Origin of the sequence: Bifidobacterium sp. MSK.17.10, assembly GCF_019129655.1 — a bacterium.
GTDB lineage: Bacteria > Actinomycetota > Actinomycetes > Actinomycetales > Bifidobacteriaceae > Bifidobacterium > Bifidobacterium adolescentis.
The window spans coordinates 1-114,110 of the sequence record NZ_JAHOJD010000005.1 but is presented as its reverse complement, the minus strand read 5'-3'; the positions used below and the strand labels follow the sequence as shown (position 1 = coordinate 114,110).

The following is a 114,110-nucleotide window of genomic DNA, read 5'->3' as shown; positions in this document are numbered from 1 at the left end:
TGCGACGGCTTGCGTGATTTCAGATAGTCCCTGCATTCGGGACTGAACATGTCCTCGTATCCCATTTAGCGGCCAAATTCCTCTCTGCGCATGGCCTCATACAGCATGTTCTCCTGAGTCGCGTCGGACAAGGCGCGATGCTCTTCCACGTCACCGATACCATAGTCGCGGATAAGCACGGCAACCTTATGGCTTGGCTTTTCGGGATGGATTTTCCGGCTCATTTCCAACGTGTCCACGAACCGGTGGGGGAAGAAGAACATTCCACCGTTCACGGTTTTCATGGCCGCGTCCAAGAAACTTAAATCGAATGACGCGTTATGCGCCATGATGATGGTTCGCGGGCCAAGCCACTTGTCGAATCGGATGATGGCTTGGCTTACGTCGGGTTGTCCGATGACCATGCTGTCGTTGATTCCGGTGAGCGAGGTGATGTATTCGGGGATTGGCTGGTGTGGGTCAATCAGTTGCTCGTATCGGTCTACGAGTTTCCCGTCATGGATTTTCACGGCTCCGATTTCGATGAGTTTGGCCCCGTTTTCGGGTTTGAAACCGGTGGTTTCGGTATCCAAGACCACGTAATCGTAGAGTGGTGTTTTCATTGGGTCGATTCTTCTGGGGTCTCGACTTTGGTATCTGTCCCAGCTCATAGTGTGGTCTCCTCGGGTAAGTGAATGTGTGGACGTTTCTAGTATAACGCCTATTTGGTGATGGCCTTGACGCGACCGTCCAGAACCGTTCTCACGACATCCTCGAAGTCCGTACTGTCAGGCAATAGGCGGGAGTCTTGGAGGTTTCCGATAATCTCCAACAGTTCCGTATGCCCGTGCGGAGTGCGCTTATAGTCGCGGGTCGCACCCGCCTTGTATGCGCGACGCAACTGCAACGCCAACTGCTCCCGTGTGAGCGTGATGCAATCGCCTTCCTCGATGGGATACCGTTCTTCCAGTTCTTCGTTGAGAATGCTCATTTTTTTGTTTTTCCTTTCTGTTTTTTCAGACGTACATTCCCTCATGCCAGCCGTGTAGCAAACCCCATTCGGATAGTTTCCGGAACCATTTCTCGCATTCGTCAGCCACCTTGTTGGGATAATCCAACGTCGGGTTCACGTTGAGTAAATACTGGTAGTCGTAGGGTTGGCAGAAGTTCTCGTCCAACACGTCTATCTGCCAGTCGCTACCGTCCTTGGCAATCTCGACATTCAATGTCATGTCATGGTCGGGGGAGACTGAACGGCAGAGGTACCAATACCCCTCACGGTGGTCGGTGAACCCCAGTCGGCGCATGGTCGAATCTTTGGCGGGACTCATGCTAAGCGCCGCATTGTTCTGATGCTTCGTGTAGGTGACGCCTATGGTCGAGAATCGAGGCGTGTTCTGAGTGTCGGACATGTTCTCTCCTATTCTTCGCTTTCACGCAAGTCAATTACCGGAATATGGGTATCGGTGGAATAGTGGACGGAATAAGGGTCGATTGTCCTATGCCGCCAACTGACACCACCTTCCACCGGCCAAGCCAGCCAGCTTATGCCGTCCAAATAGTTCAGAATACTGATGTGAGCAATCCAACGGCACCATCTTGCAGGGCATATCACGTCGAACATGGGAGTATCCTCGACTCCCGGTCGGCAGGAATGCCGTTGCCAAGAACGCAGATACACGCGATAAAGCGCATAGGAGTCATATGTAGGCAGTTCCTCAGTGTCGAACACCGCGCGAGTTGGGTGGTCATCGAAGAGGATTCGTTTGCCGAATTTAGTTGCTTGATTCAATGCGCTCTCCTTTTTTGGTTGTCTTTGTTTTTGTGAACAATCCCACTATAACACAAGGGGGTAGAGAACGCAACACGCAAACCTAAGCCAGCGTCCCATTAAAAAAGAACTCCCTCTTCCCAACCCGATACAAACCCACACGAGAGCCGGACAAACGAAAACCAAAACGACGGAAGAAATCCTCATACACCGGCAACAGTTCCTCCGGCACCGTCACCAGAGGAAACCGTTCACCCAGCAAACCCAACGCATATTCGACCAGAGCGGAACCGACTCCTCGATTCCGAAAGCCCTCGTAAACGCACAAAGTGCAAATCTTCCGTTCAGACGGATTTCTCTTGAGAACGCAAAACCCCGCCAACCCATCATCCGTGCGGGCTAAAAGAATCGCACGGTCTTTCCCCAAGGAGGGGAGAACCGTGCGGTCGAACCACGTATCAAAGCCGGGATAATACGTTCGGATTATCTCCGGAATAGGAATAGAAGCCGCAGTTTCAGCATCCCGAACTACGTCAATCCTCAACGAAACTGAACACATGAAAATCCGTCACACACTTGACGTTGACATGAGTCGTATCATCCGGCCAAACATATAAAACCGGCATGTAACCGGACAGTTCCCGGACGGCGAGATTGCTGAAACCATCCAAGTAGAGGGTTCCGGCCATGGGCTTGCCGTTCCAATTGAAAATTGCGGGCTTGCCGTCGAGTTCCTTCCAGTTAATTCCGTCTTGATAGGGAAGTTCTTTTAAAACCATTGGTTTTCCTTCTTTGGTGTGGACTATCTCACTCTAACACAACCGGAGTGGCGTGAAGAAGAAAAATCCCCTTCCCCACATTCAGAATTCTGGCTCCTCAACAGTGAACCTCCCCGACCTTACGGTCGGGGCTTCCGTGCTTTCCGCAGAGATGATTGCTTCCGGCACGGCTACATGACCTCATACGGGGTCACGCCCCGGTTCCGGGGATTACTCCATGCTCACGTCGTTCTTCCGGTTGGAAGATTGGCGTGGCTCGGAGATATTTGACGGTTTTTGGCGTGTAAGCCCGGTATTTCAATGCCGGGTCTGCACGCCTTCTCATATTGTTGATTACTCAATAATATGGTATCATTATAGGCATGAGTCAGAAAGTACGAATCCTGAAAGTCCGGCATGCGGGGTGCAGTGTGTTCCTCGGCTTGGACTCTTACGGGAATCGTATGTGGACTCGTAATCCGGAACGTATCATGGACTGGCTGTGCGACGGGTGGAGAAGCCGGTACAACCAGCATAGGGCGCATCGTCCCCAGCGTAGGTTTGTGGAGGATGTTGAAACCCGTGAGCGTATTTGGGTGGACGTGCCTTTGGGTGGCGCGGATGTGAAGCCCGCCGTCAAGGATAGTCAGGCGCGATTGGATTGTCTTTGGCTGGCGTGCATTCCCTCGCCTATCCTCTCCTCGTGCGAACGTGTCGAGAACACGGGTTGGTTCGCCGGATTGAAACGTAAGAAGACCAATGGTGGTCGGGTTCCGGGGTTCCGTTCCCGCCATAAGGCTCCTCAGTATTTCGTGTGTTGGCGTAACCAGTCGAAGACCGGTAACGCCTTGTATCGTCGGACGGGCAAGCGTACCGGTGTGGTCGTCATCACGGGCAGTGTGCCGAGACAGTATCGTCGTGAGGGTGAGAACGAGGCTCGTTGGCGTATCGCCATTCATGTGCGGGTGAGTCAACCCATTCGTGAATATACGAGTGTGGCGGTGAACTGGACTAACAAGACACTCGTGTTCACCAATAGTCCACTCCCCATCAGCCGAACCGATACGGGCATGATGGTCGGCTTGGACAGGGGTTGCGTGCATACCCTCGCCACCTCCGATAACATTTTCCTCGACATTCCCCAACCGTCCGTCAAAGAGATGGACGAGTATAAGCGTCTGCAACGCAAGCTTGCCCGACAGGACAGGACGAACGAGAAGTGTGGCGGCAGGAACGCCAAATTCACGTCCAAAAGCCGCAAGCGCACTCTCCAAGCCATGCGGCGCATCCAACGTCGGATAGACAATCGCAAGGACGATTGGATAGCCAAGACGACCACCATGCTCGTCCGGGAATACGATTTCATCGCCATGGAACGGTTGAACGTGAAGGCCATGAGCCGAAGTGTCCGACCGAAACCAGACCCCGACAATCCGGGACATTATCTGCATAACGGGCGTAAGGCGAAAAGTGGTTTGAACCGTAGCATCCTCGCCAACCGTTGGACTGACATCCTGCATTGTCTCGAATACAAAACCAAGCTTGCGGGAACCCGACTCGTTCAGGTACCCGCCTATGACACGTCACGCATTTGCAACGTCTGCGGATACTGCGACAAGAACAACCGTGAAAGCCAAGCGGTGTTCCACTGCCGCAATTGCGGGCATGAGACGAACGCCGACGTGAACGCGGCCAAGAACATTCTCGACCGCGCGTTAGGAACGAACGGCATGGACGATGCCGAAGAGTGGAGACAACAAGCTTCCACACTGGTGAAATCCAGCGGGAAGCAACGTCGATGAAACTCAAACCCCTGCAATACCGGTCGGAATCTCTTCCATTAAAAACATTAAGAAAGACACGTCCGACCGGCAACAGGAATCACGGGATTTCAACCCCGTGAGGAAGTCAACTTCGTGGATTTCAATTTCCAGCTTTTCCTTGCCGTCCGTGAATCGCATTTTCGTTTTCCTACAATTCCCTCATGGCCTTGTTTAAATCGGACACAATCGCGTCATACAGTCCGTTAACATCCAACGATTCCAGCTTATGCTCTTCCAGTTCGACGGGCGTGTATTCCCCGTCATCGAAAGTCCAATGTGCGGACGGAACCGTATACACGCCACCACTCCAACGGTAGGAGAGTCTGCCGTCGCGTTGCGAGCTGGCTACCAGATAGTATTCGACCTGTTTGCCCATGTAACGGTGTTGGAATGCGACTTCGATTCCGTCTCCGAAGATGGTTCGGGTGGCGTATGCGCCGGTCACGTAGGGGATTCTGACGAGTTTGTCGATGAGTTTCTGATAGGTGTCTTCGCTGATTTTCGAGTACATTCTGATTGTCCTTTTTCGTGTGGCTGGGGTTTTGTGTGGATTGTTTTTCAGCAACAGTATTCGTTGACTGCGTTGACGAGTTCGCTCATGCTCATGCTGTATACGTCGCTGTGGCGGGAGTAGATGTCTTTTGCGAAGAGTCTGTTTTGCATGATGGTGCGGGCTTCGGGGCTTTGAACGAGTTTGACGCTTTCGGGGAATGCGCCTGAGAGGGCGTTGTCGTTGATTTGTTTGGCGTATTCGATGGCTTGGGCTTTGGGCATTTTCCTGACGTTCATTGCGCCGCCGATGTAGTGGATTGCGTACATGTTGTGTGCTCCTTTTTGTTATCTGCTCTTTTATGTGAACAATTCCAGTATAGCATACTATGGGGGGAATGCAAACCAAAAAAAGCAAAAAAGCGGAACGCCGCCAAAACAGCATTCCGCCTTTCCGACAAAATTCAGGCAGACAAGCCAGCGCGAGCACGCATCTTACGCTTGATTTCACTATCCTCAGCAAATAGCCGTTCGAACTCAGCGACCGTATGCAACGCCTTGCGGTAATCATCCAAACGGTCTTTGATGGCCCAGCACTTATCCTCGGACAAAGCGTCCTCGATAAGAGAGTCCGGAACGTCCGACATGACTCGGCTCAGCCAACGATGAGCGTCCCCACGAGTCCTCGCCCACAAGCGTTCCACTCGCTTGCCGACCGCCCACTGTGGGTGTAGGAACAGGAATCGGACGGCATTCTCGTCGGACAGGGAGCCTAGAGCTTCGTCAATGGTGGACTTGTCGGCCAAACCAGCGGCCAGCATGCGGATATGCTCGTCCGAGCTTTTAATCCAATGCTCGTAGCAGTTCTTGTCGGCCAGATTCTTGTTAATCATGTGCGCGATGACTTGGGAGTTAGTCTCGTCGTAGTACAGGCTCTTGTCAGCAACCTTGGTGGCGATACTGCGTAGGATTGGCTCCTTGTCTTGTGCAAGCTTATTAGCGGTTTCAAGGTCTAAGAGATGGTTGTTGGAGAGGAATTCAGCCACCTGCGTGCGGACTGTGCGGCTCTTGTCTTTGAGGACGGTTTCGCGCAATCCGGCGAACAACTCCTCGTTGGGATTGAGGTTTCCCCGTCTCATGTCGTAGCTGATGTTGAAGAGGGTCGTGTTCGCGAAGTGTTGACGGATAGGCAGGGAGAGCGGATAGATTCTACCGGAGCCGAAAATCTTTTTCAGGCTTTCCAGCAGGTCGAGTCCCTTGGCCGTGAGCTTCCAACTGTCGCGTTCCTTGGTCTGTTCAATAAGCCCAGCCGTGGTGAATTTTTCGAGTGGCTTCTGGTTGACGTAGGCGTTCAAAAGTTGGGAGTGGGTTTCGTTGTCGAAGTCTTCGAAGCAGTAGACGAGGTTGGCAGTCCACTTTTTGGTGAGAGTGTTGATTTCGATGTTGTCCATGGTTTCTCCTTTTCCGGCATATCTTGTGTGAACAATTCCAGTATAGTATAAGTTGGGTAAAAACACAACACGCAAGCAAGCCAAAACGAAGGACAATCCCCGCACACACGAAAAAGGGATGTGCCCACCGGTTTCCCTGCGGGCGCATCCCCGTGTTTTTAGTTCAGAAATCCGGAGCGATACAGAATCCTGCGGATATTGATGCTGTGGACGAAAACGGTGTCAGGCTGTCCAACGAAGTCGGCAAGCTGCTCGTCGGAGCACGTCTCGTCAACGGCGTCAAGGTTCTGTTCTACTTGTTTCTTGTCGCACTGGTTGGCGTGCTGGTTTTTTGTGTGGTCGGGTAGGTTTTTGCGACACGCCGACTTACTTGATTGCCATATCTGAATTATACTGGGATTGTTCACACAAAAAACATGGCTTATACAAAGGAGCAGTCCCATGAACACCTACTACGCCGCCATAGTCAACCATCCCAACCAGAAGCTCGACCCCGACAACAACATTCCACTAATCCAGATTTTCCACAGCGCCACCGAACGCAATAACTGGGTGAAAGCCTACGCTGATAATCCCCACGTGAAGACCATCGACTCGAAACAGGCGATTCGTTGGCTCCGCTTCACCTACCGCCAGTATCGAAACCAGAAGATTCCCTCCCGCATGAGCAGAGACGGCGTGGTCACGAAGTTCCTCCGCACCTGCTCGTTCCAACCCCTGCTCCACACGAAGCAAATCAGTCTCACGCCGGAAGAGGTCATCAAGCGTCTCTCTAGCCCCGAAGACCATGTGCTGAGGAAAATCGGATACACTCGCTGAAAGGACAAAAAATGAGTGACACTATCGAAAACGCCAAGACCGAACCCCGTCCGACTTGGACGAAGCTAAAGGACGGTTGGAAAGTCCGAATCCCGAAAGAATGGTGGGACAATTGGAGCGAGGCCGGGGAAACCGACGAGTTCCCGGTATTCAAGGCCAACGGCGAGGTGTCCCATGTGAACATCGTCAAGGTCAGCAAGCCGTTCGTGTTGGACGGTGTGGAATACGTCATAGGTACGCCAAGGAAGGAAACCTACCGTCGTGGGTCTGCCCCCTCCCGCACTTCCATTACCGCTCGTAAGCGCAGTGGCGTTCGTTGTGAGGAGTGCGGCTCCACCAAGGGTGTGCATCTGACAAGGGATATTAACGGCATCGGTTGCCTGTTGTGCTCTCTTTGCGATGATGGTTCCGCGAGCGTTTGCTGATTGGGTTTTGCGGGAGCTGTGGCGTATTGCCATGGTTCCCTCTTTTTGTTTTTGTGCGTGTTTTGTCCACACAAGTTGTATACTGGAATTGTTCACACAAAAACATGGAAGCCAAGGAGCAAAAATGAGCAACATCAACTGGAATGAAACCGCAGTCTACGAATTCATGCGATTCGAGCGTGAAAGCGAACGCAGAGTATTCCCCGACCGTGATATCACCAAACTCGCCAAAGCCGGACTTATTCAGGAAAACGAGACGGGCGACTGGACTCTCACCCAAAAAGGCGAAGACGAACTTGCCAACATCAGACAGCATTTCGACTCAGGCAAACTTTCCGAACTGCCTCTGAAAGTCCGTAACTACTATTTCGACTGGCGCGTATACGACGAAAAGAAACTACCCGTCAAGGAACTATCCAAAGTGGCCCTGCATGACAGAAGCGCCGAGATTCGCAAGAAAGCGGCCACAATGCTCAACAAGTTCGGCAAGCTCGACAAGGAAACGTCGAACGGTTTGTCCCACGACGAGGATTATCAGATTCGACTCGTGGCGGCGAAGAACGCAGACCCTCACCTCTTCTTCGAGGAGTCGGACGAGCGTGTGGTCAAAACCCTTATCTACCACCATAACTTCGATGGGGAATGCGTCGAACATTGGCTGGACAATCCCAACAGTCAGATTCGCGTTCAGGCGGCTCTTCTGACCGATGAAGACAAGATGAGCGAAGTGTTGGCCCGCCTTAACTCGCAGGATGTGGCGCATGTACTGGCCCGCAAGCCGCAGTGGGCCACGCGTGAGCGTGTCATGGACGCTTGGGAGAACGCGGACGAGGTGGGACGTTACATGCTGGTCAAAGTCATGCGCGATATGCCGGACTCGTTCATCAATCAGGCTTTCAAAAGCGACGCGTATATAGCCTTGCATGACCGTTTGGAGGAATACCGCGAAGCCGTCCGTCAAGTGTTGGAGTTGGGTGCGATGTTCTCCGAGGACAGTGAGATTCGCCAGAAGATTTGGGAGCGTGCCGAGCGCGAGATTGGTTGAAAGGGACAGCAATGCGAAAAGCGACGTTCGTTAGAAAATACTACGGACACGGATACGACGCACATATGGTCTATCTTGTCTACAGCTATCGCGGGCACGAATACACGGTGTATGAGAACCTAGCCCAAGGCAACGAACCCCTCTCATGGCAACACCGCAATGAGCAAAGCCAAATAGACCAGTTGATAGAGCAGAAAGAGCAGGAAAAGAACGCACGGCCGAAGCCATGCCGTTATGAGGATACCGCGCAATATGCCTTCGACCAGTTTTTGAACTATGTCAATGGTGAACCGTCGGACTTTGACTAATAATGAACTACCGTGACGGCTTAAGCCTCACGGTAGTTCATCGTACTGGGTGTGATTGCTTCCAGATTAACTCAATCAGCCCAACGGTTTGCCACGTCCGACAATCTTCTTACCGTCCGCGTTCCGCAACCACGCCAAGCCGTGACCATAGGAAACAACACCAGCTTTGACGGTCGGATTCTGCTGGAACGTGTAATAAACTTCCACCAGTCCACCGCCACCGTTCGCTTGCAGAATACGAATCCTGTAATCCTTTTCCACGGCTTTGACGGCCATATCCCGTTCGAGTTCATCAAACCAACTGTAAAGTGGGAGCATGGCGAAAGCGGCTAATACTCCTACGGTGATGAACCGCCAATATGTTTTGGCTCCTACCAGTAGGGCGATTACCGCCACGAGAACGCCGATGATGGCGATTCCGGCCACGAGTTGACGCCATTTGCCGTTGCAGTCGTATTTGACGGGAGCGTAGGGGTTGGTGAGGGTTGGCGTGGATTTGACGGGTTTTGAATGTTTGCGTGGGATGGTCGGCTTGTAGGTCTTCGGTTCTTTTGCGGACACGGTTTCGGTCTTTGCTTTAGGTTCCGTATTGACTGTAGGGTCGTTCTTCGGTTCGACGGGCTTAGGAACGTTCTTCTTTTCAGCTTCCACGGGCGGTGCCGGTGGTTTCAACATTTTCCGTTCCGTCTCTTTGACTACTCTTTGAAGTTCGATGGTGGTGGACGAGTCGGGTTCGTCCATCGGTTCCTGACCTAACATCATGAGGTCGTTTTCCAGCGAGATATCCCGTTCTTTCATACAAGGCTTCCTTTCTTTTTTGTCGGATATGAGAGAGGGGAGAAGCGGTCTGGACAACGCTTCTCCCCGAGGCTTTTAGCGTGGGTCAGAGGATGCGGGTTCCCTTGCGGGTGACGAGCATGATTCTGTTTTCGTGGCGGTTCTCGAAAACGTCCCAGTTGCCGCTCAGGACAGCCAAGCACACGTTGCCTTTGATAAGGTTCCAACGTTCGTCGCAATTGGACACGACGTGCTTCCAGTTGATTGGATTGGGCTTGTGGTGGGAGGTTTCCACGATGGCTTCGGTCATGGGCCTGTCTGCGTAGGCGTGGTCGTAGGTGTTGTCGCTTGCGACGATGCTGATGGTGCCGTTGTCGAATGCGATTGGCTGGATGGTGTTCATGTTTTCTCCTTTTGTTGTTGTGGGGACGAACCCTTTTTGTGTGGACATGACCACTATAACACATGGTCTGAAATATCACAATACGAAAAACAAAAAATGCCGACCAGCGCCTAGAAGCGGAAGACCAAGCCGCAAAAAGCTAAACCCGTCGAATCCGACGGGTTTAGAACCTCAGGGAATCAGCTGCCAGATCAGCCAGCCGACCAACCCCAACAGTACGAGCACCCCAATCGCATACATCCACGTGCCCGCGTATCCGCCCGCGAGGAACGCGCTCATCCGACGTTTCCGTTGCTCCAGCAGTGCGTACCATTCGCTCTCGCAACGGTCGAACATGTCCGCGTCCATGCGGGTGCCGCCGTACATGTCGAGCCAATCGCGCACGGTCGGCATAGGCACCAACGGGTCACGCAGACGGGCGTGCGGTATGAGGGCTATTTTCAACCCCTGCCACACGCCCTTGAGAAAGAACGCGAGTAGCCTGTCCCCAGTCATGACAGCCCCCCGCACGGTTCGACGGTTTGCCTCAGCCCCCGTTCGACCAGTGCTCTCACCGCCGCGTTCCACGTGAGTTCGTTATCGTCGGCGTATTGCATGGTCTGCCGGTACAGGTCGGCGGGCATCTGTATTACTCGGCTTACGTTTGGCGTCTTCAGCATTGTAGGTTGTCTCCTATCGGAATATGCGGGCGAGCGAGTCCGCATCTATATATCGGCGGTGCATGACCTTGTAGGTGCGGATTCGTCCCGACTTGATGAGGTCGTACACGTGCTGGCGGGAGCAGTGCAGGTACACCATGGTGTCCGCGATGGTGAGGATGGTGGGCAGTTCCTTGTTATTGGCGCTCATGACCTGACCCCCAGTGCCGTGGCGACGGCCATGTGCAGGTGGTCGGCGTCCAGTTTATCCAAGGTCTGCGGGGCGAGTGTGGCGGGCATGGTGTTGGCCGCGTCCGGTGTGTTGTAGATGCCGCCGGTCCACAGGTGGCGTCCGTCGGGGAGGGGTTTTTCCTTGGCGGTGTAGAACCATACGCCTTCGCCCAGTGTGAAGGTGATGTTGACGCCGTTGCGGTCGGGGGTGGGTTCGGCGTCCTTTATGCAGGGGTCGTTGGTGAGCTGGTCGAAGAGTCGTTCGTAGATGGTTTTGCGAATCATGGTGCTTTTCTCCTTTGTTGCGTCAACTCTTTATGTGAACAATTCCAGTATAGCATGTTTGGATAAATGTACAAAATAAGACACGTCCACACAAAAAGCCCCGCCAAAACGACGGGGCCACAAACCAAAACTATCGATTCATACTCAAACGAACCTCAACCGCGACGGTCAACAACACCACCGTAATGGCGCACACGGATACAATACCGAACGTGCGGCCAAACGTGAACAGCCAAGTGCCGAACGAGTAGATGCCGAACGCGACTGCGGTTGCCACCCCGCCGAAAGCGATGGTGACAAGCGTCATAAGCAGAACATCCTTGATATGCATTTTTTCTCCTTTTGGTGATGGGTTTTACGAACCCTTGTTTGTGTGAACAATTCCAGTATATATCATGTTGGGTACGACACGCCAAATAAAAAGCGCCCCACCCACCTAAGAGAGAGACGCTAAAACCCGACGGTCAGAACTCATACTCGCAATCGGAATCGAGATACCATTTGTCCCCGTAACCCCAAAGAACACGACGAATGGTCGCAGGGTCGTTCAGCTCAACGAACTTGGACGCCAGTTCATCCACCGACATGGCGGAAAAAGCCTTGCCAACGGAAGTATAGAATTCATCCCATTCCGCCTGTTCGGCGTCGGAATCGACCAGCTCACGGAACCGTCCGGCAAGCTTCTCGTCCGGTAGTGTCGCTTCCGCAAAATTCGTGTCCTCTATATCCAACCAAGCGCCGAAACACTTGTCGGCCAACGATTCAACCGGAATGGTGAGGATGCTGGAATACGTGCCCTTCCAAGCGTTCTTCTTGAAGAAGCTAACGTCTCGTGCCTTCATTTTCCCGTTCCTCCTATTCTTCCTCGCCGTCCGCCTGACGGAGCGGAACGATACGGTTCCACTGTTCCTCATACTCGTCCTCCGCGTCCTTGGAACCATTGTCCAGCAGTTCGTTCAACGTGGCTCGCCCAACGTCGCTGAGACGGCTGATGCTGCGGAGAATGCTCGCCACGTCGTCGGCTTCGTATAGTTTATTGCGATTGTCCGACAGTTCTTGATACTTCGAGTCGGTGAGGTTCCAAACATAGTCTTCCAGCAGTTTCCAGTCTTCTTTTTCAGCAGAGGGTACTGGAATCGGCTTGGTGAGCCGCCAATCTTCGAGAATGTCCTCCCAAAGGTCGGTCTTGACATTGTATTCGCCAAGGTCTTCCTCGTGGGTGAGTCTTTCGATTCGCTGTTCTTCGCCATCCTCGTCCAAGTAGTCTATTGTGAGATATTCACTATCCACTGACAAGGTGGAGAGTTCGCGTAGCTTGGTGATTTTGAGGTTGACGATTGTGTTAATCATTTTTGTTCCTCCTTGTTGGAACCTATCTTTTGTGTGAACAATCCCAGTATACCATATTTGGTGAAAAAACAAAAACAGCCCACCTCCCAAAAACAAGGAAGCGGGCTGAAAAGTCAGGCATTCAGCAAAGCGTGGGACGAAACACCCATTTCAGACAAGCCCAAACCCACATTGTTCGCGTCGCTCACACCACAAACGAACCCAGCCTTGCTACCACGGGCGGTGGCGACGCGAGCTGCTTCCAGTTCGAGATTGTCGAAATAGTCGTTGACACGCTGGCTCTTGCGGGCCACAAGCTCACGACCGGAGGGAATGTCCAAGCTCTGCTTGCGAAGCTCCTCGAAACGTTCGCTCAAACGTTCGTTGAATCCACCGCGATAACCATAGTAGAACTTGGCGCGTGGATAATCACGACGCATGTACTGTTTGCATTCCGTCAGCGTCGGATAAGATTCATGTCTGTAATGCGTTTCGACGTATTCCTTGTTGTTCTCATAGTACGCTTTGGCGTGCTGGTCAATCATGTCCGCGTAGCTAGTGCGGGCGTGGACTGAGCAGTATAGGTCGATGCTTTGGAAGAGAATGACTGCGGCGTTCACATCGTCCTCCTCGCCTACGAACATGACGGCACGTTCCTCGACCCTTCCGCCACACCGGCTTTCGTGAATGTAGGCGCGGCATTCGTTAGCTTGGGCGATGATGGTCGCAAGGTAGCCTTGCTGATGGTAGATGGTGGTTTTGCTTACGTTCACGCCACGTTCGATGATTGGCTTGTTCGTGCGGGTGTGGTCGCGTTTCCAGTCTTCGATACGATATTCGTTAATGAGTTTCTGCGCCCGCTCGAACGCCATTTGCGCCTCATTGTCGCTGGACGCTTCGTTTTCGGCTATTGCCATGAGGTTGTTGATGCGTTCGATGATGCTGTCGATGTTGCTCATTTTTTGCTCCTTGGTTTTCTTTTATCTTTTTGTGTGAACAATCCCAGTATATAGTGTCTGTGAAAACGACACGCCCAAAAACACACAAACAACCCCCAGAAAACAAAAAACGTCCTCCCAGCCAAAAAGACAAGAAGAGCGTTATCTACCCAAAAAACTCAGGCACCAATTGCGGAATGACGCAGAAGCCTACGGATATGAATATTGTGGACAAACCTATCCTGACCGACAATCCTCGAAGCAAACTCCCTATCGGTATATCCACCGTCGGAAACACCGTCCAAAACAGTCTCGGGAATATTGTCCAACATGTAATAGCTGACGCCGGTCTGACCCTCGACATGCTCGAAAAGCATGTAGTAGACGCCCTCGGGGTCGTCGTTGAAACGGCTCATGACATACGACTTGTTGCCATTGGCGAAGATGTTGTAGTCATCTGCGCCGAACTGCTTGAAGTATGCGGGCTTATTCATTTTTTTCTCCTTGTTTTTTCAACTTTTTTTATGTGAACGATTCCAGTATACTCCAAGTGTGGGAACAACACAAAAAGGGACGGAAACCAAAACGGAAACCGTCCCCTCAATGCCTTTTAGAAAAGTCAACCTCTACTCTCGACAAAGCTCGCCCATTATCGAACTCAGCCCTTTAGTACATGCTTTTTTAAAGTATTATACTTATTATAATTATTATAAAATCAAGGAAACAGACATGACCAACCCATTCAAACCAACTGCCGGACGTATCCCACCGATACTCGTCGGACGAGAAGAAATCATCGAAGACTTCGACTATGCGCTGAAAGACGGTGTAGGAAGCCCCGGACGGCTGATGTTCCTCACCGGAGCCAGAGGCGTAGGAAAAACAGTCATGCTGGACACGTTAGGAACACACGCGCAGAAGCAAGGCTGGAAGGTCTACAACGAAAGCGCCGATAGAGGCTTCACCCAAAGACTGGTGGACGCACTTACCGGCAAAGACACGACTCGCATATCCGCCTATAACATGCCTAGCGTCGGATTGAAAGGGGATGTCGGGAATCTGGAACTGAGTTTGGGAAGAATCGAACTCGAACACAACGAGGAACGTTCCTTGACGTTACGTCAAGCGGTCTGCAAACGTTTGGACAAGATGAACGAGAACAAGCAAGGCATTCTCATCACATTGGACGAAGTGCAATCCGGTTCCATGGACGAAATCAGGGCTTTGTCCACTGCCGTGCAACATCTTATCCGCGAGGGACGGAACATCGCGTTCATTTTCGCCGGACTGCCGTCCGCCGTGAACGACGTGCTGTCGGATAATGCCATCACTTTCCTTCAGCGGGCTGAACGGTATCATTTGGGTTCCGTGCCAACGGAGAAGGTTCTGAAAGCATTCGAGGAGTCTTTCAGCGGGGAGAAGAAAGCCGGAATGGAAACGTTGATACGGTTGACCAACGCCACTCACGGTTATCCGTTCATGATTCAGCTGGTGGGTTATTGGGCTTGGAGGGTTTCCGAAACCAACGGTCATGTGAATCAAGTGACCGAGAGGGACGCAGTCAAGGGTATCGAAAAAGCCCAAGCCAAACTAGGGGATATGGTTCACGCCCCAGCATTGCATGGCTTGCCTTCTCATGCGGTGAACTATCTGCTTGCCATGTCGGTGGACGATACGGTGTCGAATACGGGTGAAATCGCCCGTCGGTTGAACCGTTCGCCGCAGTTCGCCAACGTGTATAGAACCAAGCTGATTGAGAACGATTTAATTGAGCCAGTCGGTTATGGTGAAGTCGCTTTCAAGATGCCGTATTTGCGGGATTATTTACGTGAGCATGGGGCGTATTTACAGATGAGGGAGAATATCAGCGAACGCTCGGGGGAGTAGTTTTGGCACCGGCTTGAACCTCTTTGCCATCGAAAAGCTTGCCCATCAGGACAATGAACTGTACAAGCGGAAGGCCAACCATTTGGTATGCGTCTAAGCGTCTGCTTTTCGTCCTCATTGGCGTCGAAGCCGAGCGAGTGCTCCCCAAGGAATACGATATCGACACCCTCCAAGCTTGGACTGACGTCAACATTGAGAAGCGCGGGTTGAACTTGCCTAGGGTGGACGAACTGGAAGAATTCAATCCCGACACCATGTGACATTTACTGAAAAAGTCCCTCGATTGAGGGGCTTTTCTTTTTTCTATCCCTTGTGCGTTTTCTCATACCATTCCACGAATCCCAGCATGGCTTGCTGGAATGATGGCTTGAATTCGCCGTTTACGGGAATGTTTCGGTTGAGTGGCGTGGTCTTATAGTTTTCCGGTAAGGGTGTGGCGCACCATTCGGGTGGCATCCGGTCGGTGAATGGTTCCTCACAATCGTCGCTGAACATGAGTCCTACAGGCTTGCCGTTGAGGAGGATTGTTGCGTGGGGGCTGATTTGTCCTTTCGCCAACCGGTATTCGCCCCTCGACGTTTGCACTGGATAGTGGAAGGTTTCAGGTAGTCCTCCCCGCCGGTATTCGTCGCGTAATAGTCGAATCGGATTGTAGTAGCGTTCCAATGCGGGGTATGCCCATTCGCATCCGCTCCAACAGTCGCGTACTCTGTCCATTCCGTCCCAGTTTTCTTTTGGATTGGGTTGGATGCTGAGTTTGCGGTATCGGTCGGTTTGGCACCAGCGAGTGGGATTGTTCAGGGCATAGTTTGGCGTGGTTTGTTCGGCTAACCGTATGAGAGTGCTGAGGGCGCATGTGTCGTAATGTTGCTTGTCGTATCGTGCGGCAAGTTGATACGGGTCGGCGTCGTCTTTGTTGAATACGGGTTTCAACATGCGTAAATGTTCCTCCGTTACGGGAATATTAAGGTCGGCGGGTAAGCCCAACACTTCCATCCAACCTCCAAGCCTGTTCGTATCCCACTTGTAATCCTTGCAGTATTGCGCTTGCAACAGCCAAACCATCCAACGGCGCACATTCCGCATCAGTACGGGATGGGACGCGAATTCGAGAGGACGCCCCAGCATGTCATGATTCACATTATCCGGCGTGGTAATACTGGTTCGATTACCGTATCCGTCCACTGCCGTCACGACGATATTGTGTCCGGCGTCCACGGCCTTGAACATGTCGCTGATGTTGTCTTCCACGAACGTGGGCGGAATGAGACGCGGCTGGACTTGACCATTAATCGGCACGGAGAGCATCATTCACCATCCTCACTATTAGAGGTGAGTCGGGTTCGGAGTTCCCTCAACCGGCCTAACCGTTCCTCCACGGCCCGAATACGAACGTCAACCGCAGTCAACGTGTCACCATCCGGCTCAGACAACTCATACTTGCCGGACGACAATCGTTCCAGAAAACTGGTGGGAACATCCCATACCAATAATCGGAGTTTGTCGGGACTGAGATTCAACCCCGTATACAAGCCGGTTTTAGGCCACATGCCATCCACGAGAGCCACATTCGGCATCATGCGCGGCGGACGGTCGGGCTGATATTTTTCGACTAGGATTCGACCAGCGAACCAGATAATGTCGCTATCCTGCTTGGAGTACGCGTACAAGTAGTCGTAGGGGTCAATGGTTAGAGTGACACGCTTTTCAGCGTCCACTCCCTCATGCCACCAGAAATATTTGTCTAAAGCTTCGAACACCAGCCTTTCCACACGCATATCGAACGTCCAAGTCTTCAACTTGTCATCAAACGTTCCACCCAACGCGCGGGAGCGACGGGCGAACAACGGATTATACGGAGCCTTAACCTTCAAACGGACATCACTGCGAGTGACCGTAATATCATCGAAACCTGCCATGACAGTTTCCTTTCACTCAAACGGCATACTCTAACCAATACGCCGATAACCTCTAAAGCCCCACATGGGCGAAGTCCCGAGGAAGGAAATGCAAGTAAACCCAGTGTAACACCAAGCCGGGAAGAAAAACTAGCCGACAAGCATGCCGATGTGGAATACGATGCAATCCAAGCCGCACGAAATCTCATCCAAACGACTCTCCCGAGGAAGCGGAAGATTCTGCGCCACCATTTCTGCTAATTGGACGGCCTATCTTTTTCTCGTCCCATCCAAAGCTTCCAGCAGATTACGCCCCTCCACCACACAATCTGGAAAGTCCGGGATATCACGGGTGAAAAGCCAGCTTCCGCATTTCACAATGCCTCCGATACCACGCTTTCTCCCGAGCGCACAGTCCACGACGGTGAGTTAGACCCGACAGTGTGCTCTCATGGCTCGTCCAAGAATCCTGAACTGTCCGTAATCCCACATGCACGCCATCATATGAGCGGATAAGGTTACGCGCATGCCGTCGGCTTGCACGCAACGCCTTATGGTGCATGCGGATAAGAATACTGCCGTCATCCTGTACGCTGTATACGCGTTTCAGGAATGTGAGTTGACCGGTATGACAGTCCACTATGCGGGTCTTATGCTTGTTCAACCGCAATCCCAATTGGTTGACACGCCGCTCGTAACCGGCCAGCACACGTTCGGCCTGTTCACAATTCTCGCAGAAACAGTAGGCATCATCCATATACCGTCCGTAGAATCCTTGCGACATGCACCAGTGGTCAACCTTGTTCAAATACCAGATAGCCATGGTTTGGCTCGTCTGATTACCTAACCCTAAGTGAGGTTCGTCCAATACGAAGATTCTCAATACGGTTAGAATCCGTTCCACATCCTGCTTCTCCCGTCCGGTGCGGGCGATGCTCCGGTACAGGGTGGAAATCATATCGAACGCGCGTTGGGAACTGATACTGCCGAAATAGTTGGAACAGTCGAATATGACAGCATACGGATGCTCCCATTTACCCAAAGCTCGCTTATAGTGTAGTTCAAACCGTTTTCGGGCGAACGATGTTCCACGTTTCGGAAGGCTCGCCGCATTATCATATATCAGTTGGCTTTCCACGATGGGTACAAGACTGTTATCGCACAGAGCGCGTTGCACCACCCGGTCTCGGAATGAGACCGCGCTGATATGGCGAAGCTTGCCACGTTCGGAAATGTCGAATCGGATTGGCGCTCTCTTCTTGTATGTGCCGTCCTCCAATTCTTGGGCGAGTTTCCAACAGTTGACGGCACGCCTATTGTCGAAGTTCAACACTGTGTTTTTCCACGTGACGCCGCGTTTGCATTTTCTTGCGGCTTGGTAGAGCGCGTCGAATCCGAATGTTTGTTGGAAGTCGATGTAACGGTGGAGCTTCCTGTACTTATCGTCCGAGCGTTGTTGCAGTCTGCGTTGGCGTCTTCTACGTCTTTGACTCGCATTCACGATTTTAATGCTTCCTTCACTAGGGAAAGAGAAAAGAATGGTTGGGGGCAGGTCGTCGGCAACAACCCAAGACATGCAATGATGTTGGACGCCCAGCTTAAGGGGCGAGTATCCGTCGTTTCCGACAGTCTTAATATCTCCCTCAACCTAGTTCACACGCAACCCATTTTCGAGGGGTCGCGCATTCGACCATATCCCCTTCCCCTTCGGGAGGCTTTCACCTATTGGGCTACTGGCCTATCTGATGTTAGGTTCAGTAAGAGGAATCGGGGACAACGGAGTAGCGGTAGTTGGCATTGTTGTTGTTGCTGGGGTCGCCGTTCGAGTTCACTTGGAGGAAATTGTTGTTGTTGTTCGGGTTGGGCGAACGCTCCCACCAATTGTTGTTGTTAGCACCAAGAGGAGTGGAACCGGAAACGGTGTCACCATAGTTTGGATATGGCCGATTTTATTCAATTATATTTTAGGCTTGCGCCTAAGAATTCATTATAGTGTTCGTTTTCGACTCGGCGTTTTTAGCTTTCTTCAACTGGTCTCGCTCATACTTGACGGCTCCGGTGAACACGCCCATCGCCTTGTAGAGGGTTCCCGCATAGTTCACGAATTTCTTCTCCTTGACCACTGGATTGTATCTAGGGTCTCCTTCCGGATATTTCCTGTAGGCTTCCAAGTCTTTTTCCCGTGGAGGAAACTCCATCCAATCGTCCACAAGACCGGAGAGTGAGTTCAGCATGCCTTGGGCCTTGCACAACAGTTGCAGTTTCATCTCATGCTCTTCTACGGTGCTCGCATAAATGATGTCGGCACTGTAGGCGGATGAATACATTTCGTAGGCGATATGCATGACGTGCATCGTTTCAATATAATTACGGCTTTTAGGCCACTTGCGGAAAAGATTTCTGGTAGCCAAGAGCACGATTCTTGCCTGATTCGCATATTCGCTTTTGGCTTTAGTGCGTTTGCTTGCGGGGACTGTCATAAGACTCCTTTTTGTGTGAGATTTGAGTTTGGAGGGGTGGTGGGGATGAACCCCACCACCCGAGGATTGGGGATTAGAAGGAGAAAGCGGGGACAACGGAGTAGCGGCAGTCGGCATAGTCGCCGTAGCCGGGGTCGCCGTTCGAGTGCACTAGGAGGAAACCATTGCCGTCGTCCGGGCTGGGCGAACGCTCCCACCAATAGCCGCCGTCAGCACCAAGAGGAGTGGAACCGGAAACGGTCTTGTTGATGTTGGCAATCTTGCTATTGCTTGAATAATTATTCGACACCAAACCGTTCGCGGTACGGAAGAACTCGTATTGGGTTCCCTCCTGACTCCACGCTTGGAAACCATCATAGGTCTTCCAACCATTGTATAAGGTTGGTACGAGTTCACGGTAGGATACGAGCCACACCTTGTCAGCCGTGGCCGACGCGCTCGAACCGGGTGAATATCCGTAGCTCATGTTGTTGGTTTGTTTCAGCACGGTTGTGACATTAGTTTGGAAGTCCGTGGGGAATTGGTTCCAGATTTCCCCGTTGTTCATCCATTTGCGGAGGTTGCTGTCACGCCACCCGCCTTTGTTGGTGTAGCCGTCAGAAGAACACGCAATGGTGCTGTCATTGGGCATAGTTCCGTTCATGCAGTACGCTTTCGGTAACGCGTTCCACGCCATGAACGTCAAACCAGCCTTTTTACCGCTACCGTCGGCCTTGTCGTCGTGGAGGATGCCGATGAGTTTGAACGGCAGATTCGACCCGTCCGTTAGAGTGAGGGAACCTTGCGCGCCCTTGGTCAGGTTGTCTTCCATTTCCGCATAGTAGGAGCTTCCCTTGCCTTTCTCGCTCAAATCGTCGGCAATCTGTTTCAAACCCGCCGCGTTATAGCCCGCGTAGCAAACCTTGTCCACGCCAGTATTGCATTTGGCCGGTTCGGCGGCCACCGCACTACCGGTGAGGAATCCGCCGCAGACCGCGCTCACGATGGCGAGGGTGGCGAGGAGCCGCCGAACCAAATGGCGGCTCCCATGTGATTGTGTGGCGTGTTCGCCCATTCTTGTTCCTTTCACTGTTCCTTCTTTCGTAGGAGGATGATTGCCGTGACGAGTCCGCTGACGCTGACGAGCATGAGGAGCGGCAACAGCAATCCCATGCCCGTGTGCGGCATGGTCGCCAACCATGTTTCAGGTAGGACACCCGCATTCACATGCTCCTTGGTTGGAGCATCTTGGGTGAGGGTAATGGTCAGCTTGTTGTCTTCGTCCGTGTAAGCGTCCGAATCGGTGGAGCTTTCATCCGTCGCAGTAGTCTTGTCTCCCACATCCGGCGTGGTGAAGTCCCGGTGGTTCACTTTGGTGAATTGGATACGGTATTTGTTGCCGTTCGCGTCCAGACGTTCGAAAATGTACTTGCCATCCTTGTCGGTCTTGGTGGTTGCCAACTGTTTGCCGTTCTCGTCAGTCAGAATGACCGTTTGACCGGCGAAATGCGTGTTCTCACCTTCATCTTGAATGCCGTTCTTGTTGGTGTCCTCCCAATACAGGCCGCTGATGGAACCGAGTTTCTTCGCGGTGGTGGTTGGTGTGATGATGGTGCCGACTTGGTCGCAGGAATCCTCGTCAGATGTGCTGAACCAGTGTTGGCGTCCTTCCTCCGTATAGTCCGTGTCGGTGCGGCAGGTCGGATTGCCGGTCACATCATTCGTGTTGGCGTCCAGTTTCGTAGCGTCCGGAGTGTTCGGCTTGTTTTTGCCGCTTGCGTGCGGCGTGCCCGAGTATGGCGTGTGTTCGGAGTCGAACCATGCTTGGTTGAGAATGGTCTTCGTATGCTCTTTCACCCACGAGTCGATGTATGACTGGTCTTTGCCCGTCATGTCAGCGGTCTCACGGTCAACTGTGCCGGTGAAATGGTAGATGACGTAACCGCCCGGCTCAATCGAATATGGCAGATTGTAGGTGCGGGTAGTCAACCCATTCTCAGTGGTTTCGCTTGCGGGTTCGACAGGTACAGCGGTCGGGTCGGACGATACTGCCATACCTTTCAAACCGGTGGAACGCGCGCCACCCGTCTTACCGTCACCATACGGGTCGAAGCCCGCAATCATGACCTGTTTGCCGAGAATGAGCACGTCACGGTCGCCACCCGCCACGTCGGATGCGATGATGCCCGTATCGACTGGCGTGCCGATGATGTCCGTGTTGTTATCGGTCTTGCCGTTCGTCCAATACATGCCGTTGCCGGTCTTGCCGTTCGCCAATTGTCCGTCACCATTCCAGCCTGCGGCCCACAAGTGTTGGTTCTTGTCGATGGCGTACAAGGTCTGATAGCCGCCGCTGATGCGTGCGATGTCCTTCAGACTGGACACGTCGGGCGAATAGCCGTCGTAGTTCAGGGTGGCTACCAGTTGGACGGTGCCCGAATCGGTCAACGCGTATACTCGACCGAATGCGGCGGCCACCTGCATATAGCCGCTTCCCTTTGGGGTTAATGCGGTCGAAGCGCTCGCATACAGGCTTCCGCCGTTCTCGGTCAATGCGATGAACGAGTCCATGCTTGCGCTGACTTGCGTGGATGTGACGGAGCTAATCTGGGTCAGACTCGTGTAAGACTTGTCGTCAATGTTTCCCGTGGCCCACAGGGTTCCGTCGCTGGCGATGGCGACGGTGAACTGGTTGCCGCATGCCACGTCGGTGAACGTCTTATCCGAAGCGACTTCCGTCCATTCGAAACGATTGTCCGTATCACCCGTACCCAATTGGCCGCTACCATTCCAACCAGTCGTATACAGGTGGCCGTCCGTGCTGATGGCGGCGGAATGCTTGCCACCGGCGGCGACTTTCAGCCAACCACCGTTGACCATGGTCGGCTTGTTCACGTTCACCGGAGTCGCAGAATTCGTCGTGTCAGGCTTGAAACCAAGCTGACCATACTGGTTATTACCCCACGCATACAACAAGCCCTCATTCGTCAACACAAACTTATGGTCGCCACTCGTCGCAACCTGCTTCGCACCACCAGACTCGATGGAAACCGTACCGGCGGTAGCGGAAACATCATGCACATCAGCGCTCATACGGTCAGAAACGACACTGGACGTGTCAAAACGACTAGTGCCAGAATTCTGTACTTTGACATCCCAGTTGATAACGCATTTCGTATCGGTGCAACTGGTGCCGGTGACGGTTTTGTCCACGGTGGCTTTCGGGTCTGGCTTCGCATACCCGTAGTCCACGTTTTTCTGGTCGATGCCGATACCCAAGCTGATATTGTCGGATGTGTCTGTCGCGTTGGATTTGATTTTGTTCGACCAGCTTCGCGTGTTCGTCACGTTTTCGAGCTTGCCATAGTAGGTTTTGACCTGCGTCTGCACGCCATCACCCGTACTGGTGCCAGTGTTGCGTTTCACCGAAGTACGGTAGGTGCCGGAGTGGAGCAGGTTGAACTCGTAGTAGCCGTCCTTGTCGGTCTTCACCGTTTTGACGGTCGGCCAGCCGCCGCTTGAATCCTGCTTGCCGAGGGTGACTTCCACGCCTTCGATACGTTCCTCACTGTCACCGATGAGCGTGTTCTCATCCTTATCCCACCAGACGGTGCCGCTGATGCTACCGGCCACTACCTTCGCCACGTCAGGCCACGGCTGGTTGCCCGCCGGTTTGTCGGAAGCGTCGGAATAATAGTTACGGCCAAGCCACAGCGTGTACTTGTCGTCTTTCACATTGTCGTTCGGACTGAGGGTGATGGTGCCGTTCACGGCGCTGGTGGACATTTGCTCGTCGGATGCTACGACCTCGCTGGTCAGGCGGATGGCTGTGATTTTGGTCTTATCCTCGTCCGTCAACTGTTCCCATGTCTTCCATTCATAGTCGGCGGGATTGTCCGACTTTTTGCCTGTGGTGGTCGAATAGTAGACGGTCGTCTTAGTGGAATTATCCTTATTGACGGTGACAGGCTGGGTCAGCTTGTAGGAGCCGTGGTAGTCACTGTATCCACGGTCGTATTCCTCCAGCTTGTCCTGAACATACTTGTCGTCACCATTCATAGGAAAAAGTAGCATGCTGTCCATGGTGCCGGTGTGACCGCCACCCTTGCCGTACACGTTGAACTCCCACGCCAACGGGTCGTTGATTTCCGCCTTCGGGGTTTTCACTCGCATGATGCCACTGTTGGTTTCCGCATTGGAAACGGTGAACGGGACGCTCGCAATATTGCTCTTGATGGTCCGAGCCCGCAGTGCGCCGTTTTCGTCAACGTCCACGCTCATGCTTGCCGTGGCGGTCACGGTGCCGGTTGCGAGATTGGATACGGTGCCGCTGAAATGCAGGTCGGGCAGAGTGGCGGAGCCAATACGGTCAACTTCCGGCGTGACCTTGCCGGAGCGTGGAGTGAACACGAGATTGTCCCCAACCACGTTCATCTGCCAGAACGAATCATCACAGGTCGGATTATACAAGCCTTTAGGCTTAGGAACGGTGATGGTCGGCGTCATGCTTGTATTGGATAGGAGCACCGTCCTCAACTGTTCATTGACCGTATAGTCCGCGCGCATACCGGGTGTCAACACGCCGCTGTTGTCGTCGGCGGTAGCGCGGGTACTGTCGTACACTTGGTTGCCTTCACCGTCGTAGGCTTTCAGATCGATTCCGATAGTGGTGGTGGGGTCCACTGGTTTGGCAATCCACACCCAGTCATTGACGCTTTCCTTATCGTTCCCGGTGAGCCATGCTGTCAGAGTGTCCGAAGCACGCACGTTGCCGTTCGACACGTCCGCGATGGCTAGGGTGTCGAATGTGACTTGGACGGGTGGCGCGTTCTGTCCCAACGTCAACGTGTCGGGGTTGAGAATCACCCGCACTTTGGTTACGTTCGGAGCGTCCGCATCCGATGGTTCGCCGTCATGCCAAGTGTTCTTGCTGTCGCACCATTGGAACTTGTAGTCGGCTAGCGGGGTGCCGCCTTGGGTGACGGTCAGACTACCGTCCCACTTCATTTGCGTGTTATCCCAAGAGTCCTGCATGGTCGGAGTCGTGTTCTTCAACTGGCTTTCGGTCACGTTCGCCGCATACATTTCCAATATGGTTTTGACCTGCGTGCCACGGGACACGGTGTCACCCGAACCGTCAGAGTAATAGTGGTAGACGTCGGCCTTGCCCTCAGCGTCCTTGAACAGCAGGTTCTCCTTGTCGAACATGGTCTTGGACGCAGTGTTAGGCCGTTGCAATCCCTTGCCGAACACTGGAATCTTGCCAGCCGGAGTCGGCTTCGTACGTTGGATGATGGCCCGTGACCAGTCATTGTTCGCGTACGGATAGCCGACGCGGGCACCCGTATCCTTGTTGTAGGTGCTCTTGTCCCGTCCAATGTTCCAGCCGGGTTCGCCGCCCTTGCCCATGTTCAACAGTGCGCCGCCGTTATCGTCTTTGACGCTGAACACGGTTTCGTCGGGAACAAGGTGGACATCGTAATATTTGACGTCTCCTTCTTTCATGTTTTTGAGCGCGTCGGTTCCGGCGGGAATCCTGTAGCTGATTGTCGCCGCCGCACCGTTTTTGCCACTGGATACGGTCAAATACTGTTCTTTATCACTGTTACGGGTAATCCGCTGACCGCCTACAGTCCACACGGTGCCCTGCGGGAAGTCGGAAATATCCACTTTGGTAGTCCAATCGATGCTGGTGGACGCGCCCTTCGTGGACGAATAACCCGGATAGGTCAACGCGTCGGCACGAATAGTGAAATCGCCGGTCGCGTCGGTGTTCTGACTCCAATAAGTACGATGCTCATACGAGTATTGTCCTTTCACCGGATTGCCACCATTGTCAATGACCAAGTCAGCCGCCGGAGCGGATACTACAGTCAGCTCATCCGTACGATACGTGGTTGACGTTCCACCTTCGCGGGCGACGACGATTTTCGGAATCTGACCCGGCTTGACCAAGCCTCCCGTATCCAATGCTTTCAGATAGAAGGTTTGGGTCATGGTTTCCACGCCACCGGCTGGAATCGTGTAGGAGCAGGAGCCGTCACTGTTTTTCTTCGCGGTGACGAGTTGTCCCGGCTGGCAGAAGCCACCACCGTCAGCAGTCTGCAAATACGGTGCGTCGTCCAAGTCGAACTTCACGTTGATGGTGCGTTTGCCCGCCGCGTTGAAGTTCAACGTCAATGAATATTCGACCGTATCACCGGATGCGACCACGCCATCGGTAGGGGAATCATCGCCCGTGGCGAACCCGTTCTTCGAATTCACGAACGTTTGAGAACTCGTGCCATGCCCCGTACCGTCGGCTTTCTTAACGATTTTCGCAGTAGCATACGCGGGTTTCAACTCGTCCGCATGCGCTGTCGGAGAAGCCACCGGATTGGTCATGCATGTCAGGCCGGATGCCAGTGTGGCGATTGCGGCCAATAATGCTACCGGATGTGCCACATGCTTTTTGAGAATACTCATTAGTGTTCCTTCTTTGCGTGGTTTTTTCTACGGATGATGAGAATGGTGATGATGATTACCGCAAGCCAGAAGCCGCCGACGTACAGTATGAGCCATTGGTTCGTGTGGTCTTTCGGCGCGTTTTCGGGTTTGGGTGCGGGGTGTGGCATGCTGGCGCGCGTGCCGGTCACTAGGAGTCGCTTGTTGTTGATGCCGTATGGCGTGCAGGTTAGGAGTGTGGCGAGGTCTTTTCCTGTGACGATTTTCAGTTTAGAAAAGTCGGACGGGTCTACCACATTGATGCTCGTGACCTTGTAGGCGAGCGTATGTCCGGCGGTTATCAGATAGAAGACGTCACCTTTTTTGGCTTCACTGCCGAAGCCGCGTAGCTTGTCGAACATGAGCTGGTCGGCCAAACCCGTATGCGCGGATATGACAGTATGCGTGTTCTTGCCGCCGACGGGGAGACTGGAACCGTATAAGTGTCCGGCTCCAGCGGCCAACACGTTTTGCGACGTGCCATGCCGGATGGGCAGGTTGATGCCCAAGCGTGGATATTTGATGGTAGCCATGACCCCATCCTTGGGGGTGGATAGTTGCTTCCGATACGTGTTGTCCGTTTCGGACTTGTTGACGCCCGTCCAAGGGTCTTCCGCCTCACCAAGAATGGGCTGACCCTCCTCGTATAGGCGTTGATTGTAGGCTTTCGCGTCCGCATACTCTTGGGCGATTCGTTTCACGTCAGTGTTTTCCACGGCTTGCGCGTGGGAGTCAGTCAACCGGTTGGATTGGCTGCTATTCGAAATCATGAGGATGAATGGGATGGTTCCGGACAGGGCGGATAGGATTAGGCAGAGGAGTCCCGCTATGGCTCGATTTCCCAAGCCTTTCGGTTTCGCCGTATGTTTTCCCAAAACCCCTCCCATGCGGTTATAAAGAATCTAAAAGGTGGCGTGTCGATATTTGGGTTCCCGACACGCCAAGCGGAACATTTCATGCTTTTCCAGCCGTCAAACGGTCAGAAAAGTTTTCTCATACGACTCTCACGCCTTGCGACGAAGCAGCAGGGCGGAAGCGCCAGCCAACAGGACGGTCATCACGCCGAAGATGGACAGCCAGACCGCACCGGTCTTCGGCATGTCGGCAATGTTACGGGCGTTGATGACGGTCACACCCAGATGGTCGGCGTTCTCGGAAGCCAGATTGTTGGCGTCCTTATCGAACTGACTGAGCGTGTAGGAGCCGTTCGATTGGTTCACCTTGATGGTCAGGGTGAACTGCGGCAGGATGGAGCCATTGAACGGACTCTTTGTCTCCTTGACCGTGTACTTGCCGTCGAGACCAGTCAGAGTGAGCACGCCATTGCTAGTAGCGACGCTGGTGACGGTGTCGGTGGTGCCGGTGCTCTCGGTCAGGTCGGCCTTACGGTACGTATTGTCGTTCACCTTGATGAACTTGACCGGAGTGGCGGTCTGGTTGCCCTCGTACACCTTGAACTCAGCTCCGGCGAGCGGCGCGTTGTTCGTGTCGTGCTTGGTGAGGGTGAACTTGCCGACGTACACCTTGTCGGTCTGGCCCGGAGTGGTCTTATGGTCGGTGACAGTGTTCGGGTTGTGGGAGTATTCGACGTTGTTGGTGTTGGTGTCGGCGGTGCCGGAGACGGCGTTCTTGTTCACATACATGTCGTAAGTGACTTTGACGGCGGCATCGACCGGGAACTTGGCTTTCATCGCCACGATGTCGGATGCGGTGGTGGAGTCACCGGTGGTCGGAGCGAAGATGATGTGGAACTTGCCATCCTCAGTAGTGACCTTGTAATCGGTGTCGCGGATGAGGGTCTTACCGTCCACGGTCACGACCATGTTGTCCTTGGCCGCGTCATAGGTCAGGCCCTTGGAATACGTATCGTTGATGGCGTAATAGTACTTGTCGTAGCCAGTCCAGTTCGGCACTTTGCTGGTCATTTCGAAGCTGACCTTCTTGCCGATAGCGGTTTCGGCGGTCGCGCCACTGTTTTCGACGGTGCCGTTTTCGGCGGCGGTAATCTTCTTCGTGACGGTGGTGCTGTGTACCTTATAGTTCACGGTGCCCAGTGTGTAGGTCTTGGCGCCGTTCTTCAACATAGTCTTGCCGTCGATGCCAGTGCCGTTGAACATGACGATGGATGCCTCGCCCTTGACGGTGGTGTCCACTACCGCATATACGCCCGGACGGACGGATGCGGTCATGTGCTGGGCGTCGGCGCCCTTGGCGAACGCGGTGCCCTTGTCGCCGGTGACGGCGGTCTCGTTCTTCAACTGGTCGAGGAAGTCACGAAGCTTGCCAGCCCACGGACTGTTCTCGGAATCAAGCAAGTTCTGTACGACCCACACCATCGGATTGGACGCATTATAGTCGTATCCGGCAGTCTGGTCTTTCTTGGACTTGGTGTCGATATTGGCTTTAGTCAATGCGTCAGCGATAGCAGAAGCCTTGCCCGCGTCAATCAAGTCAAAGCCAGTAATATTAGTACCATCAGTCTGCGCATACGAATAGTAGGCGAGCGGCACAGCCTTCAACGTGCGATTGCTGATATCACCATTAGCAGTGACGGTCAACGTCTGACGAGCAGCCGCACCAAGCTTGGATGCGTCAACACGAGCATCAGCCGCCATGGCGGAGCCGACTCCAGCCAAACCCATGGCACCGGCCACAAGCGTGGCGACCGTTGCCTTCAACAGGTTTTTGGTTTTCACCTTTGTTTTCCTTTCCTTACTAGACCCGGCGCGCGTTCATTCATCGAACGGGGTCAATATCGGATTACATTCCTAATATACCGCACACACCCCATTAAAAACCTTCGAAAAGGACTCTTTCAGCCTTTGAAAAATAAAGGAGGGCATGGCTTCCCATACCCTCCAACATGCCCCTGAGCAGGTTAGTTTCCGGACTGTTCGGAACCTTTCCCACCTAGTGCGGAACCGGCGGCATGACCGGCCACCATACTGTTCAGTATGGCTTTCAAATCGATGCCCAAGGATTGAGACAATCCCTCACTCAACTGGCTCACACTGTTCACCGTGTCGCCCACGAGCTTCGTGCTGTTTCCGTCGCCATACATGGTGATGTGGTCTACCTTGGTGAGCGGTTCGGCGGCGGCTCGAACCATGTCGGGGAGAATCTGAATGTACTGTTGGGCGAGGATGTACGTGTTGTTCATCGAGTTGTACGCCTCGCCCTGAGCGCGGATTGCCTCCGCCTCGCCCACGCCCTTGGCCTGTGCGGCGGAGCCTTCAGCCTTGCCTTTGACCTCGGTCGCGTGCGCGTCCGCGTCGGCGGTGGATTGGGTGGCCTGAGCCTCCTGCTGGCGTAGATACAGTTCCGCATCCGCATGCTTGCGGGTCGTGTACACTTGCGCGTCGGCCTGCTGTTCGGCGGCGTATCTGTCGGCGTCGGCCTTCTTGCGGATGGTCGCGTTCAGTTTTTGCTCTTCGATTTCGGCGTTCTTCTGTTCGAGGACTGCCTTCTTTTCGGCGGCGGCGATTTCCGCCTCCTGCTCCTTGACCTTGAGGGTCTTGGACTGTTCGGCGGCGGTGATGCCCTTCACCGCGTCAGCCTCGGCCTGCGCCTTGTCGGAGATGGATTGGAGTTCGGCTCGTTTCAGGTCGAGCTGGTTCTGACGGACGGCCACATCCTGTTCCGCGTTGATGGACGCGAGCTTCGCATTCCGGCTGATTTCGGCGGCCATTTCAGCGCCCATGTTGGCGATGACGTTCTGACGGTCGGTGAAGTCTTGAATGTTGAACGTGGTCAATTGAAGGCCAAGCCGTTCCATGTCCACGCGGGCGGATTCGGCCACGGTCGCAGCGAACGTGTCCCTGTTCTCCATGAGCTCCTTCAACTCGGTCTTGCCGATGACCTCGCGCAGCTTGCCCAAAAGCACCTGCGTCACGTCCTTCTCCATGCGCTCCTTGGACTGGTTCAGATAGTTCTTGGCGGCGTTCTCCAACGCCTTCACCTGTTTACCGTTCTCGTCCACGGTCATGGTCTCGGATGCTATCTGGAAGTTCGCGACGGCGTTCACGTCGATGAGGATTGCGTCCTTCGTCGGAATCGGCGTGTCGGTTCTCAGGAGCGACTGCACCGCTCCGAGGGAGAGCCAGTCCACGCGCATGATGAACGGTATGATGAACGCGCTTCCGCCGGAGACGAAGCGTCGTCCGCCCGGCCCGGTGATGACCATGACTCGGTCGGCGGGGCAGACCTTGTAGCTTGCGGTTGCGAGCAGGATGATGAGTATCGCCACTGCCGCGACGATTATCAATGTTGTTGGCATTGACTTTTTCCTTTCTTTTTTGTGGGAGTGCCCACTATGATAGAACTTGTTTCAGAACTCGTTTTCGAAGTCTGCGGCCATGTCCGCGAATTTGGAGCATTCGCCCATGAACGCGAGATTGAACGTTTCGGTAGGCCCGTTGCGATGTTTGGCGAGAATCACGTCGGCTTCGCCCGGACGTTCCTCACGGTCGTAGTATTCGGGACGATGCACGAGGAACACCATGTCGGCGTCCTGTTCGATGGAACCGGACTCTCTCAGGTCGGACAGTTCCGGCTTCTTGTCGGCACGCTGTTCCGCATTACGGTTCAACTGGGAGAGCACGACCACGGGGCATTGCAGTTCCTTGGCGAGCATTTTGCATTGGCGGGAGAAGTTCGACACTTCCTGCTGACGGTTCTCGACGGTTTTACCGGAGGACATGAGTTGCAGGTAGTCGATGACGATAAGCTTCAACCCGTTGACCTTGCGGCTGAGAGCACGGCATTTCGCACGGATGGTGCTCATGTTGATGATGGCGGAATCGTCAACCCACAATGGTGCCTTCTCGACCTGATGGCAGAGCGCGTTGAGTTTGTTCCAATCATTCGAGTTCAGATTCTCGGGATGTTGGAACGATGCGAGACGGATGCCTGTTTCGGCTGCGAACATGCGTTGCATGAGTTCGTGACCGCCCATTTCCAGACTGAAAATCACAGTCGGCAGACCCTTGTGCAGTGCGGCGTTACGCGCGAAATCCATGCCGAGAGTACTCTTGCCCATGCCCGGACGGCCCGCGACTATGACCATTTGTCCGGCTTGCAATCCGTGCGTCAACGCGTCGATGTCACGGAAGCCGGTGGGTGTTCCGAACTCGTTCGGATTCTGTGACATTTCATCCAACTGTTGGAGCATTTCGTCGGACAGGCGGTATGCGGTCTTCAACTCGTCGTCTTCGGAACGGCTTGAATCCTCCAACGAGAACGCGGCCTCCAACGATTTGCTGAGCACATCTTCGGCTGACGCGTCGGATACGTTGCTCATCTGTTGCAACTGCTGTCCGACCATGTTGATGTGGCGGAGGATGGCCGCGTCACGAATCTGCTTGATGAAATAGTCACTGTTGTTCGACGTGGGCGCGGAGCCGACAAGCTGGGCGATGTAGTCGATGCCGCCGACCTGTTCCAACTGTCCGTTGTCCATCATGTGCGAGGACAGCATTTGCGCGTCCACACGGTTATTGTCTGCGGCCAGTTCCTTTATATTATGGAAGATGGTCTGGTTGGTCGGCTGGTAGAAGTCCTCTTCGGAAAGTTGGCTGATGACCTTGTCCAACGTTTCCGCGTCTTGAAGCATGGCCCCCAACAATACTTGTTCGGCCATGTCCTTGTGGATTGGTGTGGGGACGCTCACTTGTCGTTGTTCTCCTTCTTGCCGGTGTTGGTCTGATTCTTGTTCAACGTCTCATACAGGCGGTGTTCCGTTTGCCAACGTTTGACACGGGATTTGCTGGGATGGTTGACCCACCGGTATACGCAACGTTCTATGCGCTTGTATCCGAGGACTTCCGGTCCGAGATTGTGACTGCGGAATATCTCCGAGGGACGTTCCCCTTGCAGATATCGGAGGGTCACTTCGTCTTGGAATTGGGTGGTGAAGATTACCCACCATCCGTGCTTGTTTTTCAAGACGTTGACGACTTCCGGCCGTCTTCCCAAGGCCAAAGCCTCGTCTGCGGTCAGAAGCTTCGCCGGGGATGTGTTCGGTTTTTTCGGTTTTTCGACCATGCTTTTGTTCGTCCTTTCCAAGGTCAGATTGCGTCCGGGAACTGTTCGTTCGGAGAGAATTTGAGGAGTTTCACAGTCGCTCCCTCACGCCATTTGTTCCACGCTTTGATGGTGATTCCGACGATGCGTCGGCGGGTTGGACGGTCGCTGTGCGCTCCACGCTTATTGATATCGAACAGCGTGTTGCGGAGTACGAGAATGGGGCTTCCCTCGTCAAGGTTAGCGCCGGAGGCGAGCATGTCGAAGAACCGTTCGCACGCCTCACCGTCGATTTCGTTGAACGTCCAGTAGAGGAGCGCGGCCATGCTGGTGGACATGAGATGATTGCTTTTCGTGTAGAACGTGCTGGCCTGTCGTAGCGTATCCTCCAATTGCGGAGTGCTTTCGATGAACGTCAGCAGTTCATTTCGGGTCGGTGACATGTTGTTGACGCATGCGGCTTCCACACCCAACTGTTCGCTCAGATAGATGGAACGGGCCACGGTGGAAAGCTGTTTGGCGTTGTTACGGCCTTTCAGTTCGAGCACGTTAGCCATGGTGCGGACCTTGCCCGCATCCATGGTCTCCTGCGTGTCTTCGGGCAGTCCGCGAATGACCAGAGTGCGGAACGGAACACCGGATTCGACGCATGCGAGGAGCCTGTGCTGTCCGTCCAACAAGCGTCCCGTGTTGCTGAATTTGATGGCTTCGCCGTTCATTTTCCAAGCCTTCTGCGCCATGGTTCGGGCGAACAGTTCGACCTGTGTGCGGCTCACGTTGCGGTTGTTGGTGTTCACGCCGAGCATTTCCTTGGCAACGTCCGGTGTGATGGTTTCGACCCGTCCGGTGATGCTGTCCCAATCGTATTCGTCGGTTTCACTGGCGTAGGATGGCGTGGCCTTGGGTGCTGGCTCTTCCGGTTTCAAATGGATGAGCAACGTGGTTTTCGGAGCGCCGGAATGCCGTCTGATTTCGGTTTTCGGTGGTTTCACTTCGACCGTCTCGTACTGTTCGGATTCCTCGACCTGATTCATGGCGAACGCGAACGCGGTCATGGTGAACGCGAGCATGAACCTGTCCACGCTTCGTTTCGGAGGGAACTGTTTCATTCCGTCGATGATGCGGGTGGCGTCCGAATGGGTGATGTATGGGCAGTGGTTCACAACCGTGTCCAGTCCGCCCTCGTATTCCTTATGGGTGAGGAAGACGAATGGTGCGAGGGGAGTACGCGCCTGTGCCATTCCCTTGAAGCATTGGCCGACCTCATTGTAGATTTCACCAACCTGACGGTAACGTGAAACAGTGTCGATGCCGTACTCGTCCACGGGGTTCGTGTACTCGTATTCGTTGTTTTTGAAGATGCGTTCGTTGTATCGGCTGGCCTCACGCATTCCGGAGCAACGTCCGAAACCGAGCGTGGTTCCGCTGCTTTTCGTACCGTCAGTCCGTTTCAGATTGTCTTTGCTCAGCCAGTAGGCTTCCATATCCGCGATGAATGTTTTCGCCGCGACTTTCTTGGTGAGGTTCCGTCCGGTCATACGGGCGAAGTATTCTCCTTCGACGCCGGTGAGGACTGGCAGTCCGGTTCCGACGAACAGATTATCAGGCAGTAGGCCGTACCATTCGGGGTTGATTTCATGGTCGCTCATGTAGGAGAGAATCCGTCCCACGCTGTCACGGTCGATGAACACTGTCCGCGCGTTGGCGAATGAGTCAACGTCGAGATTCAACGCCTTGCATGTCGGGAGGAGGTCTTTCTGAATCATGGTCATGAACCGTGGTTCGGTTTTGATGTCTTTGTTAGGCATGGTTTCCTTCCTTCAATCGTTTCAGCATCCGGTAGGTTTTGGGGGCGCAACCGGATGGATTGTGTTCCTCTTTCCGATACTGTTTTTCGAGTTCGCTCCAATGGTCGATGATGGTTTTCCAATCGTCCGACACGTCGCGCATGAGACTCAGATAGGCACGTGCGACTGGCACCATGTCGAACATTCCGAGTATCCGACGTAGGTCTCCGGGGTCTTTCGGAGTGTCCTCGCAACCATGTTCGCGCGTGCCGTTCACGGTCATTGTGATTCCGGTGAGCCGTTGGACGATGGCGAGCGAGCTGAGGCCCACGTCACCGTTGGCGAGCCATGCGGCGAACAGTTCCAACGGAAGTCTGGGACTGTCCGTCATGCCGTCGGAGGCTGGGTTGAGGTTGGCAACGAGCCTGTTCTTCGGAACGTCCGCGATGATGTCCGGCTGGGTTTCGGAGTCTGGTATTCGACCGTAGACGAGATGGTTGTTGACGAGTATGGACGGTTGTCGGCCACCATATACGCCGATGGTGCAAACGGTGTCTTCGACCATGGTTCACGCTTCCATCCAGTGGATGCTTTCGTTGAGGAAGTCTCTGATTTTGCGGAGGGTTTCTATATCGTTGACGACGACGCTGGTCGCGGTGTCGCTGTCGGTGATGGTGAACATGAGTTCCTTGCCGAAGCTGGGGGATTGGAGGATTGTGAGCTTGTTGGTTCCCTCGTTGCCGACGATTTGGAGTGCGGATGTGTTGCCGTTGTCGTATTTGGTTGCGCTCATTGTTTCTGTGGTCTTTTCCGTTCCTGTGGAATGTTTTGTGTGGGCGAGGTCAGCTTAACACACTAGGTGGGGGTATGCAAGCGTTCGGGGATTCGCGGTCGGATGATTTGCGTTCGACCATACCCTTTGTTATACTGGAATCGTCCACAAAAAAGGGAGTCGCACACCTCCCCAACACGCCAGAACAAAAAGAAGAAACCATGAGCAAACAGACGGAAAACAACATCAACCTGACACTGACACTCATCACAATCGTCAGCGCATTCCTCATGTGGAGACAGGATTACGGCCACGTGGTAATGGCAATCACCAGCATCACATTCCTACTCAGCTCCACCGCACTGTTCGCTCACTTCATCAAGAAACTCGACGCCTAAAAACAAAAAAGGAATGCCCCAGCCCGAACGGACTGGGGCATAGGCATGTTCGCAAGAACGAAGGAAACCAATGGACGATAAAAACAACACCGAACGAGAGCCGAGAACCGAAGTGGAACGACTCCTGTTCAAGAACGAACGCATGCAGGACGCGCTGCTCGACCTCAAGGACACCATGAGCAGAATGATTGGCGAAGGCCGACTGCCAAACGACGACGAGGTACACCAATGGTTTGAGGGAATCGACCGCAAACTCGAACACGAGGCCGCTGACCGTGAGGTGTTGCTGTTCAACCATGGGGCCATGACCACAGTGCTCCCGAAGTCCACTGAACGATACCAACCCGACCTTCAAGTCCGATATCAGGAAATTCTCACCACATGCAACAAAGCGTATGCGGACGCCGACTACAAATATTGGATTGGCCGTTTCCAACAGGCCGGACTCTGACCTGAAAAACGCAATCCGAGCACAGTGGACAACACTGAAAGGAGTATTCGGACAGGACAATGCCGGAAACCATACAGACATACCATCCAACGTTCGAGAAGGCCAAGAAGCTCTTCAATCTGCGTAAAAGATTGTGGGAGATAGCCGACGGTAAAAGCGACGGAACAATCTCATATGAGGAGGCGAACCATCTCGCCGTGGACGCGGTGGCGACCGCCAACGGAGGAATGCCACGCGCCACGAGCGGCCCCATGGTAAGACTCTGCAAGCTTTGCACCAACGGTTGGATTCGTGAAGCGGCAAACGAGATGGGCTTGGTTTACCCGGACTTGGACAGCCCGGAACGGTGGGGCAAACATCGAGACCATAGCCGTAAAAAGGAAAGGAAGGCAACGGTTTGAGCGGCAACGGATTCGGCAAGGAAGGCATAAGCAGAACAGCCATTCCGGCACGCCCATACGCCAAGGATATGGCTACCATCAACCGTCTGATAGCAAGGTTGCAAACCATTTCGGACGATAAGGCCAAAGGGAAAATCACATTCCAACAGGCGAACAAGAAGGCTGTGGAAGCAATCCACAAGGCACGGAACACCAAGTCGAAGTCCCTGCAACGCAAGCCATTAGATTATTTAGAACGTATCTGCGAGAACGGTTGGATTCGGGAAGCTGTGCGAAAGATTCCCGAACTGTACCCGTATCTCGACCATCCAGATTTGTGGCTTCGTAAAGGCGTCTGATGTATTCCAAAGAGCAGATATGTTGCATGGTTTCTCTCATAATATTGTCGGCGTTGAGCTTGACCGCGCTGGTGCATTACGCTCGACTGTCGATAGGAAGAATGAGTCGGATGCCTGACGAGAAATCCCGTTCAGACCTGTTCAACTATCGGCTGATGACCGTCGTGTCACTGCTGGTGTTGTCGGTTTCGGTGGGTTCCATCATCGTCTATGGTTCCTCTCTCAAATAGAGATTGGAAGACTGCCGTATTTATATTTCCTTCTACTTCCCAAACATTGACCATAACGTTTATTGACAAGAATCATTTTCAGAAAGCAGGAAGGTCAGTATGTTAAACAGCACGGAAATGCTTCGACTGGTCAGAGCTGCATGCAACGGAGACCATTTGAAACTGTCCCAGCAAATCGACTTGCTGGCCGACTCGGTGGAGAAAGCCAAGCCGACCGCTTACACCACGAATCTACGTCGGCTGGCGGAGTCGGAACGCGAGAAGGGTCTGGCCGTCAACACGAATCTGACACCGGCTGACTGGTTGACCGAACCGTTGCTCCCACCGGACGGTACTCATAAGCCTGTGTGGGATAAGACCGTGCGGAAACTGTTGGACGGACTGGTTGCCGAGTATAAGAAACTGGATGTTCTGACAGCGCATAATCTCGCTCCCCGTAATCGAATCATACTCACTGGAGCGCCCGGTACGGGTAAGACCACCTTTGCTTCCATCCTGTCGGAGAGGCTTGGACTGGACGGTGTTATTCTTCGTGCAGACCGTGTTATCAGCAGTCAGCTCGGTAAGACGTTAACCAATATCGCCTTGGTGTTCGACCGGCTCCACATGGAACGAAAGCTCCTGTTCATAGACGAATGTGACATGCTTCTTGCCCGACGCGACAACTCCCATGACGTTGCCGAAATGCGTCGAGCCACCAATCTCGTACTCCAGAAATTCGACACGCTACCAGATGATTGCATTCTCGTCTGCGCCACCAACATGAGCAGTCTTATAGACCGTGCCGCATGGCGTAGGTTCGACGTCCGGGTTCATATGACACTACCGGACAAGGCGACTTCAAGACTCATCATCATGCGCCGACTCAAGGAGTTGAACATCCAAGCCGACGTTCAACCGCTCGACATCGACATAGAAGATGTTAGTCCGGCCCTGCTTGTCCAAACCGTGGACAATCTGGCCCGCAAGACTTTGATTTCCGGTTCGGAAACCATTCCGACCGACCTGTTCGTCAATGCTTTCAACTCTCTGAAGATGGAGGTTTCCAACCAGTGAACCGTGACGGATACAAGTTCGATATCAATGTCCGCAGAAACGGTTTCATGTCATATCTGTGGAGCGCCGAAGTGGAAGATGAAGGATTCTTCACTCCCATTGCGAACGGTACTGCCCACACTCTCAACGGCGGCAAGAAAGCCGCTATGAAACAAGCGAGAAAGTGGGCGCAACACCAGCTCGCCCACCCCAGTGAAAAGGAAAGGTGGGCGGAATGTGCGACGATGAGCAACACCAAAACCAGACACCGGCGAAGTCACTGAAACGTTCCGGAAGGCAACCGAAACTATCCGACGTCGTCATGCTCGACCGGGGTTGTCAACTGTGGATTCGTGAAGCCCGTAAAGGGAACATCACTGACACGTCGAAGACCTTGGAGAAGATTCGGTATCAGCTTCGATTGGAACGTCGTGTGGCCGGACAATCCGGTTCTGGACTTCGTAGACCTGTGGGTAGGGATAAAAAACCCGATACGGATGGGAACGGTTCAAAGCCGGATAGGAAAGACTTATAACCTATAAGGGTGCCGGTTGACGATGCTGTCAACCGGCACCTTTTGGTATCCGACCTCACAATACTGGGGGTATCATTGTGTTATCGACGGAACCACACGCCCGTCATTTTTATAAGGAGACACAATGAACGAAGGAACCTATGGGCTGGAGACCCTGAAAGCCGACTATCATACGATACTCGGCTACGATATCGGCTATCTCACCGCGGAATCCTATCCGCTGTTCGCACCCTATCGTGCGAAAACCAAGAACAGTTTCTCCGGTAGAGTACCGAGACTGTTAAGCATAATCATCACCACTCTCATCAACACGCCAAGCCGCGAATGGGATGCGGAAACCCGCACGCTCACCATCGGTGACGACTTCTTCTTCCTCGCCAACAAATGCGGGTTGAACAGTGGAGGAGACGGACGCACTACCGTCCGGAACCAGCTTCTCATGCTCTCGTCAATCCAGTTCACCGGAGCGGACGGAGTCAAAGTCACGCCGGTCGAACACACCGAAATCACCGCCGACAGTCTCACTATCGAGCATCGGAAAATCACGTTCACGGAACCGTTCGTAAAAATGATGACAAGGAACGTCCGGCAGATGCCGTTGAAGTGTCTGTACCCCAACGCGGGTAGCGCCATAGCGATAGACCTGCTCGTATTGGCGGCATTGTATTGTCCGAACGACCATAGGCTCATCATCGAACGGGCAGACCTTCCATCACTGCTTCCAGCAAGCAGGCAAAGCCTCTCCAAGCAGAATCTTCTAAATAGATTCAAGGAGTTGAACGACAGTCAGAACGAGTGGACGTATCGTATAACGAAATACAGCGTGACCATCAGCCCGTTCGGAGTGTACTCGTCCGAAGACGCTTTGAGATTACGTCGCAGACAATAGTCCAAGCTTGAAAAGAGGGGAGCCGACCGTAAGGCCGACTCCCCTCAATGATGTCGGAATGGGAACTCAGATTTTCAGCTCATCGATAACGGAAAGGTCAACACCGTCACCCCAATTATCGACAATCTTGCTCAGGTTCTTACGCATTCCGGCAGGAGACTGGTCGTCAACTGGACGGCCGAAATTCTTCTCCGGCGCGACCGCGTTCAGCACGGAGAACAGCAGGTTGGTCATATCCTTGCCCTGCGCGAACACCAACGTCACCTCTGCGGCAATCATGCCCGGCTCGGCTGTAGCCAACCCTTCCAACGCGGACGCGAACTCGGAGATTCGACGTTGGTTCTTCGGCTCGGTCAATACGTCCAGCACTGCTTCCGGAGTGCTCTTCTTCGTATCGGTCAACGCCTTGGCAAGAGAAACCACACGCTCGTCATCCAACGATTTGACAAGAGGAATCAGCTTCTTGCCGAACTGTTCCTCGATGTGCGGCATGGTCTTTTCACGCGGTTTGCGATTGGAACGGCCCTTACCTTTCCCCTTCGGCTTGTCTTCGGTTTCAGTGGACTCAGCGTCCACGTTCATGTCCTCACCATCAGCCGGTGCGGACACGTCAGCGACAGGTTCCGAACTCTCCTGATTAAGAGAATCGGATTCCGTCTGCGACTCCTCGACAGAAGACTGCTCCGGTTCAGCATAATTGTCGGAACCGTAACCATTGTCCTGCTCCGACTGCTGGTTGTTGTTGAATCCCCAATTGGTGAAGTCTGGCATCATACCTTCTTTCGTCATATCCAGCGAACACTCCGGTCGTACAGGCTGTTAACAGTCGGAACGAGGTGTTCTGTATTTTCAATTTACGAGTGTAACGCCCGACGGCATCCCTAAACAGGGAAAACGGGAAAAACAATTCCCCGCGCCGCCCGCGCCGGTAGTTCCAACAGAAAAGCGGAACCAAAAAGAGTCCCCAACAAATATGAAAAAAGGAACAGCACCCGACCATTATCAGAAAAACCATGAAAACCATCCAGTCCACGCCGGTAGGTCAACATGAATAGCGGACTCAAAAAAGAAAAGAGAAAAACCAAAAAACAAAAAGACAAAAAGATAGAAAACACTCCCCACCAAAAATCAGAAAAAAGAAAACAAACACCATCACATCAAAAAGAAGAACCAAGAAAACCAGAAAGAAAAGAAAAAGAAGAACATAAGAGAAATAAGAGAAGACATCCTAAGCAAATAGAAGCAACAGAAGAACAGGACAACACCCAGCAACATAATCAGGAAAAGAACAACAGAGAAAAGGACAATAGAAGAAGAAACGCCTACCCCTAAATCGGGAATACAACGTATGAAAACAACAGAGGCAACGCAACCATCCACCAAAAGAACAACATATCAACCCATATGACATACAGGACAGAAGAACAACAGTACCCAAACGCCCCAAGAAACAAGAAAAGCAACAAGCCACACCATCACAAGACAAACCGAACACCAGTATCAACACGACGGCACACAACAACCACAGCACAAAACGACAACAGCGAAAAGGTCAATAGTCTCACTAACAAGGTCAACGACAATCAAAACAAGGTAACATCAATACAGGAACAGCCAATGCAATGAAAAAAAAGCAACAGCAAAACCAACAAAAAACTAAATATCAAAAACTATAAATGCCAGAACTCGGACAAAACCGTAAACGTTCCGATGAAAACAACGGAACATGACCCATCAGGAGGCGGTCTTATTGGAAAAACGAACGATTTCCCTGATAATCGGCTCCGGAGGGCTACTCACAACCATCAAAAAGGCCCTTACGAGAGCCGGAAACATGCGTTGGCAGGTGCCCGCCGCAGACAATATTCAAGCACAGGCCGACTATCTGATAAGACATCCGGTGCCCTCCGGGTTCAAAGGAATCATCTTCACCGACAGGGCTGGAAACTGGCTTCCGATAGCCAACGCCGGATACATGGTCTACTGGTGCAACACCGGTCAGATACCGGTCGGAGCCATGGGCATGAGCGAACAGATGTTACGCATGAGCGTGGCTGATTTCGCACGGACTTATTGGGGAATCCAGCTTGCGGACAAGCGTCTCGTAGTCGATATCCTCCAAAACAAAGTGAAGGAGACTGCGGTTCTCCTACCCATCACATCCAACACCGGAGGAGTGGGGAAGACCACGTCCAGCCGACAGTTGGCAGACCGTGCGTCGCAAGCCGGATTGCGTGTTCTACTCATCGACGGGAACATCCGGCAGTCCAGCCAACGTAGTTTTTTTGACCCGAGACAGGACAAGCCATTGCATACGATAGCCGACTGGCGACCGGGCATGCAGGTGCAGGTTGGAGCCAATCGAGGACGTGACCTTGGGGTTCCATACGATATCTGTTTCGCACCTCCAGCCGGTATCGGAGTGGACTGGCAGATATACCGTCAGTACATCCAAGCGGCACGCCGACTGTGGGATTTCGTCGTGCTCGACCTTGACCGAATCAGCGCGGACGATTTGGATGATAGGGAGAATATCGCCAACGGTTTACTGCTTCCATACATTCAATCGGGAGACCCTTGTCTGGTTATCGTCAAGGCTGGAAGGCAGACGCAGATAGACGCGTTGAATCTGCTGACGGCCTTGGCTGAGCATCATCTTCCGAAGGAACTCATCGGCATCAAGGACACTGTTCCGGTCGGACTGCAAGGTTACAGACGGCTCGACTATACGAGATATGGGACGTTTCTCGGAACCGAATATCAGACGGTCGAGGCAAGCAACCATATCGCCAACGGTGATGTCAGATGGGATGACCCCGGTCTTGCTTTTGCTAGGGAGAACATTCTTAACTGGGCTTTGCCCGACCGTGGTTTCAATCCGGAAAGATTCAATCCGAACGCTAAGAACAGTGAAGGAAAGAAAGGTCGTGGGCGTAAGTGACATTCGATGACCGTTTTCTTTTCGACCCGAACGACGAGAATCTTTGGAAGACCGGAAGCATTGCCGACTGGTATAAAGGCAACGACATGTTCGAGATGGAGCATCCCGGATTGTTCGCGCAGACCCACCCGTGGTTCGTTGCGAACAAACTGTTCGCGGAGACAATGGTGAAAGCGAACAGCGAACTCGTTTCGAGTATCCTCGGAGCATTGTTCACTTGGAAGACATGCACGGTTGACCAACTGCGTGCGGGACTTTCCATCAAAGGCGCTCCCGCTTTCGAGCGTGACGAACCGAACCTGTATGGTGCGATGAACCGTTTAGGAATCATCAACGTCGGTTTCAGTCAGGCGGAACGATTGTACGGTCAGACCGTGAATCATGTTTGGCTTTCACCGTCGAACAGTCCACGTCTTATCAACCGTGCGATGAAATTGTACGGGATGGAAAAGTGGATGCGTGAGACGATGGCGGTTTCCTATTACGCGGGGAATCGTTTCCATGTTCGGCATAACACTTATGCGGCGCACGCGGGATTGATGTTGGCACGCGATTCACGTGTGAAATTTTCATCCGGTGATGGTTGGGGGAAATTCCGTAGCGTTGACCCACAGGCTGTTGCCGAATCGAAAGTCGGCAAGGCTTGCGCTACCGATGTGGTGACGTTGTGCCGGAACAATGTGTTGGCGGGTATCGAAATCCAAACGTCGAACAGCGAATTGGATAAGAAGATGCAGAACTGGGCGAAGATGCTCGCCTACTCTCCGATGAAACGTCGCGGACTCATCTGCGTATGGTTGCAGATACCGAAGGCGAACGAAGGTTACGAATCGTTCAATGCGGTGATACAACGCACGCAAGGCATGACGGAAATGGTCGTGGGCAATCCGACCGTGTCGCAACGAATGGGAGTCGCGGTTTGGGATGAATGGTTCGAGCATGGAATTCCAACCGACAGGTTCGGTGAATATACGGACATGAGTGGAACACGGCGCAACATTTTCTCCGACGAGTGGGTGCAATACACTCCGCAAGTTCGTGACGTTCGCAAAGTCAGCGAATGGGGTTGGGACGTGACGCGGGACATCATCAAAAAGGATTGGGGTTGGGACGTTTCCGGTTGGACGATGCCGGAAGCGTACCGTGGCGGTTTCTACGGTTTCATTGGAAAGGATTGCGATGGTCTCCACTGAGGAATCATTCCAACAGACACAGGACGCGTTGGATGTAGCAAGATTGGAACGTGCGCGGGCTTTGCAACAGGTTCAGACATTATGTGAGACGGGACGTAGACATTTGGTCATTCCGTTTCTGATGGCGAACATGCAACGTGTTCCCGCATTACGGAAGATACGACTCTGGCAGTTGGATTCGATAATGTTCAACACTTCCCGGCGGATTGCGAACAAAACAATCCGCGTCATGCGTGAAACCATCAACGATGATTCGAGTGTGAACGATGGTTACGTGACATTGGGTTGGGCGTTGGAGTCGAAGGAGAAAACCGTCCGGATGACGACGTGGCTTCTCCAATTGTCGTTACGTGAGAGGCTTTCCACTTTCCAGAAGCCGGAAGGTTTCCCATACGCGCAGTTGTATCAGCAGAGCACGGATGATTAAACAAAAAAGGAAAGGAAGGTAAAACATGGGTAATCCGAACTGGTATCAGATAACCAGAACGTTGCAACAGTTAGACCCGGACGAGCAACGTTCGAAAGTGGAGAGCATTCCCGCCGAACTGGATGGTTGCACCCTTCTCCTCATCAAGAAGGGCGAGGAGCCGGTCAAGGAATATATTTACGGCGACGGCGAGGGAATCGTCAACGCCGGACAGTTGGCTGGTTTTGACGCGAGACTGGTCGAAGGTGATGAGGAACCGGTGTTGCCGGATGGCGTGAACAGTGCGGCGCATCCTCTCATCCCGTTCCGTGCCCGGTTGAACTCGAAAAGCAACATGGAGAAAATGCGGACGAACTATTCCGGCGTTCGTACAAGCATCGAGAAGGTCATGCCGCCGGACAGTTATGTGAGCGTCACGCTTCGCAATCAGGGATACTTCGAGCAGATTCGTATTCGTAATTGGATTAGCGACGAATACAATGCGGTCGAGGATTCAAGCGAACTTGCTTCGACCAACACGATGTGCGCCCGTGTGAGTTTCGGTTGCCGTCAGGTTTCGCGTAACCGACAGCTTGCGCAGAAGATTGGTCAAATCATCTGCCCGCTCATATCCAACATGTCCAGTCATGCGAGCCGTCCGAAATTCGGTTTGCTGTTCGTCAGCATGCTGTTGGAAGTGTTGTCCGTGATTTGGAGTGTGTGCGGTCTTGCAAGAGGATACGTGATGGATGGCGTGTTCCCATTGTTCCATTCCGCTTGGGGTTTCGGAATCGCGCTTCCACTGCTTGCGGTGACGTTGGTCGTGTTCCTGTTCCTCATGCTGTTGTCGTGCATTCCGTTCGTTTACATTCCGCGACCTCAGATTGCTGGTGGAGCGGTGGCGCTCATGCTTTACCTGCTGTTGGGGTTGCTTCCGCTTCCGACGTTCATTCCGATTCTTTTCGTTCCGCTTCTTGTCTTCGCGTTCATCCGTTGGAAGAATTGGACGTTGTGGGATGATATTTTCCAAACGCCACGCAGATATTATGCGATTGCGAACGACCGTGGCGCGAACGAGTCCGATAATCAGACCCGTCTTGGCGTGCGCACTCATAAGGAGCGCGTGTCGGCTTATGGTGCGCAACGTACCACGTTGATTCTTTCCCCGATTATCGTAAGTTCCGTGTTCACTCCGGTCACTCAGGGAGTGGCGATGAAACAGGAGTTGCATCCGGTTCCGGAAGTATTGTCGCATGATGGCATCTTCCTTGGGAAGGATGATACGGGACGTAACTGTTATCTCGACCCGTCGCAATTGTTCGGCGGTATCGCCATCAACGGCGAGGCCGGTTCCGGTAAAACCGTGCTCACCCATGGCATCAGCCAGTGGGCCATCAGCGCACGAGAAACCACCAGTCCGAAAATCTGGGGACGCGACTCCCGTATCATCCACTTCTGGATGAAGGATGATACCGGTGTTAACGTGTTGGAACGTTATCGCAAACGTCACGGTTTCACCAGTCCGCAACGCGTCGTTTATTTGGCCGACCCGAACAGCGTATGTTTGGACATGCTTGGCATGAAGGACGGGAATAATGCGATGGAGACTGCGGCGAGCGTGGCGAAGACCATGCGTTACTCGTTCGATGACGGTGATATTCTGAACGACTCGCAGAACATCATCACCCAAGCGTTGACCATCGGCGTGGCGGTTGACCGTTACGTGCAGGAGGAACGTAAGCATAATCCCGAATCCGCGAACAAGGATTGGGAAAGCGAGATTGTGAAACGTTGCCATCAGCTCGAACAATCGTATCCGGGTGCGGAACAGTTGCGGATGCAGCTGAGTCCAATCGGATGGGCAGTCGTCGCATTATGCGGTTCCGACGGTCAGGCCGGTTCCGCGAAAGCGTTGGGTCATGTGTGCCGCGCGTTGAGTATGGAATTGAAGAGTGGCTACATGTTCGAGGAGATGACGTATGCCGCCCGTGCCGCCGAGCAATTGTATGGCCGTCCGGACGCGGCTGGTCATACGGTTCGTTCCGACCGTGACATTCTCTCCAAGACGAACGCCTCGTTGAACAAGGTGAACCAGTTCCTTCCCATCGAACACATGTTCACGGCACGTCGTGGCAGAGTGACTTGGACGAACATTCTCGACCATGCTGGCGATTATCACATTGTGCTCGCACCGCATAATGGTTATTCGTTGCCGGAACGTATGGATAAGATTCTCGGCGGCTGGCTCATGTACCGTTTCTGGAATACGGTGTTCGCGCATTGCAAGGATTGGGACAAGGCTGGCAAGTGGACGATGCTCGTGTGTGACGAGTTGAGCTTGTTGGCTAACGGCAATGACGGTATCATGCCCGCGTTGCGTGAGCAGGGTCGTTCGTTCGGTCTTCTTCTCGTGTTCGCCACCCAGTATCCGACCCAGTTGTCCGACGCGATGTTGGATTCGTTCATCGGCTATTCGACGTTCATCACATACAATACGACGATTCCGCGTATTGCCGATATGACGGCGAAACGTTTGACGAACAATGATGGTGAGGATGGTTGGCGTTCGGGCGCGGTGATGAATCTTCCACGTTATGCGGCGGCTGTGCGTACCCGAACCCAAGAACAGTTGCAACCGACGTTCCTTGTTCATGTGAACGATTTCGATAACGGTTATCGCAATGGTGACATGGATGATGATGACTAGTTTTTAGCGTTCATCATATCGCTTTTCAGAATCCGTTCGGAACTTTCAACTTCCGGACGGATTTTTTTAACCTAAAAACCTCGCTATGACTGGAAACAACCGCGTAGGTTGATAGGATGAAAAATGCAGGAGAGTTCCGTTTGGAAAACGAAAGGGAACTCAAAAAATGGGTGGAACCATTACCTTGGCTGGAAGCAGCCTTGAGAGCACCTATCATAAGATGTTCGACACCATTTTGAGCAGTAGCGCGGGAACCGTGTTGACCAACATCGGTCTTGCCGCCGCAGTGCTTCTCGCACTCGGCCTTATCGTCGGTGGCATTTGCAAGGCGTTGGGACGTCAGAACAAAGTCGTGCAGATGTTCTGCCCGACCATCGGTCGTGTTCTCGTCGTCCTCGCAGTCGGATTCATTCTCGCTGGCCCGACCATCACCATTCCGGCAATTCTTAAGTTGATTGACTGGTTCGTTGACGCGTTTGGCAGCAGTGGAAAGACCTATCTGGGAATCTGACATCCGCAGAAGGAAAACCGGAGTGGATATGCGAAGAGGACCTTTCCGGTTCTGTTCCCACTCCGGTTTTCTTTTAAAAACCTTACGTACGAAAAGAGTTGAATCATGAGCGATGAGGAAGACGAAGGATACAAAGGTCCCTTGCATCCGAGGTTGACGATGGACGACATCACGGAAGTGTCCGGCCCGGAGGAAATCGAACGGAAGAACACGTTCCAGATAACCAAGAACACTGAGGCCCGTTCCAAAACCGTGTTCTCCGTTATCGTCGGCGCATTGGCGGGCTTGGCTCTTTGCCTCATATTCGCCCCGTTGCTCGGATACATGTTCAGCTCGTTCTTCGTACTGTTGGGCGGAATACTGGCTCCGTTCTTCGCAGTCGGCACCATTAGAGACCGCACCCAACAGACACGGTGGAAGAGAACCTTGCAGGATATGAAGAGCCGCAAGATTGAAGGGCAGGTCTTCTACCCGAATTCCACTCAGCCGGAAAACATTATCGACCTTCAAGAAATGGAAATCCGTTGAATACAAAATATCGAGACCCAGTGAAACGGGCGGGTAGAAGGAACCTGCTCGTCATTCTGATGTTGTGCGTGGTCATGACATTGTTCGTCTTGCCGTCCAGCGTGTTCGCCACACAGGTCAACGATTCGACCACGACGATAACATGCGCCAACGGTGGAACTGACAGTGCTACATCAGACATCTCTAGTTGTCTTCCTTCCGGACGTTGGGGAAACTACGTTGGGGAAATCACTTCGCGTACGGAACCGTACAGTGGCAGCGATGTCGCCGGTTGGTTCTCGAACGTCAAGCAGACCATCAGCTCGCAGACCCATATCGTCCTTCCCAACATTCTGATGCAGTTGACTCAGGTCTGCTGGTCTTCCGCATTGTCCATCAGCCAGTTCGCCGCTTCGTTCGAGCCAATGAAACAGGCTGGTGCGAACATCGACTCCGCAGTGTCCACCATGGTGACAAGTCTGATGGACGGCGGCATCCCCGCCACCATCGCAGTGCTCGGCATCGTGGCTTGGGTTGGCGCGGCTGGATTCCAAATCGGCACCGTCAAAGAGGCGAGCAAACGAATCGTCATCATGGTTCTCTGCTTCGCTTCAATCACGATGCTTGGAGCTGGAGCGGCCAAGACCGGGAAGAACGCCACAGAACCGGCGACCGGAAGCCCATGGTGGGTCGTGCAGACAATCAACAACACCATCAACAAGCTTTCGGTCAACCTCGACCTTGACGGTATGGCCGACAGTGATAAAAACATGATGTCCTACCATCATGCGGCGAACGGTGCGAAAACCAATTGTCAGGATTACCTGTACTTCATGCATCAGGCATATGACGAACAGGCGAAGTCCAACGGCAATCAGGATACAAGCAACGTCACCAAGGCCATCAACCGTATTTGGGAGGAGACCTCCCTTCGCTCGTTCGTGACCATGCAGTACGGAAACCCGCAGACCACCGGAACATCCTCGTTCCGTATCGCGGAAAACGCCCGGCAAGGTTACTGCCACGTGTTGGAGATGAAAGCCAACACGAACACGACCATCCAGAAGGATTTGACCAACAAGGCCATGGCGTTGCACATCAGCGACCAGCGAGCCAAATGGCTGTTCTCCGTGGACGGTTGGGTAGACCCGCGTAATCCTTACTTCACCGACAAGCCGTTGGAAAGGGAGAACGCGACATATCTCAGCCGTGCGGGCGTGTTCTGGGAAACCTGTGGCACGAAACGCAATCAGGAAATCTACGCGCGAGCCGGATGGGCGACACTCATCAACAATCTCGGTGACACAGGAACCAAGAACATCAAGAACGGCAGTACGAAAGTACGCGTCAAAATTGACGACTTGGACAATGTGAAACCGACCAACGGTGGCAAAGGCGTGATGGACGCGAAACAGAACGGCAGCGAAGACGAAACCATCCAACAGACCACTTCGGTCTGCCAGACGATTCTCAAACAGGGTTCCGTAATCTTCTCCCGTTCCACCGATATCAACAAGGAGGATGACGGAACATATAAAGACCAGCAGAACGACACCAACTGGGGCGACTCCGCCACGGTCGGATGGCGTTTCGACGTGCCGAACGTTTCCGGAACTTGGAGTGAGGCGAATCTTCGTGACGCTCAGGATGATTCCACGGTCACGGGCGGTGCGAAGAAAACCATCGACTACATGTATGGCAACAACAACGTCGATACGTTGGGTGCTTGCGGAACACTTATCGGAGGCATCGTCAATCTCGTGGTCTGGGGATTGTTGAGCCTTGTTCTAATACTGACGAAGCTCATGCTGATAATGATGGCGTTGTTCCTCGTGGTCACGTTCCTTGTCCAAGCGTTCCCGATTGGCGAGAAGCCGAAGACGGCGTTGAAGAACTGGGCGACGTACACCTGCCAGTTGAGTATGGTAGGAGCGTTGTACGGTGCGCTCGGCGCTCTCGCAACATTCATTTGTGGCCTGACGTTGAAGTTCACCTCTGCCAGCAGTGGTTCGTTCACCTACCAGTTGATTGCGGGATTGAGTCCGGTGTTGGCTCTCGCCGCAATCGGCATGTTCTGTTCGAAAGTGTTGAAGTGTGGTAATCCGTTCAGCGTCAACGCTCTCATGGGAATGGCGGGTGGAACCGCAATGGCGTCCGGTCTTCGCAAGGGAATGCACATGATTGGACAGTACCGTATGATTCGCGCCATGCGTGGCGGATTCCGTCGTGGCGGCAATGGTGTCGGACGTTTGTCCACGAACGGTACCGGCGCTGGCATGGCCCATAACGGAGCACGTCAAAGCGCGACCGTCCTGAGCAAGATGAGCCGCGCGCAACAGGATTCGTTGAGTCAGGGCGATAGGAATCTGATGAATCGTAACGCCAAGGAGTTCGAGGCGATTCAGACGCGTGGACGCGGAAGCAAGAACTGGGCACGAATGGACAAGAGCACGGTGAGAGGAAGTCTTGCCGGTACGAAACTCCATTTTGAGGATTCCACGGGCAAGTTCAAGGGACGGTTGAACGAAGCCGTTTCCAAGTTCCATGGAGAGGACAATACGGAGGCGTTCGCCCATAGTATCGCTCAACGTCACCCGGGCATGTCCCTCAACGATGTGCAACGCAAAGCACAAAGGATGAACCATCTGAACAATGCCGGACGCAAACTTCAAGGCGCGGCAAGAGTCGCCGGAGCCGGAGCCGCAATGGCCGGTGCCGGTCTCGCTTTCGCCGCACGAGCCGCGAAGAGCGCTCCTTTGCGTAACGTAGCCGCACGCGGAGCGAAGGTCGCCGCGAAAGCCGCTGTCGCAGGAGCTTTGTTCTCCAATCCGATTACCGCACCGTTGGGATTGATTGCCGCAGGAAAGCTAGCTACCGACCGTAACCTCCATCATGGCCTAGCGGTGGGTGCGGGAGCCGCGATGGACAAAATCCGCGACATCAGGAACGCTGCTCCCGGCAGTATGAGGAAACGCGACCAGTGGCGTCGCGACGTGTTGGGCATGGCTAATGGTGACGCTCCGTTGTCGTCTCCGTTCTCCGGCACCGGTAACGGTGGTTCCGCCGATGGTGACAGTCCTATGCCTTCCCCGACGGCTCCGACTCCGAATGCCCCGACCCAAACCGGTGGTGCCGGTGGCGCGTCGCCTATTCCGACTGACGGTCAGACCGAGACGATTCCGACTGACGGTCAGACGGAAACGATTCCGGTGGACACTCCAACTGAATCGGTTCCAGCCGATGCTCAAGGACAGGCTCCGGTGTTGACTGAACAGTCCGCGTTCAATCAGGTTCGTGAGGGAATGATGGCAGACTTCACGAATAACCAGCACATGTCTCAAGAGGATGCGGAACAGGCTTTCCAAGAAGCCGTGGCCTCCGGTGAAGTCGATGATTCTGTCCAAGCGTATATGAGCCAGAACAATCAATCTCCTAATGAGAATGCGACAGCTCAACCCGAAACGAACGCCAACCAGCCGGTGTACAACACTGAGACAGGTAAGATTGTCGGCGAGACCCTGCCGTCCGGAACGATGGACGCCGCCGTGTCCTCCGCCTCCACTTGGCAGAAGGCAACCGACAATGCGACTCCGATGCCTGAATCGGTGAACAATTCACTGCAACAGGCGTACATGCGCGAGAATCCGGTGCAACAATCTCCGGAGGAACATTTGCGGATGGCGCAGAAGGAATGGACTGCGACGACCGGACTGCCGGGGTCTACGATGCCGTCGGGTGCCGAACGGGCTATGAACCCGAATGGAATTCAGCCGAGTAGAAAATTCACGGTGGATTCCGGGCAGACGCAACAGCAGGGTTCGGTACAGGCGCAAGCTCCGCGACAGCAGTCTCAACCGCAGCCACAAGCTCAGGTAAGACAACAGCCGTCGGTTCGAATGCAACCGCCAACCACACCTTCCCCGACCGTCAAACAGCCGGTGGACGCCAACCCGTCAAACCTGACAGGTTTCCCCTCCGTAGGCAATCTTCGTATGAAGAAACCGCCGACCGGAGGACAGCCGACACCCAAACCGCCGTTCATGAAGTGACGTCGGTTTGACCATCCGGCGTCGAATGTTTTGAGCATCTTCCACAGCATTCGACGCCGGTTTCCCTTTCGTAAACCTTCCAACGTCAAGGAGATTAGAAAAATGGAAGAGGTAGGAAACCAAGCCGCTGACACTGCGGGACGAACGTTGGGTGACGTGCTCACTGTGTTCTTCTCTTGGGTGTTCACGCCGACGGGCGCAATCCTCACTTTGTTGATGATTATTATTTGCGCCGGTAGTGTCGTGTTCGCCATCTTGCAGAAAAGCACCCGCGCGTTGATGACCGCGTTGACCATCTGCGCGTTCCTGTTGTTCGTGTGGATTATCACCGGTGTCTTGGAGGTCATGGGTTTGCCCGTGCGTGAATGGATGAAGGATATCGCGGCCCAGATGCCTGATATCGGTTCACTGTTCATGGAGTTCCTTCGCAAACTGGTGTTCACTGCTACCGAATGATTTTTGTTCGGCGGTAAAAACGAAAAGAAGGCCGTATCCGTTTCATCGCGGACGCGGCTTTCTGTTTTTCCGTTCCGCCTGTAAACCTGTACGCCGTTCCATTGTTTTACTGGAATGTTTCTCCGAACGGTTTTCCAGTTCGGCGTGCCGACTTTTCGCCGTTGTTATCATCGAAACAAAAAAACATACCCCCACCATGATTCCGTCCACACCGGAAGCAGAAAAAGGAAACCAGAACATGAGAGTCAAAAACCATACGGTCATCATCACCGTCGCCATCATCAAAGGCGGTTCAGGAAAAACAACCACATCAATGGCATTGGCCGAACTATTGCACAAACGCGGAGAACAAGTCACAGTCTTGGACTCCGACAACACGGGCGGCGCGACCATGTGGGAAATGTACGTCGAACAGGAAAACCGCAGACGCAGACAGGACAATCCGGACGCGGAACCATACACGCTCGGATTCCCCGTCGTGCAAACCAACGAAGCCGTATTGAACAATCCGGAACTCATCCGGGAAAAATATTCAGGCTGGGTCATCATCGACACCCCACCGTCCGACGCCGGAGTGGTGCAGGCGGCGATAAACGCGGGCGACGTGGTGATAATCCCATGCCAGCCATCCGTATCCGATTTGACCCACGCGGGACGCACATACGCGGCGGCACGCAACGGCATCGTCCTGTTGACACGCGTAAAGCCGAGAACGAAACTCGCCCGGAACAGCATCAGCGAACTGGATGAGGAAGGCATCGCACGGTTCGAAACCGTCATCACGGAACGTGAAGCCGTCAAGAACATGTACGGCACAACCGAAATCGACAACAAAGAATATTCCAGCGTCGTGCAGGAACTCATCGACTATCTGTCTGAAATCAATCTGGTGGAAGAATAAAAACAGGAGCAGGGGAGTAAGTAGACAATCATGGTCAAGAACATCAAACGCAACGCTTTCGCAACAGGAATGCAGGACAAGCGTGACATGCGCCCATTGGAATCACCGGAAAACATTAGCGAACCGAACACGGAGCAGGAACCGACACAGGCCGTTCCTGAAACGCAGGAACCGTCAGACCAGTCAGTCCAAACGTCCGCCGACATGCACGCCCAAACGCTCACGGAGGAAGAAGCCGACCGTCGGGCACGGCTCATCACCGACATAACCCATCCTGAAACACCGGCACCATCCGAAACGCATCAGCCGCCGAAAGAGAAAAGAATCGGTAGCAACGTCACCGTCGAGAACTGGCGGGCATGGAAATTGAAAAGCATCGAATACGGGACGAAACAGGCTGTATTGTTGAATGCCGCGATGGACTACTGCTTCCAGCAGGGGCACTTCGACCAGTCGCTCATCGACAAATACGAGCAGAAGGAATAGGTTCCGGTATATTAATATCCGGGTGAACAAAAAGACTTCACCGAAGTCTTCCAGATGGGGCGACGCTCATATTAGAGCGGACGCCCCATTGGTTTCTCTAAAACACAGTCAGGATACGAACGGGTTCGTTGGCTCGTCATCGTCTACCACGCCCGCGTCCGTGTCGGCATCATCGTTAGCTGACTGGATGGAAGGGAGACTGGGGCGGACTATGACACCGGTTTCCGTGATTTCGGCTTTCAATTCCGGCCATGCGAGCTGAATCTTCTCCAACGCTCTCTTGAACTTGCGTCTGAATTCACGCATCGGATACCCGTCATACTTGAACTGCATCAACAGGGCTTCCCATGTCACGCGCGTCTCATGGCGCATGGCATGGGCACGGAACGCGAGCCACTGGTATACGTCCAACGCGAGGGCATCGTTGCGAAGCTGGCGAACGATGGATGGGTTGAGAGGAACGCAGTTCTCGGTCAGCAGTGCCCACATCTCGGGGGAGAACTTTATGTAGGACTTCTTCGCCCCGTCATCGTCGTAGCTGAGTGACACTATGTTGGCAACGAAGAAAGAGTGGGCTGTGAATCCGCCAGTGGACCAGTTTTCAAGAACGATGGAGGTTGTTGCTAGATTCCTGACCATGTTCATCACCGTCTCTTTGCTGGACCCTGAATAGTGGATTCCAGTGCTCTTGCAGAATGAACGATAGGTGTCGTCCAAGTAGACGGTATGATTCTCTGCGTCCACGCAGTCGCTACTGTTCTTGATGAGAGAACGGATGTGGATGAGGAACATTCTGGGGGCTGCTCCGTATGCCCATTCTCCGGTGGAGGCCGATACTGTGATTGACGAGTTTCCGTTAATTTTTCTCATGGATTGAGATTCCGGTCTCGACTGCGGCAGGAAACTCAGCTTCGACATAACCGACGGCGTGTAGTTGTATGTATTCGACTTGTAGAGGTCTTTGCTATGCTTGGTCATGTGACCACGATTCCTTCAGTGTTAGGTGGTTGCCATTCCCCGGCTGGTTCCAACAGTGCGGGGATTTTCTCAGAACAGTATACGTTACTACCTACCCCTTATAGATTCTTTTCTACCCTCCGTCTTTTTGTAGCTCCGAACTGCTTGCGAAAAAGGTCGAACGGGGCATGAGGAAGTGCCACGGAACGTGAGAAAGCGGAACCAAAAGTTGGAACTTCTGACACGGAAAGTGGGCACTTTCGACACGCCACATATAAAAAAGTTGGAACTTTCGACACGGAAAGTGGGCACTTTCGACACGGAAAGTGGGCACTTTCGACACGGAAAGTGGGCACTTTCGACACGCTTTCGACCCGAAACACCTACTCCCATAAGGGATTCCGGCACCTGCAAAAGGTATACAAAAGATTACAAAAGATATTAATATCCCTTGTATTCCCTTCTTTTTCAAAAAACAAGTTTTTTCAAAAAGAAGCAAAAAATCAAAAAATCAAAATAAAACCATTTTTCGGATTCCACGTTTGGTCAGGTCTAAACCCGCTTAAGGGTATCCTCAATGCTTTTAGAAAAAATTAGGTCACTACGAACGTTTAGGCATGTCCGAATGTTTTCGAGGGAAGAGAGAAAAAGAAAAGTTCCGGAAAAAGAAAAACAGAGAAGCCAGCATGGCCGGTGAATGCATGCTGAAAACCCCGAAGCCGATATAGGAAACCTCGGACGGAAGGTAGACTTGGAGACAGTGCATGACAAGCGGAAATGAATTCGGAGCGGAACTGTGTTCGGAAGCAAGAAAGACAAGAACGGCAAACAGCCGATGGGACAGCAGAAGGCGAAGCAGAACCCGAACAATGAGACCGACCTGTTCGCTGACGAGAAGGAACGCAAGGACGAGATAGAACTCACCGCGTGGAAGAAGGCGTTGAAGAACACTCAGAAGTGGAAGGTTCTCATCATCCTGTTCATCTGCACCGGTCTGGTAGCTCCGATGATTTCCGTCCGCGCAATCAACACGTTGAACGAGATGGGTTCCTACCTGACGGAGAAGTACAAGGAAATCAGCGGCGACAAGCCCGGCAAGCAGGTCGCGTTGCAAGCCGTGTACAGTTGGCTGGATGATGACAAGGGCGCTTTCCAATACGGGTATGCGAACCTGTGGTGGAATGGTGCCACTGAAGTCAGCACGTCCACGTCGGACGATTCCAACGGTTCCACCACCCAGTATTGGAGCCATCAGATGTCCCTCACCGATAAGTCGGATGGAAGCACGAGGGATATCACTCAGCTTGTCGCCGTCACCGATGGTGTGGCTACTGCGGTTGGAACGCCGACCGTGCTTCCAAAGACCGTCACTTCGAACAGCAATACGGACACGTACCGTCCCGACGGTTACATTCAGCTTGACCAGAACACAAGCCTGACGAACGTGGTCAGCGCTTGGTCTAAAGCGTACATCGGCAAAGACTCCAACGCTTTGACGGTACTTGTCGGAGACCCGAACAGCGACCACATGTACCAGCCAGCAAGCTTGGGTTCGTATCTGAACTCGTCCCTCGACTGGCTTGTGCAATGCACCAAGGACGGCAAGACCGTTGACAAGCAGAACAAGTCCGACAATCCCGAATGGGCGGCGGCGAGCGTCAGCATCTCGTTCAAACCCTACGAGAAGAAGGTTGACGCAAGCGCCGCCAACGACCCGAACGCGGACACTGGTTCAACGAGCAACGTGGAGACGAGCGTCACCGTCCTCATCCACAATCCGACCCGTGGTAGCGCGAAAATCGTTGACTGGGGTGCCGAAGGCAGTCTGACCACGTTGAAGGCGTTCAGCAATGCCATCGACCGTTCTCTGATTGGCTCCTCCAGCAGTGATGACGATGATGATTCTTCCGATTCCAGTTCATCGGATTCCGATAGCGGTTCCGGTGATGACGGTTCCGACAATGACGATTCCGACTCCTCCGATTCGGATTCGTCCGACAACAACGGCAGTAATTCATCCCAGAATTCCGACGACGGTTCCGTAACCGGCGACCCCAATGAGGGGCCGAACGACTAATCCGAAAGGAAAACTAAAATGACAGGACACAACAAGCCCAGTGAGGGCGACAAGTTCGCTGAGTTCATCAACAGCAACGGCCCGTTGACCGGTGCGATTATCGCCATCGCGTTCATCGTGTGCCTCGTCATCAGCATCATCTTGAACCTGTGATGAGAATTTTTGGAGGTTTCCTATGGCTAAGAAGAAAGGCGGAATGTCCGCCGGTTCCCTGATTGGCGGCATTCTGGTCGTGTTGACGGCCATGGTGCTCATCGTGAATCTTGGATTGTGGACTCCCATGTCGAAGATTTTCGGATTGCCGGAAATCAACAGTCTGTCCCAGTTGATGCCGGGTGAGGATTCCAAGGTGAAGCCGGATGTGAAATTGGGGTTGAAGGAGCCTTCCTTGAAGTCGTCCGGCTCTAATTCGCAAACCAATACTCCAGAAGCCACAGAAACGCCCTCAGAAACGACGCAGACGCAAAACGGGGACAATTCCTCAAGTCAGACACAAAAGACCGCTACAGGCGTCCCTGAAGGCGCTTTAAGCCCCATTACCACGAAACAGGCGCTCGACAAACTCGCTGACATCGAAACCGCCACCCCACACACCAAAGGCTACAACCGTAAAACCGACTTCGGCACATGGCAGAACAGCAACCAGCTGTGCAGATACGGCACGACCCGCGACTACATCCTCAAACGCGACATGACCGACGTGACCATGGACAAGAACTGCAAGGTGCTCACCGGAACCCTCCAAGACCCATACACAGGCAAGACCATCAAATTCCAACGCGACACCTACGAGACCATCAACGGCAAACAGAAGAAAACAGGCGGAGACAGCATGGCCGTCCAAATCGACCATGTGGTGGCGGTCAACGACGCTTGGGCCAGTGGACTGTGGAAGGACTCGCGTAAGGGCGACCGCATCACCTACGCGAACGACCCGGAAGTGCTTGTCGCGTCCGAAGGTGAGGCAAACAACATCAAACAGCAGGGCGTGAACCTCGTGAAGGATGATGCCTTGAACGGTTCCTCGACCAAGTGGAAGGACGCAACGCCCAGCATTTGGCTCCCGTCCAACAAGACGTACCAATGCTCGTATATGGCTAAACGCGTGTACATCAAAGACAAGTACAAGCTGTCCATGAGCAGTTGGGAGAAGGCCGAAACGAAAACGTTCCTCACGCAATGCGTTGCAGATGAGAACTGATAGCCTGTTTCTCCATGCGACCCGTCGCCCGTAAAGTATGGTTATAGATTCCATATGAGGGCGGCGGGTTGTCTTTTTGTATGAGAGATAAGGGTTTGCAATGTCCGATGTCAAAAAAAATTCAGAGTACGAAATTGAAAACTATGACGAACATGTAAACGCGGTAGGAGATAGCTCTGCACCTGTTTCTCTCCTCTTGGGAATAGGTGTCGGTGGTTTTGACGAAAAAGATTACAGAGATTATCTGGAAGAGAAAAACACGCGTTGAACCCCTTGTCAGAAAAATTTTTCCTGTTTTTCCGGTTTCTCGCTCGATGAATGTTCGAGGTCGTTTACTGTGACAGTTGAGACCGGGTTTTCGTGGTATATCTTCCACCATCTGGTTTCTTCCCCGGTCTCTGTGGAAAGCTCCTCTCGGGGAGTGTGTTTCGGGTTCCGCCACCCGTGTGTGGATTCTTTTTTGGGTGGCGGAACCATTTTCTTTCCTAATTGGCATTGTGGCGATTCGAGAAGAGAATGATGTTATACTAGAAGCGTTCACACAATAACAGAAAAAGCCAGCCAAGGAGAAAAACATGAGCAACTACTTCAACAGCATCGAACATCAAATCAACCTCATGCTCGACAGGGAACAAGACCTCCAAGACGAACAGGAACAGCGTCTACGGGACATTCACGACGGCATTGGGGACTACGTGCTGTTGCCCGAAGGCGACCCGTGGAACATCGATGACTACGAGCAAGACCCACGGCCCACCAACGTCAACAACACTTGCAGTCACGGACTCTATGTTGACGAAGGTGTGAAATCTGGAACCATGTATCATCTCAACCCCGACCTTGGACTGTGGGCGGCTTGTGACGACTACGAGGACATAGAAAAAATGGTCAGGGAAGGCAAGACGCTCACCCAGCCCATTGACGATTACGATTCGAAGCTCGCCTGAGAAAGAATTTTTCCTACAACCTTCCTTGTTTGCGAAAAACTACGTTATAGTGGAACCAGTCACAAACAAGGAAGGTTTCTTTTTTGAACACCGAAACGGACATCACGGACAGTCAAAACCAACAACGTTCCCGTCCGCGCAAAGACCTTGACACCGTAGGCGGATTCCTTGACTCCTGCAAGGACGAGACGCCAATCCTGCTTTACTTCAACACAAACGACGGAATACAAAGAATCCCCCACATCCTAGGAGACCCGCCTACCGTCGGACAACTCCGACTCAACAAATATCTGCGGCCACTGAAAATCCAACGAAGAGTCCGCTACCAGATTGCCGGAACCAGCGACACCGGCTGGGTCATCCGGGTCGATGAACGATTCAAGAAAAAGAAATACGTCAAAGCGTCGAAAGCCTGAATCCTTGGAATATCAGAACAACACCGTGAACAAAAACTGCCTATACTCCAACGGAGACCGGGAAGCGGTCTTGCAGACCATCTTCCGTAGGGGAGTCCTCCCACAGGTCGTGGTGTACGCGCTCGGACTACTGGTGGCGGTATGGCTCCTCGCATATTCGAACTCCCTGACGGGAGGATGGAAAATCATCTTCCTGTTCCTGTCCATCCTGAACTTCGTGTCCGGAATCCGTGGACTCGTCAAGGTCGGCGTCAACTGGACGACGCTCCGTGACTGCGCGTATCCGAACATCGACGCGAACGCGGCTGAAACATGGGATTTGTCGGTATGGCTCGCCAACAGTCCGCAATTCGGAGGAACCCCAATCCGGGATATGCGACAGCAGGAACTACGTGAGGCATTGGATGAGTACGGGACACTGTTCCAAGCGAACAATCCCGAAGACGTGACCGTCCAACTGAACCGGTTGGAACGGCTCATGCACGAAGTGGATTGGACGGGCCAATACGTTCATGCGCTCCTTCTATTCCGACAGTTGAAAGACTCGCATCTCAAATATTGGAGCCAACTGGACGAAGCCTACCGTCAAACGTTAATAAAACTGACGTCAGGCATGCGTTTGGAAAACCTAAGCGAAGACGTGCAACTCTCCCCACACCGCATGGTCATCTTGGACGGATTGCAGATTAACTGCGGACTGCATGGTACCGCAGGAAAATACACCGTCGGCTACGAGGACGGCGGAGTCCTGTGAACTATCAGATGCTACGGGACGCTCGCACCGGACGAATCCACCTGTTCTCCAACAATTGTTGGATGCTTAGGGATTGGGTGGCGAAAAACATCGGATTGGACGAGAACGGCGTAGCTCTCATACGCAGACTCGACCTGTTGGAAATGGAAAAATACTCCACCAAAATGATGGACAATCCCGAATCGTCCAGTGAGGAATACTGGCAAGCCAAAACCATGCATGACGGCATCGTCAAAACGTTCGAGGAACTATCACCTGTCGCACGAATCGAATACTGGGACTGTTTTAACGACACTCCCGTCAACATCCTCTGATTTTAGAAAAAAACACAAAACCTCTGAAAGGAGCAGCATTGGACGAACAATCCTCCACCCAACGTTTCCGTGTTCTCATGGCCGGTATCAGCGAAGGTGAGACCAGAATCCTCTACAACATCGAAAAAGGAAGGTTGACCGCCGACATTCTCAAAAGCAACATCGGCAGACGACTGCTGGATGCCGGACTCATCCGACGTAACGGGCAATCGGCCCCGTCCCTCACCAAGGATGGCATACGTCTCGTATCCACGCTCGCCCAAGGCGAGGCAGACCGTCCAATCCGACTATACGAGCGCAACGGCGAAACGCTGCTCCGCCAAGCCGGACAGGGAACGGCCAACGCATACAAGACCGGTTTCGAAAACGCCGCCATCGAACTGCTGAACGACAAGCTGGTTCGCCTCGACATCGCAACAGGTGCTCTGACGCTGCTTCCTGCGGGACGGGAACTATTGGAACGACTGGAGCAGACGTCTTGAAGCCTTGGTTCCAAGACGACACGCTGACGCTCTATCTGGGCGACGCATCGTCCGTGCTTCCCGATTTGCCCGACGGAAGCGTCGATTGCATCGTCACCAGTCCGCCGTACTACGGGTTGCGCCAATACACGGATTCCGAACTGGAAATCGGACGCGAACCCACACCCGGCGGCTATGTGGAAGACCTCAGCAAAGTATTCCGCGAATGCAGACGAATCCTAGCCGATGACGGCACGCTCTGGCTGAACTTGGGTGACACGTACTCCACGCCGAACCTGTGGGACGGCGGCGACGAGTCGGAGACCAGCATCGGATTGCACGGACATGCGCAGAAACCGAACGGCAGAAAACGTCCAGACCGTCCGGCGAAGAACCTGCTCGGCATCCCGTGGAGAGTGGCGTTCGCATTGCAGGATGACGGTTGGATATTGCGCTCGGATATCATTTGGGGAAAAACCAATCCCATGCCGGAAAGCGTGAAAGACCGTCCAAGCAAAAGCTACGAGCATATTTTTCTATTCTCCAAAACCGAAAAATACTATTACGACTACCAGTCCGTAAGACAACGGCAGTCGGAGAAAACCATTGAGGATTTAGCTCACCGGCATACGCTCGGCAACAAAAGCGCATATGGTGGCGTCCGCGAGGATTTGGGAAGAGACCGTAGGGAATACGTGGCATCGGACGGCAGACGAAACCTACGCGACGTGTGGATGTTGCCGACCCGCCCGTATGCGGGAGCGCATTTTGCGGCTTTTCCGTTGGATATTCCCCTCACATGCATTCAGGCCGGTTGCAAGCCGGGCGGCGTGACGCTCGACCCGTTCAACGGTTCCGGTACCACCGGGTTGGCGGCTGCGATGCTGGGGTGTAGGTATGTCGGTGTTGATTTAAACGAACAATATTTGGAATTGAGTCTGCGAGACCGTCTGAATCAGCCTGCGTTCGTATAGGAGATTGGAAAAAAATGCTGTCGTTATTATCACAACAGAATGTGCTTATCGCATTGGCTGTGGGAGCTATCATATTGGCGCTCATGTTCCTTGTGTCCGCATTGGAAGACTTGTTGGGTAGTGATACGAGACTAGGGGAGTTGTGCGGTCGCAGGAACCTGAGATGGGCTGTGGTCATTCTGACCATCGTGGCGGTTCTCACGGTAGTGGTCATCTGACTTTTCTGACTGGGGCGGCGTCGAGTCGCCCCTTTTTTATTTTCGGAATCGTGGATTTGAGTTTTCAGGCAATCACTTAACCTATGCTATATTGGAATCGTTCACATAAGCAGACGTAAAGGAAAACCATGAACCAAAAAGTCCTCATCGCTCTCAACAACGGAGCGAAACGTATCGTATACCGTGACGACCTCTGCCACGAGCTGGCCGACCTGCTCCGGCTCTACCTGCACGCCGACGCGTTGCCGGGAACAGGGGAACGTTGGGAACTGTTGAGGACGCTTGCATCCACTCTCATTGGTCGCGCTGTCGAAAAAGGGCTTTTTGAGGACTGCGCCCGCGTGAACGTGTATCCGGTTTCTTTTCAAATGGTTCAGCCTGATTGACGTATTCAACAAACTGAGTTACAGTGGAACTGTTTACACATATAGACCCAAAGGAGAAAACCAAATGACCGTCAACGAACTCATAGAACAATTGAAGAACCTACCCAAGGAAGTATGCGAACAACCCATCATGAACGGCAAGCCGAACGTAGGCTACCGGCTAGCCGGTCTTCACGCAATTTCAGCCGCCAAGGTCATTGTATCCGACGACGGCGTTTGCAACGTGTACGACCCGGAGCTTTCCGACGAGGAAAACGTAACAGAGTTGGAAAACCGATATGGCATGCCAATGCATGTCGAGCATCGAGTGCTGGCGTTCTTCGATTGAGAAAGGTTCTATGAAAATGGACGCGCACACTCCTATCAATATTCCCATCCGTCTCGAACAGTGGCTCAAAGGCGACAACGTTTTAGATGTCGAAACAATCATCATCGACGCCCGGCCAATCCTAGACGCAACCGATTTCGACAATCTTCCCGAATGGGAGGATTGGGATGCGGACTTCATCGCGGAGGACGCTCAAAGAATCGGACTGCTGAAAATGTGGTCTGGGCCATTCACGGTCGAACTGTTTAATTGCGACGAGTATCCCGACTATCTCGAATGGCGTAAAACCCATAAGACCATTGAGGGTGCCGCAGAACATATCCTCGACTTGAGCAAGAAGGAATTGCAACGGCGAATCGAAGAAACCAAGAAGCAACTCGACAAGTATGTTAGCCAATATGAGGCATTATGCGAGGAACAGTATCCGCGTCAAACTTCTGGAACGGAACTGGTTGGCAGACTACTCGTCTAACATCCGAAGGGAAAAAGGAAAGCCAAAGATTGGAAGACTGCCGTATTCATACTTGCTTCTACTCTGTTGGACATGGCCCGCGCCATGGGTGGTCACAGCTACGACGAGATGTGGCGGGCCAACGCTTTGCCGGGCATAATCGGGTCGGCCTGTACGACGAACTTTAATGTCGGTTGATTCGATTCTCTCATTGGTGGGCCTGCTGTTCGCTGTTCTGGGTGTGCTGGCCGCTCTCATCTCCTACGCCTTCGGTTTGGAGTGGGCGGACGTTCTAGTTCCGTTCTGTTTCTTCGTTCTGCTGGTCTGTCAGATGGTGCGACTTGTCTGCTATCGGGAAACCGACGCGCTGGCTCCCATGGCGACAGCAGGATTTGCCGTCATCATCTGGCTGGTGGCTCTCACGCGGCGGAACGGAGGTTCTTGAAATGATTGACATGCAGGACACTGAGGAAAATCGTTGGCTACTGCTGGATATGGCCCGTGCTATGGGTGGCTACGGCTACGACGAGATGTGGTGGGCTGACGTTTTTGAGCCGGACGAATTGGAGTATTCCGCTCCCGACTTGTATGAGAAGTTCGTCAACTCGTCCGACTATGACCCTGCCGCTCACTGGTTCCGTCGTAAGGAATACGGTGTCGGTTTCAAGTCGGTCACGGAAGAGAGCCTGTTGGCGGATGCTTGGCATATGCGGGATGATATTGTCGAATTGGCTTCTCGTAGGGATGTGTGGCTGAATATTCCGGATATCGATTTTGTTTCGCGTATTCGGAAGCTTGGGGTTGTGGTTTCTTAGGATTATTTCCCTGAATATTTCATGCTATACTGGAAACGTTCACAAAAAAGTTTTCAGAAGGAGCAAAATGGGCAACATCGAAACACTCGTCACACCCATCCCAAAGGGCCAGACGAAAAATGCAACCACGGAAAAGGCCATCGTCATCTCCTACAGTTCGAACGGCCACTACCGTGAGCGAATCTTCTCCAAGGAATCCTATACAAGTGGCAGTTCATGCTATCGGAACGGAGCATATTATCTGGATGCACTTCTCGGCGGACAACTCGACTGGGAGTCCGTGGAAGCCGCAGGTTTCGACTCGACAGCCGGATTGAAAGCCTACGCCATCAAGGACGGAGTTCCCTTGTGGCATTGGGTTCTGACTGACGGCACCGTCATAACCTCAATACAACAGTTCGAATACTGCAAGTTCTCAATGGCTAAAATCAAAACATTGGATGGCCGGAATGTAATCCTGAACATGTCGAACGTCCTGTACGCGACCACTGACGAGAAGTGAGGTATGGGAATGACGGTGAACGAGCTTATAGAAAAACTCCAAAAACTCACGCCGGAAGAACGAGAACTTCCCGTATGCAACTATTCGTTGCTTGACCCATATGCCATCAACGAATTCGAATACTATGACGAAATAGTCGATGAAGTGCATGTGGACGAGATTACTAATCCCGCTAATTCAGAACTGACGGTGGGTGAAAAAGCCGTGTTTTTAAGGTAGGAACAAAATTGACCGTGCAAGAACCCATCAAAGCGCTTCAAAACCTTCCAGCAGAATCCCAGAACCGTCCGGTCTGTGTGGCCGTAGCCTCGAACGACCCTAACGGTATCCCCTATTCGGAATACCGTCTGGGAGATTCCTCGAAAGTGGAGGAACGATATTCCGAATGCGGGGGAGGGAGAACCGCAGTGGTTCTTCCCGCAGTGATGGACGAGGTTGTTAAATAGAGGATTTGTTGACGACGACAGGAGGGAAGACAAACATGGTCGAGGAATACTGGAAACGTCTTTGCCGCTCGTTTAACAAGAAATACGTTCGTGAAATAGAGACGAGATTGCAGGAGAAAAACCATGATGGTGAACGTCGTCATACTTGAAGACCAGTATGCGCCGGAGGAATACGAGATTGTCGGCGTATGTGATGACACGCATCTCAGGAACACATATGCGGAAGCTGTTAGAAGACATGTCGGGAACCCTGTTCTCGAATTCGAGCGACATGACCGTGAGCGGGAAGCGCACTCGTACATTCATGTCACACGAATCGAAATGAACAAAACGAAGGAGTAACCGTGGAAAACCACTATTATGCGACGTTAGGTCACGCTAATGCCGACATATTGCCACTCGTGCAACAGTTCGATAGTCGGCGGCGGAGAGACCAGTGGGTTCAGCATTCCCGACTAGCTGGTTCCGATATTGAGGTGCGACCGGTCACGGCTAGACAGGCTGATTCGTTGACCCGTAGACTGGTTCACCGGCTCGACCGGTATCTTCTGCAAGCTCCGGAATACGAGCCGTTATCGGACATGAAAGACGAATACTATCTGCGACGTAACCCGTTCTGCCATCATGACGGCAATTACGACGCGCCACTGTCCACAGTCAACGGCTCCTACCGTCCCTACCTGCAATGGCGGGAAAGCAACACGTGGGAGCATGAAGTCTGGTACTGGTGGGTACCATTGGCTTCTGCTGCGGATAGGATGCTTGCGGAGAAGTTTAGAAACCATTTGAGCGAACTGCACAGTCGGGGGGGGCTGTCGGGTTATTCAACGCATGACCACGGAAATCAAATGGTTCACCATCCCCGAAGTCAATCTCATGGCAGAGACCGGGGACTCACAAAACTGGTACCCTCGCTACTCGCATTCAGACATGAACGACAATATTCGCCTCCGCTTGAACAAGGCGACTGAAACCGCCGACTCTAAGGAATTCGTGGACATTGCCTACAAGCTGGGACTATTCCTCCCGGAAGGGGAAGACGATTGAGCGTCGAAGAAACAGGAGTTTGGACGGAAACTTATCCAAAAGAACCTTGCCCATTCTGCGGAAAAACGGTCGCTATTCGAATCAGCGAGATTCTTATTGTGGACAAAAAATACTGGAAAGTCCGTATTTTCGACGATAGTGATTGCCCGTTGTCCGCAATGTTCGAGCGGGGCTTGCGAATGGGGTCAGCGGGGGAAGTGTGTGCCGTTCTTAAAAAGGATTGGCATGAGATTGTGGAAACCGTTTCCACTATGCCGGTTTGTCCCGAATGTGGACACTCTCCGGTTTGTCGTTATTCCACGAACCTCGACCGTTGGATTATCCTTTGCGAAAAAGGACATTTGAGAACGGATGAGGCTTTCGTTCTCTCTGCCATGAGGAATTGGAACAAGAAAGTCGGTCAATATGTTTGCGACAATCAGAACCAACGACTCGGTCAATGTCTGACGGAGTTCTGGTATCAAGGGGATACGTCGGACGAGAATCTTCCGGAATTCATGCGGCAAAGTTGGCGGATAAAACACGTCGATTGGGAGAGAAAGTGAACGGAAACGTGAATTATCATCCGCTACGCCGTTGCGTCATCTGCAACGAACTAGTAGAGGCCGACGACCCGACATGCGCGGTCTGCGGCCAACCGGCTTGCAGTAACCACGCTTATGATGTGGGTGGCGGCGAATGGTATTGCGCCGACTGCCACCATGGGGAAACCCGCCCGTGCGCGGAATGTGGTGCGCCCTCCCATTGGCGGTGCAAGGATTGCGGCAAATGGGTTTGCGAAAAACATTCGACATTCGTCGCGGTTCAAGGTGGGGAATTCTATACCCTCTTCGGCTACTACTGCGATACTGATTTACGGTGGGAACTAGCAGAAGAACGAGTGGAAGACTGCCGTATTATTATTCCTCCTACTCGAAGACGATGAGGTCATCCGAGTTCTCGCCGGATACCAGCCGTCTGTAATCCACATGCTCAGATTGGAAGACTGCCGTATTTATACTTCCTTCTACTCGCTTGAGTTTTGGCCGCTCCTTTTTTTGGGGAGCGGTTTTTCTTTTTTCCCTCCAGATGTTATAGTGGAATTGTTCACAAAAACTGGTTAAGGAGAAAAATATGAGCGACAAAAACACCACACCAAAACTTCCCAAGTACAAGAAGACCATCGACACCACCGGGTTCGGACTATCTTGCACCACCGAATACGGGTTTGATGACAAGGGATGGTTCCACCACGCGTACACGTACACCTATAAAAACAGAAAAGCCATCGTCAGCGCAGTAGGAGACGGGGAACCACTGCCAGCCGAATGGCGTACGCGTCAAAGCGCATACGCCTCCTACCATGAGGGTGGAAAACAGGTGGGCCGAATCCGCGCCTACAACATTCTTGAAAACGCTCAAATCAAAGCAGTCCGCTGGGTCATGGGCTATGGTTCCGACAGTAAAGCGGACGAAGCCTATCGTGCCATACGATTGGAGAAAAGCCACCGTAATCAGCAAACCTGCAATCGTATTCCAGAAGCATTGCGTGTGGAAGTCGATGGGCTTGCCGACAAGCTCGGTTTGAAAATCCACGGCGACGAAGACAACAGCACTGTGGAAACGTTCGTGAACACGTATCTCGCCACTGCGGAACAGAATGGTCTCATTGAACTGAGAGAACGTCAATACGGTTACGAAAAGTCGATGACCGTATGGTTGGACGAGGATAGTAGCCGCAAAACCGAAGACGCCCCCGACTGGGAGAAGTTCAAGGAAACCGTCATGGAAATCGGCCCACTCTATTTGGAATGCAGGCGGAAAACGGCGGAAAGCGTTGGGCTGGGGGAGAAGCTGGCTGAAAACTAATCCTGATGGGTGGGGCAGAAAACTGCTCCAACCATTTTTGTTGCGTTCTCCAGTATCTGCCTATAATCCTCAAGGACACCTACTGTCACGTTCAAGTCCACAGCCATTGGGAAAAGCTCACCCTCATAGATTCGTTCGGATTGGATATAGTCGAACGGATTGACAAGCAGTATCGCCGTCTCCTTACGCACGTATGATTCAGCCTTGCTGTCGTATTGTTTCCAGCAACAAGTATCACCGTGAGTCCAATGGAATAGTTCATGCGTTAACGTGCATCGTTTCTGCCGCTCGTTCAACCGTGGGTCTATGACGATTATTCGGGTCTCCTCGTCATATACGCCGTTGATGTTTTCCGGAAGTTCCTCCTCGAAAACGTATGGCGCTTGACGTGCGAGTCCTACCATCCGTTTTATCTCTTCATAGCACATTCGCCTGTCGATGGCGACGCTTCTGTTGTCTACTGGGGGATGTTTCAGCAAGCGTCCTCGCTTTCCGATTCCGCTTGCTTGTTGGGGTCGTGGTTTGCGGCCAATGTGAGGTCGCCGGAATTGATTTTGCGCAGTACGGCTTGGAGTTGCTGTTCCACAACGGATTGCGTGGAATGGTATCCGTTTTGTCCGGCAATGAGTTCTTCCGGGGTCATGTTCCATGCGTGGGCGAGTGTTTCCACGTCGGCGGGGAGCCATTCGACCGTTTCGTTGTATCGTGTGGTGACGTAGCTGGGGCTTTTGCCTAGTTGACGCGCGATGTCCCGTGCGGAGAGCCGTCGGATTCCAGCTTCCGCTAGGATGCGTTGGTTGATTCTTCGGTTGAATTCGCTGGTTTGGTTTTTTCTTTTTCCCATGTTTTCCATGATAACTGATTTTTAATATGAAACGCGTGGTTTTAGATTTGACAGCATACTTTTATATGCTATTGTCTGTAATTACGAACACTTGTTCACCCGAAGAAACAGGAAGTCAATGCATAACATGAGTTACGCCAAGGCACGGACGCCCTTGCGGACAGTCAGGTAGACACCTCCAAGAAACCCGTCCCACACGCCCCGCCTCAAAATCGGAGGAACACACCCCCAATTTTGTGAATACGCCCAGTATGACTAGAATAAAAACCGTCCACACAATATAAGCCAGACTCCACACAAGCCAGACCAAAAGGAATGTTTTGAGAAAGACAATAGACCAGAAAATCCTCTTGGATAAACACTTCACAAAATTGGACATCCTAGGCCAGCACCTATGGATGATGCTCCAACTGCATCCGAAGACCAATGCTCTCGGCGTATGTGATTGGACGTTTGGGAAAATCAACGCCTATACTCGCGGAAACACCCCAGCCCTATTCCAACAGGCGGGCCGGGAACTCGTGAACGAAGGGCTACTGGTCATAGACGAGGACACTGAAGAAGCTCTCCTTCTCGACCATATCGACCTCACGGCGGACTCGGGAACCATCGAATCCGCATACCTTGGAACCGCCAGCCCCAGATTGCGCAGAATCCTAGTCAGTGAACTGAACCGAACCCTCCGACAGGGAAAGCATTTCCCGTTCGAGTGGGAGGAGATTCATGACATCCGCAGAGAGCCGAACGCGGACTCCGACGAATATGAGGAGCCGCATTCAAGCACGGAAACCGTCGAGGATGATTCCCTAAACACCTCCCAGACGGATAATTCCACCTCCAAAAAGGAAAAAGAACCCGTTCAGCAAGACGATATCGAAACTTCAAGCGTGGAACCCGTAAAAGCGGAAGACAAGCCCGTCGGGAAGCGTCGTGGACGGCCACGTAAGAATCCACTCCCTCCGGAAGGAGAAGAGAAACCGAAGCGTCGTCGTGGCCGTCCCCGCAAGTACAAACCCGAACCGGTCGAGCTGATGGACGGAACCATGGAGCCTCCGTTCGAGGAACCGATGACCATGGAACAGGTTGAGGTTCTGCCACAATATGATTCCGACGCTCCAATCGACGTGGATGATGACGGGGAACCCAAGTATTTGCCGTGGGGTGAAATCCCGCAACAGCTTTGGTTTTGGCATCCACTGCCCGAAGACTGGTTTCCGACCGAGAAAGCATCGAAACTGTACAAGGACTTGGGTGGTGGAAGCAAGATGACCATTTTGCAAGCGGCTGACTCGTTCCGTAAGGTCTACGATTCACGCCTGTATGTGGAACGTGACAATGGTTTCAAGGCTGCTCCGCTTTCGCCTGACCGACTTTTCATCCAACAGTTGCTTCACTGGCGTAAGGAGAAGGACGAGGAAAACGAACGCAAAGCCAAGGAAAAAGCCGAGAAGGAAGCTCTCCTCAATGAGGAACCGACAATCGACATAGACCCCATCTGGGGAAACCCCGAAGACTTGGTTTCCGCCAAAGTGGAACAGGAAAATCCCCAACAGGAGGAAGTGACCCCACTGATTCCAGACGAGGAAGTACCGAAAGTCCGCCACTACAAGCGGATGGTGCCGAAGGATTGGAAACCGAACCAGAAGCACATCGACCGAGCCAATGAACTGAACATCGACGTGAACACGGAAGCCGAGAAATTCTACAACTACAGCCATTCCAATGGCAAGAAATACTTGGACTTCGACCGCGCCTTCGACAATTGGCTCCTCAACGCCGACAAGTTCAACAAGAACAGCCGAAACACACGACGCAAAACCCGTAGCGAGGAAGGATACGAGCACAACATGAACATGCTGAAAGAATCCCTCGCCCAAGCCGGATGGGATGAATGATGACAGCACAGGCTCCAACACAAGGAACGTTGACCACGGCACAGGCCGGTAATGGCAAACAGCATTATCCCCGCGCCTTCGAACGCCCGTGCGCCATCGTACTGTTGACTCAAATCAACAGCCATTACGGCAACAAGCCGTTGGATGACACGCAGGTGGATAACTTCGTCAACGAAATCGACCATACGATTAAAGCCGACGAAGCCCGTCAAGCCATCATCGAATTCTTCCAGACACATTCGTCACGGGAAGCTTGGATTGCTCCCTACGACATCAATCAGATGGTCAGGAGGAAGCGTTTGAGCAGAGTGCCATCCAATGCTGAAATCAGCCGCATGCTCGACGGATATGGCATCACCGACGCGAACACCGCTTGGGGTTTCAGACGTGGACTGACCTACGCCATCTCCAAGGGCGCTTCGCCGGAACGCGCTATCGAGTATGCGAAAAGACACTGTGATGATGTGAAGACCATCTCCAACACCCCAGACCAGTATCCACAGCTCACAGCCGGTGACAACGTGGGGAAGGAAGACGGTGTCACATCATTCTCAGCACTATTGAAAGACTTCCGGTCAGGATTAGAACGAACCTCCACACAGGCCAATCCAGTCCCAACCGAAAACAAACCGACAATCCAGAAAACCGATAAGAAAGAAGAAACCAAACAATGACCGACGTCACCACCAAGCTCATTCATGACACTTTCATCCAGAATCGTCCCGACGAGGTAGGCGAGCAGGAAGCCGAGGAACTGTTCAACCGTTGGCTCGAATTCCACGGATTCCAGCCGGAGGAACAGCCCATCGCACCAGCCGGATTCGAGTATGAGACCGTCAAAACCAAGGAGGATTCCACACCATCCTCCGACGATTTGGACGTCATCGCCCTCGCTTCCGACAATGCCACCAATTCCGCCGCAATGATTTCCGACGTGATGGATTCTCTTCCTGAAAGCACTCGGGAAGCGCTTGCGTGCGCGTTGAACGACTTTGACTGCGCCGCCGAGCATCTACACAGGTTGCTCGACAAGTACAATTACAAGCCTTTGGAAGAAAGGGAGGAAGAGTGAAGTAGCACAAGAACACAAAACCAATCCACACACAGTAAGAAACCAGAAGGAAAGATTTGGAAAACAAACTCCGAGGGAAAATCCCCTTCATCGCGGCAGTGGCCGCACTATCCATGCTCGCCTCCGCAAACGTGGCATTGGCCGCAGAGGTCGGCAACCCAATCATCGTGGACAAGACCAACATGTTCACGGCTGATGAAACCGTTGACCTGTTGGGCGGCGACTTGGGCGAAGCGGCGAACTTCGGTCTCGTCGGCTTCGACTCCGTCCACTTGAACGCTCATACGAACAGCAATATCGCTACCGAGCACGCCTATATTGGCGCGGCCTTCGGTAATCATGCCAACGGTGTGGACGAGCCGGAAGTCAGCTACATGGACGAGGTTGACGGCAATATCAACGTCAATCTGCCCGCCGACTCCAAGATTGTCTTCGGACAGTCAAACACCATCGGCCAGACCGACAATGGCAACAGTTGGACGATGAACGGGAACAAGCTGGAAATGCAGACCAGTGGAAGCCTCCCGAAGTCCGAACGAGTGCTCAAGGATTCCAAGACCGTCAAATATCTTGATTTGAAGTCCATGGAAAAGAGCATGACCAGCCTGTCCGCCAAGTGGGCGAAAGCTCCGGAATCCAACGCGACCCATGATTTCTCCGACATGAACAAGCGTCACATCGACGCCAACGGTGATGTCGCTCATATCAACATCGACGCGAAAGAACTACAAGGTAATCGTGTGACCGCCACGTTGGGAGACAATACCCGTCTCATCGTGAACGTTGACGCCGAAGGTGCGAACAATATCACGCTGCCCCAATTGGACGTGGACGGTATCAATCACGCCGAATACGCCAAGTGGACGGACAAGGGTGTTATTTACAATCTGACCGACTCCAAAGCCAAGGACGGACAATATCACGGCAACGTCGGCACGGCTGGCGCATCCTCTTCCGTAATTCTTGCGCCGGAGGCCAACGTGGATGCATCCCAGAACGTCGAAGGACAGATTATCGCCCAGAACGTGACCATCGGCGGTGAATTCCATCGCAACAGCGTGAATGTTCCCGTCGCCCGCCACGTGGAAGTGAAATTGGACGGTCAGGACAAGACCGAAACCACTCCGTTCGTCGTACCCCGACCAGCCAAGAAACACTACCGTTTTACCGTCTGGACTACCAATCCGGACGGTACCGGCGACTCCTACAAGCCGGGCGACACCGTGACCACCATTCCGAAGAACACCACCCTGTACCCGCAGTGGGAGGCGAAGCATTTGCTTCGCTATGATACGAACGGTGGCAACGGCAAGTATGAGGATTCCGACCTGCCGTCAGATGTGTCTGACACGGTTCCAACCCGCGACGGTTACGAGTTCGACGGTTGGACTATCAACGGTTCTGATGTCAAGTCCGGTGATTCCGTTGAGGATAATGGTTCCGATGTGACCGTGGTCGCACAGTGGACTCCGGTCAAGCAGGATGTGACCCCGACGAAGCCGGAAACCCCGAAGGGCGATAATAAGGCCGACAACGGTGGCAACGGGTCTGAGACTCCGAAGGATGATAAGACGGATACTCCATCCAAGGGCGACAACAAGACCGACGATTCCAAGCCGAACACTCCGAAGGACGATAGCAATACCGATGTTCCTTCCAAGGGTGATGATTCTAAGCCGGAAACCCCGAAAGGTGACGATAAGACGGAGACCCCATCCAAGGATGACTCCGGCAAGAACGATACTCCGAAGGGTGATGGCACCAACACTCCAACCAATCCGGAAACTCCGAAGGACGATACGGACAATAACGATACTCCGTCAAAGGATGACTCCGACAAGTCCGACAATGATACGAAGGTTCCATCCGACGATAAAAACGATGTGAACACTCCGACCAGCGATAAGACCACCAACACCGGCAAGACCAACACCGGCAAGAAGACAGTGGATACCAAAAACAATACTCAGACCGCTCAACAGGACGGTCAGGGCTTGGCTACCACCGGCGTGGCAGTCGGCGTCATCGCGGTCGCGGTCATTGTGCTTGCCGCCGCCGGTGTAATCCTCTCCGTCGCAAAACGACATGAGGGCAACCGCTGACATTACCTCTCTTCCAATAGAGGGATAATGTGACTCCAATCCCGCCGTCTTTTTTGATGGCGGGATTTTTTCTACCTATGTTATACTGGCAGTGTTCACAAAATCGGTGAAGAGGTAAAACTTTTGAAAGACTATGACTGTTGGGTAAAAGCGTGGAACGCCTATAACAATCCACCCACCAAAACGATTCCATTGGACGCGTCCGATGCTCTCCAAGGGAAAATCACGTCCGTGGTGGTTCTTGTCATAGCCATATTCGCAATCCCGTTAATCATCCGACGGGCCATAGCTGACGCTAAAGAAGACATGATGGGGAAAATCGAACTCGTCGCCGCAGTAATCGCTTCGGTCTGTCTGTCCGTTATGTGTGTCTGGATGGTTTACGACGCTTTTGCCACGGAACAAACCCAAGAAGTCAAAACCAGTGTCACCCACCCGCTCGGTTTCGAAGACCAATTGGAAAAAGACTACAAAGTGTCAAATCTATCTTGTAAGACCGACGCTTACTCAATCCTCCCCGACCATGGTTCCTACGATTGCACGTTCACCAGCAAGGACGGGAAAACAGTAACGAAGGGCACTCTCGTTGTAACCGAGGACGAAAAAGTTGGACTATACGACGCCAAGGGAAAGCTGGTTCAAAAAAATTGAAAGATTTCAGCAATTGGCTGGAAGCGTGGAAGAATTATCCTCCTGTTCCTGACTGGTTAAACATTTTAGGCACTATTGTTATTGGTGTTCTCCTAGTATTGATGGCCGTCGGAATAATCGTCGGCTTTATCGGGGCTTTTCTCCGCGATAGTCTCTTATTCGTAAGAATTATCTTCATAAGTCTTGTTAGCGGACTTATAGGCGTATTACTCGTAATGTGTGTCAGCGACCTTATCGACAACTATTACAAACAGCGTTCGACGGCACCTCCCACTATTCGCGAGCAGATTTCCAAAGTTTGGAACTTGGACGACATCGACTGCGATTTTCCTAACAAAGACAAACTTCCTACCGAAGATTTGAAATGCGTCGTCTACCGTGGCGACAAGAAGACCAAAGTCACACTGCACGCAAGCGAAAACAAACTCGGCCTGTACACACAGGATGGAAAACGTTTCCCAATCAAATAGGAAGGATTTAAAAAGTGTTAGAGCATGGCGAAGAACTTAACCTGAGAATGTTGCAACCATTGGACACGGACACTACGGCTGGCATACTCCGCAAATCCGGCTATCTGGTTCCATTATCCAAGTGGAGCAAGGCCCGGCAAGACTACAAAGGCAATACAGACCGTTGGGCGTTCAATATCATGGCATGTGCTTTCATTGGCCTCATGGTCGCCTGTTTGGAAATGTGGTCTACCCGAAATATTCCAATCAAACTTCCGGAATATACTCCCGTAGCCGTTTTTCTACTGGGTTTCGCTTTTGGTTGGGTGCAACTGTTAGGCACGTCCGATAGGCGGAAAAAGGTTTTTCGACCGAAGCCGGATAATCCAGTCCAAGTATTGGAGTCTACTTTCGACGTTCATGTGGCTGGAGACAGTGACACATCGCTTTTCGACAAGACTGGATATAAGAAACTTCTTCTTCATGTTGACGGCACTCACTACGCTCAGGCTACATTGTTTGTTTGGGAAGAATCATACGATTTGAAGGAAGAGCGTACTTGGCCTTTGGTTAGTATCGCATTGTTCGATGAGGACGGCAAACCGGTCAAACTGCAATCGTTTGAGTCGAAGAAGGAAGCTGAAAACGTTGAACGGTAGACCAACTTTGGAAGAGCGGGAGAAAGCCCGCCAATGGTTGGAGCAGGATATTCGACTGTCTAGGAAAGCGTTCGAATCCCGTTTGACTAGAGAAAGAGAATCTTGTCCCCAAATGGACAAAGGAAATCAGAATGGCGTATCAAGACCCGTGGCGTGAGGCTGTTGAAAACGCTAAAGAACTTCTCCGACTGGGGATGCCACCGCAAAAAGTGCAGGAGCGAACCCGACTTCCCAAGAGCACCATCGACAAGATAGCCCCACCTATACTGCAAGAGAACGCGGAACGTGAAGCCATTCAGGAAGCCGAACGTGCTTTGAAGCGGGAGCATGAAAAAATCCTCAAGGAAAAATATCCATGCCCGCTCTGCCATAAAGGTTATGGGATTGTTGACGGTGGAGCGCTCACCGCGTTTTTGAACGGTTCCGTCTGCCGTATCGGCGCGGAAGATGAGACCGTTGGCAAGGGAAGCCCATTCTTCCGTCCCTACTATGCCCACTGTTCGTATAGGCGTTGTCCAGCCCGACTGATTTTTCCCCGTGACTCGCGGGAGGAAGCGTTGAGGGCTTTCCTGTTGGGAGAGTGGATTAGACCACACCCGTTCGTCAGTGTGAGCGACGGTTCCGAATGGACGTACACCAAACAGGGATTGGCGTCTGCCGTTTCATCATTGATGAACGATTATTCACCGGAGCAGATAAAACAATTAGGTTTCAATCCGATTGCCGTGGACGAGTTGGCGAACCGTAGGGCGTTACGAATCGCCAAATTCAATCCGGACGCTTTCGATTTGACGCTTATGTGTCCCAAGTGCGGTAGTCGGGGAGAGTTCCGCAAGGCCGTTAATCCGAAGAATCATAGCAAGGAGTCATGGTGTTGCTGGTGGAGGGTCGGCTGTCCAAGATGTGGAGCCAGAACCGTTAACTCGTTTCCTACCCGTGAACAGGCGCAGTCCGCTTTCGAGGAGGGGGACTTGTTAAGGGAGCCGAAAATAGATAAGTCCGGAAGTGGAAAGGATTGACGAAGTTGTTCCATCTGCATGCAAGACATGAAAACAAGTCGGAGTCAACTCATACCGGTACATTGGTCGAAGTTGAAAAACTGAAATCCGTCATGTACGGTCTCGCCATCGGTGACGCGTTGGGAGTCCCATACGAGTTTCAACAGAGAGACACATTCAACTGCACTGGAATGATTGGTCATGGCGAGCATAACCAGCCAGCAGGAACATGGAGCGATGACACCGCGTTGAGTCTAGCAACCTTGGACTCGCTTACCGAATGCCATGGTGAAGTCAACACTGCCGACATGCTCATGCGTTACCGAATGTGGTTGGAACACGGAATGTACACGCCGGACGGGAACACGTATGATTCCGGTATCACAGTAGCCACAGCCATCAGGTCAAGGCATGGTTGCGATGGTTTGAACGATAACGGCAATGGTTCGCTAATGCGGGTCGCACCATGCGCCTTCTACAATTTGCCAGACGTGGAAATCAAACAGGTCAGCGCCATCACCCACGCTCATGAAATCAGTATGACGGCGTGCGTACAATACGTGCGAATCCTCGAAGGACTGTTAAACTGCGTTCCTTCACATAAGGCGATAACGGATTCAGGATTCCCGTTCGACCCGACCATTCCCAGAACGAAAGTAGAATCGGACGGATTCGTACTCCACACATTGAACGCGGCACTCTGGTGCCTAACCAACACCGACAATTATCAGGATTGCGTACTCACCGCAGTAAACCTCGGAGAGGACACGGACACCACAGCCAGTGTCGCGGGAGCGTTAGCCGGAGCCGTCTACGGGTTCGACTCCATTCCTACAAAGTGGATTGAAAAAATGCGAGGACGGGAACTCATAAACATGTACATATGTGAGTCGATTCAAGGAAGAAACTAAAAGCGGATGTTGTCATCGTTTTTCTATTTGATTTTTGGGATAATCGTCATAGGCGTAATAATCACACTGTTGTCGGCTTGGGCCGTCAAGCTGTCTAATCCATATCGTTTCCCCTATTTTCGATACTCATTTGATGTTTCCGGTAAAAGGAACGTTGACCTTATCAACTTAATTGATACGTTCCTTTTAGATGAACGCAACCGTTCCCTTTTGGATGATTACGCCCGACAATTAGACACTTGGGAAAAACAGACGAAAGCAGAAATTGAGAGTATACATTTTAAATGGCTTCGGCAAAAAAGACGGGAACAATACGAGTCTATTTTAGATGAAGACCATGCGTATACATTTTCTACGTGCAGAAATAGAACTCGTTATAATCAAGCGAATTATATTCGCACACCTTATACAGTGACATTCGTTGACCAGCAGATTCAGGTGAGCTTGGAATGGTTGCTCGACCGTTGCCGTCAGTTAGAGAAAACCAATTTCGAGGCCACTTTGAAAGATTGGAATTGCAAACAGCAACGACGGCTAATGACGCCGAAACTGCGAAAAAAGATAGCTGAACGAGACAACTACACTTGCCAAAACTGCGGCAAATACATGCCAGACGGTGTCGGACTGCACATCGACCACATCATCCCCGTCATCAAAGGTGGCAAGACAGTCGAATCTAATCTGCAAGTTCTCTGCTCGAAATGCAACGGACGTAAAGGTGGCCGATAAGAGGAAGGAACCCGGAGAATGTTGACTCTCCCCATCACAAGAAAATGGTACGATATGATTCTTTCCGGTGAGAAGACGGAAGAATACCGAGAAGTCAAACCCTACTACGATTCCCGTTTCCGCCGACTGTTCGACATGGACGAGTCGAATAATCCAACAGGATTGGACGAGCGGCCAATACTATTCCGCAACGGATACTCCCATACAAGTCCGAGCTTCACCGCCATCTGCACGCTCTCTAAAGGAGAGGGACGTACCGAATGGGGAGCCGAACCGCACAAACAGTATTGGATATTAAACATCCAACGAATCCACAAATAGGTTTTTGCACCCTTTCGGAGTATGTTTTAGCTAAAAAGAAACACACTCCGAAAGGAAACCTAATTTTGAAATACCTACTATTAATACTCGTCCCATCATCCATCCTGCAATGGTTGCTACTACTCGTATGCGGCGTGGGAGGATGGTTCCTGTTCTCCACTCAGTTTAAAACCTCAAAAAAGTCCACCGCCATGGTCAACGTATTAGGTGCTGTGTGTGGTATCGCATTCTTTTACGGATTGAAGAATGGTCTCGGTGGTTTGAGTGACATGTTCATGTCACTCACCGGAAAATACGTGTACGGGTATCCGCATTCGCAAGTTCCCCTAATCAACGCGTTTATCGCCATTCCTCGTATACTCATTGGTGTTTTTTGCATGTGTGCCGCATATGGTCTTTATCAGCCGGTATCCGAAAAAGAAGGCGAGGAGTACAGGAGCCAGAGTCAGCAGAATGAGGCGAAGGAAGTTGAACAGGCTCTCAATCAGACCATCGACCAGATAGGCGTAGTCTTCAATCTGCTCAAAGCCGAACCCGGCCAACCAAATTATCACGGTTACAAGCTAGTGAACGAGGACTGCGGTGGTCAACCAGACCCCTTATGGAACACCATGAACCCAGCCAACATCCAACAGGCCAGAAGCCAATATCGCCTCTACGGCAATCCGGGCGGCGGCTTATCACAGTCGAACTTCACCACCAATGAGATTCAATCCGGCCAGAAAGGTGAACAAATCCTCGCCAACATGATTACCGGCAACTGTCCCAACGTGGTGTCCTTCTGGTCGTTGCACGGTCTGAACGAGCAACACCAGTTCACTGACGCGGATATCGACTGCGTGATTGCCGGACAGGACAAGCAAGGCAAAACGTGCTTGTGGTTCGTGGATGCGAAGAACTATAAAGGCAATGCGGACACTGCCTACCGTAACCTCACCTCAGACCAACTGTTGAGAATTAGCGTCAGTCAGCGTGCGTTCGAAACCGGTGTGGATGGTCGTCCGGATTTGAAACTTTCCGCGAACATGAACTGGCAGAAGGACATGTGGGATTTCATGTTCCACGGCAAGCCGGTTGAAGTGGAATGGCTTGTCTGCATGGTGCCAACCTCCGATAAGGGTGTGCCGGATGTGAATGGTGTCACGTGGCCGGGGAATATTCCTTGCGTGACGCCGGAGGAGCTGGTTCGACGCGTGAACGCTGTCGGCTTGGACTCGGTACAGAACATTCCATTGGATTGGCTTAACACGTTCAAACGCCAATTGAAGCACTGACTTTTTCGATTAAAACATTCGAGAGGGAGAGCGCACGACACGCTCTCCCTCTCTTCGTCTCCAACACATATATACTGGAATCGTTCACACAAAAAAGGAGAAGACCAATGTCGTCACAAAACCTCACTCATACGCTTGCAGAACATGGACTGGTCAAGGCTGACACGGCCATTGAAAGCGACTGGAACACCGTCAACAACCTCCGTAGCAGATTCAGTATGCCCCTCACGTGGGAGAACATTCAACAGATTCTCAATGACCATCCTCAAGTTCGACCCTACCTATACTTGTCCACGGGAATGGACGGACTCGTATTGCTTAACGTTGATACCGGCGAAACGGTCAGCGCGCAACCACTGGTTTTCGCTTCGCTTTCGGAGGATGATAGTGACGGTATGTTCGTCAATCTGATAGGGCAACAGGTCGAACGTTTGGAGAATACGCCTTCCATCGCTTCACTGATTCAACAAGGGGAAATCAACGAAGCGAAACAGCAGATAGAACACGCTACGGCTCTCGCACCTACTGCGTTGGCTGAGTTGGTTTACAGTCTCATGCCTTGGGAAGAACTGGGAGATAGGCAGTTCCAACGCCGAATCGTGTTGACTGTTCGCAAGAATGAAGAATACCCCAGCCAACAGTTTGACGAAAACCTTGTCGAACTGTTGAAGCAGACAACCCCTTGCACTGATGGTGAGGAACCCTTGGAAATGGTCATTAAGAAACCAATTACCGTATATCGTGGTGAAATCGATAAAAGCGTACACATGGGGTTAAGCTGGACGAGCAGTCTTGAAGTCGCGGAAAAGTTCGCGGGCAGATTCGGTAGGCAGGGCACTATCTGGAAGACAGTGCTAGAACCTGAGAAAATACTTGCGGCTTACGCGGACGATGGTGAGCATGAAGTGCTCGCCATCGTCTCAGAAAATACCGTAAATAATGTTCGTGAATTCAGTTAGACCTGTATCCTTAACTTCTAGTTGCAGGGGGTGTAATATGTGCTGTTGCCCTGAGAATCGCCTGTCGCGCAGAACTTGGTGTATCCAGAATTAGAGGAACTATTATTCTGGTTCTGGCTTTGCTGTGGCGCAGACTGTTGGGTCTGGGCATGTTGCGTCGGAGCACTGTAGGTGCTGGTGCCACTGTTCGCACGACTGTAGTTCGTGTTCGAGTAGGTTTGAGTCTGGACTTGCGACTGCTGTTGTGCGGCTTGGCGTGCGGCTTCCTCGGCTTCGGCTTCCGCGTCGGCTTGTTCCTTCGCCGTCTTGGAGTCGTTTACGCTTTTGACAGCCTTAGACACGGCGTCTTTCTGCGCGTTCAGGGTTTTCACGTCAGACTTCTTGTCGTCAACGGTTTTCTTTGCCGTGTCGATGGCGGTTTTCAAGCTTTCACGGGTCTTGTTGTCCTGCACCTTGCCTTCGGAATCCTTGTACAGGGTTTCCGCATCACTGATGGCCTTGTTGAGCGTGTCCTTCGCATCCTTGACCTGCTTGGCGGTCTTGGACGCCTCCACCTTGCCCATGGCCTTGCCGATGGCGTTGATGGAATCGTTGGCTTCGGTCATATCATTGGAGACGCTGGCGTTGGCCTTGGATACGCTCCACAGATTCCACCTGCCGACGTTTCCGATATCCGGAATGCCCTTCCGGGTTTCACTGGTCTTGACGCTCTTGCTCAACGAGTCCAACACGGCCTTGTCGAGCACGTCCGACTCCTTCGTGGCCTTGACAAGGGATTGCGCTTCCGCAATCTTCTTCACAAGCTTCGAATCAGACTCCTTGGCCAACTCAACCCGAGACTCGTAGGAACCATACGCACTGTTCGACGCATACGCGTAGCCACCAACACCAGCGAGGACTACGATTGCTGCGATGGTGCTGGCAATGATGACTGTCTTTTTGCTTGGCTTTTTCTTCTTGTTCTCGTTTTCCTCATTCAAGTCAAGTGGGGAGATGGTCTGGGTCTCCTCAAGGTCTTCGCTCTTTTCCATTGTGTCGGTTGCTCCTTTATTTTTTTCTGTGCTCGGTTTAGTAGAAGGAAGTAGTAAACGGCAGTCTTCCAATCTCATTTTCCCATGTGGGGTAGGCGAACCCTACTCTTTGATGTGGACAAACCCACTATAGCACAAGGTTGGGTGTGTTGCAATATTTAAGCAAGGCAGCGAATGCAGGAAAAATATGAAAATTCAGCAATACCAACGCCTACGACGCTGATAGACGACAGGCTCGTCCCAATCCTCATCCATTCCGCCACCGTTGTATGTGACTACGGCGGCACGCAGCGCGTCTCGAATCTCCGTCTCACTCCCGTAATCCGTGTGCCAGTCGTCCTCAATCCAACGCCAATCGCACCATCGGCGTGCGGGAACATGCGGATTCCTTTTTCTCGAATACGCGTAGCCTTTCAAGTCGATTTCCTCGAAGGAATATCCCCAGCCGAAAGTGCGGGTGTGGGAGAAACCGCATGAGCGTGCGTTCTCCTCGATGACGGAATACGGCTTGTCCTTGAATGTCCTCGACAACGGCGTCTCCTTCCGATAGGTTACAGTCCAATGATAGTGGGACTGTCCACAAATTCAAGAACAGCTTCAAAAGCGTCTTTTCATTGTAAGAAAATTCCTTTTTTCAAAAGGTTGACTGTGACAAGTCTGATATATATAAAAGATGATGATGACAAACCTCTAGAGGAGTATCTATGGTTAATCCATTGAGTAAGACTCTCCGGAAAGTCAAGGACTCCATTCTTAAACGGGTGGGGAAGGCCGCTGTCGCACTGGTTGCGGCGACGGCTACCTTGGCTTCTGGAGCGATAACGACCGGTAGTGCGCTTGCCGCCACGCCTAACGGCCCCGGCTACTGGTTCAATGCGACGCGTTCCGGGAGTTGGTGGGTTGGTACTCACGGTAGTTCTCTTGGTCCGCAACGTTATGAGAACGGTAATCCGGTGTATTGCGTTGAGGCCGGTGAACCTGTTACCAATGCCGGTACTTGGAATAAGGCTACGGATGTGAACCATAAGGTTGGTGCGTGGCTGGTTGAGAAGCATAAGGGTGATAGCAGTGATTTCACTCAGGCTTCGGTTGCTTATGCGATTCATGAGCATCTTGACCAAGGCAGTAGCCATTTCCGTCAGCTGGTAGCGGCTGGTTTGGAAGGTGCGGATATCAATGCCGTCGCTTCCAATGCGGCGAATCTTTGGAATGATGCATATAACACTCTTCCCGCTAACCTTAATGCCGCCTATGCCTATACCTCTGGCAAGCGTACCGGAACTGTTGACCCCGGCGTTAAGAACTCTAGCGGACAGTACATTGCTGGTATTCAGTACACTGCGACGTTGAACGGTCCGGCGAAATTCGACCAGACCGGAACCAATACAATCAGTGGTATGACCACCGGTCAGGCAATGCATATTCCGTGGACGGCAACCGGCAACGGAAAAGTAACATACCGTGTTTCGATTAGTGTTCCTACTGCCGCCGTTCTAAATTCCCCCGGTCAGGATATGATGCGGCCTTCCGACCCTGAGAATCAGACTGCTGATGTTCAGTTCTCTGTGTCGCGTGATTTTCAGCCGACCGTCAGTACCAGAGTCAGTAAGAAACAGTTGACCCGTGGCTCCCCGGTCGAAGACCGTGTGACCTCCGGTGTCGCTTCCTCCGACGACGAGTGGGCGGACAACGTGCCCGTCAAATTCAAGGGCTACTATTTCGTCGGTGACTCCAAGTATATTCTTCAAGTCATCAAGAAGAACAATGGTGAGAGTCCGACCAACTATTTGAAGCGTCTGCGTGAAACCGATGGCATCCGTCAGGTTGCCGCCGCGACCACCAGCTTCACCAAGAGCGGTCAGACTAACACCGTCAAGGCGAAGGCCGCTACCGGTGGCATCGACTATGACAGTGTGAACGGTTTGGACGATTATCAGGTGTCCGATGAGGATGCCGGACTGTTCGGAACATGGGTTTGGGTTGAAGTCAAGGCAGACCAGTCCCAGCAGGATTACATCAAAGGCGATTACATCGATGAGTTCGGCAAGGCTCAGGAAACGTCCGTGAGTGTTCTGCCGCCGAACCACGACTCCACCGTGTTGGAGCAGGAGTCCGGTATGAACAAGGACATCCTTGATGAAATCAACATCAGCCGTCTGCCGTCCGATTACGGTAAGTTCACCGGTAATACGAACTATGGTTTCGGTGCTGATGCGAAGGCCAAGATTCGTGTCTGGTGGGCTGGCTCCGGAACCGGCAACAAGGATGAGGATGAGAAGTACGTTCCGACCACCGAAGAGGAGCCTACTCAGGATGCCAACCACAAGCTGGTTGGCGAATGGGAGGTTCCGGCCATGAACGGCAAGTACAAGGTCGGCGGCGGTAAAATCGTTCTCTATCCGAGCGATGGTAGCGACGCCAAGACCGTTGCCACCGATGTGAACATCAAGGTCACGGATAAGGCCCATTGCGGCTACTACGTGTTCATCTACGACTTCCCCGGCTCCGACCGTGCGGAAGGATTCAAGAGCGCGTACAACAATCCGTGGGAACGTTCCTTTGTCACTCAGGACGCGCAACCCGTCACATTGACCACCAACGTGAACAAGACCACCGTCACCCAAGGTGAGAAGTTCTACGATACCGCGACCATCTCCGGTCTGGTTCCGCGTGGCTCCTATGTCACCTTCACCGCGTATGACGCCGTGTCCGGCGAGCCGGACGTGTCCACCAACAAGCTGTTGGACAACACTCGCGTGAACGTCACCAACGACCAAGCAGACCATTCCGACACCACCCAGTTCGAGGTTAAGTCCCCGGAAATCAGCACCAACAAGATTGGTAAGGTCTACTGGGTTGCGAAACTCTACAATGTTAAAGGAAAGGCTCTCGCGGGTCACGCCATCGGCTTGGAGAACGAGACCATCGAAGTGGTAGGCCCGTCCCTCACCACCAAGACCAGCGCACAGCAGACCTATGTCGGTCGTCCGTTCCACGACACCGCCGTCATCAACAACAAGATTGATGCTGGCGCGTATCTGACATTCACCGCCTATGACGCGGTTTCCGGCAAGCCGGATACGAATGCCGCGAAACTGCTTGACAACAAGCGTGTGGACATTCCAGCCGACAAGATTGCATCTTCCGGCGCCGGTAAGAGCTTCACTGTTGATTCCCCGGACGTGACCGCCACCAAGGCCGGTATCGTCTACTGGAAGGCGACGCTCTACAACAAGGGCGGAATGGAACTCGCCACCCACGAGCTGGGTGCCACCGGCGAAAGCGTTCTTATCAAGAACCCGTCCATCACCACCAAGGTCAGCAAGGAACAGGTTTCCATCAACGAGGAGTTCACCGATACCGCCACCATCAACGGCGAGGTCGAGTCCGGCGATTATGTCACCTTCGACGCCTACGCTCCGGTTGACGGCGCTCCGAACGCCCAAGGTGCGAAACTGCTCGACTCCGAGCGTGTGAACATTCCGGTCAAGGATGTCACCGCAAGCCAGAACGGACAGGCCATCAACGTCACCAGCCCGAAGACCCACGCCACCGAAGGCGGAAACGTGTATTGGAAGGCCACCCTGCACCGTGCCAACGGCACTGTGCTCGCCACCCATGATTTGGGTGTTGGCGGTGAAACCGTTCAGGTCAAGTATCCGACCATCACCACGCACGTGTCCTCCACGAGCGTCGGTGTCGGAGAGGACTTCTACGATTCCGCTGAAATCAAGGGTGTTGTCCACGCGGGTGACTTCGTGGTGTTCCGCGCCTACGATGCGGTCGGTGAGAAGCCCGATACCAACGCCAGCCTTCTGCTGAAAGACCAGAAGGTCAACATCACCGTCGCTCAGGCGAAGGACTCCGCTCAGGACAAGACCGTGACCGTCAAGTCCAAGACCGTCAACACCATGAACGGTGGAAACGTGTATTGGAAGGCAACCCTGTACGACAAGCAGGGACGCCAGCTTGCCACCCACGACCTTGGACTTCCGGAAGAAACCGTCACGGTTCGTCCTCCGACCATCACCACCCAAGTGACCAAGGGCAAGGTCAAGCCGAGCGAGGAGTTCGCTGATAAGGCGACCATCTCCGGTAAGGTGCTCAAAGGTTCCTACGTCACGTTCACCGCTTACGACGCGGTATCCGGCGACCCGGATGCCAATGCTCCTAAGCTGTTGGACAACGTGCGCGTGAACATCAAGGACTCCGATGCGGAAGCCTCCGCGTCCAAGAAGTTCACCGTCACCAGCCCTACCACCCACACCGATAACTCCGGTTCCGTGTACTGGGTTGCGACTCTGTGGTCTCCGCAAGGCAAGCAGTTGGCTTCCCACGATTTGGGTCTGCCGTCCGAAACCGTTCAGGTGAATCCGGGTGGTATCGTCACGTCCAACGCGCAGAAGATGGGTGCGACCGGCGAGCAACTGTACGATGAAATCACCGTTTACGATGAGACCAGTGAGGCCGAGTCCGCTGATGGTCAGGTTCACGAAGGTGAAGGCAACAGCAATCCGACCGGCGTCATCGGTCGTATTCCGCAAGGCTCCACCGTCACCGTGGAAATGTATCGTCAGGCCGAAGAGGATGACGGCGACCAAGGCTTGTTCAAGATTGCCGAGAAGACCGTCACCATCGACACCAACAAGTTCACCGCAATCAAGGCCGGTCAGGAAGGCAACCGTCCGGGCAAGCTGACTTTCAAGGTCACTGACCCGAGCTTCAAGACCACCAAGGCTGGCATGATTTACTGGAAGGCCACGTTGAAGACCCCGCAGGGCGGCGTGCTCGACCAGCATATCTACGGTGAAAAGGGTTCCGACCACAAGACCGGTTACAAGAGCTACGAACGCACCCCGGTGCAGAAGTTCTCCACCACCGTGTCCAAGAAGTGGCTGAGCGACGCGAACGGCAATTACGAGGACAAGACCACGCAAATCTACGACGTGCTCCACCAGACCTCGTATGAGCAGTTCGACGGCGAATCCATCGACGGAGACACCTACACCACCGGCAAGACCGCTCAAACACCGAACGGTGCCAAAGTCCAGTTTGAAATCTGGGCCAAGGACGGCGCGAACGCTGGCAAGATGGTCAAGCAGTACAATGCCGAAGACCTCCCGAAGGTTCGTGAACTCGCCAAGAGCGAAGACCCGGACAAGAACCATCCGTATGTGGGTACCGATGGTCTGGACAACTACCAGAACGTCAAATCCTCCACGTTCCCGATTCCGTCCGACTGGTCTGCGAACAAGTACTACTACCGTGTGAAGATTACCGTCCCGTCCACCACTCCGGGCGCTGGAACCGACCCTGCCGACAACAATCGTGATGTTGTCTGGTATGGCGGCGACGACGAATCCGAAGAGTTCGACGTGATTCACATGGACACCAAGAGCACCGAACCGTTGTGGCTCGACAGCATGAACGTGTCCGACGAAATCACGTTGAAGGGCAACATTCCGGCTGGCTCCCAGTACGAGGCCGAATTGTGGCGCACGAGCAAGGATGGCAACGTTCGTAAGGACGCGGCCACCAAGCAGGATGATTCCGACCATAATGGCATTGCCTCCGAAAAGGTCGCCACTACCGGTCGCGTGGATATTCCGTCCAAGGCCATCGGCGCCCACCTCAATGGTGTCACCTTCCGCTCCAAGAGCGTGAAGAATCCGGGTGTCGGCTCCTACATCTGGCGTGTGAAGATTTACACTCCGGAAATGCCTCACAAGGATGGCAACGGCGTGGGCACTGGTGGAGACACCAGCATGAACTCCGCATTCGGTGTCATCACCAAGGAGTGGATGACCGCCGCCAAGGCGACCACTCAGGCCGATGACTCCCAAGCCGGTGACTACTGGCAGAATGCCACCGCCAAGCAGAAGGGCAATGGAGACGGCTACGCCGACCGTTGGCTCCTGTTCGACGGCAAGAACATCGCATCCGAGAAGTTCGAGGTCGTGAAGCTGACCACGAACGTGACCGGAACCCCGAACATCCACACCAGCGAAGGCGAGCATTACGTCGATGTCACCAACGGCAACGATGTGAACGATAAGCTCACCATCACCGGTTATATGCTCAAGGACTACAAGGTCGCGTTCAAGCTGTACAAGCAAGCCGAGAATCAGACTGCGGACAAGGATACCGTCGTCAAGACCCTTGACCCGGTTGCCCTGACCGAAGCCCAGAAGACCCTCGACTCCGCTTCCGTACATCTGACCGACCCCGCCGACTACTACTGGCAGTGGGTGTTCACCAAGCCGGACGGTACCGCCTTCCAGCCTGACAACATCAACCCGGCAGTCTCCGACAAGCGCATCAAAGACGAATCCTTCCACGCAGTCCGTGTAACCACCAGCACCTACAAGTGGGCTTCCAAGAACGGTACCGTTCAGGATGTCGCACGACTCGAAGGCCACCTGCCTGAGAACGCGACGCTCACCTTCGAGATGCATGATTACGCAACCGGCAAGAAGGTCGCCTCCACCAAGTCCGCCACCCTCAAGGAACTGGGCTTCAACAAGTCCAGCATCGACCAGCAGTTGACCAGCCCGAGCCTCAAGGTTCCGGACGCAATCGACTACTACTGGGTTGAGGTTCTGAACCTGCCGAAGGATGACCAGAACACTCCGTTGCACACCGGCAAGGACAAGGTCAAGAACGAGTCCTTCCGCTCCATCGAAGCGCAGACCGATATCGCCACCGAACGTTACGTGGGAACCGTGGTCAAAGACCATGCCGACCTGACCAACGTGAAGTGGAAGCAGTCCGGTGACATCCGCGACGATTTGACCGAAGGATTGGACGCACGCTGGTTCCTGTACAAGCAGGGAGACGGCGACGTGAAGACCGATAAGAAGATTTTCACCGGCGACTACGTGCATCTGACCAGCGGACAGACCGAAGCCTACGGCCCCGAACACAAGATGAACGAGGTGGGCGACTACTACTGGGTCATCGAAATCAGCGACCCGAGCACGAACCACAAGGTCGTCAAGCTGGGAACCCAGCGTGACCCGCGTGAATCGTTCCGCATCGTAAAGGCTTCCTCCGAAGCTCAGGTGGCGCAGCAGGTCAACAAGCCCACCAAGGACACCGTGACCATCACAGGACATCCGGCTGAAGGCACTCTGGTCTCTTGGAACCTGTACAAGACCAACACCGCCGACGACGACGATTATCTGATTGACAAGACCGAGCAACAGCAGGGCGAGAGCGAAGGCTCCAACGATACTGACGCCGATGCCGAACCTCAATCCGATAACGGCGAAGCCTCCGACAGCATGCTCGTCGCAAGCTATCAGACCCCGTCCGACGGCGCTCACCTCATCACCGCCGAGGAAGCCGCCGAAGCGTTGAAGAACGGCAAGGTGACAGTGGAAAGCCCCGAGTACACTCCGACCAAGGTTGGCGAATACTACTGGGTGTTCAGTCTGACCAGTCCGACGAAGAACCTCGCCGGTGACGGACAGCCGAACAAGCCGCAGAACGATAAGGACACCAGCCATCTGGAGTCCGAGGACTTCTTCACCGACCGCGCCCATGTGGCCGATGAGACCGTCCAGATTATCGACGCGACCACCAAGACCAAACCGCTGGGACACGTCGGAGAGAAGTTCCACGACACCGTGCTCCTTCAAGGACGCGTGCCGGAAGGCTCTCAGGCGGACGCCACCCTCTACCGTCAGGTGGACGGCGACGATTCCAGCAAGGATGAGGAGGTTCTGACCACGAAGCGCACCACGCTCTCCGAAGGTCAGGCGTTCGCGGACTTGGAGGATGTGACCGTTGACAAGGTTGGCGTGTACTACTGGCGTGAGCACGTATACGTGCCGACCAAGCACACCACTTCGGCCGACCACGACAAGAAGGTGGAAGTCGAGAAGACCCCGACCATCACCGGAAAGCCTCGCGTAAGCAACGAGACCGTCAACGTGGTCAACGTGACCACCACCACCCACCGTCTGGAAGAATCCGGCACCAAGCTTCAAGACAAGGCGAAGATTGAAGGCAACGTCGTTGACGGCTCCTACATCATCTTCACCCTGTGGAAGCAGTCCGATGGCGACGACTCCAGCAAGGACGAGAAGGTGTTCACCAGCGACAAGGTGATGCTCAAGGCCGGTCAGAAGGAAGCCGACTCCCCGACCTACGAGGTCAAGGAGACCGGAACCTACTACTGGCGTGAAAGCATCTACAATCCGGTCGAGGACACCGACATTCCGCCGTGCGTCCCGCCGACCGGCAACACCGACGAAGACCATCCGTGCGACACTCCGGTTCACACCGAGAAGCCGCGCACGCCGGGTGAAACCACCGACGTGGTGAAGGTCACGACCAAGGCCCAGACCAACGGCACCGCCACCAAGCCGGTCAAGGATACCGCCCTCATCGAAGGCAAGATTCCTAACGACGACTACGAGCTGGTGTTCGAGCTGTGGAAGCAGAACGGCAACGATGTGAAGGACGACAAGAAGGTCGCCACCACCGACGCCGTGAACGTCCCGCAGAACGCGACCACGGTCGATTCGCCGGAAGTCACCCCGTCCGACGCCGGAACCTACTACTGGCGTGAGAAGCTGGTGGAGAAGTCCACCAAGCGGCTCGTCCACTACGGTGAGGCCCGCGTTCCGGGCGAAACCGTAATCGTGGGCGAACTCGCCAAGACCGGTATCGCAAGCGGCTTCATCATTCCGCTCATCGGAATGCTTGCAGTGCTTGGACTGGGATTGGCGGTCGTTTCCGAAGGCAAGCGTCGTATCGCTTCCCTCTCGAACGGCGCTCATCTGTCCGGCTCCACGAAGTGACGGACTGAACCGGTAGGGGAGGGGCCGATAGGGTTCCTCCCTTACACCGCCTAGTTTGGGGAGGTGGGAGAGCATGACTCCCCGCCTCCCCAAACTTTTCTTTGAAGGTCTTTAACATAGAAAGAAAAAACGGAAAGAGGAGACATGCGTAAACCTATCGCCCTGCTTGTGGCGGGTTCGATGACGCTCATGCCGCTATTGGGGGCCGCGAGTGTCGTGCTGACACCCGTATCGGAGGCTTATGCCGCGTCCGCCAATAGTACCGTAAGCGACTATCCGGAAGGTGTCACAGCCTATCTGGACGGTACACGGCTAGCGAGCTTCGACCCCTCCGGAAACGGAGATGTATATGACGCGACGGGACAGACTGTGGAACTGTCCGGTGTGCCCGACGATTGGACGGTGCAATGGAGCAGCAGGGTCAATGGAATCACCAACAGGGATTCCATCATGTATATCCTGTCCAACGGTTCCACCACCTATCATTACTGGTTCGACGGGGCCGATGACGCGGTTCATACCGTCGAGGAGCTTCATGGCATGACAATCACTCTGAACGGTCAGGCTGTGGACGGTGACATTACCCAAGGATTCACTATCCACGATGTGACCGCCGGGGATATGAAAGGCTATGAGAACGTGCCATACGGCTGGGTGCTCGACGGTGATTCCGAAGACGACCATTACACGTACACCGCCCATCCAGAGGATTCGGACACGCCAAGCGTCCAATACACGTTCATGTATGACGACACCCGACCCCACGACAGCATCAACTCGTTGAGGAATCTGAAAGCGTATCTGACTGTTGATGGCAGTGCGGTGAAAGGATTCGACTACACGCTCGCCAACACCGACACCATCGCTATTCCAATGAACACCGACGTGCGTTTGGAAGGCGTGCCCGACGGTTGGAAAGTTGACTACAACAATCCTTCCACCGGGAAACTGAACCGGGTATACACGCTGACCGGCCCCTGTGGGGATACGTTCACCTACATCTTCCATCCGACTTCGGATTACGAAGGCTACTATTACATCGACCAGCTCCAATACGTCCGAGCATTCGCTGACGGGGAACTGGTGGACGGATTTGACTACAGGGGAGGCGCTTGGAGTTTCCCTGAAACCACCAAGAACGTCGAAATCGCCAACGTACCCGACGATTGGAACACTCAACGCAGTGTTGACGGCAACACCATCACCTACGTGGTATCCAGTCCGAACAATTCCGTCTCTGTCACCTACGTGTTCAACATCGCCAAACGTCAGGCAAGTCTGGACGAATTATCGAATGTGAAAGCCATCGTCGGCGGCAACTATGTTTCCGGATTCAACCCGAAACAGTCCGGTATCTACGAATACGAAGACGGTCAAGGAATCGCCATCGTCAACGTGCCGTCCGGGTGGACTCAGACCACAACCGACGGTGACGGATACAAGGTGTATACGTTGACCAGTGGAGACCTTTCGGTATCCTACCGTTTCAACAAGCATGTGAAAACCTATTCGGTGGACGAGCTTGCCAAAGTGTCAGCCTCTACCGACGACGGCGTGGTTCAGGACTTCAAGCCGATGGAGTCCGGCACCTACACCATTGGCGAGCATGCTACCGTGTGGATTACCGGCGTGCCCGACGGTTGGGATACCGAATCGTCCGACAATGACATGACCTACACAGTGACCAGTCCCGACGGGAAAATCAAAGTCGTCTACACGTTCAAACATGCGAAGCACAAGTATTCCTCCTCCGAATTGAAGAACGTCACCGCAAAACTCCCCAACGGAGACTACCTCAACGGCTTCGACCCGGTCTCCGGTGGTGAATTCACCGTACCGATGGGAACCAAGAACGTGACCATCGGCCATATTCCGAACGGGTGGAACCTCACCAAGAACAATGGACTGTCCTACACGCTGACCAGCAGTGACGGGGAAGTGTCCGTCTCCTACAAGTTCCATGCGAAGAACGGCCATACGGTAGTCTTCGACACTGATGGAGGAACCACTGTCGAATCCCAAACCGTCGAGGATGGGGAAACTATCACACCACCCGACGACTATCCGTCCAAGACCGGCTACCGTTTCAAAGGCTGGTACAAGGATGGAGTCCCATACGATTTCACACAACCCGTCTATGATGATGCGGTAATCACCGCCAAATGGACGGTAAACACTTACGAAGTGTATTTCGACGCCGGAGCCAGTGACGACTGGTATCCTATGCAGACCATCGCATATGGCGATAAGGTCGTCAAGCCGGTTGACCCGACTTTGGACGGTTACGATTTCGACGGATGGCTGTTGGATGGCAAGACGTACTCGTTCGACACTCCTGTCACCGCCGACATGACATTGACCGCGTCTTGGAAGACCGCGCAGGTGCAGACGCATACGGTGACTTTCACTGGTGCGGGCGACGATTTCACCCAAACCGTGGCGGATGGTTCCTCGGCCACCGTTCCAACGGTTCCCTCCAAGAAAGGCTACACGTTCGCCGGATGGTATTCCGGAGACTCCCTGTACGATTTCACCACGCCCGTTACGGATGATTTGACTGTGGAAGCCCATTGGACGAAGAACGCGTACACCGTCAGCTTCGACTCCAATGGCGGAAGCGACGTGGACTCCCAGCAGGTGGAATACAAGGATACGGCGTCCCAGCCGGACAATCCGACATTGGACGGCTACACGTTCCAAGGTTGGACTCTTGACGGCGACCCGTATGAATTCAACACTCCAGTCACCTCCAGCATCACATTGAAGGCACTATGGTCTAAGAACACTCCGGTAGCCAAGAAACATACGGTCACATTCGACAGCGGCAGGGGAAGCAAGGTCGATAGCCAAACCGTCAAGGAAGGCGACCCCGTGTCCAAACCGGACAATCCAACCCGTGAAGGCTACGAGTTCAACGGTTGGCTGTTGGGCGGAGACCCTTATGATTTCACCACTCCCGTCATGCAGGACTTGACGTTGACGGCCTCTTGGACGAAGAACAAGAGCACGTACACCGTGAAGTTCGATTTGAACGGGGGAGATGGCAATATCGCAGACCAGAAGGTCAAGGAAGGCTCCACCATCGACCGGCCAGACAATCCGACCCGTGAAGGCTACACGTTCATGGGATGGCAGTATGAGGACTCCGACTGGAACTTCCTGAACCCCGTCACCTCCAACATGACATTGACGGCGCAATGGAAGCGCAACGAGGTCAAGAAGTATACGGTCACTTTCGACACTGCGGACGGCACCAGCATCGACCCGCAGACCATCAAGGATGGCGGCAAGGTTTCCAAGCCGGACAACCCGACCCGTGAAGGCTACGAGTTCAAGGGATGGACTCTGAACGGCGTTGACTACGATTTCACCGCTCCGGTGAAAGCCGACCTCGTTCTGACAGCCGTATGGACTCCCGTCAAGCCGAAGACCTACACCATCACGTTCGACACCGATGGAGGAACCGTAGCCCCCTCCCAGACGGTGAAGGACAAGGGAACGGCGACCGAACCTACTGCCCCAACCAAGACCGGTTACGAGTTCAAAGGTTGGCTGTTGGATGGGAAACCGTATGATTTCACCACGCCCGTCACCAAGGATGTGACATTGAAAGCCAAGTGGGAGAAGACAAAAGTCGAATCCTACACGGTGGCATTCGATTCAGCGGACGGAAGTGAGGTGGCGTCCCAGACGGTCGAACAAGGCAAGACCGCCGTCAAACCTGACGACCCGACCCGTGAAGGCTACACATTCTTCGGCTGGTATGCGGGAGACACCGCATACGATTGGGATACTCCGGTCACGGGCAACCTCATTCTGACCGCACACTGGCAGAAGAATGAGCAACCCCAGCCGAAGACCTACACGGTCACGTTCGACTATCAGAACGGCCGTCCGTCCGATGCTCGCACAGTGTCCGAGGGGGATACCATCACCCCGCCGGAAAATCCGGTGCGAGACGGCTACGACTTCCAAGGATGGGTTGGTATCGACGGTTCCGAATTCGATTTCGAACAGCCGATTACCTCTGACACTCTGGTGAGCGCCAAGTGGAAGAAGCATGAAGACCCGAAGCCGGTCATGCACACCGTCACGTTCAACTCGAACGGAGGCACGAGCATCGACCCGCAGACGGTTCAGGACGGGTTGACCGTCCGCCGCCCGGCAGACCCAGTGAAGAACGATTATGTGTTCGACGGATGGTATCTTGACAACGACCAGTATGATTTCAACAAGCCAGTCACCGGTGACATCACGCTGACCGCAATCTACCATCGCAAACCGATACCACAGCCGAACACGTACACCGTGCGTTTCGACACCGGTGAGGGAAGCAAGGTTGACCCGCAGACCATCATTGAAGGCAAGACCGTCATCCGTCCGGCAGACCCGAGCAGAAACGGATACGACTTCCAAGGATGGCTGTTGGACGGCAAGGACTATGATTGGCAGACTCCCGTCACAGCCGACATGACTCTGACCGCATCGTGGAAGAAGCATGAGGAGCCGAAGCCCGTCACCCATACGGTCAGCTTCTACACCAATGGCGGGAACACGGTCGCACAGCAGACCGTGAACGACGGTGAGACCGTCACGGTACCGGATACGCCCGCCAAGAACGGATACACGTTCTCAGGGTGGACGCTGAACGGCGAACCATACGATTTCAACCTTCCCGTCACAGCCGACATCACCTTGAAGGCCACATGGGTTGAAAACCAGAAGCCCCAGCCGAAACGCCACACGGTCACATTCGACACGACCGGAGGGTCTGAAATCGGACAGCAGACCGTCGATGAGGGGGAGAAAGCCATCCAACCCGCAAACCCAACCCGTGAAGGATACGACTTCCAAGGCTGGTTGCTGAACGGACAAGCCTATGATTGGAACACTCCAATCACCGGCGACATCACCCTCACCGCATCGTGGACAGAGAAATCCCCGACCCTATTCACGGTCGCGTTCAATACGGGCGGCGCTTCCAACATCCCATCTCAAAAAGTCAAGGAAGGTGATAAGGCCGCACGTCCGACCGACCCGAAGCGTACCGGATACACTTTCACCGGATGGCAGTTGAACGGCAAGGACTACGACTGGAACACCCCAATCACCACGGATATCATTCTGACCGCCACATGGCAGAAGAACGAAACTCCGAAACCGGTCTTCTACACCGTCAAATTCGATACCGGCAACGGTTCGAAGATTGACCTGCAAACCATCCAACAGGGAGGAAAGGTCAAGAAGCCCGCAGACCCGATCTTGAACGGTTACAAGTTCGTCGGATGGCAGTTGGATGGCAAGGACTACAATTTCAACACTGCGGTATCCAAGGATATGACTTTGACCGCAATGTGGGAAGCCAATACCCTACCCCCGACCGTCAAGAAGCATACCGTGACAGTGACCTTGTATGACGGCAAGACCGAACGTTATGAGGTCAAGGATGGTGAGAAGCTGACACTTCCATCCAATCCAACCCGCGACGGATATGTTTTCGACGGTTTCATTGACAAGGACGGCAACGTCTACGACATGAGCAAGCCCGTGGTCAAAGACCTGACATTGACCTGCGTGTGGAAGAAAGCCAACGGCGTCTCCGCCGACAAGGACAAGGAGATTGCCGACGCATCCACCAATGGAACGGCTGGTAATGGCGAACAGAATTCTGACTCCCAGAATCCTCTAGCCAGCACCGGCGCTCCAATCTACGGAATGGTCATCGCGGCCATCATCGCCGGACTCGGCGGCATTGGAATACTGCTCGCCCGGCTACGTAGTCGAGACGACTAACGTCTAGTTTAAAGAAGGAAGCTCCTCGGTCTTTTAGATTGAGGAGCTTCCTTTTTATCTGGAAAGGGGAATTCTTGTTCCATCCCAACCAATATCTGCTATACTGGGATAGTTCACAAATTCAATGGAAGGTTTAACACATGCCAATCCCAAGCACAACCCTCGAAGGCCGACTCACCGACGACCCGCAACGCAACCAGCGCAACCCCAATCTGGTTGAATTCTCCATTGCGGAAGGCACTCGCTATCAGGATAAGAAGACCGGCGAGTGGAAAGACGGGCAGACGCTTTTCGCACGATGCAAAGTATGGGACACCACGCTCGGCAACAACATCATGAACACACTCCGTAAAGGCATGGACGTGGTGGCGTTGGCCGACGTGAAGCAGAACAGTTGGACTGACCAGCAGACCGGACAGAAGCGTTCGATGGTGGAATTCACAGTCACCAACATCGGTGTCGGACTCCGTCACGCGACCGCGCAGGTCATGCCGAATCCGAAACGCAACGGCGGATACGACGGCGGCAACCGTGCCAACACCCAGCAGAACAATGGTCAGATGTTCCAAAATCCGAACAATCCGCCAGTGTTCCAAAATCCGAACAATTATGGTGCCGACAATTTCCAGTCAGCCGCATCCGACGACCCGTGGGGCGCTCCGATGGGCAATCCGGCACCGGCACCGCAGAACGACGAGCCGGAATTCTAGTATTTAAAAGCGCGGGGTCATGCGTTCCAGTATTAGACCCCGCGTTCTTTTTGTCTTAATCATAGGAGATAAAATAATGGGCAAACCCGGTCGCAAACCAATGGATATTGCCGGTCAACGTTTCGGAAAACTCACGGCGGAAAAGTATGTTCCCAATACTAAAAAAGGTTCCTATTGGTTATGTTCTTGCGATTGCGGCAATAGCGTCATTGTATCTTTAGGCAATCTGAAAAAAGGCAATACAAAAAGCTGTGGATGTCTTTCTAAAAAAGGAAAACCTTACGGGGAACGGCCACGAGAAAAATGTAACAAGCTTTCGCCCACTTCTAAGGGGAGACGCCGGAGAGCGGATGAGTTGTGCGGAAAACAATTCGGACGTTTGACCGTATTAAGTTTTCAAGGTGTCAACAAGAACCATCACTCCGTCTACTTATGCCGGTGCTCTTGCGGGAAGACAGTCTCAGTAGTTAGAAATGCTCTAACTACGGGGAACACTAGAAGTTGCGGATGTTTTGAAGTTCAAAGGACTCGGGAAACCCGACTTAAACATGGTGACGCTTCTGAAAATTCTCCGTATGTTAAGCTTTTTCACTCGTGGAAACTGATGCTTGACCGTTGTAGCAATCCCCGTAACGTTTCTTATTCTCATTACGGGAAAAGAGGTGTTCAGGTCTGCGATGAATGGAAGGAATGGGAAATCTTCAAAAAATGGGCTATTGACAATGGGTGGAAAGCGAACGCTGGATTATCCCTCGACAGAATAGATGTTGACGGAAACTATGAACCGGATAATTGCAGGTGGACGGATGCCAAGACGCAGTCTAATAATAAAAGGAAAAGCATACGAGTCGTATATGGTGACAAACGTATTTCATTGTATGATTGGGCGAGAATAAAGGGAATTTCTTTAGAAGAAGCAAAAGGAATGTTCTCCCCAAATATATTAGAGAACCCACCTCAACTATTAGAAGAAAAGGACGACAACGTGGAAAAGAAAAAAATCACAAAGATTTCCGACGGAATGAAAATCGGGTATTTAACCGTACTTCGACCCAATGGGAAAGACAGGTACGGTCATGTCGTCTATCTTTGTCGTTGCGTGTGTGGCAGGGAGAAAAATGTTCTGGTTTCCAATCTAAGGAATGGTAGTGTCAAAAGCTGTGGGTGCATGAGAAAACAGCTCATATCCAAGGCTAGGACAAAACACGGGGATAGTATTAAAAGCTCTCCATATTATCGGTTGTATAGGATTTGGGACGATATGATTCACCAGCGTCGGATTGAATCATATGAGGAACGGGAACTTATTCCCGTTTGCAAAGACTGGTCTGTATGGGCGTCTTTTAAGGAATGGTCTTTAGCCAATGGGTATTCGAAGGATAAAAAGTTAACGAGAATTTCATATCGTAAAGGCTACGAACCGGATAATTGCGTTTGGCGTTCTGAGGGTGAGTATGTTTTGCATAAGTTTTAATCAAAGATTGGAAACATTCTATGTATGGTTCTTTAGTTGACGCCGATAGCAACGATTATGTCAGAAAAGAAATATGGGCAGTCCCCGTCCATAAAAAATCCAAGCAGATAAGAGGATACTAAATGCGCGTGCAACATTACAGTCCAAATCCCGTCCCCCAACCGAAAAATGCCTACGAATGGCGCGCTTTCCTGTTCAGCCACTTGGATAAGCCAGTACCATTGAATTGGAACAGCAACCCCCAACATCAAAGGAAAAACAAGTGGCGTCGATAAAAGTATTCATGGGAAACACGATATATCCTGTAGAAATATATAAGGGCCAGCATATAAGCTTCTACTATCTTCCAGCCGGTGAGCATACCGCGCCCGGTCGTGAGGAACAGGTTCAGAAAGCTACTTTGGAGAATGAGTCCGGCAGAACCATCAATGTGACTTGGGAGGCTGTCGGCGGCTTGTTTAAGAACAAGATTGTGACCAAGCATGCTCCTCTACTTCGCCGTATGATGGGTGCTCCGGACACTTACCAGTTCGACAAGTGTATTGGTGGCCCGCAGTTCTTCTCCGCGCAGGAAGAAGCGGAGTGTTAAATTGGGTTCACCTGCACATAAAGCGGCTCCAACTAGAGTCATGCAACGTCGCCGTAGGCTGTTCCAGCGTCGCATCGCAATATGCCTGTTGGCGGGAATGTTCGCCGCCGCCGGTACGTCTATGCTTGTGTTGAAGCCAACTCCCAGCGCTTACGCTGAGGCTAAGCCGTTTGATACGAGTACCGCCATTACTCGAAGCACGTTGACTGAAACCAGTGCGGCATCCCGTAGCGCGTCCCGTGAAGAGTTGAAGGATTATAAGGCTACGAGCAATGATGGAAGTTGGAGCATGTCCGACTCCGATGGTGTGACCGGCAAACTGACTGCTATCAGTGCGGATAATCCGGTGGTTAAATCGTTGATTAACGGTCGTGACGAGGGTCAGACTCCTGACGGTTTCAATCCGAATCATGCGACCGGAGACACAGGCAACGCCTACGAGTTTTCGCAATGCACTTGGTGGGCTTACGTGCGCCGCCACCAGTTGGGATTGCCCGCTGGCTCCCACATGGGTAATGGTGCCGACTGGGCGAACACGGCACGCAAACTCGGATATTGGGTTGACAACACTCCCCGTGTCGGTGATGTGATTTGCTTCCAACGTGGACAATACGATTCAGACCCCACGTATGGTCATGTGGGGATTGTCGAAAACGTTGTCGCAGATGGTTCAATCACCACGTCCGAATGCGGTAGCGCATACAATGGCAAACCGTTCAGCCGCACTTTCACTGCGGAACAGGTGTCCCAACTGCAATTCATCCACTACTGACCGGAAGGAACACAAGAATGGTGAAACCGACTTTCAAACCGCTAATCCCGAAGCATTATAGACGTTCCTGCTTCGGCGGATACATCAGGAAAGACAACATGCTATCCAAGATGAAAATGGACATAGGCAAACCGCAGTCAGACGGTTCCGTTGTCGTCACAATGACTCCCCAAGGCGCGATAACAGGCCATGAGTTTGACGAGTTCGTGAAAGCCAGAGGTGATACACCCTACCGGCTCGACACCGGCGGGGATGAAATCTTCGACCCATTCCAAGAAGACGGAAAGAACAGCAAAAGCACATCGAAGAAATGATTTGCGGCACAGAAAGCCGCCAGAAGGGAAAGATGCAAACCATGTTGGATAAGAAAGCAGCGCAGGAGATAAGCGAACTGTGCGTTGAGAAAATCGATTGGACGATAGTCGGCCTTGAAGGTGGCACCGTAACCATCTTCACCGGCAAGGACAGGTATTACGCGTCCTACGGTACCGAAGGTAGTGACCCCATCACGGAGACGAGCAAGTCCAAGGAACCCGGCAACCTACGCTGGTTCGAACGGGACGGAACCGTATCCTCCGACCATCCGGTAATCTGCACGGTAAGCGTGCATGACGGGAAGGCTGAGACGGACGTTCGCCACATGCCGCCCATGTTCGATGAGGAAGCCTACGAAGCTGTTGCCAATATGGAACTTGATAGGAAATTCGTCCACGATGAAAGTGGAGAGGATTATTGGCCGGATTGGCCGAAGGACACCATCAAGGCATGGCAACAGTTCCGGGATGAGATTGAAGACATTCCGGAAGACTACAAATACGTTCTATTTGAGGTCGAGCCGAGCACGCAGAAACTTCTGTTCGCCTTGTCGGAAATCACCGGAATACACTATCTGTCTGAAATTCCACTCACCATCAAAGTACTGCCCGAGGATGCGAAACAAGTCCGATTCAGCATTCCCGAAAGCGAAGCGAAAATGTGGTGGGATGTTCGCGCCCGCAGTTGGGATAGCCGTTTCATCATATGTACCCACCAGTGGCCGTTCCACAAGAAAGGACAATTGATGTACACCATCATCGACCGGAAGCGTAACGTTCGCGGCGCATGCACCTATCTGGGTGGCGGGGCGAGCAAGGACGGCACGTATACGGACGCGGAATGCGCGGAACTCATCAGCCGACTATCCGACCCGAAGGACGAAACCCAAGTCAGCTACCGCAACTACGTGCCCTTGCGACTCGTGGAATACCGGTAGAAATTAAAAGAAAGGAGCCGAATATGGGAACCGACATCACCGTAACCCAATTGGGCAGTCCCGCCGACCCCACCTATCTCGTCCGCCGTGGCGACGAATTCTGGAGCGAATGGCATTTAAGCCGTTCCGAAGCCCAACGATTGGCCTCTGAGCTAAGGAGCATGGGACTTTGAAGTTGAGCAATAGGAACAGCATTCACTCCCTCATGCTCGTGCTTTCACTGTGCGCGGACTGTCTGATGGCATTGCCCGCCACTGCGATGGCATACCCTCCATCAAACAACACCGTCTACTCCGTTCGTTCGTTCCCCGCTACCACGACCACGCGCCGAGACCTGACCCGCGAAAGCGTCAGCACCGACGTGCAGTCGGACAGCGATTGGGGTGGTATCGAAAACCTAATTGTCCCGCAGACGAAATCCCAAGCCGAGAAAGACGCCGAAGCGAAAGCCCAACAGGAAGAGGAGACCCGCAAACAGGCACAGGAACAGGCGGTACGACAAGCCCAAACGCAAGCTATCCAACAGGAGGAGGCCAGTAGGAGCGCGGAACGAACCGCCATCACTCCACCAGCATCCAAAACCGGACAGGCCGTAGCCGAATATGCTATGCAGTTCAGCGGATACCCATACGTGTACGGCGGCAACCAGCCATCAGGCTGGGATTGTTCCGGATTCGTCCAATACGTGTTCGCGCAATTCGGTGTCAGTCTCCCCCACCAGTCAGGCAGTCAAATGAGCGTCGGTTCGCCCGTCGCATCATTGGCGGAAGCCCAACCGGGTGATATTCTCGCCAACGGTTCGCATGCCGCCATCTACATTGGCAACGGCATGGTCATGAACGCCATGAGTCCAAGCCAAGGCACTGGAGTCGCACCGGTCAGCATGGTCATGTACGGCGGGTATGCAATCAGACGAATCGTCTGAAAAATTCCTCCCTATCGTATTTTTTGGTTTCCTATTGTTCCGACGAAAGAATACCTTAAGCTGGAAAACAAAAACCCTCCAAAAATGAAAGGCTTTCCGACATGAGCGACCCTAATTTCCCTCCACAGCAGTACCCAAATCCCAGTCAGAGCCAGCGGGCACAATACGACCAGCCGCGACAGCAGGTCTACCAACAGCCGCAGTATGCGCAACCGCAAGCTAACCCATATGCGACCGGCCAGCAGTATGCGCAGAACCCTCAATACGGTCAACCCCAATATCAGCAACCGCAGTATGCACAATACCAGTATGGTCAGCAACCGTATGTGAATCCGCAACCTGCCGACACGGGGTCGTTCGGATGGGTGGTATTGGGGTTCTTCTTCCCTATCGTCGGACTCATCCTATTCCTCATCTGGAAGACGGAGAAGCCGGTGAGTGCGAAACAGGCCGGAATGGGAGCGCTCGTATCGGTCATCGTCAGCGTTGTCTTGTGGCTTATTGTCTTCATGCTCGCTCTCGCGGCTGGAAGCGCCGCAGTCTATTAACTTTTTATGAGCTTTTAGCCCACCTGTGTTTATCAGGTGGGCTTTTCTCGTAAAAACCTCTTTTCATAAGAAATCGACCTTATACTCCCCTAAGATGAGGTTGTAATACTAAAAAAGATTGTTCTCCATATATTGGAGAACCACTTAAACAGAGAAGACGCGACCCTCCTCTATCTCAACGCAAGGAGCGAAACAAAAATGACAATGCCGCAACAGCCTCAAGTCAACGTGAACATTAATCAACCGTCCATACCGCAACAGCCTATGGCTCAACCCCAAAACCCAATCCGGCAGAACAGTCTCCGAACCAAACGTGGACTGCTTAAATATCTTCTGCTTGGACTCGTCACCTTCGGCATTTACGACATTTGGCAGATGAGCGAAGTCGGCACCACGTTGAATCTCATCGCCACGCGACGTGACGGCAAACGCACCATGCATTATTGTCTCATGTTCTTCCTGCTCGGCTGGCTGACCCTTGGCATCGGCTGGCTTGTCTGGTTCCACAAGCTCAGCTCCCGTATCGGCACCGAACAGGCCGCTCGTGGACTACCGGTAACGGTCACTGCCGCAACCTACTGGCTGTGGAACATTCTCGGCTCTCTCATCATCGTCGGGCCATTCATCTACACATACAAGCTTCTGCACGCGATGAACGACCTGTGCGCCGACTACAACGTGCGCGGCTGATACATGCTAAACTGGATTTGTCCACATAAGCAGAAAGAAAAACGATGTCAGCATTTATCATTGGACTTTTCGTCGGAGTGTTCATCGGCATGACTGTCATGAGCATGTGCGTAATTTCGAAGCAATCCGACAACAAGCGTATCATCGACACCCACGCCGACAGTACGGAGGATTCCATTCCCATGGGGAAGGATTAAGCATGTCCTGCTTGCGGAAAAACATCGGACAAGGCATCCGACTGGCCATCTCCAGCATCCTCGTATTGTCGCTTCTGACCGTCGGCACGCCCGTATCCGCGAATCCGGCCACAGGAAGCATCCCCGTCGGACAGTCAGCCACACAAGTGTTGGGCACGCTCACCGTCGGAGTGAAATCCAATGCGTCTTCCGACCGCAAGTCCCACCAGTGGAACAAGGTCGTTGGCAAAACCGGCAATTACACGACCCGCGATTTGGTGTTGGAACGCGACATGGATAACGTGACCTACACGAGTCGAGGCAACGTGAACACTGGCATCCTACTGGAACCATACACGGGTCAGACCATCCACTTCCAACGTGGCACGTCGAACAAGACCGAGGGTGGAAGCGCTTCCAACCGTGACGGTGGCATTCAAATCGACCATGTGGTCGCCTATGCGGAAGCGTATCGTTCCGGCTTGGACAAGCTCGACTTCGCCCAGCGAGACGCCTACTACAACGACCCCGACGTCCTGCTCGCATCCCAAGCGGAAGCCAACAATGTGAAAAAGGACGGAACCATAGCCGAATGGGAGCCTTCCAATCAAGCATTCCAATGCGATTATGCGAGTCTGCAAATCGGCATCAAAGCCAAGTATGGGCTGATGGTAGACCAGAAGGAGCATGATAAGCTTGCACAAGTATTGGCTTCTTGCCCAACTGAAACCATTATTTCCACCAGTCAGGTGAAACAACGGTTGACCGGTGGAACATCCGGCTCGAACACTACCGGCAATTCCGATGACAATACGAACGGAAGTAATAATCAGAGCAACCAGCCCAACGGTTCCACCAGTGGTAAAAACAATTCGCACGCAACAAACAAACACTACATCACCAGTACCAAGAAGAACTGGGTCAAGAACCTATTCAACGGACTCCTAAAACGATTCTTCTAGAACAGCCGTCGCATAATATCCCATCACGCTCCCCAAATTGAATAGGGGTGTGGTGGGATATACTTATTTGTTGTAAGAAACCGCGCACACTGTTCTATCAACCTTGGTGAGAGTGTGTCAGAAGAAAGGAAGTTCGATGACCGAATCGAACCTGAAACCAATATCCCAAGTTCCTGAAAGTCCAACACCACCGTTGACTCCTCCGGCCACGCCAACCTCGACCGTTCCTTCGGTTCCAGCGACCAATCCAGTGGAATCGGCTTCCGAGACCGTTCCGGCACAGGCTGTTCCGTCAACCGCAACACCGGCGGCTACCACTCCCCTGACTTCTCCGACTGAAACGGTACCATCCGTTACTCCGGTTCCGCCGGTTGTGAATCTTACCCCATCGGTCACTCCTCCAGTCGAACAGTCCACTCCGGTACAGCCGATTGCAACACCGTCACCAACAGTCACTCCAACTCCGACAGTGCCGCCGACCGTCCAGCCGAATCTCTCGGAACCAGTTCAGTAGACTTTCCAACCCCAAACACCGGTACAGGCAGACCCGACCGTACAAACAGCCACTGTTCCAACCTCTGCTCCAATGCCGGAACAGGCTGGTTATGCTTCCCAACAAGCTCAGGCTCAGGTTCCTCCGCAACAACCGTTGCCGCCGCAAGGGCAGATTCCACCGCAGGGCCAAGGGCAACCGCAACATAGCGGCCCGCAGAAGCCCCTCTCCTCACTGGCTGTGACCGGACTTGTTTTCGCTATCATCGCCATCGTTCTCTCTTGGGTGCCACTCATTAACAATCTGGCATTCATGCTCGGCATTGTCGGCCTGATTCTCGCCGTATTTGCCTTGCACGCGACCGGTAAGAAAGGCAAGAAGCGTGGGCATGGCATGGCTTTGACCACACTCATCGTATCCATTCTTTCTCTAGTACTCGTATTAGGTACTCAAAGCATATACAGTTCCGCCATTGACAAAGCCGTATCCGACACCTCAACCTCATCATCCGCTTCTTCCCCTACTAAGAAGGACTCTTCCAAGGCTAACAAGCAAGAAACAAAAAAACACAAATGCGGTACAAGACATGGAGGGAGACGTTGGCGGCAAAAATTATCATGTCAAAATTGATTCCCTCGTCAAGTCTGTTAATGATGTTGAGGGGAAACCAACTGTATTGTTGACTTATGAGCTGACTAACAATAAGAATGAAAATTCTGTGCCAGCCGAAACTACCCCTCAAGTGTTCCAAAACGGGCACCAACTTGATACCGCCGTTTATTTTGACCCTGTTCCCGAAGGTTATGACGCTAATTCCTACTTGAGTGCTATTCAGCCGGGAGCCACTGGAACCGTAACTTTGGGTTATGTACTTGAAGACGAGTCAAACCCTGTTACTGTTGAAATCTCTGGAGATTATGGTCTTTCCCATCAGAAGGTTACTCACGAGTTTGCTATCCAGTAGGATTCGTTGACCGCAGAATAAAGTAGTCCCCGCTATCCGAAAATGGATGACGGGGACTACTTGTATGTCAGCTATGTTCTTCGTCCCATTTGTCCAAAGTTTCCAGCAGGTTAGGTAATCCGAAATAGTCGTATGATTGCCCGTATTGTTTCCCGCCTTTGGTTTCATACAGTATGGTCATCATTTCCGGGTCATCACCGCAGGTTTCGCAGACGGCTTGGCAGAAGGGCATGTAGTCATAGTCGGTTACTTTGACAGGTTCGTCTTCGCTTCCGTCGAATAGTTCGGGGGATTTGGTTTGAAGTACCCGCATGAGTAGTTGTTTTGTTGTTGCCATTCTTTTAATTGTAGAGCATGATTTTTCGCATTTTTTTACTCATGTTATACTGAATGTGCTCACATGCCCTATCAAAAGGAGCGAAAATGAAAAAGCCAAAAACCCCAATCTACAATCCCGAAGACCTGAAAGCACTCTTATTAGGAGAATGCCCCTACTGTGGCGGAAAAGCGACCGTCACGCTAAACCAGCAGAAGGAATATACCTCATTGAGTGACTATCCCGCAGGATTTTTCATCTACGGGTGCAATGTGAAATGTGAGAACGGATGCGACTTAGTCCACTTCTACATTCCATGTGATGGAGACGAATGCCTACTCCTGAACGAAGCCCTCGACGCCTACCGTAAGGATTGGAAGCATATGTGCGATATGGTGAAGAATCCAAGTCCTTGCGGAATGTGCGACGTCAAACCGAAGTGGACTGTCACATCTGATTCCGCTCGTATCGAATGCCCCAAATGCGGTAGAAGTTTCCAAGACGATTACAAGTACTACCATTTAGGCGATTTGATATTGGAGTGGGAGAAAGACCAGCGGGAACGTTCGAAAGCAAAAGAGGCGGAGGTCAGACTGAACAATTGGGCCTTATCAGAATGAGTGGAGCATATCATGCAAGAGCATTGGTTTAAAACGCAACGTAGAGCGTCGTCCGTCCTCAAATGGGCTATGGATATGAGCCTGAACGGTTTTCCTACAGAAGAGGATAATCCACTCTATCTTGAGGGTTGCCGGGGCGCATTATTCGACATTACGACGAAAGCCCATGAACTGGCCGACAGGGAGGATTGGTTCACGGACAGGGGCGATTACAGTCCCTACATGAAAATGACGTGGTGGCTTGAGCCTGAGAAACGGTATGAGGCTCAGGAGGGACATTCGGACGCATACAGAGAAGGCTATCTGGCCGTAATTGACAAATGTGTCGAATACTGCCATACCGTACTTGACGGCGACATGTACTCCCTGCGGCTCAAAACACTTCAAGACCATGTGAACTATCTGACCGCCTTAATCGACTGGGATACCCGTTGGATTGAGGTCGGATATTCAAAACAGGTGGAGAAACTTGTCGAAGCCGAAGACTTCATTCATGCGTCAAGCCTGAAAATGAAACGGGATAGGTTAAAAGCTTCCATCGGCAAGAAACAGCAACTACTGGAGTCAGCTCGAAAACAGTTGGAACGGTTCAAGCAGGAGTCGCAAACCGAGGGATTCCGCAAGGACAATGTGGATATTGACGGGCAATGCCGGTTTATCAATCCTAATACCAACCTTCGATGCGACAGGAAAACCGTCAAAGGAACCCGTTGGTGCGAAGACCACAAGGACGAATGGTGCGACGAATGCGGTAGACACGCCACACGCGTCCTCCATTGTATTGGCGTAAGGATTACTCCACGTCTGTGCGACCGGTGCAAGGAATACACAGGAGAGTAGGCAGGAGAACGATAATGTCTTACAGGAAATGCGACGAGAGACTTGGCAGAGTGCTCGACAGGTTTAACCCCGATACGCCCATATTCCTCTACTTCAAGGACGGCACCGCATACTTCGACCGTGGAGTATCCAAAGCGGGTGAACTATACGATAATCCTTATCTTCGCGGCTTGCACTGCGTTTGGAAGCGTAATTCCCAGATTGCCGGTTGGCGTGGATGGGAGTTGGGTGTGGATACGCCGTTCGATTCTAGTAAGTATCGGCGTCTAGAAGAGGACGAACAACTCCGGTTGCTCAGACAGTTCATCGATGGGGACGATTTGAGGCATATCAGACAGATTGCCGAAGCTGGGGACAGTGGTCTGGTCGCGGATTTGGTTTCCATTCTGGAAGCTGTTCATGCTCGCTTGAAGGAGTTGGAGTAGTTCGTATGCTATACTGGCAGTGTTCACACAAAAACAAGTAAGAAAAAAGACGCGCCATGCTTAAACTAACCCAAGCACAACTCGAATACCTCTCCACACTGAAAGAACTCCCGGAAACAGAACATCCCGAAGACAAGTGCGCCCTCATCTGGGTAGGCGGCTCTCACGCCTACGGTATCGCAGACGAGCATTCCGACGTGGACGTTCGGGCGGCGACCATGCCAACCATGCGACAAATCCTCTCCCTCCAAGATTACGGGGAGAAGCACATGCCGGACTCCGACATGGTCGTCCGCTCCTATCTCAAAGTGGCGCGAATGCTCCGTGACGCGAACCCCAACATGGTGGAACTCGCCAACCTGCCAATCGACTGCATTCTACACTGCGACGACTACGGTTTCCGCCTATTGCAACTCGCCCGAAAGCTCGCCGTCAACACGAAATGCAAGTCAACATTCTCCGGATACGCCTACCAGCAGACCATGCTGGCCGAACGGCGTGAACATGAAGGCAACATGTGCAAAGCATATAAGGCCATGGCCCACGCGTTGCGCGTCTACCGTATGGGAGCCGTCCTGTTGAAGTCCGGTGAGGTTCAGGTGAGCCGTGTCGGTATCGACCAAGAGGAACTATTGGCTATCCGGCATGGCGACTTCGACCCCGAACAGTACGATTTGAAGCTTCTGGACGCCAAGTCCCGGTTCGAGGAAGCCGCCGAACACACCCGGCTCCCCCAGCCCGTGAGCGATACGGAATTGCAGGATATGGTTTTGCCTATCATCCACGAATACGCAAAATGCCTGTTCAAAGAGTGAGAGCATCAGTCCACAACAAGCCTGAAAAACGAAGGTTGATAGCGTGAAACCCCAATGATTCCAACGGTTTCGACACGCATACAGGTTTGACCAAACAGCCGTATCCCGTATACTTGATGTTGCGTTCAGCCGGTGGGTTGAACGCCTCATAATTTGACGGCTAAGTTCAAAAAGACTTTTGGTCTTTTTCTCCTTTTGGTCTGGCTTTTTATGTGTGGACATTCGAAGGCCCCGCCACTGTGCGGGGTCTTCGTTTAACTAAGGTCGGTCAGAACGGGTTGCCGTCAGATTCCCCGACTGTCACCGCTGGGTGAACAGGCGACCCCAACATTGGCATCACACCGGTCTTACTATGTCCGGAGTTCAAAGACTTTCGGCACGGGTACACTTTCAACCCGACCGGAAGGGTTTCCACGTGCAGTTCAGGCCAATTATCCTGTACCAGCCGCAACGCCTTTTTGAAATGTTCCCGGAACTTTCTTGGCGGCGTATCGGCAGAATCGAACTGCATCTGCAAGTTAGTCCAAGGCACAACGACTGGTCTGCGAATGTAATAGGTTCTACGTGCAAGCCATTGGTAGATGTCTAATGCCCTCGCTGAATTTCCCAGATTGAATGCTATATTCCGGTTGAGTGGAACAGGATTCTCGTTGAGGATGTTCCACATTGGTTCGGAGAATCTGATGTACGACCCTTTCAGATACTCTTTCGAGTGCTTGTCGAAGCAGATATGCGTATAGTCGGCTATAAGAATGTTGATGGCGTCATGAACCGTTTTACCGTTCCCGTCCTCGAACCAGTTGGTCACTTGGATGACGGTGCCTCCCAGATTGTCCAACATTTGAGTCACCCGTTCTTTTCTTCCGTTGACTGGTATTCCGGAATGTTCGCAGAATGAGCTGAATGTCTCGTCCAAGTGGACGGTCTTGTTGGCGGCATCGACCATTGGAGAGTTCTCCCTGATGAGGGTTTGCATGTAGAGAAGGAACATTCTGGGAATCTTGCCGTAAGCCCACTGTCCGTTCCTTGGCGTGGTTGTTATTGACACTATGCCGTTTGTTCGGTGGATGCATGGCGTGTCCGGTTTTCTGACGGGGAGCAGGGATACGACGGATGAGAGTGTGGCGGCATAGGAGATTGCCTTATTGCCGGGGTTGGTGATATCCTTGTTCACGTAACCATGTCCTTTCACTAGTGGTTGCTTTCACCCCGTTCCATTGCCGTGGAGCGGGGTTTCTTTTTTAGATTTTAGCAGGTTGTCTGCATTTTTCTTGCCGTGGATTTTTTCCTTATTTTTTGATTTTGAAAAGAGGTTTTCCTATTTTTGGAGATTTTTCCGGTTGACATTTGAGGACGGTTTTTTGACATTTGAGACGCTTTTTTGACATTTGAGGACGCTTATGTGCTCTAAGCCCTTATGGGAGTAAGGCTTAGAACACCTGCAATAGATACATAAGTAACAATAGATACATAAGTATTGTGGTATCGAATTTTTCTAATCGCTTATAAAAACGAAAAATCAGCAAAACACAAAAATGGATGAAATGATTTTTTACTATTTTTGTCTACTTTGCCGTAGACGTTTGTTCTCTCAATAAGAGGATACCTCGTGTGCTATAGTAGAACGGTTCACATAAGAAGACCCACCCGTTAAAAACGAAACCAAACCGGTTTCGCATGTTAGACTCCCCAAAGAGCAAAACCAGCTAAACTGGATATGTCCACAATCAGAGTCCAAACGACAAAAGGAAACACACGTATGGAAACCGGCCCTCAAAACAGTCTGCCCGACTGGAACGAAATCATCGAAGGCGCCAAAACCAAAACCGACGATACTTCGGAGCATGTGGGAAAGCATCGCAAAGGAAGCCGCGCCCAACACGGAGGCAGACCAGCCAACACGGTTTCCACCGGTGAACATGTACTCCAATGCTCCATCGGAATCATCTTCACCATCGTCATCATCCTCATCGCCCAAATCGGTTGGATGTTCTTCGGGCACGACTTGGACTCCATTCACACGCAGGTCGCAAACTCGAAAAGGGTCAGCCTGAACCAGAACATCGACTTGGATACGACCCGCATCGCCAAACCACAGTCGGGCGAAGTGCCGGTAGATGGCACTCCGACTCACGCGCAGGTAATCGGATGGATGTACATTCCGAAAATCGAATCCGGTTGGAAGCGTGCAATCCAACAGGGAACTGACCAAATCGTGTTGGACAATCAGGGTATCGGCCATTACGAGCAGACCGTCATGCCCGGTGCCGTAGGCAACAGCGCCTATGCCGGTCATCGAACCGGCGGCGACTTGGGCTACATCGACCGTTTGCAGACGGGTGACGCCATCGTCATCCAAACTGCCGAACACTGGTACGTGTACAAGATGACCGAAGGTTGGGTCACTACTCCGACCGACGTGAGTGTGTTGAACAATGACGGCGCGAACCCGGACTCCCGCGAATTGACGTTGACGACCTGCCATCCTATGAGCGTATGGGCTGACCAGAGCATCAAACACAGGTATATCGTCCGGGCGCAATTCTCCTATTGGGCGAACGTTTCAGACGGTATTCCCGCCGAGTTAAGCGCCGCCAACGGGAACGTCGTCCAGAAGGCCGGATACAAGTGGCAGAAGACCGTCCGAACCGTCAGCGCCTACGCTCCCGCGAGCATGATGTTCGCCGTGATTCTGCTTGTCGCGTGGATGGTCATGAACGGACTGTGCTGGCTGTTGTGGCGTGGGGAGCGGGAACGCAAGCCGGTGTCTTGGAACGTGCTCGTATTGTCTTGGCGTCTGCAACAGGGCGTCCTGCCGTTGCGCCTGTTGAACATGCTGTTGTTCTGGGGTGGTTTGGTTCTGCTGTTCTGGTGGTCTGTCAGCCCGCATTTCGACAGTTGGTTCCCGTTCCTGCAATCGGTGGGATTGCCGAACGTCACGTTCTGACCCATTCCCTGAAACATATTTTCCGCAAAAAACTAGGAGGTAGCCGTCATGCGGCAAACATATCTGACCAGTGACAATCCGACCGTGGTGAACCGACTGTGCAAGGACTGCCGCGAATACGCACATCAACGCGAACTGGAGGAATGGTTCGAAAACACCCACCATGTCCATCTGATGTGGAAGGAGGACGCGGATGGCAAGCGAACCGTCGAAGGAGTTGAAGCCGTCATGTCCAAGGAGACCCTGACCGTCCAAGGCAAAGGCGATTTGAAAGGCTACTGGCTCATGCCCATGAACGGCGTATACAAGCCATGCAAGAACAATGTTGAAGTATGGAGGATGCTCCGCCAATTCGAATGGCATCCCGGCCCTCTGCCGGGCATCGTCAGCTCATACGCGTATACGCCATACGTGGACATGTTTATCGAAGACGACAAAGCATATCTTTCCATGCCGGTGGAAAGCTGGGATGAATCATTGTGGCATAAGAGCACAAAGGGAACATTCCATAAGGCCGGGGAACGTTTCAACGATGACATTTCTAGGACAGACCGTTGATGCTTCATATCCTGACGCTCATGGTGATGGCATTCTCGTCCATCACACTGCTGTTGTCGTTCCTGTTCTTCCTCTCCGTACAGCACCCCCACCTGTTGGGAGTCAAGGTCGCAAGGAGTGTTCGGTTCGGGTGCGCGGGTTTTTCCGCTGTGACAGCCGTAATGGAATTTCTCCGTTGCGTCCAGTTCGGTAGCATAATATCCGGCATGTGCGGACTTATTTGGATTGCCACCGCGTTAATCTGGCTGTTTCTTATCCGCTGGAACGGTAAGTCCGACGGTTCGGACGGCTCTAACTTGGGAGACTCTTCGGAATGAGCGAGCAGGGTGTCTTCGACGTGTTGACTGCGATGTATGTGGTCGCGTTCTTCCTGTTCATCGTCGGGACGATAGTCTGGACGGTGAACAGAAGACGCGCCCGCAAACATCCCGATAAAGGGTATACTCCCCGCTGGATTCGCTTGGGAACGATAGTATGCTCACTATTGGTCGCCTTGTTGGAAATCTGCCTGTTCATAGGCAAATGGGGTTTCCTTGACGGACTGTCCTGCATATTGTGGATTGTGGTGTCGGCATTGTGGATTGCCGAATACCGTTTGGAAAGAAACCGAGAAAGGAAAGACGGCTGAATGCTTCCGTTCCGTAGATTCAAACGTGACGCGTACATGCTCGACCAATGTGTGACCATGGTTGAGGATACCGTTCACGAGATTGGCGAATACGTGAACAAGGATGAGGAGATGACCGACTCCATGACGCAAACGCTCTCCCACCTGTTGGACGTGTACAACGACTTGTTGGACGTGTTGGACGATGACGAGCTGACGGTCAATCCAAGGTTGCACTACCGACAGTATCCCCGTGTGAGACGGTATATCCGTGACTCCTGCAACCGTTGCCAGTCGGCGGTGGAACAGTTGACGCAACTGGTGGACATGCAGGATGAGTTGAACGATATCGAATGCTATGCGAACGGTGAACTGGATTTCGGTGGTGATTTCTAAAACAAAACCACCGATGTTATACTGAGATTGTTCACATAAAAAGTTTTGGAAGAAGGAAAACGCTATGGGCACACCATGCGTTATCGCCATGCGAAACGGCGAAGACTTGTACCGTTGGATATTCAGCCCTTACGACGGGAATATCCAATCCGTGGGACGTATGCTTTTAGACCATTACGACACTAGGGAGAAAGTGGAACGATTGATGGATAACGGCGACATCGACCTGCTTGCCCCCGCCGTCGAGGAATGCGAGCCGTTAAGCGAACGAAGCCCCTACTATTCCGGCGGGAAAGGTTCCAAGGACGAACTTCCGATGTTCGGTGAACTGCACGCGTACATCTGGCGTGACGGATACGGGTGGGGTTATCATCTGCTATTGAAATGATTTGCTTTCATAAGTAATCTTATACTATAATAAGTCTCATGTTGGTGAAGGAATGGGCACTGCTGGAAGGATTGCACCCGCAGACCGTGTGGAAGTGGTGTCGTCAGGGAACCATGCCCGTCCCCGTGGAGCAGACGCCCACGGGCATGTGGCTTATCCACGACCCGAAATACGAGACCGCATCGCAGTCGAATCCAGCGGATTCTCGCACCGTCTGCTATGCGCGAGTGTCCAGTGGCGGACAGAAGGAAGATTTGCAACGTCAGGCCGACCGGTTGAAGGCGTTCGCCGTTGGCATGGGCGTCGAACATCCCGAAATCGTCACGGAGACGGGTTCCGGCATGAACGACAGGCGGCGCAAGCTCAACCGGCTATTGGCCGACCCGACCGTGGGCACGATAATCGTGGAGCACAGGGACAGGCTCGCCCGTATGAACGCGGGACTGGTGGAGAGCGCGTTGAAGGCGCAGGGACGCCGAATCATCGTGGTGGACGAAACGGAACTGGACGACGATTTGGTGCGCGACATGACCGAGGTGCTGACCTCGTTCTGCGCGAGACTGTACGGACGCCGCGCGGCCAAACACCGTGCGGAGAAGGCGTTGGAGGCGATGCGCGATGAGCGCGTATGAGGCCGTCAGAATCCGTCTCGACCCGACCCCACGGCAGACACGGCTGTTGGAGTCCCATGCGGGCGGCGCGCGTTTCGCGTACAATCTGATGCTCGCGCACGTCCAGCGACAAATCTCCTTGGGTGAGAAACCGGACTGGACGTTGTACGCGATGCGCCGCTGGT

Annotated in this window: 131 protein-coding genes and 1 pseudogene (1 of these 132 running past the window's edge); 87 read left to right on the top strand and 45 right to left on the bottom strand. The window is 52.9% G+C overall.

What is annotated here, in order from left to right; genetic code table 11:
- The 7 genes from KSX58_RS05885 to KSX58_RS05855 all read right to left on the bottom strand — a co-directional run.
- On the bottom strand, window positions 1–65 hold the 5' portion of the coding sequence (locus KSX58_RS05885; protein WP_217735947.1) for a hypothetical protein. Its footprint begins 193 nt before the window's first position; only the first 65 of its 258 coding nucleotides appear in the window; the start codon lies at window positions 63–65; its stop codon lies off the left edge, out of view.
- Window positions 66–602 (bottom strand): PolC-type DNA polymerase III, encoded by a 537-nt coding sequence (locus KSX58_RS05880; protein ID WP_237976445.1) that lies wholly within the window; start codon window positions 600–602, stop codon window positions 66–68.
- 98 nt (window positions 603–700) lie between these two features.
- Complete coding sequence (locus tag KSX58_RS05875) at window positions 701–970, bottom strand: hypothetical protein (protein WP_217735945.1); 270 nt, start codon at window positions 968–970, stop codon at window positions 701–703.
- A 25-nt stretch (window positions 971–995) separates the two neighbouring features.
- Window positions 996–1,391: a hypothetical protein gene (locus tag KSX58_RS05870; protein WP_217735944.1), complete on the bottom strand. Its 396-nt coding sequence runs from the start codon at window positions 1,389–1,391 to the stop codon at window positions 996–998.
- An 8-nt stretch (window positions 1,392–1,399) separates the two neighbouring features.
- Window positions 1,400–1,771, bottom strand: a complete 372-nt coding sequence (locus KSX58_RS05865; RefSeq protein ID WP_217735943.1) for a hypothetical protein — start codon at window positions 1,769–1,771, stop codon at window positions 1,400–1,402.
- A gap of 82 nt (window positions 1,772–1,853) precedes the next feature.
- Complete coding sequence (locus KSX58_RS10615; protein ID WP_368041226.1) at window positions 1,854–2,309, bottom strand: GNAT family N-acetyltransferase; 456 nt, start codon at window positions 2,307–2,309, stop codon at window positions 1,854–1,856.
- A complete protein-coding gene (locus tag KSX58_RS05855) occupies window positions 2,284–2,529 on the bottom strand; it encodes a hypothetical protein (RefSeq protein WP_217735941.1) in 246 nt (81 codons plus the stop codon). The genes KSX58_RS10615 and KSX58_RS05855 overlap by 26 nt, the downstream gene beginning before the upstream one ends.
- Before the next feature lie 362 nt (window positions 2,530–2,891).
- On the opposite strand from KSX58_RS05855, the gene KSX58_RS05850 reads away from it, so the two are divergent.
- Window positions 2,892–4,310 (top strand): RNA-guided endonuclease TnpB family protein, encoded by a 1,419-nt coding sequence (locus KSX58_RS05850; RefSeq protein ID WP_217735940.1) that lies wholly within the window; start codon window positions 2,892–2,894, stop codon window positions 4,308–4,310.
- Between the two features lie 3 nt (window positions 4,311–4,313).
- Here KSX58_RS05850 and KSX58_RS05845 read toward each other — a convergent pair whose 3' ends face one another.
- The 4 genes from KSX58_RS05845 to KSX58_RS05830 all read right to left on the bottom strand — a co-directional run bounded on the left by KSX58_RS05845 (window position 4,314) and on the right by KSX58_RS05830 (window position 6,271).
- Complete coding sequence (locus KSX58_RS05845; RefSeq protein WP_217735939.1) at window positions 4,314–4,469, bottom strand: hypothetical protein; 156 nt, start codon at window positions 4,467–4,469, stop codon at window positions 4,314–4,316.
- Window positions 4,470–4,479: 10 nt separating this feature from the next.
- A complete protein-coding gene (locus KSX58_RS05840; RefSeq protein WP_217735938.1) occupies window positions 4,480–4,842 on the bottom strand; it encodes a hypothetical protein in 363 nt (120 codons plus the stop codon).
- 47 nt (window positions 4,843–4,889) lie between these two features.
- The gene (locus KSX58_RS05835; RefSeq protein WP_217735937.1) at window positions 4,890–5,150 is read right to left on the bottom strand and encodes a hypothetical protein; all 261 of its coding nucleotides are present in this window, start codon (window positions 5,148–5,150) and stop codon (window positions 4,890–4,892) included.
- Window positions 5,151–5,284: 134 nt separating this feature from the next.
- Window positions 5,285–6,271, bottom strand: coding sequence for a hypothetical protein (locus KSX58_RS05830; RefSeq protein WP_217735936.1), 987 nt, complete (start codon window positions 6,269–6,271; stop codon window positions 5,285–5,287).
- A 206-nt stretch (window positions 6,272–6,477) separates the two neighbouring features.
- Between KSX58_RS05830 and KSX58_RS05825 the strand changes: the two genes are divergently transcribed.
- The 5 genes from KSX58_RS05825 (at window position 6,478) to KSX58_RS05805 (ending at window position 8,868) form a co-directional block, all read left to right on the top strand.
- Window positions 6,478–6,618, top strand: a complete 141-nt coding sequence (locus KSX58_RS05825; RefSeq protein WP_217735935.1) for a hypothetical protein — start codon at window positions 6,478–6,480, stop codon at window positions 6,616–6,618.
- 94 nt (window positions 6,619–6,712) lie between these two features.
- Entirely contained in the window at window positions 6,713–7,090 is a 378-nt protein-coding gene (locus KSX58_RS05820) for a hypothetical protein (RefSeq protein WP_217735934.1), read from the top strand.
- An 11-nt stretch (window positions 7,091–7,101) separates the two neighbouring features.
- Window positions 7,102–7,515, top strand: coding sequence for a hypothetical protein (locus tag KSX58_RS05815; protein WP_217735933.1), 414 nt, complete (start codon window positions 7,102–7,104; stop codon window positions 7,513–7,515).
- A 124-nt stretch (window positions 7,516–7,639) separates the two neighbouring features.
- On the top strand, window positions 7,640–8,560 hold the full coding sequence (locus KSX58_RS05810; RefSeq protein WP_217735932.1) for a hypothetical protein: 921 nt from the start codon (window positions 7,640–7,642) through the stop codon (window positions 8,558–8,560).
- A 65-nt stretch (window positions 8,561–8,625) separates the two neighbouring features.
- A complete protein-coding gene (locus KSX58_RS05805; protein ID WP_217735931.1) occupies window positions 8,626–8,868 on the top strand; it encodes a hypothetical protein in 243 nt (80 codons plus the stop codon).
- 75 nt (window positions 8,869–8,943) lie between these two features.
- Here KSX58_RS05805 and KSX58_RS05800 read toward each other — a convergent pair whose 3' ends face one another.
- From KSX58_RS05800 to KSX58_RS05750, 11 genes are all read right to left on the bottom strand, one after another.
- Window positions 8,944–9,666 (bottom strand): hypothetical protein, encoded by a 723-nt coding sequence (locus tag KSX58_RS05800; protein WP_217735930.1) that lies wholly within the window; start codon window positions 9,664–9,666, stop codon window positions 8,944–8,946.
- Window positions 9,667–9,751: 85 nt separating this feature from the next.
- Window positions 9,752–10,048, bottom strand: coding sequence for a hypothetical protein (locus tag KSX58_RS05795; RefSeq protein WP_217735929.1), 297 nt, complete (start codon window positions 10,046–10,048; stop codon window positions 9,752–9,754).
- Window positions 10,049–10,219: 171 nt separating this feature from the next.
- A complete protein-coding gene (locus tag KSX58_RS05790) occupies window positions 10,220–10,543 on the bottom strand; it encodes a hypothetical protein (RefSeq protein WP_217735928.1) in 324 nt (107 codons plus the stop codon).
- On the bottom strand, window positions 10,540–10,707 hold the full coding sequence (locus KSX58_RS05785) for a hypothetical protein (RefSeq protein WP_217735927.1): 168 nt from the start codon (window positions 10,705–10,707) through the stop codon (window positions 10,540–10,542). The genes KSX58_RS05790 and KSX58_RS05785 overlap by 4 nt, the downstream gene beginning before the upstream one ends.
- A gap of 13 nt (window positions 10,708–10,720) precedes the next feature.
- Entirely contained in the window at window positions 10,721–10,897 is a 177-nt protein-coding gene (locus KSX58_RS05780) for a helix-turn-helix domain-containing protein (RefSeq protein ID WP_217735926.1), read from the bottom strand.
- On the bottom strand, window positions 10,894–11,202 hold the full coding sequence (locus tag KSX58_RS05775) for a hypothetical protein (protein ID WP_217735925.1): 309 nt from the start codon (window positions 11,200–11,202) through the stop codon (window positions 10,894–10,896). The genes KSX58_RS05780 and KSX58_RS05775 overlap by 4 nt, the downstream gene beginning before the upstream one ends.
- 130 nt (window positions 11,203–11,332) lie before the next feature.
- Window positions 11,333–11,533: a hypothetical protein gene (locus KSX58_RS05770; RefSeq protein WP_217735924.1), complete on the bottom strand. Its 201-nt coding sequence runs from the start codon at window positions 11,531–11,533 to the stop codon at window positions 11,333–11,335.
- A gap of 133 nt (window positions 11,534–11,666) precedes the next feature.
- Entirely contained in the window at window positions 11,667–12,044 is a 378-nt protein-coding gene (locus KSX58_RS05765; protein ID WP_217735923.1) for a hypothetical protein, read from the bottom strand.
- Between the two features lie 13 nt (window positions 12,045–12,057).
- Window positions 12,058–12,552, bottom strand: a complete 495-nt coding sequence (locus tag KSX58_RS05760) for a hypothetical protein (RefSeq protein WP_217735922.1) — start codon at window positions 12,550–12,552, stop codon at window positions 12,058–12,060.
- A 113-nt stretch (window positions 12,553–12,665) separates the two neighbouring features.
- The gene (locus KSX58_RS05755; protein WP_217735921.1) at window positions 12,666–13,490 is read right to left on the bottom strand and encodes a DUF2786 domain-containing protein; all 825 of its coding nucleotides are present in this window, start codon (window positions 13,488–13,490) and stop codon (window positions 12,666–12,668) included.
- A gap of 158 nt (window positions 13,491–13,648) precedes the next feature.
- A complete protein-coding gene (locus tag KSX58_RS05750; RefSeq protein ID WP_217735920.1) occupies window positions 13,649–13,963 on the bottom strand; it encodes a hypothetical protein in 315 nt (104 codons plus the stop codon).
- A gap of 235 nt (window positions 13,964–14,198) precedes the next feature.
- Between KSX58_RS05750 and KSX58_RS05745 the strand changes: the two genes are divergently transcribed.
- On the top strand, window positions 14,199–15,356 hold the full coding sequence (locus tag KSX58_RS05745; RefSeq protein ID WP_217735919.1) for an ATP-binding protein: 1,158 nt from the start codon (window positions 14,199–14,201) through the stop codon (window positions 15,354–15,356).
- 303 nt (window positions 15,357–15,659) lie between these two features.
- Here the strand turns inward: KSX58_RS05745 and KSX58_RS05740 are convergent, their stop codons facing one another.
- From KSX58_RS05740 to KSX58_RS05675, 14 genes are all read right to left on the bottom strand, one after another.
- Window positions 15,660–16,667 carry a hypothetical protein gene (locus tag KSX58_RS05740; RefSeq protein WP_217735917.1) on the bottom strand — a complete coding sequence of 336 codons (1,008 nt, stop codon included), beginning with the start codon at window positions 16,665–16,667 and terminating at the stop codon, window positions 15,660–15,662.
- Complete coding sequence (locus KSX58_RS05735; RefSeq protein WP_217735916.1) at window positions 16,664–17,275, bottom strand: hypothetical protein; 612 nt, start codon at window positions 17,273–17,275, stop codon at window positions 16,664–16,666. The genes KSX58_RS05740 and KSX58_RS05735 overlap by 4 nt, the downstream gene beginning before the upstream one ends.
- Before the next feature lie 325 nt (window positions 17,276–17,600).
- Entirely contained in the window at window positions 17,601–18,755 is a 1,155-nt protein-coding gene (locus tag KSX58_RS05730; RefSeq protein ID WP_217735915.1) for a reverse transcriptase domain-containing protein, read from the bottom strand.
- 475 nt (window positions 18,756–19,230) lie between these two features.
- A complete protein-coding gene (locus KSX58_RS05725) occupies window positions 19,231–19,734 on the bottom strand; it encodes a hypothetical protein (RefSeq protein WP_217735914.1) in 504 nt (167 codons plus the stop codon).
- 73 nt (window positions 19,735–19,807) lie between these two features.
- Complete coding sequence (locus KSX58_RS05720; RefSeq protein WP_217735913.1) at window positions 19,808–20,788, bottom strand: DUF6273 domain-containing protein; 981 nt, start codon at window positions 20,786–20,788, stop codon at window positions 19,808–19,810.
- Window positions 20,789–20,799: 11 nt separating this feature from the next.
- Entirely contained in the window at window positions 20,800–26,178 is a 5,379-nt protein-coding gene (locus KSX58_RS05715; RefSeq protein WP_217735912.1) for an SdrD B-like domain-containing protein, read from the bottom strand.
- Window positions 26,178–27,083 (bottom strand): class C sortase, encoded by a 906-nt coding sequence (locus KSX58_RS05710; protein ID WP_273700925.1) that lies wholly within the window; start codon window positions 27,081–27,083, stop codon window positions 26,178–26,180. Before KSX58_RS05710 ends, KSX58_RS05715 begins: the two co-directional genes overlap by 1 nt.
- Before the next feature lie 117 nt (window positions 27,084–27,200).
- Window positions 27,201–28,892: an isopeptide-forming domain-containing fimbrial protein gene (locus KSX58_RS10610; protein WP_217735910.1), complete on the bottom strand. Its 1,692-nt coding sequence runs from the start codon at window positions 28,890–28,892 to the stop codon at window positions 27,201–27,203.
- A gap of 182 nt (window positions 28,893–29,074) precedes the next feature.
- Window positions 29,075–30,472: a flotillin family protein gene (locus tag KSX58_RS05700; RefSeq protein ID WP_217735909.1), complete on the bottom strand. Its 1,398-nt coding sequence runs from the start codon at window positions 30,470–30,472 to the stop codon at window positions 29,075–29,077.
- Between the two features lie 51 nt (window positions 30,473–30,523).
- Complete coding sequence (gene dnaB, locus KSX58_RS05695; RefSeq protein WP_237976443.1) at window positions 30,524–31,864, bottom strand: replicative DNA helicase; 1,341 nt, start codon at window positions 31,862–31,864, stop codon at window positions 30,524–30,526.
- Window positions 31,861–32,238 (bottom strand): hypothetical protein, encoded by a 378-nt coding sequence (locus tag KSX58_RS05690; RefSeq protein ID WP_217735908.1) that lies wholly within the window; start codon window positions 32,236–32,238, stop codon window positions 31,861–31,863. The genes dnaB and KSX58_RS05690 overlap by 4 nt, the downstream gene beginning before the upstream one ends.
- 23 nt (window positions 32,239–32,261) lie before the next feature.
- Window positions 32,262–34,025, bottom strand: coding sequence for a hypothetical protein (locus tag KSX58_RS10445; protein WP_237976442.1), 1,764 nt, complete (start codon window positions 34,023–34,025; stop codon window positions 32,262–32,264).
- Window positions 34,018–34,569 carry a hypothetical protein gene (locus KSX58_RS05680; RefSeq protein ID WP_217735907.1) on the bottom strand — a complete coding sequence of 184 codons (552 nt, stop codon included), beginning with the start codon at window positions 34,567–34,569 and terminating at the stop codon, window positions 34,018–34,020. Before KSX58_RS05680 ends, KSX58_RS10445 begins: the two co-directional genes overlap by 8 nt.
- A 3-nt stretch (window positions 34,570–34,572) precedes the next feature.
- Window positions 34,573–34,797 carry a hypothetical protein gene (locus KSX58_RS05675; RefSeq protein ID WP_217735906.1) on the bottom strand — a complete coding sequence of 75 codons (225 nt, stop codon included), beginning with the start codon at window positions 34,795–34,797 and terminating at the stop codon, window positions 34,573–34,575.
- 200 nt (window positions 34,798–34,997) lie between these two features.
- On the opposite strand from KSX58_RS05675, the gene KSX58_RS05670 reads away from it, so the two are divergent.
- From KSX58_RS05670 to KSX58_RS05640, 7 genes are all read left to right on the top strand, one after another.
- Window positions 34,998–35,174, top strand: coding sequence for a hypothetical protein (locus KSX58_RS05670; protein ID WP_217735905.1), 177 nt, complete (start codon window positions 34,998–35,000; stop codon window positions 35,172–35,174).
- A gap of 70 nt (window positions 35,175–35,244) precedes the next feature.
- Window positions 35,245–35,625 (top strand): hypothetical protein, encoded by a 381-nt coding sequence (locus KSX58_RS05665; RefSeq protein WP_085393548.1) that lies wholly within the window; start codon window positions 35,245–35,247, stop codon window positions 35,623–35,625.
- A gap of 59 nt (window positions 35,626–35,684) precedes the next feature.
- Window positions 35,685–36,026, top strand: a complete 342-nt coding sequence (locus KSX58_RS05660) for a hypothetical protein (protein ID WP_217735904.1) — start codon at window positions 35,685–35,687, stop codon at window positions 36,024–36,026.
- Window positions 36,023–36,364 carry a hypothetical protein gene (locus tag KSX58_RS05655; RefSeq protein WP_217735903.1) on the top strand — a complete coding sequence of 114 codons (342 nt, stop codon included), beginning with the start codon at window positions 36,023–36,025 and terminating at the stop codon, window positions 36,362–36,364. Before KSX58_RS05660 ends, KSX58_RS05655 begins: the two co-directional genes overlap by 4 nt.
- Window positions 36,365–36,693: 329 nt before the next feature.
- Window positions 36,694–37,650 (top strand): AAA family ATPase, encoded by a 957-nt coding sequence (locus tag KSX58_RS05650; protein ID WP_217735902.1) that lies wholly within the window; start codon window positions 36,694–36,696, stop codon window positions 37,648–37,650.
- Complete coding sequence (locus KSX58_RS05645) at window positions 37,647–37,913, top strand: hypothetical protein (protein ID WP_085393544.1); 267 nt, start codon at window positions 37,647–37,649, stop codon at window positions 37,911–37,913. The genes KSX58_RS05650 and KSX58_RS05645 overlap by 4 nt, the downstream gene beginning before the upstream one ends.
- A 375-nt stretch (window positions 37,914–38,288) precedes the next feature.
- The gene (locus KSX58_RS05640) at window positions 38,289–39,053 is read left to right on the top strand and encodes a hypothetical protein (RefSeq protein WP_085393543.1); all 765 of its coding nucleotides are present in this window, start codon (window positions 38,289–38,291) and stop codon (window positions 39,051–39,053) included.
- A gap of 66 nt (window positions 39,054–39,119) precedes the next feature.
- Here KSX58_RS05640 and KSX58_RS05635 read toward each other — a convergent pair whose 3' ends face one another.
- Window positions 39,120–39,842: a hypothetical protein gene (locus tag KSX58_RS05635; RefSeq protein WP_217735901.1), complete on the bottom strand. Its 723-nt coding sequence runs from the start codon at window positions 39,840–39,842 to the stop codon at window positions 39,120–39,122.
- Between the two features lie 258 nt (window positions 39,843–40,100).
- On the opposite strand from KSX58_RS05635, the gene KSX58_RS05630 reads away from it, so the two are divergent.
- The 11 genes from KSX58_RS05630 to KSX58_RS05580 all read left to right on the top strand — a co-directional run bounded on the left by KSX58_RS05630 (window position 40,101) and on the right by KSX58_RS05580 (window position 53,210).
- Window positions 40,101–40,385, top strand: coding sequence for a hypothetical protein (locus tag KSX58_RS05630; RefSeq protein ID WP_217735900.1), 285 nt, complete (start codon window positions 40,101–40,103; stop codon window positions 40,383–40,385).
- A gap of 502 nt (window positions 40,386–40,887) precedes the next feature.
- Complete coding sequence (locus tag KSX58_RS05625) at window positions 40,888–41,994, top strand: cobalamin biosynthesis protein CobQ (protein WP_237976441.1); 1,107 nt, start codon at window positions 40,888–40,890, stop codon at window positions 41,992–41,994.
- Complete coding sequence (locus KSX58_RS05620; protein WP_237976440.1) at window positions 41,991–43,187, top strand: hypothetical protein; 1,197 nt, start codon at window positions 41,991–41,993, stop codon at window positions 43,185–43,187. The genes KSX58_RS05625 and KSX58_RS05620 overlap by 4 nt, the downstream gene beginning before the upstream one ends.
- 229 nt (window positions 43,188–43,416) lie before the next feature.
- Window positions 43,417–43,614: a hypothetical protein gene (locus tag KSX58_RS10440; protein ID WP_237976439.1), complete on the top strand. Its 198-nt coding sequence runs from the start codon at window positions 43,417–43,419 to the stop codon at window positions 43,612–43,614.
- Window positions 43,615–43,639: 25 nt separating this feature from the next.
- Window positions 43,640–46,300 (top strand): AAA family ATPase, encoded by a 2,661-nt coding sequence (locus tag KSX58_RS05610; protein ID WP_217735897.1) that lies wholly within the window; start codon window positions 43,640–43,642, stop codon window positions 46,298–46,300.
- A 166-nt stretch (window positions 46,301–46,466) separates the two neighbouring features.
- A complete protein-coding gene (locus KSX58_RS05605; protein WP_217735896.1) occupies window positions 46,467–46,811 on the top strand; it encodes a hypothetical protein in 345 nt (114 codons plus the stop codon).
- Between the two features lie 105 nt (window positions 46,812–46,916).
- A complete protein-coding gene (locus tag KSX58_RS05600; protein WP_236838160.1) occupies window positions 46,917–47,339 on the top strand; it encodes a hypothetical protein in 423 nt (140 codons plus the stop codon).
- Between the two features lie 74 nt (window positions 47,340–47,413).
- Window positions 47,414–51,367 (top strand): hypothetical protein, encoded by a 3,954-nt coding sequence (locus KSX58_RS05595; protein ID WP_217735895.1) that lies wholly within the window; start codon window positions 47,414–47,416, stop codon window positions 51,365–51,367.
- A 102-nt stretch (window positions 51,368–51,469) separates the two neighbouring features.
- Window positions 51,470–51,823: a hypothetical protein gene (locus KSX58_RS05590; protein ID WP_085393537.1), complete on the top strand. Its 354-nt coding sequence runs from the start codon at window positions 51,470–51,472 to the stop codon at window positions 51,821–51,823.
- 238 nt (window positions 51,824–52,061) lie between these two features.
- Entirely contained in the window at window positions 52,062–52,724 is a 663-nt protein-coding gene (locus tag KSX58_RS05585; protein ID WP_217735894.1) for a ParA family protein, read from the top strand.
- A 30-nt stretch (window positions 52,725–52,754) separates the two neighbouring features.
- Window positions 52,755–53,210, top strand: a complete 456-nt coding sequence (locus tag KSX58_RS05580) for a hypothetical protein (RefSeq protein ID WP_217735893.1) — start codon at window positions 52,755–52,757, stop codon at window positions 53,208–53,210.
- A 108-nt stretch (window positions 53,211–53,318) separates the two neighbouring features.
- On the opposite strand, the gene KSX58_RS05575 is transcribed toward KSX58_RS05580, so the two are convergent.
- Window positions 53,319–54,188: a replication protein RepA gene (locus KSX58_RS05575; protein WP_217735892.1), complete on the bottom strand. Its 870-nt coding sequence runs from the start codon at window positions 54,186–54,188 to the stop codon at window positions 53,319–53,321.
- A gap of 775 nt (window positions 54,189–54,963) precedes the next feature.
- On the opposite strand from KSX58_RS05575, the gene KSX58_RS05570 reads away from it, so the two are divergent.
- The 22 genes from KSX58_RS05570 (at window position 54,964) to KSX58_RS05470 (ending at window position 67,352) form a co-directional block, all read left to right on the top strand.
- On the top strand, window positions 54,964–56,244 hold the full coding sequence (locus KSX58_RS05570) for a hypothetical protein (protein ID WP_217736103.1): 1,281 nt from the start codon (window positions 54,964–54,966) through the stop codon (window positions 56,242–56,244).
- Between the two features lie 18 nt (window positions 56,245–56,262).
- A complete protein-coding gene (locus tag KSX58_RS10550) occupies window positions 56,263–56,397 on the top strand; it encodes a hypothetical protein (RefSeq protein WP_271701330.1) in 135 nt (44 codons plus the stop codon).
- A 22-nt stretch (window positions 56,398–56,419) separates the two neighbouring features.
- On the top strand, window positions 56,420–57,445 hold the full coding sequence (locus tag KSX58_RS05565; protein ID WP_217736102.1) for a DUF1524 domain-containing protein: 1,026 nt from the start codon (window positions 56,420–56,422) through the stop codon (window positions 57,443–57,445).
- Window positions 57,446–57,545: 100 nt separating this feature from the next.
- A complete protein-coding gene (locus tag KSX58_RS05560; protein WP_217736101.1) occupies window positions 57,546–57,713 on the top strand; it encodes a hypothetical protein in 168 nt (55 codons plus the stop codon).
- A gap of 307 nt (window positions 57,714–58,020) precedes the next feature.
- Entirely contained in the window at window positions 58,021–58,392 is a 372-nt protein-coding gene (locus KSX58_RS05555) for a hypothetical protein (protein WP_217736100.1), read from the top strand.
- Window positions 58,393–58,475: 83 nt separating this feature from the next.
- The gene (locus tag KSX58_RS05550; RefSeq protein ID WP_217736099.1) at window positions 58,476–58,808 is read left to right on the top strand and encodes a hypothetical protein; all 333 of its coding nucleotides are present in this window, start codon (window positions 58,476–58,478) and stop codon (window positions 58,806–58,808) included.
- A 4-nt stretch (window positions 58,809–58,812) separates the two neighbouring features.
- Window positions 58,813–59,562: a hypothetical protein gene (locus KSX58_RS05545; RefSeq protein ID WP_217752052.1), complete on the top strand. Its 750-nt coding sequence runs from the start codon at window positions 58,813–58,815 to the stop codon at window positions 59,560–59,562.
- A 62-nt stretch (window positions 59,563–59,624) separates the two neighbouring features.
- Window positions 59,625–59,876, top strand: a complete 252-nt coding sequence (locus KSX58_RS05540; protein WP_217736097.1) for a hypothetical protein — start codon at window positions 59,625–59,627, stop codon at window positions 59,874–59,876.
- Between the two features lie 38 nt (window positions 59,877–59,914).
- Window positions 59,915–60,358, top strand: a complete 444-nt coding sequence (locus KSX58_RS05535; protein WP_217736096.1) for a hypothetical protein — start codon at window positions 59,915–59,917, stop codon at window positions 60,356–60,358.
- Entirely contained in the window at window positions 60,355–61,311 is a 957-nt protein-coding gene (locus KSX58_RS05530; protein WP_237976437.1) for a site-specific DNA-methyltransferase, read from the top strand. The genes KSX58_RS05535 and KSX58_RS05530 overlap by 4 nt, the downstream gene beginning before the upstream one ends.
- 14 nt (window positions 61,312–61,325) lie before the next feature.
- Entirely contained in the window at window positions 61,326–61,529 is a 204-nt protein-coding gene (locus KSX58_RS05525; protein ID WP_217736095.1) for a hypothetical protein, read from the top strand.
- 128 nt (window positions 61,530–61,657) lie between these two features.
- Window positions 61,658–61,915: a hypothetical protein gene (locus KSX58_RS05520; RefSeq protein ID WP_217736094.1), complete on the top strand. Its 258-nt coding sequence runs from the start codon at window positions 61,658–61,660 to the stop codon at window positions 61,913–61,915.
- A gap of 64 nt (window positions 61,916–61,979) precedes the next feature.
- The gene (locus KSX58_RS05515; protein ID WP_217736093.1) at window positions 61,980–62,243 is read left to right on the top strand and encodes a hypothetical protein; all 264 of its coding nucleotides are present in this window, start codon (window positions 61,980–61,982) and stop codon (window positions 62,241–62,243) included.
- A gap of 16 nt (window positions 62,244–62,259) precedes the next feature.
- On the top strand, window positions 62,260–62,715 hold the full coding sequence (locus tag KSX58_RS05510) for a hypothetical protein (protein ID WP_217736092.1): 456 nt from the start codon (window positions 62,260–62,262) through the stop codon (window positions 62,713–62,715).
- Window positions 62,716–62,881: 166 nt separating this feature from the next.
- Window positions 62,882–63,139, top strand: a complete 258-nt coding sequence (locus KSX58_RS05505; RefSeq protein ID WP_217736091.1) for a hypothetical protein — start codon at window positions 62,882–62,884, stop codon at window positions 63,137–63,139.
- Window position 63,140: 1 nt separating this feature from the next.
- Window positions 63,141–63,509, top strand: a complete 369-nt coding sequence (locus tag KSX58_RS05500; protein ID WP_217736090.1) for a hypothetical protein — start codon at window positions 63,141–63,143, stop codon at window positions 63,507–63,509.
- A 67-nt stretch (window positions 63,510–63,576) separates the two neighbouring features.
- A complete protein-coding gene (locus KSX58_RS05495) occupies window positions 63,577–64,011 on the top strand; it encodes a hypothetical protein (RefSeq protein WP_217736089.1) in 435 nt (144 codons plus the stop codon).
- Between the two features lie 9 nt (window positions 64,012–64,020).
- Window positions 64,021–64,230, top strand: a complete 210-nt coding sequence (locus KSX58_RS05490) for a hypothetical protein (RefSeq protein WP_217736088.1) — start codon at window positions 64,021–64,023, stop codon at window positions 64,228–64,230.
- A 350-nt stretch (window positions 64,231–64,580) separates the two neighbouring features.
- Window positions 64,581–64,799 (top strand): hypothetical protein, encoded by a 219-nt coding sequence (locus KSX58_RS05485; RefSeq protein WP_217752051.1) that lies wholly within the window; start codon window positions 64,581–64,583, stop codon window positions 64,797–64,799.
- 489 nt (window positions 64,800–65,288) lie between these two features.
- A complete protein-coding gene (locus KSX58_RS05480) occupies window positions 65,289–65,504 on the top strand; it encodes a hypothetical protein (protein WP_217752050.1) in 216 nt (71 codons plus the stop codon).
- Window positions 65,501–66,049 (top strand): hypothetical protein, encoded by a 549-nt coding sequence (locus tag KSX58_RS05475; protein WP_217736086.1) that lies wholly within the window; start codon window positions 65,501–65,503, stop codon window positions 66,047–66,049. The genes KSX58_RS05480 and KSX58_RS05475 overlap by 4 nt, the downstream gene beginning before the upstream one ends.
- A gap of 568 nt (window positions 66,050–66,617) precedes the next feature.
- Window positions 66,618–67,352 (top strand): hypothetical protein, encoded by a 735-nt coding sequence (locus tag KSX58_RS05470; RefSeq protein ID WP_217736085.1) that lies wholly within the window; start codon window positions 66,618–66,620, stop codon window positions 67,350–67,352.
- Here KSX58_RS05470 and KSX58_RS10605 read toward each other — a convergent pair.
- Both KSX58_RS10605 and KSX58_RS05465 read right to left on the bottom strand, forming a co-directional pair.
- A complete protein-coding gene (locus tag KSX58_RS10605; RefSeq protein WP_368041227.1) occupies window positions 67,349–67,756 on the bottom strand; it encodes a DUF6782 family putative metallopeptidase in 408 nt (135 codons plus the stop codon). The two genes, KSX58_RS05470 and KSX58_RS10605, sit on opposite strands and share 4 nt — an antisense overlap.
- A 68-nt stretch (window positions 67,757–67,824) precedes the next feature.
- On the bottom strand, window positions 67,825–68,196 hold the full coding sequence (locus KSX58_RS05465; protein WP_217736084.1) for a hypothetical protein: 372 nt from the start codon (window positions 68,194–68,196) through the stop codon (window positions 67,825–67,827).
- A gap of 398 nt (window positions 68,197–68,594) precedes the next feature.
- Here KSX58_RS05465 and KSX58_RS05460 point away from each other — a divergent pair, with 398 nt between their 5' ends.
- From KSX58_RS05460 to KSX58_RS05400, 13 genes are all read left to right on the top strand, one after another.
- The gene (locus KSX58_RS05460; RefSeq protein ID WP_217736083.1) at window positions 68,595–70,091 is read left to right on the top strand and encodes a hypothetical protein; all 1,497 of its coding nucleotides are present in this window, start codon (window positions 68,595–68,597) and stop codon (window positions 70,089–70,091) included.
- 29 nt (window positions 70,092–70,120) lie between these two features.
- The gene (locus tag KSX58_RS05455; protein WP_217736082.1) at window positions 70,121–70,765 is read left to right on the top strand and encodes a hypothetical protein; all 645 of its coding nucleotides are present in this window, start codon (window positions 70,121–70,123) and stop codon (window positions 70,763–70,765) included.
- A complete protein-coding gene (locus KSX58_RS05450) occupies window positions 70,762–71,163 on the top strand; it encodes a hypothetical protein (protein WP_217736081.1) in 402 nt (133 codons plus the stop codon). The genes KSX58_RS05455 and KSX58_RS05450 overlap by 4 nt, the downstream gene beginning before the upstream one ends.
- Window positions 71,164–71,219: 56 nt before the next feature.
- A complete protein-coding gene (locus tag KSX58_RS05445; RefSeq protein ID WP_217736080.1) occupies window positions 71,220–73,265 on the top strand; it encodes a collagen-binding domain-containing protein in 2,046 nt (681 codons plus the stop codon).
- Between the two features lie 123 nt (window positions 73,266–73,388).
- Window positions 73,389–73,916 carry a hypothetical protein gene (locus KSX58_RS05440; protein WP_217736079.1) on the top strand — a complete coding sequence of 176 codons (528 nt, stop codon included), beginning with the start codon at window positions 73,389–73,391 and terminating at the stop codon, window positions 73,914–73,916.
- Window positions 73,913–74,386, top strand: a complete 474-nt coding sequence (locus tag KSX58_RS05435) for a CrcB family protein (protein ID WP_217736078.1) — start codon at window positions 73,913–73,915, stop codon at window positions 74,384–74,386. Before KSX58_RS05440 ends, KSX58_RS05435 begins: the two co-directional genes overlap by 4 nt.
- Window positions 74,387–74,400: 14 nt before the next feature.
- Window positions 74,401–75,024, top strand: coding sequence for a hypothetical protein (locus KSX58_RS05430; RefSeq protein ID WP_217736077.1), 624 nt, complete (start codon window positions 74,401–74,403; stop codon window positions 75,022–75,024).
- 131 nt (window positions 75,025–75,155) lie between these two features.
- Window positions 75,156–76,043: a hypothetical protein gene (locus KSX58_RS05425; protein ID WP_217736076.1), complete on the top strand. Its 888-nt coding sequence runs from the start codon at window positions 75,156–75,158 to the stop codon at window positions 76,041–76,043.
- Between the two features lie 62 nt (window positions 76,044–76,105).
- Window positions 76,106–76,933 (top strand): ADP-ribosylglycohydrolase family protein, encoded by an 828-nt coding sequence (locus KSX58_RS05420; protein WP_237976436.1) that lies wholly within the window; start codon window positions 76,106–76,108, stop codon window positions 76,931–76,933.
- Window positions 76,934–76,939: 6 nt separating this feature from the next.
- Window positions 76,940–77,662, top strand: a complete 723-nt coding sequence (locus KSX58_RS05415) for an HNH endonuclease (RefSeq protein WP_217736075.1) — start codon at window positions 76,940–76,942, stop codon at window positions 77,660–77,662.
- An 18-nt stretch (window positions 77,663–77,680) separates the two neighbouring features.
- Window positions 77,681–77,983 carry a hypothetical protein gene (locus tag KSX58_RS05410; RefSeq protein ID WP_217736074.1) on the top strand — a complete coding sequence of 101 codons (303 nt, stop codon included), beginning with the start codon at window positions 77,681–77,683 and terminating at the stop codon, window positions 77,981–77,983.
- Window positions 77,950–79,257 carry a hypothetical protein gene (locus KSX58_RS05405; RefSeq protein ID WP_217736073.1) on the top strand — a complete coding sequence of 436 codons (1,308 nt, stop codon included), beginning with the start codon at window positions 77,950–77,952 and terminating at the stop codon, window positions 79,255–79,257. Before KSX58_RS05410 ends, KSX58_RS05405 begins: the two co-directional genes overlap by 34 nt.
- Window positions 79,258–79,364: 107 nt before the next feature.
- Window positions 79,365–80,216, top strand: coding sequence for a hypothetical protein (locus KSX58_RS05400; RefSeq protein ID WP_217736072.1), 852 nt, complete (start codon window positions 79,365–79,367; stop codon window positions 80,214–80,216).
- A 17-nt stretch (window positions 80,217–80,233) separates the two neighbouring features.
- On the opposite strand, the gene KSX58_RS05395 is transcribed toward KSX58_RS05400, so the two are convergent.
- Together KSX58_RS05395 and KSX58_RS05390 are read right to left on the bottom strand one after the other, a co-directional pair.
- Complete coding sequence (locus KSX58_RS05395) at window positions 80,234–81,247, bottom strand: hypothetical protein (protein ID WP_217736071.1); 1,014 nt, start codon at window positions 81,245–81,247, stop codon at window positions 80,234–80,236.
- Between the two features lie 195 nt (window positions 81,248–81,442).
- Window positions 81,443–81,778: a hypothetical protein gene (locus tag KSX58_RS05390; protein WP_217736070.1), complete on the bottom strand. Its 336-nt coding sequence runs from the start codon at window positions 81,776–81,778 to the stop codon at window positions 81,443–81,445.
- Between the two features lie 185 nt (window positions 81,779–81,963).
- On the opposite strand from KSX58_RS05390, the gene KSX58_RS05385 reads away from it, so the two are divergent.
- The 14 genes and pseudogenes from KSX58_RS05385 to KSX58_RS05320 all read left to right on the top strand — a co-directional run bounded on the left by KSX58_RS05385 (window position 81,964) and on the right by KSX58_RS05320 (window position 103,945).
- Window positions 81,964–90,054, top strand: coding sequence for a hypothetical protein (locus tag KSX58_RS05385; protein ID WP_217736069.1), 8,091 nt, complete (start codon window positions 81,964–81,966; stop codon window positions 90,052–90,054).
- Between the two features lie 144 nt (window positions 90,055–90,198).
- Window positions 90,199–95,847 (top strand): InlB B-repeat-containing protein, encoded by a 5,649-nt coding sequence (locus KSX58_RS05380; RefSeq protein WP_217736068.1) that lies wholly within the window; start codon window positions 90,199–90,201, stop codon window positions 95,845–95,847.
- A 140-nt stretch (window positions 95,848–95,987) separates the two neighbouring features.
- On the top strand, window positions 95,988–96,557 hold the full coding sequence (gene ssb, locus KSX58_RS05375) for a single-stranded DNA-binding protein (RefSeq protein ID WP_217736067.1): 570 nt from the start codon (window positions 95,988–95,990) through the stop codon (window positions 96,555–96,557).
- 76 nt (window positions 96,558–96,633) lie between these two features.
- Window positions 96,634–98,031 (top strand): hypothetical protein, encoded by a 1,398-nt coding sequence (locus tag KSX58_RS05370; RefSeq protein ID WP_217736066.1) that lies wholly within the window; start codon window positions 96,634–96,636, stop codon window positions 98,029–98,031.
- Window positions 98,032–98,293: 262 nt separating this feature from the next.
- Window positions 98,294–98,620 (top strand): hypothetical protein, encoded by a 327-nt coding sequence (locus tag KSX58_RS05365; protein WP_143240639.1) that lies wholly within the window; start codon window positions 98,294–98,296, stop codon window positions 98,618–98,620.
- Window positions 98,621–98,900: 280 nt separating this feature from the next.
- Window positions 98,901–99,392: pseudogene (locus KSX58_RS05360) on the top strand (CHAP domain-containing protein); the annotation flags it as partial.
- 17 nt (window positions 99,393–99,409) lie between these two features.
- On the top strand, window positions 99,410–99,706 hold the full coding sequence (locus KSX58_RS05355; protein ID WP_217736064.1) for a hypothetical protein: 297 nt from the start codon (window positions 99,410–99,412) through the stop codon (window positions 99,704–99,706).
- 41 nt (window positions 99,707–99,747) lie between these two features.
- Window positions 99,748–100,644 (top strand): hypothetical protein, encoded by an 897-nt coding sequence (locus KSX58_RS05350; RefSeq protein ID WP_217736063.1) that lies wholly within the window; start codon window positions 99,748–99,750, stop codon window positions 100,642–100,644.
- A gap of 23 nt (window positions 100,645–100,667) precedes the next feature.
- Complete coding sequence (locus KSX58_RS05345; protein ID WP_179141994.1) at window positions 100,668–100,817, top strand: hypothetical protein; 150 nt, start codon at window positions 100,668–100,670, stop codon at window positions 100,815–100,817.
- A gap of 65 nt (window positions 100,818–100,882) precedes the next feature.
- The gene (locus KSX58_RS05340; protein WP_237976456.1) at window positions 100,883–101,569 is read left to right on the top strand and encodes a C40 family peptidase; all 687 of its coding nucleotides are present in this window, start codon (window positions 100,883–100,885) and stop codon (window positions 101,567–101,569) included.
- A 101-nt stretch (window positions 101,570–101,670) separates the two neighbouring features.
- Window positions 101,671–102,117: a hypothetical protein gene (locus tag KSX58_RS05335; protein ID WP_217736062.1), complete on the top strand. Its 447-nt coding sequence runs from the start codon at window positions 101,671–101,673 to the stop codon at window positions 102,115–102,117.
- Between the two features lie 264 nt (window positions 102,118–102,381).
- Window positions 102,382–102,807 carry a DUF4234 domain-containing protein gene (locus KSX58_RS05330; protein WP_237976435.1) on the top strand — a complete coding sequence of 142 codons (426 nt, stop codon included), beginning with the start codon at window positions 102,382–102,384 and terminating at the stop codon, window positions 102,805–102,807.
- Window positions 102,808–102,851: 44 nt separating this feature from the next.
- Window positions 102,852–103,004, top strand: a complete 153-nt coding sequence (locus tag KSX58_RS05325) for a DUF3789 domain-containing protein (protein ID WP_217736061.1) — start codon at window positions 102,852–102,854, stop codon at window positions 103,002–103,004.
- A 2-nt stretch (window positions 103,005–103,006) separates the two neighbouring features.
- On the top strand, window positions 103,007–103,945 hold the full coding sequence (locus KSX58_RS05320) for an HNH endonuclease family protein (protein WP_217736060.1): 939 nt from the start codon (window positions 103,007–103,009) through the stop codon (window positions 103,943–103,945).
- A 117-nt stretch (window positions 103,946–104,062) separates the two neighbouring features.
- On the opposite strand, the gene KSX58_RS05315 is transcribed toward KSX58_RS05320, so the two are convergent.
- Window positions 104,063–104,401 carry a hypothetical protein gene (locus KSX58_RS05315; protein ID WP_217736059.1) on the bottom strand — a complete coding sequence of 113 codons (339 nt, stop codon included), beginning with the start codon at window positions 104,399–104,401 and terminating at the stop codon, window positions 104,063–104,065.
- 130 nt (window positions 104,402–104,531) lie between these two features.
- Between KSX58_RS05315 and KSX58_RS10435 the strand changes: the two genes are divergently transcribed.
- Together KSX58_RS10435 and KSX58_RS10430 are read left to right on the top strand one after the other, a co-directional pair.
- Window positions 104,532–105,068, top strand: a complete 537-nt coding sequence (locus tag KSX58_RS10435; RefSeq protein WP_237976434.1) for a hypothetical protein — start codon at window positions 104,532–104,534, stop codon at window positions 105,066–105,068.
- Entirely contained in the window at window positions 105,025–105,402 is a 378-nt protein-coding gene (locus KSX58_RS10430; RefSeq protein WP_237976433.1) for a DUF5067 domain-containing protein, read from the top strand. The genes KSX58_RS10435 and KSX58_RS10430 overlap by 44 nt, the downstream gene beginning before the upstream one ends.
- A 67-nt stretch (window positions 105,403–105,469) precedes the next feature.
- On the opposite strand, the gene KSX58_RS05305 is transcribed toward KSX58_RS10430, so the two are convergent.
- The gene (locus KSX58_RS05305) at window positions 105,470–105,739 is read right to left on the bottom strand and encodes a hypothetical protein (protein WP_217736058.1); all 270 of its coding nucleotides are present in this window, start codon (window positions 105,737–105,739) and stop codon (window positions 105,470–105,472) included.
- 86 nt (window positions 105,740–105,825) lie between these two features.
- On the opposite strand from KSX58_RS05305, the gene KSX58_RS05300 reads away from it, so the two are divergent.
- From KSX58_RS05300 to KSX58_RS05285, 4 genes are read left to right on the top strand one after another with little or no spacing between them, the layout of a single operon-like run.
- Window positions 105,826–106,338 carry a hypothetical protein gene (locus KSX58_RS05300; protein WP_217736057.1) on the top strand — a complete coding sequence of 171 codons (513 nt, stop codon included), beginning with the start codon at window positions 105,826–105,828 and terminating at the stop codon, window positions 106,336–106,338.
- Between the two features lie 12 nt (window positions 106,339–106,350).
- On the top strand, window positions 106,351–107,178 hold the full coding sequence (locus KSX58_RS05295) for a hypothetical protein (protein WP_217736056.1): 828 nt from the start codon (window positions 106,351–106,353) through the stop codon (window positions 107,176–107,178).
- A gap of 50 nt (window positions 107,179–107,228) precedes the next feature.
- Window positions 107,229–107,603, top strand: a complete 375-nt coding sequence (locus KSX58_RS05290) for a hypothetical protein (RefSeq protein ID WP_217736055.1) — start codon at window positions 107,229–107,231, stop codon at window positions 107,601–107,603.
- Between the two features lie 56 nt (window positions 107,604–107,659).
- A complete protein-coding gene (locus KSX58_RS05285; protein WP_217736054.1) occupies window positions 107,660–108,418 on the top strand; it encodes a nucleotidyltransferase domain-containing protein in 759 nt (252 codons plus the stop codon).
- 268 nt (window positions 108,419–108,686) lie between these two features.
- On the opposite strand, the gene KSX58_RS05280 is transcribed toward KSX58_RS05285, so the two are convergent.
- Window positions 108,687–109,592, bottom strand: a complete 906-nt coding sequence (locus tag KSX58_RS05280) for a replication protein RepA (RefSeq protein WP_217736053.1) — start codon at window positions 109,590–109,592, stop codon at window positions 108,687–108,689.
- 585 nt (window positions 109,593–110,177) lie between these two features.
- Between KSX58_RS05280 and KSX58_RS05275 the strand changes: the two genes are divergently transcribed.
- The 7 genes from KSX58_RS05275 to KSX58_RS05245 all read left to right on the top strand — a co-directional run.
- The gene (locus KSX58_RS05275; RefSeq protein WP_217736052.1) at window positions 110,178–111,365 is read left to right on the top strand and encodes a sortase; all 1,188 of its coding nucleotides are present in this window, start codon (window positions 110,178–110,180) and stop codon (window positions 111,363–111,365) included.
- A 48-nt stretch (window positions 111,366–111,413) separates the two neighbouring features.
- On the top strand, window positions 111,414–111,923 hold the full coding sequence (locus KSX58_RS05270; protein ID WP_217736051.1) for a hypothetical protein: 510 nt from the start codon (window positions 111,414–111,416) through the stop codon (window positions 111,921–111,923).
- A 313-nt stretch (window positions 111,924–112,236) separates the two neighbouring features.
- A complete protein-coding gene (locus KSX58_RS05265) occupies window positions 112,237–112,551 on the top strand; it encodes a resistance to Congo red protein (protein ID WP_217736050.1) in 315 nt (104 codons plus the stop codon).
- A complete protein-coding gene (locus KSX58_RS05260; protein ID WP_217752049.1) occupies window positions 112,552–112,926 on the top strand; it encodes a hypothetical protein in 375 nt (124 codons plus the stop codon).
- Window positions 112,927–112,990: 64 nt separating this feature from the next.
- Entirely contained in the window at window positions 112,991–113,314 is a 324-nt protein-coding gene (locus tag KSX58_RS05255) for a hypothetical protein (RefSeq protein ID WP_217752048.1), read from the top strand.
- Window positions 113,315–113,352: 38 nt separating this feature from the next.
- Entirely contained in the window at window positions 113,353–113,946 is a 594-nt protein-coding gene (locus tag KSX58_RS05250; RefSeq protein WP_217752047.1) for an IS607 family transposase, read from the top strand.
- Window positions 113,933–114,110: helix-turn-helix domain-containing protein (locus tag KSX58_RS05245; protein ID WP_217752056.1), on the top strand; the 178-nt coding region annotated here is incomplete at its 3' end. The genes KSX58_RS05250 and KSX58_RS05245, both read left to right, overlap by 14 nt.

Coding starts and splice junctions, on each gene's coding strand:
- KSX58_RS05880 (WP_237976445.1), bottom strand. CDS start 602: ATGAAAACACCACTCTACGATTACGTGGTCTTGGATACCGAAACCACC.
- KSX58_RS05875 (WP_217735945.1), bottom strand. CDS start 970: ATGAGCATTCTCAACGAAGAACTGGAAGAACGGTATCCCATCGAGGAA.
- KSX58_RS05870 (WP_217735944.1), bottom strand. CDS start 1,391: ATGTCCGACACTCAGAACACGCCTCGATTCTCGACCATAGGCGTCACC.
- KSX58_RS10615 (WP_368041226.1), bottom strand. CDS start 2,309: ATGTGTTCAGTTTCGTTGAGGATTGACGTAGTTCGGGATGCTGAAACT.
- KSX58_RS05855 (WP_217735941.1), bottom strand. CDS start 2,529: ATGGTTTTAAAAGAACTTCCCTATCAAGACGGAATTAACTGGAAGGAA.
- KSX58_RS05850 (WP_217735940.1), top strand. CDS start 2,892: ATGAGTCAGAAAGTACGAATCCTGAAAGTCCGGCATGCGGGGTGCAGT.
- KSX58_RS05845 (WP_217735939.1), bottom strand. CDS start 4,469: ATGCGATTCACGGACGGCAAGGAAAAGCTGGAAATTGAAATCCACGAA.
- KSX58_RS05840 (WP_217735938.1), bottom strand. CDS start 4,842: ATGTACTCGAAAATCAGCGAAGACACCTATCAGAAACTCATCGACAAA.
- KSX58_RS05835 (WP_217735937.1), bottom strand. CDS start 5,150: ATGTACGCAATCCACTACATCGGCGGCGCAATGAACGTCAGGAAAATG.
- KSX58_RS05830 (WP_217735936.1), bottom strand. CDS start 6,271: ATGGACAACATCGAAATCAACACTCTCACCAAAAAGTGGACTGCCAAC.
- KSX58_RS05820 (WP_217735934.1), top strand. CDS start 6,713: ATGAACACCTACTACGCCGCCATAGTCAACCATCCCAACCAGAAGCTC.
- KSX58_RS05815 (WP_217735933.1), top strand. CDS start 7,102: ATGAGTGACACTATCGAAAACGCCAAGACCGAACCCCGTCCGACTTGG.
- KSX58_RS05810 (WP_217735932.1), top strand. CDS start 7,640: ATGAGCAACATCAACTGGAATGAAACCGCAGTCTACGAATTCATGCGA.
- KSX58_RS05805 (WP_217735931.1), top strand. CDS start 8,626: ATGGTCTATCTTGTCTACAGCTATCGCGGGCACGAATACACGGTGTAT.
- KSX58_RS05800 (WP_217735930.1), bottom strand. CDS start 9,666: ATGAAAGAACGGGATATCTCGCTGGAAAACGACCTCATGATGTTAGGT.
- KSX58_RS05795 (WP_217735929.1), bottom strand. CDS start 10,048: ATGAACACCATCCAGCCAATCGCATTCGACAACGGCACCATCAGCATC.
- KSX58_RS05790 (WP_217735928.1), bottom strand. CDS start 10,543: ATGACTGGGGACAGGCTACTCGCGTTCTTTCTCAAGGGCGTGTGGCAG.
- KSX58_RS05785 (WP_217735927.1), bottom strand. CDS start 10,707: ATGCTGAAGACGCCAAACGTAAGCCGAGTAATACAGATGCCCGCCGAC.
- KSX58_RS05780 (WP_217735926.1), bottom strand. CDS start 10,897: ATGAGCGCCAATAACAAGGAACTGCCCACCATCCTCACCATCGCGGAC.
- KSX58_RS05775 (WP_217735925.1), bottom strand. CDS start 11,202: ATGATTCGCAAAACCATCTACGAACGACTCTTCGACCAGCTCACCAAC.
- KSX58_RS05770 (WP_217735924.1), bottom strand. CDS start 11,533: ATGCATATCAAGGATGTTCTGCTTATGACGCTTGTCACCATCGCTTTC.
- KSX58_RS05765 (WP_217735923.1), bottom strand. CDS start 12,044: ATGAAGGCACGAGACGTTAGCTTCTTCAAGAAGAACGCTTGGAAGGGC.
- KSX58_RS05760 (WP_217735922.1), bottom strand. CDS start 12,552: ATGATTAACACAATCGTCAACCTCAAAATCACCAAGCTACGCGAACTC.
- KSX58_RS05755 (WP_217735921.1), bottom strand. CDS start 13,490: ATGAGCAACATCGACAGCATCATCGAACGCATCAACAACCTCATGGCA.
- KSX58_RS05750 (WP_217735920.1), bottom strand. CDS start 13,963: ATGAATAAGCCCGCATACTTCAAGCAGTTCGGCGCAGATGACTACAAC.
- KSX58_RS05745 (WP_217735919.1), top strand. CDS start 14,199: ATGACCAACCCATTCAAACCAACTGCCGGACGTATCCCACCGATACTC.
- KSX58_RS05740 (WP_217735917.1), bottom strand. CDS start 16,667: ATGATGCTCTCCGTGCCGATTAATGGTCAAGTCCAGCCGCGTCTCATT.
- KSX58_RS05735 (WP_217735916.1), bottom strand. CDS start 17,275: ATGGCAGGTTTCGATGATATTACGGTCACTCGCAGTGATGTCCGTTTG.
- KSX58_RS05725 (WP_217735914.1), bottom strand. CDS start 19,734: ATGACAGTCCCCGCAAGCAAACGCACTAAAGCCAAAAGCGAATATGCG.
- KSX58_RS05720 (WP_217735913.1), bottom strand. CDS start 20,788: ATGGGCGAACACGCCACACAATCACATGGGAGCCGCCATTTGGTTCGG.
- KSX58_RS05715 (WP_217735912.1), bottom strand. CDS start 26,178: ATGAGTATTCTCAAAAAGCATGTGGCACATCCGGTAGCATTATTGGCC.
- KSX58_RS05710 (WP_273700925.1), bottom strand. CDS start 27,083: ATGGGAGGGGTTTTGGGAAAACATACGGCGAAACCGAAAGGCTTGGGA.
- KSX58_RS05700 (WP_217735909.1), bottom strand. CDS start 30,472: ATGCCAACAACATTGATAATCGTCGCGGCAGTGGCGATACTCATCATC.
- KSX58_RS05690 (WP_217735908.1), bottom strand. CDS start 32,238: ATGGTCGAAAAACCGAAAAAACCGAACACATCCCCGGCGAAGCTTCTG.
- KSX58_RS10445 (WP_237976442.1), bottom strand. CDS start 34,025: ATGCCTAACAAAGACATCAAAACCGAACCACGGTTCATGACCATGATT.
- KSX58_RS05680 (WP_217735907.1), bottom strand. CDS start 34,569: ATGGTCGAAGACACCGTTTGCACCATCGGCGTATATGGTGGCCGACAA.
- KSX58_RS05675 (WP_217735906.1), bottom strand. CDS start 34,797: ATGAGCGCAACCAAATACGACAACGGCAACACATCCGCACTCCAAATC.
- KSX58_RS05670 (WP_217735905.1), top strand. CDS start 34,998: ATGAGCAAACAGACGGAAAACAACATCAACCTGACACTGACACTCATC.
- KSX58_RS05665 (WP_085393548.1), top strand. CDS start 35,245: ATGGACGATAAAAACAACACCGAACGAGAGCCGAGAACCGAAGTGGAA.
- KSX58_RS05660 (WP_217735904.1), top strand. CDS start 35,685: ATGCCGGAAACCATACAGACATACCATCCAACGTTCGAGAAGGCCAAG.
- KSX58_RS05650 (WP_217735902.1), top strand. CDS start 36,694: ATGTTAAACAGCACGGAAATGCTTCGACTGGTCAGAGCTGCATGCAAC.
- KSX58_RS05640 (WP_085393543.1), top strand. CDS start 38,289: ATGAACGAAGGAACCTATGGGCTGGAGACCCTGAAAGCCGACTATCAT.
- KSX58_RS05635 (WP_217735901.1), bottom strand. CDS start 39,842: ATGACGAAAGAAGGTATGATGCCAGACTTCACCAATTGGGGATTCAAC.
- KSX58_RS05630 (WP_217735900.1), top strand. CDS start 40,101: ATGAATAGCGGACTCAAAAAAGAAAAGAGAAAAACCAAAAAACAAAAA.
- KSX58_RS05625 (WP_237976441.1), top strand. CDS start 40,888: ATGCGTTGGCAGGTGCCCGCCGCAGACAATATTCAAGCACAGGCCGAC.
- KSX58_RS10440 (WP_237976439.1), top strand. CDS start 43,417: ATGCGTGAAACCATCAACGATGATTCGAGTGTGAACGATGGTTACGTG.
- KSX58_RS05610 (WP_217735897.1), top strand. CDS start 43,640: ATGGGTAATCCGAACTGGTATCAGATAACCAGAACGTTGCAACAGTTA.
- KSX58_RS05605 (WP_217735896.1), top strand. CDS start 46,467: ATGGGTGGAACCATTACCTTGGCTGGAAGCAGCCTTGAGAGCACCTAT.
- KSX58_RS05600 (WP_236838160.1), top strand. CDS start 46,917: ATGAGCGATGAGGAAGACGAAGGATACAAAGGTCCCTTGCATCCGAGG.
- KSX58_RS05595 (WP_217735895.1), top strand. CDS start 47,414: ATGACATTGTTCGTCTTGCCGTCCAGCGTGTTCGCCACACAGGTCAAC.
- KSX58_RS05590 (WP_085393537.1), top strand. CDS start 51,470: ATGGAAGAGGTAGGAAACCAAGCCGCTGACACTGCGGGACGAACGTTG.
- KSX58_RS05585 (WP_217735894.1), top strand. CDS start 52,062: ATGAGAGTCAAAAACCATACGGTCATCATCACCGTCGCCATCATCAAA.
- KSX58_RS05580 (WP_217735893.1), top strand. CDS start 52,755: ATGGTCAAGAACATCAAACGCAACGCTTTCGCAACAGGAATGCAGGAC.
- KSX58_RS05575 (WP_217735892.1), bottom strand. CDS start 54,188: ATGACCAAGCATAGCAAAGACCTCTACAAGTCGAATACATACAACTAC.
- KSX58_RS10550 (WP_271701330.1), top strand. CDS start 56,263: ATGACAGGACACAACAAGCCCAGTGAGGGCGACAAGTTCGCTGAGTTC.
- KSX58_RS05565 (WP_217736102.1), top strand. CDS start 56,420: ATGGCTAAGAAGAAAGGCGGAATGTCCGCCGGTTCCCTGATTGGCGGC.
- KSX58_RS05560 (WP_217736101.1), top strand. CDS start 57,546: ATGTCCGATGTCAAAAAAAATTCAGAGTACGAAATTGAAAACTATGAC.
- KSX58_RS05555 (WP_217736100.1), top strand. CDS start 58,021: ATGAGCAACTACTTCAACAGCATCGAACATCAAATCAACCTCATGCTC.
- KSX58_RS05540 (WP_217736097.1), top strand. CDS start 59,625: ATGCTTAGGGATTGGGTGGCGAAAAACATCGGATTGGACGAGAACGGC.
- KSX58_RS05525 (WP_217736095.1), top strand. CDS start 61,326: ATGCTGTCGTTATTATCACAACAGAATGTGCTTATCGCATTGGCTGTG.
- KSX58_RS05520 (WP_217736094.1), top strand. CDS start 61,658: ATGAACCAAAAAGTCCTCATCGCTCTCAACAACGGAGCGAAACGTATC.
- KSX58_RS05515 (WP_217736093.1), top strand. CDS start 61,980: ATGACCGTCAACGAACTCATAGAACAATTGAAGAACCTACCCAAGGAA.
- KSX58_RS05510 (WP_217736092.1), top strand. CDS start 62,260: ATGGACGCGCACACTCCTATCAATATTCCCATCCGTCTCGAACAGTGG.
- KSX58_RS05505 (WP_217736091.1), top strand. CDS start 62,882: ATGTCGGTTGATTCGATTCTCTCATTGGTGGGCCTGCTGTTCGCTGTT.
- KSX58_RS05500 (WP_217736090.1), top strand. CDS start 63,141: ATGATTGACATGCAGGACACTGAGGAAAATCGTTGGCTACTGCTGGAT.
- KSX58_RS05495 (WP_217736089.1), top strand. CDS start 63,577: ATGGGCAACATCGAAACACTCGTCACACCCATCCCAAAGGGCCAGACG.
- KSX58_RS05490 (WP_217736088.1), top strand. CDS start 64,021: ATGACGGTGAACGAGCTTATAGAAAAACTCCAAAAACTCACGCCGGAA.
- KSX58_RS05485 (WP_217752051.1), top strand. CDS start 64,581: ATGATGGTGAACGTCGTCATACTTGAAGACCAGTATGCGCCGGAGGAA.
- KSX58_RS05480 (WP_217752050.1), top strand. CDS start 65,289: ATGACCACGGAAATCAAATGGTTCACCATCCCCGAAGTCAATCTCATG.
- KSX58_RS05470 (WP_217736085.1), top strand. CDS start 66,618: ATGAGCGACAAAAACACCACACCAAAACTTCCCAAGTACAAGAAGACC.
- KSX58_RS10605 (WP_368041227.1), bottom strand. CDS start 67,756: ATGGTAGGACTCGCACGTCAAGCGCCATACGTTTTCGAGGAGGAACTT.
- KSX58_RS05465 (WP_217736084.1), bottom strand. CDS start 68,196: ATGGGAAAAAGAAAAAACCAAACCAGCGAATTCAACCGAAGAATCAAC.
- KSX58_RS05460 (WP_217736083.1), top strand. CDS start 68,595: ATGATGCTCCAACTGCATCCGAAGACCAATGCTCTCGGCGTATGTGAT.
- KSX58_RS05450 (WP_217736081.1), top strand. CDS start 70,762: ATGACCGACGTCACCACCAAGCTCATTCATGACACTTTCATCCAGAAT.
- KSX58_RS05425 (WP_217736076.1), top strand. CDS start 75,156: ATGGCGTATCAAGACCCGTGGCGTGAGGCTGTTGAAAACGCTAAAGAA.
- KSX58_RS05415 (WP_217736075.1), top strand. CDS start 76,940: ATGTTGTCATCGTTTTTCTATTTGATTTTTGGGATAATCGTCATAGGC.
- KSX58_RS05410 (WP_217736074.1), top strand. CDS start 77,681: ATGTTGACTCTCCCCATCACAAGAAAATGGTACGATATGATTCTTTCC.
- KSX58_RS05400 (WP_217736072.1), top strand. CDS start 79,365: ATGTCGTCACAAAACCTCACTCATACGCTTGCAGAACATGGACTGGTC.
- KSX58_RS05395 (WP_217736071.1), bottom strand. CDS start 81,247: ATGGAAAAGAGCGAAGACCTTGAGGAGACCCAGACCATCTCCCCACTT.
- KSX58_RS05380 (WP_217736068.1), top strand. CDS start 90,199: ATGCGTAAACCTATCGCCCTGCTTGTGGCGGGTTCGATGACGCTCATG.
- ssb (WP_217736067.1), top strand. CDS start 95,988: ATGCCAATCCCAAGCACAACCCTCGAAGGCCGACTCACCGACGACCCG.
- KSX58_RS05370 (WP_217736066.1), top strand. CDS start 96,634: ATGGGCAAACCCGGTCGCAAACCAATGGATATTGCCGGTCAACGTTTC.
- KSX58_RS05355 (WP_217736064.1), top strand. CDS start 99,410: ATGGTGAAACCGACTTTCAAACCGCTAATCCCGAAGCATTATAGACGT.
- KSX58_RS05350 (WP_217736063.1), top strand. CDS start 99,748: ATGTTGGATAAGAAAGCAGCGCAGGAGATAAGCGAACTGTGCGTTGAG.
- KSX58_RS05345 (WP_179141994.1), top strand. CDS start 100,668: ATGGGAACCGACATCACCGTAACCCAATTGGGCAGTCCCGCCGACCCC.
- KSX58_RS05340 (WP_237976456.1), top strand. CDS start 100,883: ATGGCATTGCCCGCCACTGCGATGGCATACCCTCCATCAAACAACACC.
- KSX58_RS05335 (WP_217736062.1), top strand. CDS start 101,671: ATGAGCGACCCTAATTTCCCTCCACAGCAGTACCCAAATCCCAGTCAG.
- KSX58_RS05330 (WP_237976435.1), top strand. CDS start 102,382: ATGGCTCAACCCCAAAACCCAATCCGGCAGAACAGTCTCCGAACCAAA.
- KSX58_RS05325 (WP_217736061.1), top strand. CDS start 102,852: ATGTCAGCATTTATCATTGGACTTTTCGTCGGAGTGTTCATCGGCATG.
- KSX58_RS05320 (WP_217736060.1), top strand. CDS start 103,007: ATGTCCTGCTTGCGGAAAAACATCGGACAAGGCATCCGACTGGCCATC.
- KSX58_RS10435 (WP_237976434.1), top strand. CDS start 104,532: ATGCCGGAACAGGCTGGTTATGCTTCCCAACAAGCTCAGGCTCAGGTT.
- KSX58_RS10430 (WP_237976433.1), top strand. CDS start 105,025: ATGGAGGGAGACGTTGGCGGCAAAAATTATCATGTCAAAATTGATTCC.
- KSX58_RS05305 (WP_217736058.1), bottom strand. CDS start 105,739: ATGGCAACAACAAAACAACTACTCATGCGGGTACTTCAAACCAAATCC.
- KSX58_RS05300 (WP_217736057.1), top strand. CDS start 105,826: ATGAAAAAGCCAAAAACCCCAATCTACAATCCCGAAGACCTGAAAGCA.
- KSX58_RS05295 (WP_217736056.1), top strand. CDS start 106,351: ATGCAAGAGCATTGGTTTAAAACGCAACGTAGAGCGTCGTCCGTCCTC.
- KSX58_RS05285 (WP_217736054.1), top strand. CDS start 107,660: ATGCTTAAACTAACCCAAGCACAACTCGAATACCTCTCCACACTGAAA.
- KSX58_RS05275 (WP_217736052.1), top strand. CDS start 110,178: ATGGAAACCGGCCCTCAAAACAGTCTGCCCGACTGGAACGAAATCATC.
- KSX58_RS05270 (WP_217736051.1), top strand. CDS start 111,414: ATGCGGCAAACATATCTGACCAGTGACAATCCGACCGTGGTGAACCGA.
- KSX58_RS05265 (WP_217736050.1), top strand. CDS start 112,237: ATGAGCGAGCAGGGTGTCTTCGACGTGTTGACTGCGATGTATGTGGTC.
- KSX58_RS05260 (WP_217752049.1), top strand. CDS start 112,552: ATGCTTCCGTTCCGTAGATTCAAACGTGACGCGTACATGCTCGACCAA.
- KSX58_RS05255 (WP_217752048.1), top strand. CDS start 112,991: ATGGGCACACCATGCGTTATCGCCATGCGAAACGGCGAAGACTTGTAC.
- KSX58_RS05250 (WP_217752047.1), top strand. CDS start 113,353: ATGTTGGTGAAGGAATGGGCACTGCTGGAAGGATTGCACCCGCAGACC.